Below are 115343 nucleotides of genomic sequence, written 5' to 3' on the forward strand. Positions count from 1 at the left end.
AAATCAATTTCATACACAGGCTGTAAATAATAATTCTTCCTGTTCTTATTTAACTATTATGTTTGATATGAAATGTGATGATGACAGCTTAATATGTAATAGGGTATTTCATTGCAGGAAGGAATTATATGATGCTGTAAGAACTTTTGCAAAAAATATATCGGCGACAATTCCATATTCAGAAAATCTTATTTTATGTAATTTCCATGAGATTATTATTAGATTATTTCAATATGATTATTTAGGCGCTGATGATGCTTCCTTGCCTAAGGAATCTTATCAACATTTTCAAGATGAGTTATTAGAAAAAATTGTAGCATATATTAATGAAAGAATTTCTTCTCCAATAACTATAGAAGAAATTTGCAATAAATTTTCAGTTTCAAGGTCGTCTTTACAAATGTTATTTAAGAACAATTTAAATATATCTCCCAAAAAATATATTAATGATTTGAAATTAACTAAGAGTAAGCAGTTAATAAAAGAAAATAAATATACTATTAGTGAAATTGCATTTATGTTAGGTTTTAACTCAATACATTATTTTTCTAGGGCTTTCACCCAGAAATATGAAATAAGCCCTAGTGAATATGCTCAAACTATGTTTAAGGAATAAAATAATAAAGGGGCTGTCGCATTAGCGGGTGAAAAAAACGCTAGCGACAGCTCCTATTTTTCAATAAAAAGAGAAGATTCGAATCTTTGCTGACAAAATAAAATTATTTCTTAAAAAAGGCGCACTTTAATAAGCCTAAGAAAAAAGACTTTTTTAAAATTAATTATGCAGTTTTCTTTATTTCAAATAAATGTTGTCCAGTTCGGCCTGCTTGGATTTTTCTATGAATTTTATTTATATTATGCGCCATTGCAAGCAATGTACTTTCGGCTAAAACATTTCTTTGTCCACGACACATGAACCTTCTAAAATTCATATCTTGTTTAACTTGCGCAAAGGAACCTTCTGCTTGAATACTCCTATTCATTCTTAGCAAGCAACCTTCATCACTAATTATTCTCTCTAAGTCTTCTTTTCTTTGACGATTAAATTTTTTTGAGGTTTCAAATTTTTTAGTTCTTTCTTCTAAAGGTGTTTTGCAATTATTTCCTTTAATGCATTTGCTTTTATATTTACAATCACTACAATCTTCACATGTATAAATTGTTTTTTCACTTTCATATCCTGTTTTTGATTTTCTTAATTTTACGCCTTCCATTTTTAACTTTTTACCATTCTGACATATGAAAATATCATTTTCAGGATTATAATCCATATTTTCTATTTTACCAATATCATTTTTATATTTTCTCGTTTTTGATAATTCGTAGTTAGCAGGTTTAATAAATGCTATTTGATTATTATCTTCAATAAAAGAATAATTTTCTTCACTTTCATATCCAGCATCAGCAACAATTTTTAAGTATTTAAAATTTAAATGTTCCTCCATAGTTTTTAAAAATGGTATTAGAGTCGTTGTGTCTGTGGGCTGAGGCCCTACCGTAAGCCAAGTAATGTATTCTGAATCTACTCCATGTTGTACATTATAAGCAGGTTTAAGTTGTCCATTTTTCATAGCATCTTCCTTCATTCTCATAAATGTAGCATCAGTATCTGTTTTTGAATAGCTATTTCTATCACCGCAAGTGTACACTTTCTGATTATATTCTTTAAATTTTGAAAGATACTCTTCAAGTTTTTCTATAGACTTTTGTAGTGTAGTTTTTCTTTTACCACATCCGTGGACGAATTCTATACCTTCTGATCTCTTCAACTCATAAAGCTTTTTTCTTAGCTTCTTCACATGTTTAATTTCTACTTTATCTTTATAAATTAATTTAATTCCATAAAGTTCTTCAGATTCTTTTACAAGGTCGGCTAATTTAATTAATAACTTTGCCATGTTTTTTGTAACAGCTTTTTTCCAAACAAAAGTATATTTATTTGCACAAGCTTCTATTTTAGTACCATCAATAAATATGTTGTTACCTGATACTTCTCCTATTTTATAAAGAAAATTAGTCATTTCAGCTAAAATCTTTTCAGAACATGGGGCGAAATGTAAACTTCTAAACCTTGCAAATGTTGAGTGATCCGGAGCGGAAGCCCCTTCTAGTAAAAACATAAAATTTATATCTCTACGGCAAGCTAGCTCAATATCACGTGAAGAATAAATTCCATTCATATAAGCGTATAGCATAATTTTCAGCATTTTCATGGGCGATACTTGATTTTCTCTTATTCTAAAATAAGTAGAATATAGCTCAGTCAAATCCATCTCCTCTACAAACTGGCTTAGTAATCGCACAGAATCATTACTTGGAATTATGCAATCAATATCAAAAGGAAGTTTTAGTTGATAAACCTTTTGATTTAAAGTATAATTTTTTCGTAAGATTTTTTTTATAGGCATGAAAAATATTTTACCATAAATCCTAGACTTTTAAAGTCTGGGATTTATTTTTTTCATCAAAAAGGAGCTTCACACTAATTATTTAGTGCGACAGCCCCTTTATTATTTCAGTATAACTAGTGTTTTAAAAAATTTATAATTAATAATTAAGAGGGGATTACTTAATTTTTATAAAATACTTTGAATTGCATATCTAGACACAGTTATTACTGTATTTTTAGCAATTTCAATTTCTACTGTATCTTCTTTAACTTTTACTACTTTTCCGTAAATTCCTCCACAAAACATTACATTCATGCCTGTTTTTAATTCAACATGAACTTCCTTAAGTTGTGATGTTCTTTTTTTTATATTTCTAGCAGATATAAATGTAAGTATTAAGGCTGCTATTCCAACTAATACTCCAACAGTAATACATGTCCATAAAACAACTTCCCAATTAATCATAATTAAATACCATCCTCATCTTCATTATCTTCGTGAACCTTAAGTTCAAATTTTATAACAGCATTTCTTCCTATTTCTATTATTGACTCAGATAGTGAATTTAAATCATCTATAATATCTTTCATCATAGATATTTCAAGAAGCATAGGTAAATTTGTACCTCCTATTACTTCCATTGGTTTTTCTATTTCTGTTTTAACTTCAACTAAGGTTTTAAATGGTGATCCTCCTGCTAAATCACTAAGAGCTAAAATGCTATCACAATTATTTAAATTTTGTAATGCAGTATAATACTTCTTTTTTAAATCTTCAGTTGAATCGTTTTCTTCAAAGTCAATATATTCTACATTGCTAGGGGATCCTGCAATCAACTTCAAAGATGATCTTAATCCTGTTGCAAAATTTCCATGTCCACTAATTATTAGTCCTATCATTTCATCATCTCCTAAAAAAATAATAATATAATTTCTGTAATTTTATTATGAATGAAGAATTATTTAAATTCAATAAGTGTACTGAAAGATATAATAGGTCTGTTAAAAAGTGCAAATATTAGCGAGATAAACTTTTGTATAATATATTTAAGTTAATTTAGGAGGTATATCATGCTAATACAAAGTAAAAGGGTTTGGATAGCAGATCAATTTATTCCAGCTCAAATAGAAATTGATGATAATAAAATAGTAAATATTTATTCTTATAACGAAAAAGAAGTAAATTACGATTATGGTAACAAAAGAATTGTTCCAGGATTTATAGATATTCATTGTCATGGAGCCTATGGTTTTGACACAAATGATGCTGATGAACAGGGATTAAGAAATTGGACTAAAAGGATAGTAAATGAAGGGGTTACTGCATTATTAGCTACTACTATAACTCAAAGTAAAGAAGTTCTTACTAAAGCTTTAAGTAATGTTGCAAAAGTAGTAGAAGATGGATATGAAGGGGCAGAAATATTAGGAATTCATTTTGAGGGGCCTTATCTTGATATGGAATATAAGGGAGCTCAACCAAAGGAATATATAGTTAAACCAACTATACAAGAATTTCAAAATTATCAAAAGGCAGCAAAAGGCCTTATAAAATATGTAACTTTAGCAACAGAAGTAGATGAAGATTATGCTCTTACAGAATATTTATACAATAACAATATAGTAGTTAGCATAGGACATTCAGCTTCCAGCTATGAAGAAGCTGTATTTGCTTTTGCTCATGGGGCTAGATCTCAAACTCACGTATATAATGGTATGACTCCATATAATCATAGAAAGAATGGATTAGTTGGAGCAGCTTTAAGAATTAAGGGAATGTATGGTGAAATAATTTGTGATGGAAATCATTCAACTCCTGTAGCTTTATACAATTTCTTTAATGCAAAGGGTCCAGACTATGGAATTATGGTTACAGATGCTTTAATGGCAAAGGGCTTTGAACCTGGTTCTAAATTTATTTTTGGAGGAAATGAAATAGAAATTTATGAAGACGGAAGTGCTCATTTAGTAGAAACTAAGGGGTTAGCTGGCTCAACTCTAAAGATGAATGAAGGTCTTAGAATATTAGTTGAAGATGCTATGGTGCCATTTAATTATGCTATAAATTCATGCACAATTAACCCTGCTAAATGCTTAGGAGTAGATAAGCGCAAGGGAAGAATAGGTGTTGGATATGATAGCGATTTAGTAGTTCTTAATGATGATTATTCAGTGCTTCAAACATATTGTTTAGGAAAGGCGATGTTATAGTGAAAAAGAATACTATGAATTTATCTGGCAGCAATATTTACTTAGATAGATATGGAGATACTGTTTATTATAACCTATTTGATAAAAATGGATATATTGTATCTAAGGAAATGGAGCAAAAATTTAGAGTTTTCTACTATAGATATTCAATAATATTTATTTTTGTAATTTTATTAGGTGATTATTTTAAAACTTTTCAAAATACCTTACTGCTAGGATTTGGAGCATCTCTATTAGTTGAACTGTATTTTAGATTTGTCTTTCTAAAAAAATTAAAGGTAATTAAAAACTTTAATAGAGAGCGTAAGCTTTCAAAGTTAGAGGCCTTAGTTAAAAGTAAAGCAAAAGATAAAATAATTATGAAAGCCTGTGCCTATGCTTTATTAAGTGTTCTTTTAATTATAAATGCAATGCAGCAAAATTTTAATATATTACTATTAATTTTAAGCATTATTGGTTCAGTATATAGTTTTTATACAGTAATTATCGATATTATTGCTTTTACTAAAATAAAAAATAAATAAGTCATTCTATATAAATATCAAAATATTTAATATAAGGAGAAATAATCATGATATTAGTTATAAACCTTAACACTTCAGTAGATAAAAGGTATGAGATAGAAGATATACAAAAGGGAAAAGTAATGAGAGCAAGAACCGTAGAAAACACACCTGGAGGCAAGGGGATACATGTAGCTAATGTTGCAACTATATTGAAGGAAGATTGTATAGCTACTGGATTTTTAGGTGGAAAAACTGGAGAATTTATTGAGGAAAAACTAAAGGAATATGGTATAAAGCAAGATTTTGTAAAGATCAAGGGAGATAGTAGAGAATGTTTAGCTTTTATAACAGATGATTACATGCAAACAGAAATACTAGAACCAGGTCCAGAAATAAGTGAAACAGAAAAACAAAACTTTTTCCAAAAATATATTGAATTAATAGAAGAGGCTGAAGTCATAGTGGCATCTGGAAGTGTACCAAGAAATGTAGAGAAAAATTATTATAGGAGTTTAATAGAACTTGCTAATCACAAAAATAAAAAGTTCTTACTAGATACCAGTGGAGACCTTTTATTAGAAGGAATTAAAGGAAAACCCTTTTTTATAAAGCCTAACAAGGATGAGATTGAGTCAATAAGAGGTAAAGAAATAAAAAATGAGCAAGATGCAATTGATGAAATAAAGAATTTTCAAAAGATGGGTATAAGCTTTGTTGTAATATCTCTTGGAGCAAAAGGCTCTATAGCTGGTTATGATGGAAAATTTTATAGAGTAACAGTTCCTAAAATTAGGGCAGTAAATCCAGTTGGCTCAGGGGATTCCTATGTAGCTGGAATATCAATAGGTTTACACAGGGGATACAGTATAGAAGATACTTTAAAACTTGCTGCAGCTTGTGGAACTGCAAATGCATTAGAGAAGGAAACTGGTTTTGTTAAAGAAGAAGTTGTTAATGATTTAATTAATAAAATTGATGTAGCTGAAATTTAATTTCAGATTATATATATTTTTTACTTATAAATACGTATCTATTGCAAAGATATAAGGTGAAAAGGTGAAATCAATTAAGGAGGCATTTAAAATGATTTTTGGAATAAATGAAGAAAAAATGAAGGAACTAGGTGCAGAATATACTATTACAGAAATAAGGCAACAACCAAAGTTATGGGAAGAAACTTATAACATAGTGAAGAGTAATGAGGAAAAAATAAAGACTTTTTTAAATAAAAAATTAAAAAGCAATACTAGAATAGTTTTAACTGGAGCAGGTACTTCAGATTATGTTGGAGATACTATATATCTATATTTAGCAAAAAAATTAAATTTAAGAGTAGAAGCTATAGCTTCCACTGACATAGTATCAAATCCAGCAGAATTTATTGAAGAAGATGTACCAACAATTCTTGTATCTTATGCAAGATCAGGAAACAGCCCTGAAAGTGTTGGAGCATACGATTTATTTGAGGAAAATGTAAAGGACATTGCCCAACTAGTTATTACTTGTAATAAAGATGGAGAACTTGCAAAGAGGGCTGTAAACAGTGATGATAACCTTTGCATATTAATGCCAGAAGCTTCAAATGATAAGAGCTTTGCAATGACAAGTTCCTTTAGCTGTATGTTATTAGCAACATTATTAATATTTGATATTGATAATTTAAATGAAACTAAAAAATATGTTGATATTGTTGTTAAACAAGGAAATTATATTTTAGAAAATAGATGGCAAGATGTGCAAGAATTAGTTAATTTAGATGCAAAAAGAGTAGTTTACTTAGCTTCGGGAGTATTAAAAGGCTTAGTTCAAGAAATGTGTCTTAAAAATCTAGAACTTACAAGTGGAAGAGTAGTAAGTCTAAGCGAAGGAGTATTAGGTTTTAGACATGGTCCAAAGTCAATAATAAATGACGAAACTTTAGTAATATTTATGAACTCTACTAATAAATATACTAATCTTTATGATATGGATCTTATAAGAGAAATTCATAATGATGTAGGAAATCACAAGTTAGCAGTTATAAGTTATACAAAAAATGAAGAATTAAATGGTTTATGTGATAAATATATAGAAATTGATGGTAAAGAAATTCCAGAAGTTTATACAGCGTTTAATTATATGTTATTCGGACAAATGTTTGGATTATTTAATTCAATGAGATTAGGAATTTCACCAGATAATCCAAGACCAGATGGTACTGTTAATAGAGTTGTTAAGGGAGTAATTATTCACAAGTACGATAAACAAGTTTAAATTTTTATAAAAAGCTTTTTATAAGATTAGAACTAAAGATAAGTCCTTTTTAAAGTGAAAGAAAGAAATGAATTTGAGATAAAGGAGAGTAATAAATATGAAGATATTATCAACAAGAGAAATGTTAAAAAAGGCTCAAAGAGAAGGATATGCTATACCAGCTTTTAATATTCATAATTTAGAAACATTACAAGTAGTAGTAGATACAGCAGCAGAATTAAGATCACCAGTAATCTTAGCAGGAACACCATCAACAATAGCATATGCAGGTGGAGAATATATAGTAGCTATGGCTGAAACTGCAGCTAAAGAGTATGATATTCCAATAGCAATTCACTTAGATCATTATGAAGATGTTGAAGCAATTAAACACTTTATAGACTTAGGCTTTAAATCAGCAATGATAGATGCATCTCACTTAGACTATGAAGATAATATAAGAATTGTTAGAGAAGTAGTTGAGTATGCTCATAAGTTTGATGCAACAGTAGAAGCAGAACTTGGAAGATTAGGTGGCCAAGAAGACGACTTAATAGTAGATGAAAAAGACTCTAAATATACTAATCCTGAGCAAGCAAGAGACTTTGTAGAAAGAACAGGAATAGATTCCTTAGCAGTTGCAATAGGAACAGCTCATGGATTATATCAAGGGGAAGCAAAACTTGATTTTGATAGATTAAAGGAAATAAGAGATATGGTAGATGTACCATTAGTTCTACATGGAGCATCAGATGTACCAGATGAATTAGTTAAAAAAGCAATATCTCTTGGAATTTGTAAGGTAAATGTAGCAACAGATTTAAAAATACCTTTCTCTGATGCAGTTAAAAAATACTTTAATGAAAACCCAACCGCAAATGACCCAAGAAAGTACATGACACCAGGAAAAGAAGCTATGAAAAAAATTGTTGCTCATAAAATAATGGTTTGTGGAAGCAATGGAAAAGCTTAAATTTTTAGTTTCAGATTATATATAAAAATAACTTATAGAAAAAAGAGAAGATTGTCAGCAATCTTCTTTTTTCCTATTTACATAATAGTATTTTCTTAAGAATGTAATAGTCCCCTCTTGTATTAAAGTTTTAATTCTATTTTCTTTGAATGGAAAATTAATATATAATGTTAATATGAGCGTGTAATTACTTATAATTCTTATTAAGTAAAAAAAAGTAAATTAATAAATTATTACGGGGGATTTTATGAAAAATTTAAGTGGAAATTTAAAAGCTTTATTCAGAAAAGAAATAGAAACTGAAACTTTAGTAAATATAATTTTATATTCTGTAATTTTAATAATGCCTTTTATAGTTGTAAATGTATCCTCACCGAGATATGTTATGGGAAAGTTAATGTTTCTTTATATAATAGGAATTTTTTCTTTATATTCATTAATTAAATTAAAATTCACAAAATTTAATTTATATCATAAGCTAGCATTAGTCTTTCTTCTGACTATTTTTATTCCAAGCATATTATCACCATACAAATACGTTGCTTTTATGGGAAATCATGAAAGGGGAGAAGGCTTTTTTATTTATTGTATTTATATATTACTTTTTTTATTATCATCTAAATATTTAATAATAAATAAAGCTTTAATAAATATAGTTTTAACTTTTTCATGCATTATGGGATTGTATGGAGTAATTCAGTTTTACGGTTTTGATCCAGTGCAATATTGGATGTTTGGAAAAATAATTGGTAATGAGAGTATTGGCTTTATAGGGCATAGAAATTTTTTCTCTAGTTATTTATGTATTTTTTTATTTTTATCAGTTTCAATATATATTTTTAAAGGTATAAGTAAGTATCTTATTTATTCTTCAATATTATTTGCAGCTTTATTGTGTACTTTAACAAGGGGAGGATGGCTTGCTTTTCTGATTTATTCATTTATAGGATTATTATTTATATTAAAAGAGAAGTATTTGCTTAAGAGAGCATTATTAGTATTTATTTCTTTTACAGTAATTTTTGGCGTTTTGAATTTAACTACAGATAATAAAGTTCTAAAAAGGGCAGATAGGGAAATAGTGTTTTCTGAAGATGGCGAGTTGATAAATTCAGCAGGGGCTAGAGCTAATATTTTAAAGATATCCTTTAGAGCATTTATTGATAAGCCGTTATTAGGATATGGACCAGATACGTTGAAAAATAGATTAACTGATGATTATCCAGAAGAAATGATGGAACATATATTAAAATTTAATGAAGTGGTTGATAAATCTCATAATGAGTATCTTGAGTATGCTGTTAGTAATGGAATATTCAGTTTGTTGCTGTATTCAATATTCTTAGGTGCAATTCTTATAATGCTTTTTAAGAATAGAAGAAATTATATTAGTAAAATACTTTTTTTAACAATATTAGGTTATATGTTTCAGGGATTTTTCAATATAAGTGTAATTATGGTAGCTCCAATATTTTGGATCCTTTTAGGGGCTAGCATAAAATTGCTGGAAGATACGAATAAAAAGATACTAGAAGTAATATAATAATACAATGAGTTCCCGTATATAAAAAATAAAGCAAAATATAAAAAGAGTGAGAAAAATAAAGATATTTACTGAAAATATTCAATATTTAGAATATATAGCTAGATAGTATAATTTTAACAATTTGATTTTAAAAAAATAAAAGATTATTATAACATTGTTAGCACTTGAATGTAATGAGTGCTAACAACCATAAAATGATTAACAGAATTATAGGAGGGATTTTTATGAATATCAAACCATTAGCAGATAGAGTAGTTATTAAAAAGTTAGAAGCAGAAGAAACTACAAAAAGTGGAATAGTTCTAACTGGATCTGCAAAGGAAAGACCTCAAGAAGCCGAGGTTGTGGCTGTAGGACCTGGAGCAATAATTGATGGAAAAAGATGTGATATGGAAGTAAAAGTTGGAGATAAAGTACTTTATTCAAAATATGCAGGAACAGATGTAAAGGTAAACGGAGAAGAATATACAATTTTAAAACAAGAAGATATATTAGCTATAGTAGAATAAGGAGGTTCAGATTATGGCAAAGTTGATTAAATTCGGTGAAGACGCAAGAAGAAAGATGCAAGAAGGGGTTGATGCTTTAGCTGATACAGTTAAAGTAACATTAGGCCCAAAGGGAAGAAACGTTGTTTTAAGTAAAAAGTTTGGTGCACCACTTATCACTAATGACGGTGTTTCAATTGCTAGAGAAATAGAATTAGAAGATCCATATGAAAATATGGGAGCTCAGCTTGTTAAAGAAGTTGCAACAAAAACAAATGACGTTGCAGGGGACGGTACTACAACAGCAACTCTTTTAGCTCAATCAATTATAAGAGAAGGTTTAAAAAATGTAACTGCTGGAGCTAACCCAATTTTAATCAGAAATGGTATTAAAATGGCTGTAGATAAGGCTGTTGAAGAAATAAAGAAAGCTTCAAAGCCTGTTAATGGAAAAGAAGATATAGCAAGAGTTGCAGCAATTTCTGCAGCAGATGAGGAAATTGGTAAATTAATATCTGATGCAATGGAAAAGGTAGGTAACGAAGGTGTTATTACTGTTGAAGAATCAAAATCAATGGGAACAGAACTAGACGTTGTTGAAGGTATGCAATTTGATAGAGGATATGTATCAGCTTACATGGTAACAGATACAGAAAAAATGGAAGCTGTACTAGATAATCCATATATATTAATAGTAGATAAAAAGATATCTAACATACAAGAACTTCTTCCAATATTAGAACAAATAGTTCAATCAGGTAAGAAATTATTAATAATAGCTGAAGATGTTGAAGGCGATGCAATGACTACATTAGTAGTTAATAAGTTAAGAGGAACTTTCACTTGTGTTGCAGTTAAAGCGCCAGGCTTTGGAGATAGAAGAAAAGAAATGCTTCAAGATATTGCTATATTAACAGGTGGTAAGGTAATTTCAGATGAATTAGGAATAGAATTAAAAGATGTTACTTTAGATATGCTTGGACAATCTGAAAGCGTAAAAGTAACTAAAGAAACTACTACTATAGTAAATGGTAGAGGTTCAAGCGAAGATATTAAAGAAAGAGTTGCTCAAATAAGAGCTCAAATAGAAGAAACAACGTCAGAATTTGATAAGGAAAAATTAACTGAAAGATTAGCTAAATTAGCTGGTGGAGTTGCTGTAATTAAGGTTGGTGCAGCTACAGAAACAGAATTAAAAGAAAAGAAATTAAGAATAGAAGATGCTTTAGCAGCTACAAAAGCAGCTGTTGAAGAAGGTATTGTAGCAGGTGGTGGAGCTGCTTATGTTAATGTAATTAACGAAGTAGCTAAGGTAACTTCTGATGTACAAGATACTCAAATAGGTATAAACATTATAGTAAGAGCATTAGAAGAACCAATGAGACAAATTGCAACTAATGCAGGTCTTGAAGGTTCAGTAATAATAGAAAAGGTTAGAAATTCAGAAGCAGGAATTGGATACGATGCTTTAAGAGGAGAATATGTTGATATGATTAAGGCTGGTATAGTTGACCCAACTAAGGTTACAAGATCAGCACTACAAAATGCGGCTTCAGTTGCAGCAACATTCTTAACTACAGAAGCAGCAGTAGTTGATGCTCCAGAAAAAGAAAATCCAATGCCAGCTGGTGCAGGAATGGAAGGAATGTACTAATCAAAAAAAAACTTAAATAAAAGGAATATGATGCTGATTTATATAAGAAGTATCATATTCCTTTTTTTTATATTTTGAATATTAAACTATTAAAATTTAATCTTTCACAAATAATTTATTTAAAAATTTATAATAAAAAAACAGTATGAAAAATAAATATAGTAAAAATTTTAATATTTTTTAGAAAAATTTATCCTTATATTGCCAAACAAAAAATAAAATGGTAATATAATATTTGTTCGGAAATTGTTTGTTAAAATAAAAAATAGTTAGTATACCTTAAATAAACAGTATTTATTTTTTATTAGTGTTATAATTAATGGAACAAAAACATAATAATAATTAATTAAAATCTATAAATAACAGCAATGACCGAGAATAGCAAGGCAGGTGAACTAATTGTATTTAATTATATTTATTTTAGGAATTACTATTGGAAGCTTCCTAAATGTATGTATTTATAGAATACCTAGAGAAGAATCAATAGCTTTTCCATCTTCTCATTGTACAAACTGTGGATATAATTTAAAAGCTTACGATTTAATTCCCATATTTAGTTATATATTTTTAAGGGGCAGATGTCGAAAGTGTAATGAAAAAATATCTATAATATATCCCTTAATTGAACTATTAAATGGAATTATATATGTTGTAATATTTTATTTTTATGGAATTAGTATAAGTACAATTTTTCTTTCAATTTTTTCTTCCTTATTAATAGTTATTTCTGCTATAGATTTTAAAACTATGGAAGTGTATACATCAACTATAGTTTTTGGCTTAATTTTGGCAATAATTTATATAACTCTTGGAGCCTATTTTAATGAGATAAATTATAAAGATAAGCTATTAGGATGTATAGTAGGATTTTTAATTATCTTTCTAATAGTAAAAATAACAAGGGGAATGGGTGAAGGAGATTATGAAATTGCAGCCTTATGTGGCTTGTTTTTGGGATTAAGGTTAATATTAGTAGCTTTATTTTTAGGAATAGTAATAGCAGGAATAGCAGCAAGTATTATTTTAATATTAAAAGTTAAAGGCAGAAAATCTGAAATAGCTTTTGGACCTTATATAGCTCTGGGAACATTTATATCAATGATTTTAGGCGACAGTATTTTACAATTTTATCTAGGTTTTTTTGTTAAATTTTAAAGGTAATTAAATAAAATATTACCATTGAAACTTAATATTATATAAATTAATATTAAGTTAATCAAGTTATAAATGTTCTAAACATAAGAATATTCGGATAGGAGGGGAGTTTATGGCTTTAGTGCAAAAGAAAAGGCTTGGAGATATTCTGTTAATGGCGGAAAAAATAACTCCTTCTCAACTTCAAAGTGCATTAAAAACTCAAAAGATTTTAGGTAAAAAATTGGGAGAAGTTTTAATTGAAAGCGGAATTGTATCAGAAGAAGACATAATTGATGCTATTGAAGCTCAGACGGGGATAAAAAAGATAGATTTAAACAATATTAACTTTGATAAAAAAGCAATTAAAATTGTACCTCAAAATCTTTGTAATAAATATAATTTAATTGCATTTGGATTTGAAGAAGATAAAGTATTGGTTGCAATGTCGGATCCATTAAATATATTTGCAATTGATGATATTTCTATATCTACAGGTTTGGCTGTAAAAACTTTTATTGCGCCTAAAAAAGATATAGACAAGTTTGTAAAAATAAATTATAGCAGTGAAGGTGTTAACAAGGCTGCAGAAGAATTATCAAAAGAAACCTTAGAAGCAAAAACTATATCAGTAGATGTAGAAGAGGTTGATGATGTAAAGAATGCGCCAGTAGTTAAAATGATAGAGTATTTATTTAAGAACTCAATTGAAATGAGAGCATCTGATATTCATATAGAACCTTTTGAGAAGGAAATTAGAATAAGATATAGAATTGATGGAGAACTTACAACTATAAATACCTTAGGAATTGAGAGTTTAGCTCCATTAATAACAAGAATAAAAATACTAGCGAATTTAAATATTGCAGAAAAAAGAATACCACAGGATGGAAGAATAATAACTAAAATAGGAAATACTGATGTTGATCTTAGAGTTTCAATTCTTCCAACAGTAAATGGTGAAAAGGTAGTTATAAGAATTTTAAATAGAGATAACTATAAGGTTGGAAAAGAGTATCTTGGATTGACTAAGGAAAATCTAAAAAAGTTAAATAATATAATTTCAAATCCCCATGGAATAGTATTGGTTACTGGTCCAACGGGAAGTGGTAAATCAACAACTTTATATACTGTGTTAAGTGAACTTAATTCTAGTAATGTAAATATAATTACTGTAGAGGATCCGGTTGAATATACCCTTGATGGAATTAATCAAGTTAACGTTAATACAAAAGCTGGATTAACCTTTGCAAGCGGCTTGAGAAGTATTTTAAGACAAGACCCAGATATAATCATGATTGGGGAAATTAGAGATGAAGAAACTGCTCAAATTGCTATAAAAGCAGCTATAACAGGTCACTTGGTTTTAAGTACTCTACATACTAACGATGCACCATCTTCAATAACTAGATTAGTTGATATGGGAGTTGAGCCCTATTTGGTTGCCAGCTCAGTTGTAGGAGTAATAGCTCAAAGATTAGTTAGAAAAATATGCCAATATTGCAAAGAGGAATATGAAGCCTCAGAATATGAAAGAAAAACTCTTACTGGAAGTTCTAATGGAACATTAAAACTCTATAAGGGAAAAGGCTGTGGCCATTGTAATGGTACAGGATATATTGGAAGAATTGGTGTTTACGAGATAATGGAAGTAACGAGAGAACATAGAGATATTATAAATAAAACAAGGGATTCTGATATTTTAAAAGATATATCAATAAAGCATGGAATGACAACCCTTGAAGATGAGTGTAAAAAACTAGTTTTAAATGGAACAACAACCATGCAGGAACTTGCAACTATAACATTGTTAGGGGATATATAAGGGGTGATAAGAAGTTATGAAAGTTTATAAATATAGAGCCATGAAGGAAGATGGAACTAAAATAGAAGGTAAATTTGAAGCAAGTTCCAGGGATGATGTAATAAATATGATAACTTCAAGTGGTTATTATCCTTTAATAATAGAAGAAATAGTTGAAAGTAAGCCAATAGAATTAAAAATGTTTGAAAAAGTAACCAAAAAGGATTTAGCGATATTCTGTAGGCAGTTTTATACTATGTTAGATGCAGGTGTATCAATTACAAATAGTATAAATATTTTATCAAAGGAAATACCTAATAAAAAACTAAGGGAAATCTTATCTGAAATTGAGGATGATATTAAAAAAGGTGAACTTTTATCAGAATCAATGGCAAAATATAAAAAATATTTCCCACAATTACTAATAAAAATGGTTGAATCTGGTGAAATCAGTGGAAATATTGATGAAATGATGCTTAGAATGTCAGTACATTTTGAGAAGGAAAATAAAATTAATAATAAGGTTAAGTCAGCCATGACCTATCCTGCTATTCTTAGTATAGTTGCAGTAGGAGCAGTCATGTTTATAATGACCTTTGTAATGCCAACCTTTGTTGAGATGTTTGAAGGACTAGGCTCAGAGCTTCCTCTTATAACAAGATTTATGTTAGGAACAAGCGAATTCTTAAGTAATAACTTAATCATAATATTATTGATAATAGGAATTCTAATAATATTATTTAATGTTTACAAGAGAAGTCCACAGGGGATTCAAACTATAAGTAGTTTAAAGTTAAAACTCCCTATAATAGGGAATTTAAATAAAAAAATAATAGTTTCAAGGTTTACAAGGACCTTATCTACTTTATTAGCAGCAGGTGTTTCTTTAGTGCATGCCCTGCCAACAGTTGCAGGAGTACTAGAAAATAAAGTAGCAGAAGATGCAATTCTAAAAATTAGGGAAAGGGTTGTAAGGGGAGATGGATTAAGCACTCCAATTAGAGAAAATGATATTTTCCCTAAAATGTTGTCTTCAATGATAAGAATTGGAGAAGAATCAGGCTCTTTAGATAGTATTTTAAATAAAACAGCAGATTTTTATGATGATGAAGTTGAACAAGCAATTCAAAGAACGACTTCACTAATAGAGCCTATATTAATAGTTATTATGGGGCTAGTAATTGGAACAATAGTAATTTCAATTATGCTGCCAATGTTTGATATGTATACACAAATGTAATAATTACACATTGTAAATTGTATATTAATAAGTAAAGTTTATATTTAATAATTAATATAAAAATAATAAATAATAAGGAGGCTTTTTATGAAAAACAATTTAAAAAACAAAAAAAAGAAAGGATTTACACTAATTGAACTTATTATAGTTATTGCTATTATAGCTATAATTGCAGTAATAGCTATTCCAAGATTTGGTTCAGCAACACAAAATGCTAGAAGAAATTCTGATATAGCTAATGCTAAAAATATTGCAAATGCAGTAACAATGGCAATAGCTGAAGGAGATATTACTTTACCAGCTGCAGCAGCTTCTCCATTACAGATTACAATTGGTGGTAGCGATGCAAATGCTACAGCAGTTGCAAATTTACTTCAAGGAACACCTACTCCTGAGAGCGTAGATGGTGTTACAGCATTTACTGTTAATGTAACTGATACTGGTGATGTTACTGTATTGGCTGGTACAACAGTTTTATTCCCAGCTCCATAATAATATGTTTGCTTAATATTATTTAAATAAATTAAAAGTAAAATGTAGAAACATTCTACATTTTACTTTTATAAAATTAAATTCTACTATATAGAATTTAATTTTCTTATTAACTATTAAATGATTAAAAAAGATGAACTGTGCACTAAGCACAAAAAGGGTGGTGAAATGATGTCTAATAAGAAATCTAAAATAGATTTTTCAAAATTAAAAGAAATTGGATCTATGGACATAAAGGATATAGGTAAACTATTTAAAAAAGATAAAGCTCAAAATCCTAATTATTTATTAGAAAAAAGTAATAAAGTTGAAAATAGATTTATTTTAAAAGAAAAAGCTAGAACTGTTTTATCAATAGATTTAGGAACTAATATGATAAAGCTTGCTGAAGGTAAATATCAAAAGGACAAGCTAACGATAAATAAACTTCTTCAAATAGTAACTCCGGAAGGAGCTATTGCTGATGGAAAGATAACAAATGAACAATCAATTATAAATACCTTGGAGTTTTTAATAAAGGAAAACAATATAAAGGCTAAAGATATTATTTTTACAACTAATTCTTCTTCAATAATAAATAGAGATATTTTAATACCGATGGTTCAAGAAGAGGAAATGGAAACTGTTATAAGATATGAAATACAACAATATCTACCAATAAATTTAGATGATTATATAATTCAATATATTGTTTTAGATGAAATTGTTGATGATGCAGGAGCAAAGTTAAAGGTTAATGTAACTTCATTTCCAGAAAAAATGGCTGCTTCCTATTATAATATAGTAAATACTTTAGAACTATATCCATATGCTTTAGATGTTACATATAATTCTATAAATAAGTTAGCTAATTATTCACAATATACAACAAATAATGGGAAGATTATGGGAGGTACTGTTGCTTTTGTTGATATGGGAGCTACCTCTATTAATATGGCGATATTTAGAAATGGTAAATTAGATTTTACAAGAATGATAAAGTCTGGTGGGGATAATATTGATTATGCCTTAAGCCAAAGCTTGAATATGTCAATAAAATCAACAGAATCTTTAAAGAAAAAAAATGGTGATTTATTAAATTACGATGAGAAGGATACACTTAATATAACATTAAGAAGCTCTGTTGATGATATACTAGAAGAATTTGAAAGAATAATTCAGTTTTACGGTAACAAATCAAACACTCCTATAGATAAGATCTATATTTATGGAGGGCTTTCTAATTTAAAGAATATAGACTTATATATAGAAAATAGATTTAATATAGCAGTAAATAAAATAAAGGATATTCCAAATGTTGATTTTACTAATAAGGATTATGTAGATGAAAACCTTGGAGAATATCTAAATGCTATTAGTGCTATTATAAGATTATAGGAGGGAGCTTATATGGTAAGAGATATGAACTTTTTCTCTCCTTATCAAGGTAAGAGGAAGGAACAAAAAAATAAGAATATTTATGTTTACTCCTTGGCAGGTTTTTTATCTGTAGCTATAGTTGGTACATTAGCTTGGAATACAACAAATATCCTATTACTTAACAGTAAAATAAAAAAGTTAAATGAAGAACTAGAACAAGATCATATAAAAGAAAAGATTGTTAAGTGGGAGGATATAAGTAAAAAAAGTGATGTATTGATAAAGTATGATGATGAAATTACAAAAATAATAGATGCTTTAAATTCGAGAGAAATAGTTACAACGAATTTATTAGATAAATTAAGCTCAACCCTGCCAACAGAAGTAACTTTTAATAGCATAAACATAAGTAATACAGAAATTACAATTCAAGCTGTTTCAACTAGCAGAGTTGCAATAGGAGAGGTTGAACATAATCTAAAGAAATTAGATATTATGCAAGATGTATATATTGGTGGAATATCAGGAGTTGAAAATTATACTTTTGATATAAAATGTGTATTAAAGGATGTTGAATAGTATGAATATAAGTAAGAGGGAAAAATATTTAATAGGAATCTTTTTAGCTGTATTAATATGTTTTGTTTATTATCAATTTGTTTATACCAAACAGGTTGAAAAATTGAAGGTAGTAAGAGCAGAAAAGGAAAGTGTTGAAGAAAGATATAATGATGTAATGAAGGCCATTGCAAATTTAGATGCAATGGAAGAAGAATTTAAGATATTAAAAGCAAATGTCCTTGGTAAATCTGAAAAATTATATCCAGTTATAATGCAGGAAAAAATAATAATAGAATTAGACGAGCTATTAAATGATAGTGGTCTCAACGGAAATATTGCCTTTAGTCCTATAGAAGTATCTCCTGCTGAAAAATTGGTATCACCAGAAATAAAAAAGACAGAAAGTTCACTAAAAGCTTTTGTTGATGAATATAATGGTAATGTAAGTAATACAGGAGAAAGCAGTTCTAATAGTGCAAATGGACAAGGAGGAACTAACCAAGAAAATAGCACAACTACAGAGCAGTTAAAGGTTGCAATTAACTTCTCAGGATCTTATGAAGCTTTAAAAAGTTTTATTGCTTCATTACAAAATTATGAAAGAAAAATAGTAATTCCTAGTATTTCAATAACAGCACAATCTGAAGTAGAATTAACCGGAGTTATGAATTTAGAATTCCATGCAGTTCCTAAAATAGATGACCAAGATATAGACTATTTAATATGGTCATTAAACAACATATATGGAAAAGAAATATTATTTAGCAGTGGTGAAGCAAGTGGAGCTTATGCTTCTACAATAGAAGAGCAAAGCAGTGAGCAAAATGTTAATGACTTTGTTATGATGCTTAAATCACCAAGCTCAGAATTACCTACAGTAACAATAGGAAAGGCTAAAGATGATTCAAGAGGAAGTTATATTTATTCAGATAATGATGGGATAGAAGCAGTAGAAATATCCTTTGAAGAAGTTGATGGAAATACATTTTTCAAATATAAAACCACCACTTCATACTATCCAAAGGATAATTCACCTGAAGGAATGCAGTTTATTCCAAAATCAGAAAACATAGTTCTTGAAATACTAAGTGAAAATAGAGTTGAAACTTCTGATAATTCAGGAATAAATCTAAAGGTTATAAACAATACATCAAAAAAGGTTGAAGTGATAATAAAAAATGATGATAGTTCAAATCCAAGAGTCTCAGTAACAAGTGAGGGTTATACTGTAAATGTAACTAAAAAGTAGGTGTTTACCATGAAAACTAATAAACTTAAGGCAAAAAAAGGGATGACATTAATTGAGGTAATAATTAGTGTTGCCCTTTTATCAATGTTAATAGTACCTTTATCCGGCTTAGTAATATCAAGTTTAAGCAATAACAAAAGATCAGAATATAAGCAAAGGGCAAGTTATGTGGGGCAAAAGGTATTAGAAGAATTAAAGGCCTATGATGAAATACTTTTAAATATAGATGGAGGAACTGAATATTTTGAGCTTTTAGATGGAGATAGAATAATAAAAGCTTCAGTAGGAAATAGCTTTTCAGGAAACTTTAGTAGAACTATATATGGAAGTATTTCAGAACCCTTAAGTACTGGAGAAGAAATTTATCAAGTTTCAGTTACCATGGAAAGAAATGATAAATTTCAATATAGTGATAAGGACAATTTAAATGAATATAGTAATGCTGATTTTAGACTTAACTTTTTAAAAGATTTTAATAATAAGGTTAATCTAGCTTCTGATCCAATTAATAAGAGCTTAAGTGTTAGTAATAATGACGAAATAATAGTAGAATTAAATGATAATCTCAATTTAAAAATATATAAAAAAAATAATGAAGCTTCTAGTATAGATGAAACAAAATCTGCAGAAATAAATAACAAATTACTTTTATATGTTGATGAAACTTATAGTAATAGCAATAATATAGAAATAAAAAATAACACTAGTAATATTATTGATGTGTATCTAATTAAGAATACTGCTTCTTCGGGGAAATTAAATATAATTTCTAATAGTGGAAATGTAATACTTTATGAAGAAGATGAAATAGAAAAAAATCAAATTGGTGATTTGTATAACTATACTGTTATAGTCAGTGATAATAATGGTAAAGAACTATTTAGAGGAGCTTCAAGTAAAAATTTATATATAAGGAAATAAGTTTATAGGAGGTGGAGTAAAGTTGAGAATTAGAAAAAAGAAAAGGGGATCCACCTTTGTAATAGTAATTGTAGTTATGGCAATTATTTTTACAACTGGAACCACTATTTTAGCAGTTACAGCAAATGATTATAAGATGAGAATTGCACAAAGCAAAAAACTTCAAAACTTATATGAAGCAGATTCAGGTTTAGATATAGTTGAAAATATAATAATTAAAACTTCTCAAGAAGCAATAAAATATGCAGATAAAGAAGTTAAAGAAGAATTTGCATCATTAGAAGATAAGGATAGAAGTGAAGCTGCAGTAAATGAATTTTTTAAAGATAAATTTTATAAATTTCTAACTGTTATAAATAAGCAGACAATTAATGATAATGGCACTCCTAGAAATGTTGATATATTAGAATACTTAATTTTAGAAAAGAAATATATAAAATCCATTCTTGATAGTGGAAGATTGGAGTTTGAAGAGGCTGTAGATCCTGCTCAGGACAATTTTATAATTGAAATACCAGAGAACGGATATAATCCTAGTAATAGCGGAATAAAAATAACAGTTAATTCAACTTTTGAAACTGCTGAGGGAGAACTTAGAAATAGAAAAACTGTTTCAACAACCTTTACAGTATCAGCTCCAGAATATAATTCAGAAATAACAGCCATAAAAATTTATCCTGTTTTTGATGGAAAAGCCTTAACGGCTGATGGAAATATGGAGGTTAAGGATGGCAGTTTAACTATTAATGGAGATGCATGGGTAAAGGGGAATGCTGATTTAGGAGATAATCCAGCCTATACTTTTGATAAATATAAGGGTGGAATAAAACTTGAAAATTCAAGCTTTACAATGAATGGTAATATATATACAGCAAATACTTTTCATTTAAGCAATAATGCAAGAAGTACAGTAAATGGAAATCTTTATGCTCAAAATGTTTATGTTGGAAAATCAATAAATTCTATATCTTCAGTGAATAATCATGTTATTATTAAGGAAAATGTTATAGTAAATAATGATTTGGCTTTTAATGCATCCAAAAGCTCAATAACTATAGAAAATAATTTTTATGGTATTAATGATAAAACAACAGAAGTAACAACTGCTGATAAGGCCTTAAATTCTAGCAGCATTATTGTAAATAGCCTTGATTTAGATAATAGTACAGAGGCTGTAATAAAGGTGGAAAAGGATTCTTATATAATGGGAGTTGCCTATATTGATGCAACAGATGCAGCAGGAAACAAATATCAAACTGGTGAATCTGTAGCAGTTAAAGGTAATTACTTAGCCTATACTGATGTTAAGGATTTTGAAGAGGGATATGTCTTAAAATACTATTCCCCACTTCAATTATTAGAAAGTAAAAATGGGGATAGCAGTCCTGCTATGAAGGCTGACTATTTTGCCCAATATTTTAGTGATGAAAATAGGGAAAGAAATTATAACTTTAATGATGGAAAAGTAAAGCTTAAAGGTAAGGTTAAATCAGTAGGTGCAAGTGTAAAGGACAGCAGGGGAGAAATACAAAGGGCAAACATAAGTCCTGAGGATTTAGAAATAATAGAAAATCAGCAAAAAGAATATGCAAGAAATGTTTTTGCTATGGGTGATGCTTTTGCTTCAGAGGGTGATAATGCGTCATTAAAAGACTTGTATCAAAATCAAAGGGTAGTAAGAACTGTAAGGAATCAGATAGATTTTGATGCAATTAAAAATATAGATATGAATAATATAAAGGAAGAGAATGGAGTAGTTATTTTAAAGCTTAAGGAAAATGATAGCGATAAGCTTAGAATAATAGACGGAAAGCTTGAAGGAACTAACAAGAAAATAGAAAAAGGATTAATAATTACTAACGCAGATATAATCATTGAAGGAGAATTTAATTTTACAGGAAATATAATAACTACAGGAAATATTATTTTCCAGGGTCAAGGAGAGAAGAATATAAGCTACGATCCTCAAGTTATAAGAAATATATTGGCCTTAAATGTTGAGAGTTTTAAAGATATTTTTAGTTCTTCAAATAATGGCAGAGTAGAAGTTAAGGTAAAAACATCTTCAGAGGCTTATAGTGCTGATGAATTCATAAAAAAATCTTTATGGAAAATTATTAAATAGAAGAAGGTGAAGTTATTGAAAAAAAAGACTAGAGCTTTTACTGTTTTAGAACTCTTAATTACTATAAGTTTAGTAGTTGTAGTTCTCGGGGTAGTATTCACCTTCTTCTTCAGTAATAGCAAAAGCTTAACAACTGCAGAATTAAATTCCGATTTACAATATGAAGCCGAAAAAATTCAAGCTGAATTATTAGTAATTGGAACAGAAAGCCAGGGAATTACTATGGCTTTATCTTCCTCTGGATTAGATTTAACTAGTGAAAGCTATAATGTTAATGCTGAAATGCAGGCTCAAGAGGGGAAGGTAGAAGTTAAAAAAATAAAATTTAAGCATGCAAATGAATATTATATTTTAGAATATCAAGGAACTAACTTGACTGTAAGAAAATTAGACAGCTCTGAAAATGAATTGATAGAGGATGGTTATCCAGAACTATTATCCAGAAATGTGGCAAATTTTTATATAAGACCTATAGATTTTAGAATGAATAATTCAGGGAAACTTATCAATGCCCCAGGTATTGAAATTTCATTAGTGCTGTATAAAGAAAAGGGCTATTCGGAAGTATCATTACCTGTAAGTACAATAGTTAAGTTTAGGAATAAATAATATTATGGGGAGGAGGGGAAAAATGAAAAAGAAAAAAATTAAAATTATTAGTTTGTTATTAAGTTTTTTTATTATAATATCTTTTATTACTTTTGAAAATATAAATGTTAGGGCACAAACATCAGATAAACCTGATTTCGATGTAGTAATTGAATCTGCAACTCCAAATCCAGCCCTTCTAGGGGAGGATATTACCATTAAGGGTAAAATAATTCCAAAACCTTTTGAAACAACTGTACCGCCTAAGGAGATAGTATTGGTTTTAGATGTTTCAGGGAGTATGGAAGGTAACAGAATTAAGCAGCTAAAAGAAGCTGTGAAAAATTTTATAAATAAGATGAATGAGAATAAGATACAAAATTTGAAGATAGGCATAGTTGCTTATTCAAGTATTGCAGATTTTAATCCCATTCAAAACTTAGGAGAAAAGAGAGTTTATTCATATGGCTACGGTTATCATAATGTGACAAGTTATAAATCTTATAGCAGTTCCTTTCTTAATGCTAATGATAGTAAATTATATCAAATAATAGATTCATTAAGTCCATTAGGAGGAACCAATATAGGTGAGGGTATTAGAAAAGCCATATATATGCTTCAAAATGGAAATGCTTCTGCTAATAAGGCCATAGTTCTTATGACTGATGGTGAGCCAACCTTTTATTCTGTTACAAATAGCTCTTTACAGAAGTATATGATTATTAATAATAATAGCCCTGAAATTGCGGGGCAAGGAACTGGATTAGATAATAAGGCTTTAGATTATGCAAGGGATATTGCTAAAATTATCAATGACAGTGGTTATAATGCCTTTTCAATAGGTTATGAAATGAGCGATAGAGGAAATGAGGCTTTGGAGAAAATACATTCGTCTATGATTGGGGAAGAATGGAATAGCAATACTAAGCTTACAGAACAAGAAGGCTTTTATAAAACAAGTGAGGGTGCTATAGATTTAGTGTTTCAAAAAATAGCTTCAGAAATAATAAATAGCTATCCAGTTAATGATTTGGCATTAAATATGGAATTTAATGAAGGTTTTTCTTTAAATATTGGGGGGAATACAGTAAATATAGGCACTGTTAATTATAAAAAGGATGATAGCTCACAGAATGGAGATAAAATCATATATAAAGCTTCTCCAATACCTTTTGAATTCACTATAAAAGGAAGTGAAGAAGGTAGTAATTTTGTTTTTGAGGATTTAAATTTATCCTATAGCTGGGAAGATAAAACTCAAAGAAAGCCTATATATGAAAACATTGAAGTAATTATAAATTCTAATGAACTTCCTAATATAAGTGCTAAACTTTTATCTGAGAAAAATATTTTAGTAAAAACAAATGAAGAAATAACTTTAGAATATGAAATTAATCCATCATCTTTTAAATTTACTGATACAAACAATGCAAGTTCTAATGATGTAGCAATAATTATAGATACATCAATGGATATGAAGGAAGAAATTTCAATTATTAAAAATGCTGTTTTTAACAAGTTATTAAGTAATAATATCTTAAAAAATACTAAAACACATTATTCCCTTATAACATATTCAAATAAATCTAGTATTGTAACAGATTTATATAATAATAAAAATAAAGATTATTATAAAGATTATAATCAATATATAACTGATTTAAATGATAAATATTTAAAAAATATTACTACAGATCAGGAAAATCCAAATGCTAAAAATATTAAAGTGGCCTTTCCTAATATTATTAATGTCTTAAAAGAGGGAAGAAAGGATGCAGGAAAAACTTTAATTATCATAGGAAATGAGAAAGTTTCCTATAGTTTAAAGGATATTGAAGAGATAAAAGAAAAGGGATATAACATTATTACCTTATCGGTGGAGAATAATCAAAGTGGTAATTTGTATAATCTTCATAAAGATTTAAATGGAAAAGAGGAAAACTATTTTTATATACAAGATCCTAATAATATTGAAAATTCTATAATGAATAAGGTTGCAGATATATTAATTTCAGGAATTAGATTAAACGGCTATGAATTTAATCCAGAAATTAAATTAAATTTAGCAGGAAACTTTGAGGCAGTAAATGGAATAGAGAAGTTTGAAAATAATATTGCTACAATAAAAGTTCCTAAAATTATATATAATTATAATTCTAAAACTGGCTTATATGAAGTTGATAAGGAAAAAAGTAACTTAAAAGTATCCTTTACTATAAAGGCAAAGGCAGGCAAGAGTGGTGAGCTAGCTTTTGGAAATGCAAATGATAATAAGTTAGTTTATGAAAAACTTGTTTATAAGAATGAAAGTGATAAATATAAATATTCTTTAATTTATACCCCTAAAATAACAGTAAGACCACAAGTTAAAAATCTTATTCATGGTTTATTTAATGGAATAGAGGGAAATAGCATAAAGATTGATAATTCAATGGCTGAAAGCGGATTTAGCATTGCTGCAAATTCAACAATAACTTATGGAGCAAGCTTTATTCTTGAGGGAAATGAACTTGATTTTAGTTTGAAGGTAGATCCTAGACTTCAAGGAATAAAGGCCAGTGAAATAAGGGCTTATATATTAGAGGGATCTAATATTGTTGATGAGGGCGTAACTATTGAAAGTATAGATGAAGCTAATTTATTTAAATTAAACATTAAAGATGCAAAGCCTTCCTCAGCAGAGAGACAAGTTCTTTTGCTTTATAAGAGAAAGATGCTTGATGATGGGGGAGATAATAATACTTTTACTAATGAAATAAAAATAGATGATTTAAAGCAAGCAGTAACAGTAAAACTTTATAATCCGGATAATAGTAAGCCTAAATTACCTGATTTATTCTAAAAATGAGAAAGGTGCAAGTCTTATATAGATGATGCACTTTTTTCTTATTTCTAATATATGCAAAAGTAAATTGTGAAATATAAATTGCATTTTTGTTGACAAAGATAGGTTAGGGATATATAATAATTTTAATATAAAACTGAATAAAAATTTTAACTCGTATATCCCCTGAATATGGCAGGGAGTTTCTACCGGGAACCTTAAATTCCTGACTATGAGTGATTTTAATATACTATGCTATAGTTATCTATAGCATTATAGGCATATTGACTTCACTTAGAAAGTTGATATGCCTTTTTTATATAAAAATCAATATTAGATATATATCATTGAAATGAAAATGCAATTAAAATTGCGAAAATATAAATTTTGCAGGAAAAATATTATTTTAGGAGGAAGAATAATGGCAAGGATTTTAAAAACAGCTTATACTTTTGATGATGTATTATTAGTACCAAATAAATCAGAGGTTTTACCAAACGAAGTTTCCCTAAAAACAAAATTAACAAAAAAGATTACTTTAAATATTCCTTTAATGAGTGCAAGTATGGATACTGTAACAGAGTCAAAAATGGCTATTGCAATTGCTAGAGAAGGCGGAATTGGTATTATACATAAAAATATGACCATTGAAGAACAGGCAAGGGAAGTAGATAGAGTAAAAAGACAAGAAAATGGAGTAATTACAGATCCAATATTCTTATCAGAAGAACATACTTTAGCAGATGCTAATGAGCTTATGGCAAGATATAGAATTTCAGGAGTTCCAATAACTAGAGGAACGAAGTTAGTGGGAATTATAACTAATAGAGATATACTTTTTGAAACAGATTATACTAAGCCAATTTCGGAAGTAATGACCAAAAGTCCTTTAGTTACAGCAAAAGAAGGTACAAGTTTACAGGAAGCTCTTGAAATATTAAAGAAGCATAAAATTGAAAAGCTTCCTTTAGTTGATGAAGAAAATAATTTAAAAGGATTAATAACAATAAAAGACATAGAAAAGGCTAAAAAATTCCCCAATGCAGCAAAGGATGAAAAGGGAAGACTTTTATGTGGAGCTGCAGTAGGAATAACAAATGATATGATGGATAGAGTTTCAGCTTTAGTAAAGGCACAGGTAGATGTTATTACTGTAGATACAGCTCACGGCCATTCAAAGGGAGTTATGGAAGCAATTAAGAGAATAAAATCAGTTTATCCAGAACTTCAAATAATAGCTGGTAATGTAGCAACAGCAGAAGCTACTAGAGATTTAATAGAAGCTGGAGCAGATTGTGTTAAAGTAGGTATAGGACCTGGATCAATTTGTACAACAAGAGTAGTTGCAGGAGTTGGAGTTCCTCAATTAACAGCAGTAATGGATTGTGCAGAAGAAGCAAGAAAATATGGAGTACCAGTTATTGCAGATGGAGGATTAAAATATTCAGGTGATATAGTTAAGGCTTTAGCTGGCGGAGCATCTGCTGCAATGATGGGATCATTATTTGCAGGCTGTGAAGAAGCCCCAGGGGAATTAGAAATATATCAAGGAAGAAGCTATAAGGTATATAGAGGAATGGGATCGCTTGGAGCAATGGCAAAAGGATCAAGTGATAGATACTTCCAAAATGGAACTAAGAAGTTTGTACCAGAGGGTGTAGAAGGAAGAGTTGCTTTTAAAGGTTCTGTGTCAGATACTATATATCAATTAGTAGGTGGAATAAGATCAGGAATGGGATACTTAGGTGCAGCAACTTTAGAAGAATTATATGAAAAAGCAACTTTTGTAGTTCAAACATCAGCAGGATTTAGGGAAAGCCATCCTCATGATGTAAATATAACAAAGGAAGCACCAAACTATAGTAAATAGCCTTTGGAAATGACAATGGAGTTGAATTATAAGCTAAGTAAATGTAGCGGAGTTTTTCTTCGTTACATTTATTTATATTATTTTTATAAAATAGAGCTACAACTAAAATAATCGAAATATATTTAAAATATATAAAATATTATTCGTTATATGGTGAATAATATAAAATAAAAGTTTTATTTTATACTTATATTCGATATAAAATTATGCTATAATAAATTAGCTAATTAAATTTTAGTTGTTAAAAAAATGGAGGTTACTCATGAATAAAGAGTTAGTTTTAGTTATTGACTTTGGTGGACAATACAATCAGCTAATAGCAAGAAGAGTAAGAGAATGTGGAGTTTATTGTGAAGTTCATCCTTATACTTTAAGTGTTGAAAAAATAAGAGAAATGAATCCAAAAGGAATAATATTTACAGGAGGTCCAAATAGTGTTTATGCTGAAGATTCTCCCTTATGTGATAAAGAATTATTAGAAGCTGGAATACCTATTCTTGGAATATGCTATGGATCACAATTAATGGCTCATGTTCTTGGAGGAAAGGTTGCAACAGCCCCTGTAAGCGAATATGGAAAGACAGAAGTTAACATAAATAAAGAATCTAAGATTTTTGAAGGTATTTCATCCCCAACTATTTGTTGGATGAGTCATACTGATTACATAGAAAAAACTCCAGAAGGCTTTAAAATAATAGCTCACACTCCAGTATGTCCAGTTGCAGCTATGGAAGCTGAAGAAAGGAAATTATATGCAGTTCAATTTCACCCAGAAGTTATGCATACACAAGAAGGAACAAAGATGATATCAAATTTCCTTTATAATGTTTGTGAATGTTCTGGAGATTGGAAAATGGATGCCTTTGTAGAAAAAACAATTCAAGAAATACGTGAAAAAGTTGGTAATGGAAAGGCCTTATGCGCATTATCAGGTGGGGTTGATTCATCTGTAGCTGCTGTTTTACTATCAAAAGCTATAGGAAACCAATTAACTTGTGTTTTTGTTGATCATGGTTTACTTCGTAAAAATGAGGCAGATGAAGTTGAAGAAATATTTGGACCTAATGGACCATATAATCTAAATTTCATTCGTGTAAATGCTCAAGAAAGATTTTATGAAAAATTAAAGGGTGTAGAAGATCCAGAGCAAAAGAGAAAAATAATTGGTGAAGAATTTATTAGAGTATTTGAAGAAGAAGCAAAGAAAATAGGAGCAGTAGATTTCCTAGTGCAGGGAACTATCTATCCAGATATAATTGAAAGTGGTCTTGGAAAATCAGCAGTAATAAAATCTCATCATAATGTTGGAGGGCTTCCAGATTGTGTAGATTTTAAGGAAATAATAGAACCTTTAAGATTACTATTTAAAGACGAAGTACGTAAGGCTGGTTTAGAACTTGGATTACCTGAAAAATTAGTTTATAGGCAGCCATTCCCAGGTCCAGGTCTTGGAGTACGTATAATAGGTGAGGTAACAGCTGAAAAGGTTAGAATAGTTCAAGATGCGGATGCTATTTATAGAGAAGAAATTGAAAAAGCAGGACTTAATAGAAGTATAGGCCAATACTTTGCAGCCTTAACTAATATGCGTTCTGTAGGAGTAATGGGAGATGAAAGAACTTACGATTATGCTATTGTCCTTCGTGCAGTAGAAACAAGTGATTTTATGACTGCAACTTCAGTAAATCTTCCATGGGAAGTTCTTGAAAGAGTAACAACTAGAATTGTAAATGAAGTTAAGGGTGTTAATAGAGTATTATATGACTGTACAGGAAAACCACCAGCAACAATAGAATTAGAGTAAAATACAGAAAAACGACTAGATTAGTTGAGCTAGTCGTTTTTTTATTTATCATGTATCTTCCTAAATCTATTAATACACAATATTTTTACATACTTTTACAGATATGTTATTATAAATAATATATATTAAATAAAAGTTTGTAAAATTCGGAGGTTTATATATGTTAAAAAAATTTGCTTCAGACGCTTTAGGATTAAGTGATATTGGAAAAATAATAGATAAAAGAGATTTTGGTAAAGTAGATGCAGATGATTATATAATGCATGAAGATGATGAAAAAATATTTTTTCTTATAAAATCAAAAACTGATGAATACTGTTTTACAAATTTAGCACTTATTCATGTAGATGGAACATCTGCTGTAAGTAAAAAGAGATTAGTAATTAGATATGATTATTATAAAAATCCAATAAGAAATGTAAGTATAGAAACAGCAGGAACCATAGATTTAGATTGTGAAATTAAATTTACTATTGGAGAAAAAGCCTTTTCTATAGATGTGGATAAAAATCAAATAGAACAGCTAAAGGATTTATATAAAGCTTTAGTTAGAATAGGATATATAATAGAAGAAAATGAAATCATGCTTAAAAAGTCTGAAGAAAGTTTATCTATAGCTGCTAATGCATGCAAATCGGGAAAGATTGTTGAAGGAGATGCAGCAGAAGTATTTAAGAAGATAAATGAATATGCATTTAATTGGACAAAAATAAATAGAGAAAATTATATAAAAAAGGATTTTTCAGAGATATTTAAAAACTACATTAATAATTAGTGATTTAGTTTATTAATAAATGCATTAGATAAATGAGAAGTTTATGAAATTAGAAGAATGTATATTAGAGGAAAAAAGGGACAAGCTTATTAAAAGAATAAATGAAATGCAGAAGACCTTGGATAGGCTTAATTATAAGATTGAAGGGTATGAGAAGAAGTTATTAGTATAAGTTAGTGTATGGGTATTTATGTAAATTTTGAGGAAATTTAGTTTTATATCAAGTTATTTGAGCTGTGGGTGTAGCAAGTTTTGTAATAATTAAAATAAAATTTAATATAATGGAAGAAGATTTAAATTTAGATGAAAATGATCTAAAAGATTTAGTGATTGAGGGGGAAAGCATATGAAAGTATTATTAGTAAATGGAAGTGGACATTTAAAGGGATGTACTTATACTGCATTAAAAGAGGTGGCAAGAGAATTAGAAAAGGAAAATATTGAAACAGAAATATTTCAATTAGGAAATAAGCCAATTGCAGGCTGTATTGGCTGCATGTCTTGCATGAAAAGAGGTAAATGTTTTAGAGATGATATAGTAAATGAATTTTTAGAAAAGGCAAAGGAGGCAGATGGCTTTGTATATGGCTCCCCTGTACATTATGCTGGGGCTTCTGGAATGTTGACTTCCTTTTTAGATAGGGTTCATTATAGTGGAAAAAGTATATTTTTATATAAACCTGGAGCAGCAGTAGTAAGCTGCCGTCGTGGAGGAGCAAGTGCAGCCTTTGATCAAATAAACAAATACTTTACTATTAGTTGTATGCCTATAGTTTCATCACAATATTGGAATTTAGTTCATGGAAATACTCCAGAAGAAGTAGTACAAGATTTAGAAGGAATGCAGACAATGAGAACACTTGGAAGAAATATGGCATGGATGCTTAAATGCATTGAAGCAGGCAAGAAAGCAGGCATAGGATATCCTGAAATGGAAGAAAGAATTGCAACAAACTTTATAAGATAATAAAGAGAAGGGATGATTTTCGAAAACTTGAAAATCATCCTATTTTTTAAAAATTTAAGTTTCTTTAAGATAAATATAATCAGCAACTCTCATTGATAAAGCAATATTCGATATAGTCGGACCAGAAGCACTAAGGGAAGGAAGGGCGCTGTTGTCTGCCACAAATAATCCTTCAATGCCATGTATTTGACCATGAGGATTTGCTGCTGAAGTTTCTGGATTAGTTCCAATTCTGCAAGTACAGGATTCATGCATACTAGAACCTGGTGGTCTTAAGGCTACTGTAGCAGGATTTAGAGCTATCCCCATGGCATTAGCTGCTTCTACAATTCCCCTGCTCATTTGATTAACTACTTCATAATCTCTATCAGATAGTGAATAGTTTACCTGAATAAGGGGCATTCCAAATTCATCCTTTGCAGAAGAATCAATATAAACCCTGTTTTCTGGACGGCTTTCTACCCTTCCAAAGGCAGTAAGTATAACTGTAAGTTCATTTTGAAGATTTTTATTTTCAAACTGTTGGTATGAAAAGTATTGATTAGGTCCAATAATTTGAATTTGATAAGGTGCTTCCTCTGTTTCTGCTTTTAAGATAGATAGATTTCCAAGGTTTTCGGAGAAGCATCCTCTGCTTATAGTTCTTACAGCAATTATAGAAACATGCTCAGTTAAATAGTGTCCAATAGCTGGAACGTTTATATTAGAATTAAGGAGTATTCGTGGAGTTTCTAATGTGCTGGCAGATAAAACAACATTTTTAGCAGGTATTATATATATATCTTTATTTTGTGAAAATACTTCTACTCCAGATATTTTTCTATCTTCAGTAAGGACTCTAGAAACATAGGCATTAAGGCCTAAGTCAAAGTCTCTATTATATTGGGCAGAAGCCAATTTATTTATAGAGCTGTACCAAGGATTTGAATTGAATGTATTTGCCCCTTTCTTGAAGCTTCCATATCAAAAGCTAATGGAAGGTCTCTTGCTTCAAGAATTCCTTTGGAATAAAGTTTTCTTAATAGAAGATTCTGCATTGAAGAGCCTTTAGAATAAGAAATTGAAGCATTTAGGGATTTTTCAGCCATGGAATAATAAGCCTCTAGTTCTCTATAATTTATAGGCCATTTTCTAAGTTCGCTTTCAATTGGTCTTGGAACAGTACAATTCCAAAATAGGGATCTGCCACCAAGGGCATATACCATTCTGGCTCCAGAAAATTCAGGCAAGCGATCTTTAAAACTAGTTGAATTATCTTCAAGCAGTTGATTACTGGCAGTATTTATATTCATTGTTGGAATATTTAAAGAATGTGAATGAAATAATTTATCTCCTCTTTCAAGAATACCTATCTTTTTAGCACCATTATTTCTCCATAACTCACAGAGTCTTGATAATACTGTTCCGCCGCCATGACCAGTTCCTATAATTAAAACATCATAAGTTGTATTAGCCATTTCTTCAAGGGATTTTGTTGAAATCCAATTACCAGGATATTTAACCATTATACACCTCTTTAAAAAAATTCAATCTAATATATGAAAAATTATTTATGTTTATGTAGGTATTTATGTCGAATTGTTAAGGATAATTGTTTTATTAGATTTGTTACCTTTTTTTAATAGATGAATAACATATAATAGAAAGGAGAGGATAAAAAGTGGATTATAATGTAAACTCTATGCATGAAAGATGCAGAAAATGTATAACTTTTCATGTTGTTATAACCATGAGAGATGGAACCATGGTGGATGGAATAGTAGAAGGTGTTGACAGAGAAAATGTTAATTTATTAGTTGGTGAACCTGTAATGATGGAAGAAGAGCTTTCATATGAAAGACAAGAGTATGGATATGGTCAAGGTTCTAGGAGAAGGAGGCCGGTAAGAAGATTTAGACGCAGGGCTTTCCCACTAGCCCTTTTAGCTGCAGTAGATGTAGTACCATTCTTCCCATTTTTCCCATTCTTCCCATTTTAGCTAGTAGTACTTAAGTAGTAATGTAGAATGTACAAAGTACATTCTACATTTTATATTTAAAAGTAGTGTACATATTTTACAATATATTGAAGGGTCAAAATTATATAAAGCAAGTAACATAATCAAGCATATTCTAATATTATATTATATAGAGTTAAACTAAAGTTTTATAAAATATTGAACAAAAGAGGTGTAAAATATGTCAAGAGACTGTTGTAAAAAGAGAAATAGACATGTTCATGAAGTTCAAGGAAGTACTTTTATTTCTGATGAAAGAGGAATAGAAGATCATAACCACCGTTTTGCTGGAGTTACAGGGGATGCTATTCCAATAGATAATGGAAGAGACCATATTCATAAATTAGAAACATTAACAGACACATTTGACAATCATCATCATTGTATTAAGGTTTGGGTTGGAAGAGCTATACCTGTAGGCGATGGAAGACATGTACACTTTGTATGTGCTAAGACAGAATGTGCAGACGGTCATGTTCATAAATTTAGAGTAGCAACATTAATAGAAGATCCAATCAGTGAAGAATAGATAATTAAATAATTTAAATAGCTATTTAGAAGGGCTAAGTATAGCGAAAAAGCTGTATTTAGTCCTTTTATTAATATTAGGCTTTTAAGGAATATAAAATTTATGAAGTAAAACAAATTGGATTAGATATAATAGAATGGTATAATGTGGTTATTATAATTTAATGTTTTAGGAGGATATTGAGATTTGAGTAGTAAGGATATTAAGAAAAAGTTAGTGCAGATATTGGGTATTATAATTTATTTACTAGCTTTTGTAGCTTTAGGATATTTTATTGCATTTTTATCTAATTCAAAAACAGAACTTGTAGATAGAAGGGACGGAGGATTTATTTTTTTAGTAAGTGTTGCACTATCTTTTTATCTTCACATAATTATTCATGAGGGAGGACACTTTCTTTTTGGAAAGCTTACTGGATATAGGCTTACTTCTTTTAGGATAGGAAGTATTACTATCATGAAAGAAGAGGATAAAATTAAACTAAAAAGATTTAGTATAGCTGGTACAGGAGGACAATGTTTAATGGAGCCTCCTGAGTATAAAGAAGATAAATTTCCTTTTATTTTATATAACCTAGGGGGAGGACTTTTAAATATTATTTTTTCAATTATAGCTATAATTATATATTTAATATTTTCTAATATGCCTTATTTACTAGAAATTTTACTTTCCTTTTCAGGGATAGGAATAATATTAGGACTTATGAATATAATTCCATTAAAGATTGCTGGAGCTGCCAATGATGGTTATAATATAATTTTCTTAAAGAAGAATAAGGATGCTAGATATGCTTTTTATAGACAGCTAAAAATAAATGCCTTATTAGCAAGAGGGGCTAGAATTAAGGATATGCCTAAGGAGTGGTTTGAGCTTTCTGAAGGAGCAGATATAAACAATCCAATTATTGCATCAGTTGCTTGTATGATGGGAAGTTATTATCAAGATAATAAAGATTTTCAAAGATCTAAAGAAGAATTTGATTATGTTTTAGAAAACTCTAATAATTTATTAGGAATATATAAAAATGAAATTGAATGTGAGTTACTTTTTTATGAGATAATTGGAGATAGAAATATAGATAAAATAAATAAGTTATTTACTAAAGAATTAAAAAAATATATAAAGGCAAGTAAACATTCATTATCTAAAAAAAGGTTATTATATGCTTATGAACTTCTTATAAATAAAGATGAAAATACAGCTAAAAAATATTTAGATGAGTTTGAGAAAATAGCAAAAACCTACCCTTATAAAGGAGAAGTAGAAGGTGAAAGAGAATTAATAAGTTTTGTAAAGCAAAATAATGAGGAAATTTTTAATAAGTCTAACGATTCAATTTCTATATAAATTTTTAATAAAAATGGTATTTGCAAAATATTTGTAAATACCATTTTTGTATTATAAATAGATTTTATTGAATTTTTATTATAGAAATTATTTTATTATTTGTTAAAAAAATATCTATTTTATAAAAATATTTTATTGAAGTTAACAATGATACTTAATTTACATAATTAAATTATGTAAAACAAATAAACTTAATTAATAAAAAATGAATGAAATTAAATTTAATTATTCAATAATAAAAACATCTAAAATGTATAGTTTTAATAATTTACCCTTCTATAAGTAAGTGCTCATGGGGACTTTATTGTATTTGATTAATTCTTGGAAATAAAGTAAAAATATAATATGCATAAATTTGTCGAAAAAAATGAAATTTTTATTTGATTATATTTCAATATGTTGTATTATATAGTAAGGCGTTAAATTTTTAGGGAGGAAAATACATGGAAATAAAATTAGATATATTTGAAACGATGGCACTAGCTACCATTGTATTTTATTTTGGGGCTTATATAAGAAAAAGAATAAAAGTTTTAGAAAAATACTGCATTCCATCAGCTGTTGTAGGTGGAATGATTTTTTCAATATTAATGCTTATTTTTAAATTAAATAGTATCTTAACAATAAGCTTAGATACTACATTACAGCAAGTGTTTATGACAGCCTTTTTTACCAGTATTGGATATACTGCAAGCTTTAGGCTGCTAAAACAAGGGGGAGTAAAAGTTATAATATTTTTAATATTATCAACTATTTTAGTAATTACTCAAAATATATTAGGAGTATCTTTAGCATCAGCTTTTAAGCTTAACCCATTATTAGGACTAACTACAGGCTCCATTCCATTAGTAGGTGGACATGGTACATCAGGTTCTTTTGGACCACTTTTAGAGGGGATGGGGGTTAAGGGAGCAACAACTGTAGCTTTTGCCTCAGCAACTTTTGGACTAGTTATGGGAAGCATTTTAGGTGGATTTGCAGCAAAAACTTTAATAGAGCGAAATAAACTTAAAACAGTTAAGGAGTATCGTGATAAGACTATACCAGTAAGTGATTTTCATCAGGATAATGAAGCGGTATTATCACATAAGAAACTTATGAATGGAGCAGCATGGATATTTTTGGCAATGGGAATAGGAGCAATTATTACAAAGTTTATGGAAGGCTTAGGATTAACTTTCCCATCCTATATTGGGGCTATGCTTGCTGCTGCAATTATTAAAAATATATGCGACTTAAGAAAAGTAAAGCTTGAAGATAAGGAAATAGAAACTTTAGGTGGAATCAGTCTTTCCTTCTTCCTATCCTTAGCCCTTATGGGATTAAAGTTATGGGAATTATTTGACTTAGCTCTTCCTTTAATTATTATGTTAATAGCTCAAACTATTCTTATGTTTGTATTTGGATATTACATAGTATTTAGAGTTATGGGAAAAGATTATGAGGCTGCAGTTTTTGTTTCAGCCCTTTCAGGTTTTGGAATGGGATCTACAGCAAATGCAGTAGCAAATATGGATGCTCTTACAGATAAATATGGCTTTGCTAAAACTCCATATCTTGTAGTTCCAATAGTAGGATGTTTATTTATTGACTTTATTAATTCTTTTGTTATTACTATATTTATTAACATATTTGGATAATATGTAAAAGTAATAATACATAAGGAAAAATATAAAAAAACTATTATAATTTTACTAATAAATTAATGAAATACTAAAAATTATAAGGAAATATAAAGAAAATAACATAAGTAAATCTGTTAAGGATTTGTTTATGTTATTTTTTTACTATTTTTTTTATTAAATTATTAAGTTGTTAATACATTAACTATTTTTTAAGTTAAGTGTAATAGACAAGGTAAAATTTGAATGGTATAATCTTCCTGAAAACAATTACAGAAGGTGTGAAAATGGATATAAGTAGAGTTTTGGAGGATAATCCAATAATAACTGCAGTTAAAGATGATAATGAATTAGAAGCCGCCCTTGATTCAGAGAGTAAGGTTATCTTTGTTTTATATGGAAATATTATAAATATATTAAATATAAGCAAAAAGATATCAAATAAAAATAAAATTGGTTTTGTTCACATAGACTTAATTGAGGGACTTTCTAATAAGGAGATAGCAGTTAAATTTATAAAGGAAAAAACAACCTTTCAAGGAATAGTAACAACCAAAAGTTCCTTAATTAGAATAGCTAAAGAAGTTGGATTAAGTACTGTATTTAGAATATTTATTCTGGATTCCTTATCTTTAAAAAATGCAAATAAACATATATCTAATGATTGTGATGCAGTTGAAATACTTCCAGGAGTTATACCTAAGGTAATTAAAAGTATTTCTGCTAAATATAAAAAGCCGATTATTGTAGGAGGTTTAGTAGAAACAAAAGAAGAGGTTTTACAGGCTTTAAGAGCAGGTGCAAGTTGCATATCTACTTCAAATCAAAAAATTTGGGATATTTAAAATATAATATTAACAGGGGAAAAAATAGTTTAGTGCTGTTAGAGATTTAGAGTCAAGCACAAAATAGGATAACTATCTTATTTTGGCTTGACTTTTTTAGTAAACGTTATCGATTTTAGTTATTTTAAGATTACAATTTAATATTAAATATATTTTATCCAATAATAAGAATATAAAAGCAAGATAAGGGGTGATATAAGTAAAATTAAGAGTTTGCATTTTGATTTTCAAGGACTTTAAACATAAGGATAAAATTTTAAATATCAGAGGATAAAGAAACTATACATTTAGTTTCTAAAAGGGGAGATTTTATATCTATTAAGATTGAGAATTATAATTTAGGGGGATATAAAAATGAAATTTTTAAGAAGTACAATAGGCTTTATGTGCGTTGGATTATTTGTCGGCGGAATATGGGGAACCTTTGCAGAAAAATATGGCATTGCAGGGGGCTGGTTTGCAGCTGTAGCAATAATAGGTCCAATGTGGTTTATGAACCATTATCTTGGATTAATAACTAATGAGGATGATGGAGCTTTTATAGATATGGGACTTGGAGTTGGTATTTCTTGTTTTATGAGAGACTTTTTCAATCAAGGTGCTAGTAGTGCAGTAAAATCACTTCCTACTCTAGCTCTTATAGCAGTGGGGGCTGTTATAGGAGGAATAGTGGCAGCAGCTATAGAGAGGGATATGGCTAAAAAATCTAATGCACAAGTTGAAATATCTGAAAATCAAAATGTAAATAATTAATTTAGAGAGGTTAGGAGGGTATTATTATGACATTGGAATTAGCTCTAGCGACAATAGTTGGTGGATTTATATTTCCGTTTTTAATAAGAATGTATTGGGGTGGACTTGTAGATAAATTTGGTCCAATTGGAGGATTTATGGCAGCTGGATTTATTGTAGGAACAGCTTGGGCGTTAAATCATGGAGTTGGATTAATAACACAAAGTGGACCAGTTTGGGTAGACATGGGATTTGCTGCAGGAATAGGACTTTGCGTTGCATCTGCTATTCAAGGGGGAAAAGTAAAAAAGGCAATCCCACAAATAGGAGCAGCTTTAGTTGGGGGAACTTTAGCAGGCTTTATTCTATCGATAATACTTTAAAATTGATTATATAAAAATGGAGGAATGAAATAATGGGAAAATATATTATTGCTTTAGATCAAGGTACAACTAGTTCAAGAGCTATAGTTTTTGATAAGGCTCAAAATATTTTAGGCGTAGCACAAAAGGAATTTACACAAATTTATCCAACTCAAGGATGGGTTGAACATAATCCAATGGAAATATGGTCGACTCAATATGGAGTTTTACAAGAAGTTATTGCAAAAACAAATATAAAGTATGAAGATATTGCTGCTTTAGGTATTACTAATCAAAGAGAAACTACAATAGTTTGGGATAAGAACACTGGAGAACCTATATACAATGCTATAGTTTGGCAATGTAGAAGAAGTTCTTCTATGGTAGACAAACTAGTTGCAGATGGTCATGGCGATTATATAAGAGAAGCTACTGGATTAGTACCAGATGCTTATTTCTCAGGAACTAAGATTAAATGGATTTTAGATAATGTTGAAGGGGCTAGAGAAAAAGCAGATAGGGGAGAATTATTATTTGGTACAGTAGATACTTGGTTAGTTTGGAAATTAACTAATGGAAAAGTACACGTTACTGATTATACAAATGCATCTAGAACAATGATATATAACATCAAAGATTTATGCTGGGACGAAAAGCTATTAAATATATTAGATATTCCAAAATCAATGCTTCCAGAAGTTAAAAATTCATCAGAAGTTTATGGCTATGCTAATTTAGGTGGAGTAGATGTTCCAATTGCAGGTATGGCAGGAGACCAACAAGCTGCATTATTTGGTCAAGCTTGCTTTAACAAGGGTGAAGCAAAGAATACCTATGGAACAGGAAACTTCTTACTTATGAATACTGGAGATGAATTAGTAAGAAGTAATAATGGTCTAGTTACAACTATTGCTGTTGGTATAGATAATAAGGTTCAATATGCTTTAGAAGGTTCTGTATTCATTGGTGGAGCAGTAATTCAATGGATAAGAGATGAATTAAAACTTGTAAATGATGCTGCTGATACAGAATATTTTGCTAAAAAGGTAGATGACAATGGAGGTGTTTATATAGTTCCTGCCTTTACTGGACTTGGAGCACCACATTGGAATCAATATGCTAGGGGTGCTATCTTAGGATTAACTAGAGGAGCTAATAGAAATCATATAATTCGTGCTGCCTTAGAATCAATTGCTTATCAATCTAGGGATGTATTAGATACCATGGAAAAGGATTCAGGTACAAAACTTACAAGCCTAAAGGTTGATGGAGGAGCAAGTAGAAATGGTTTCTTAATGCAATTCCAAGCTGATATAATAAATGCTGAAATTAGAAGGCCAATAATTACAGAAACAACAGCTTTAGGTGCTGCATATTTAGCAGGCTTAGCTGTAGGCTTTTGGGAAAGCAAAGAAGAATTAGCAAAGAACTGGTGTGAAGGAGAAAGATTTGCACCTAATATGGATGAAGACACTAGAAATAAACTTTGCTCAGGCTGGTCAAAAGCAGTAAAAAGAAGTTTAGATTGGGAGGAAAAATAAGAATTTTACAGATATTGAGAATTAATAATTCTTATGATATAATTAAGATATCAAATAAATATTTCATTAGTGCTTAAGAGTTTTAGAGTCAAGCACAAAATAAAGGAGGTTTTCTACCTTTATTTTGTCTTGGCTTTTTTTATTGATACTTTTTGAATTAACAGTTTATTTTACAGGAATAATAACTAACAAGGTTTTTATAAAAAGAATTTATGGGGGTATAGTTTTATGTATGATGTAGTAATAATTGGAGCTGGTGTAATTGGAACATCTATTTTTAGAGAATTAACTAAGTACAAGGTAAAAGCTGCCATAGTTGAAAAAGAAAATGATGTTTCTATGGGAACTTCAAAAGCAAATTCTGCCATAGTTCATGCTGGATATGATCCTAAAGAAGGAACCCTAATGGCAAAACTTAATGTTAAAGGAAATGAAATGTTTGAAGAGTTATGTAAGGAGTTAGATGTCCCTTTTAAGAGAAATGGTTCCTTAGTTTTAGCTTTTAATGATGAGGACCTAGAAACTGTTAAAAAGCTTTATGACAATGGAAATAAAATTGGAGTTAAGGGATTAGAACTTCTTAGTAAGGAAGAAGTTTTGGAAAAGGAACCTAATGTTTCAGATAAAGTTCTTGGAGCCTTATATGCACCTACTGGAGGAATAGTTGGACCTATGGAATATACTATTGCCCTAGCTGAAAATGGTGTTAAAAATGGTGGTGAAATATTCTTAAATTCTGAAGTTATAAAAATAGAAAAAGATGAAAACTTTAAAATAACAACTAAAAATAATAAGGTTATAGAAAGTAGATTTATAGTTAATGCAGCTGGAGTTTATGCTGATAAGGTGCATAATTTAATTTGTCCTGAAAGCTTTAAAATAACTCCAAGAAGAGGACAATATTTTGTTATGGATAAATCTCAAGGAAAGTTATTTAATAGTACAATATTCCAATGTCCATCAACTCTTGGCAAGGGAATACTAGTTTCTCCAACAGTTCATGGCAATTTAATTGTTGGCCCTGATGCTGAAGATTTAGAGGATAAAGAAGCTATAAATACAACTTCTGAAGGTCTTGAATATGTAAGGGAAACTACCTTAAAAACAACTGAAAGAGTGAATTTTAGGGAAAGTATAAGGAACTTTGCTGGATTAAGGGCACAACCTGATAGAGGTGACTTTATTATAGAGGAAGATAAGCATATAAAGGGATTTATTGATGCTGCTGGAATGAAATCACCAGGATTATCTTCAGCTCCTGCAGTTGCATTAGAAGTAGTAAAAATTCTTCAAGATATTGGTTTAACTAAGGAGAGAAATGAAAATTTTGATGGAAGAAGAAAGCAGATTATATTTAGTGAACTTTCAAAGGAAGAAAAAGGTGAATTAATAAAGAAAAATCCTTCTTACGGAAAGATAATCTGCAGATGTGAAGGCATAACAGAAGGAGAAATCATTGATGCAATTTCAAGATCCTTTGGAACTATAACTTTAGATGGAGTTAAAAGAAGGTGCAGACCAGGAATGGGAAGATGCCAAGGCGGCTTCTGTGGCCCAAGAGTTTTAGAAATTATAGCAAGGGAGCTTAAAAATGATCCTATAAATGTTTATCAGGAAAAAGAAGGCTCTTATATTCTAGTAGGTAAAACAAAATAGGGGGAAGTTTATATGAAATATGATTTAGTAGTAGTTGGTGGAGGCCCTGCTGGACTAGCTGCAGCTTATGAGGCTTATAATAATGGAATAGAAAATATTTTAATAATTGAAAGAGATTTAGAGCTTGGAGGAATTTTAAACCAATGTATTCACAACGGTTTTGGGTTACACACTTTTAAGGAAGAATTAACAGGTCCGGAATATGCTCAAAGGTTTATTGAGATGGTAAATAGCACTAAGGTTGAAGTTATGTTAGATACCATGGTTTTAGATATTGAAGGCAATAAAACCATTCATGCAATAAATTCTGAAAAGGGATATATGGAAATTGAAGCTAAAGCTATAATCTTAGCTATGGGTTGTAGGGAAAGAACTAGAGGAGCTATAAATATTCCTGGAGATAGGCCTTCTGGAATATTTAATGCAGGGGCAGCCCAAAGATATATAAATATTGAAGGCTATATGCCAGGTAAGGAAGTTGTTATTTTAGGATCTGGAGATATAGGACTTATTATGGCAAGAAGAATGAGTCTAGAGGGAGCAAAGGTTAAGGCTGTTGTAGAACTTATGCCTTATTCTAACGGCTTAAATAGAAATATCGTTCAATGCTTAAATGACTATGACATTCCATTATATCTTTCACATACAGTTGTAGATATTATTGGCAAGGAAAGATTAGAAAAGGTTGTTATTGCTAAGGTAGATGAAAATAGAAGACCTATAAAGGGAACTGAAATTGAATTCGACTGCGATACTCTTTTATTATCAGTAGGTTTAATACCAGAAAATGAATTATCTAAAAATGCTGGTATTGAATTAGATAAGAGAACTAACGGTCTAATAGTAAATGAAAGTATGGAAACATCAATAGAAGGAATTTTTGCCTGCGGTAATGTTGTTCATGTTCATGATTTAGTTGACTTTGTAACAGCAGAAGCAAAGCATGCAGGAGATTGTGCTGCTAAATATATAAAGGGTGAATTATTAAGGGGAAAAGAAATTGATATAATTAATGGTAAAAATATTACCTATACTGTTCCTCAAAAAATATCTGTAGAGGCAATAGAAAATAATTTAACAGTTTTTATGAGGGTAAATAATATCTATAGAGATAAGGTAATTACAGTTAGAAATGAAGATAAGTTAATAGCTAAATTTAAGAGAAAGCATTTAGCGCCTTCTGAAATGGAAAAGATACTTTTGAATAAAAAGCTGCTAGAAGGAATAAAGGGCAATTTAGTTATATCTTTAGAGGATGGTGAATAAGATGGTTAAGGAATTAATTTGTATAAGCTGCCCAATGGGCTGCCATTTATCAGTAGATACAGAAAAACTAACAGTTACAGGTAATAGCTGTAAGCGAGGAGAGGTTTATGGAATAAATGAAGTAACAAATCCTGTAAGGGTTATTACAACAACTGTTAAGATAGAGGGTGCTCATCATGCAGTTTTACCTGTAAAAACTAAGGCGCCAATTTCTAAAGATTTGAATTTTAAGTGTATAGAAGAATTAAATAAGATTACAGTTAAAGCTCCAGTAAAAATGGGGGATGTTATTGTTGAAAACATCCTTGACACAGGAGTAGATGTAATAGCTACCAGAGATTTGTAAAGGGGACTGACCCCATTACATTTTTTGTAATGGGGTCAGTCCCTTAAAGCTTAAAGGTTGAAAGTAATTCAATTAAAGTATCATTCATATCTTTTAAATGTTGAGTAGTTGCAGCAACGTCATTAGTAGTAGCATTTAATTCTTCTGATAAAGATAAAATTTCCTCAGAAGAGGCTGATATTTCTTCTGATACTGAAGCGGCTTCCTCTATATTAGTTACAATTTCATTTTTGCTATTATTTATTGAAATTGAATTTAAAGTAATATCATTAACTTTTGGAGTTATCATATTTATTGCTTCAAAAATATCATTAAAAGAATTAACTGTTTCATTAATTATTTTTATTTCTTCTGTTAATTTATCATCTAGTACAATTGAATTACTTATCATAGATTTACTGTCTTTAGTAAGTTCAGAAACAAGAGCATTTATATTTTTTGAAGAATTTTGACTTTCTTCAGCAAGCTTTCTAACTTGTTCAGCAACTACAGCAAAGCCTTTTCCGTGCTCTCCTGCCCTAGCTGCTTCTATTGCAGCATTTAAAGCTAAAAGATTTGTTTGTTCTGCTATAGAATTTATTAAATTAGCTATCTCAGAAATTCTATTAACTTTATTTCCGAAGTCAGAAATTTTTTCTTTATAATCATTAAATTCTTCCTTAGTGTAATTTATGTAATCTGAAAGATTGTCCATTTGAATTTTGTTATTATTTACCATATTATCTATTTCATTTATTTTTATATTTACATCATCAATAGAACTAATTATATTTTCTAAAGTTGAACTAAAATCATTAGTAAAATTAGAAATTTTCATTAATCCTTCTGATTGATTATTTATTCCAAAGGTAATTTCCTGTATTGAAGAAGTTACATTTTCAGAAGAAGCTGATATTTCTTCTGAAATAGAAGCTAAATTATCTGCTTGGCTTAAAGCTTTGTTAGCACTTTCTTGAATTTTTTCAATAATATTTTTTAATGCTAACTTAGTTTTTTGTAAGGAGTTAGCCATTATTCCAAATTCATCTTTTCTATTTAAAGTAAAATCACTTATCTTAAAGGCTAAATTTCCATTAGCTAAAGAATCTAAATATTTACTAGTTTTAAGAAGGGGATTAACAATAAACTTTGCTGTCAGGATTGTAACAATTAAGGTTGAAATAATAAGAATTATAAATGATGAAATAATAATATTTAATAATATGCTTTTGACTTCTTCCCATATTATATCTTTTTCTATTCCTAGGAAAAACATTCCTATTATTTTTCCTTCCTTATCCTTTATCGGAGAATATAGTGCTTTATATTTATCATTAAATAATTCAGTATTAACTTTAACTTTTTCATCATTAGATAGAACTTTAGAAGATATTTCTGCATTTGCTTTAGTGCCTATTACACGTTTATTATCTTCTATTATTGTAGTTGAAACTCTAGTGTCATTTAAAAATATTGTTACTTCTGACTGGCAGGATTCTTTAATTAAATCAACTATTTCATTATTATCGTTTATTAAAAAATCACCCTTATAGAGCTTATTATCTTTTATAGACCAATCCCCTTCGTATTTAGCGTTTATTAAATTCATGCTCATATTATATTGATTTTCTAAGGTATTTTCTGTTATATAGTTATTAAAGTTGAAATATACAACAATAATAGAAACTAATACAACGGAAAAAAGTATGGAAGTCATTATAGTTAGGATTTTTTCTTTAATTTTCATTTTAATATTTCCCCCTAAGCAAATAAATTTAAGTTGGAATAATTAGTTTTGTATTGCTAAGAATTTAACAATATATAGTTAATATTAACATAAGTTTGCAGATTTTTATATTTTTTTACTATGATTTAATAAAATATTAAATCTTATATAATATTAATGGAAATTAAGAGTTACATTAATTGTAAATTTATTAATTTATTAACTTTGAAAAAAAGTTTTGAAGTGAAATGGAGAGATAAGGTATAATAATAAAAATACCTATAGATAAAGGAGTATGATTTTATGAAGAAGAGTTTTAATATAGAAGAGTTTTTACTAAAATATCCTCATGCTAAAGAAAAGATTAAGGAATATAATATCAACATAAATTCATTAAAAGAAATTTATGAGGATTTTGTGAAATATGAACTTTCTTATGAAAATCATGCAAATTTTATAGCTAATATTTTTCGTTCTGTTGACTCTGTTCACTCTGTAAAATCAAGGGTTAAGAAGCCAGAAAGGTTAATAGAAAAAATAATTAGAAAGACTGGGGATAGAAAAGAAAAATATGGGGATGATTTTGAATTCTCTGTGGATAACTATAAAAATGAAATTAATGACCTAATTGGAATAAGGGTTATTCATATATTTAAAGATCAATGGCAGGCTATCCATGAATTTATTATGAAAACTTGGAAGGTTATTGAAGTCACTGCTAATGTTAGAGAAGGGGACAATACAAAGCCTTTTGAAGAATTAAATATTGAAGTCAGATCTAGAATATCCGGTTATCGTTCAGTACATTATTTAGTTGAATTTTATCCAATTAATGAAAAAGTTATAGCAGAAATTCAAGTTAGAACAATATTTGAAGAAGGCTATGGTGAAATAGATCATACTTTAAGATATTCCCATCATGAAATTCCAGAAATATTAAAGTCTAATCTTCTTCTTTTTAATAGAATAGTTGGAAGTGCCGATGAAATGGCATCTCTTATAAATGATTTAAGTAAAGAATGGGGTAATAAAGAAAAAGAATATATCAAGGTCATAGAAGCTCAAAGAAAAGAAATAGAAGAGTTAAAGAAAATAAATAAATAAAAGAAGAGTGATAGAACTCTTCTTTTTGCATTTATTAATTTTATTTATCATTTTTAGATAAAGTAAAGGTTGAAAGTAATTTAATTAAAGTATCGTTCATCTCCTTTAATTCCTGAGCAGTTAAAGAAACATCGTTGGTGGCAGCGTTTAATTCCTCTGATAAGGATAATATTTGTTCAGAAGCAGCTGATATTTCTTCTGATACTGAAGCTGCTTCCTCTATTTTATTAACAATTTCATTTTTATTATTATCTATTGCAACTGAATTTAAAGAAATATCATTAATTTTTGGAGTTATTAAGTTTATTGCTTCAAAAATATGATTAAAACAATTAACAGTTTTAGCGACTATATTTATTTCTTCTGCTAACTTTTCGTCTAATATAATTGAATTATCTATCATAGATTTACTATCTTTAGTAAGTTCAGTAACAAGAATATTAATATTTTTAGAAGAAATTTTACTTTCTTCAGCTAATTTTCTAATTTCTTCGGAAACTATAGCAAAACCCTTTCCATGTTCACCAGCTCTAGTAGCTTCTATTGCTGCATTTAAGGCTAAAAGATTTGTTTTAGAAGCTATAGAATTTATTAAATTACACATCTCCGAAATCTTACTAAACCTTTTTGCAAATTCAGAAATTTTTTCTTTATAAAGATTAAATTCTTCTTTAGTGTAATTTATATAACTTTCAAGATTGTCCATTTGAGTTTTATTGTTAGTAACCATCTGTCCTATTTCATTAATTTTAATATTTACTTCCTTAATAGAATTGATTATATTCCCTAAAGCTTTACTGAAATCATTAGTTAAATTAGAAATTTTCATTAATCCTTCTGTTTGATTGCTTATACCTAAGCTAATCTCTTGTATGGCAGTAGTAACATTATCAGAAGAAGATGATATTTCCTCAGAAACAGCTGCTAAACTATCTGATTGGCTCAAAGCCTTATTAGCACTTGTTTGAACTTTTTCAATAATCTTTCGTAAGGATATTTTACTTTCAAGCAGGGAATTTGCCATTATTCCAAATTCATCTTTTCTATTTAAAGTATAGTTATCAATTCTAAAAGTTAAGTTACCACTAGCTAGTGAATTTAAGTATTCACTAGTTGTAATAATGGGAGCAACGATAGATTTAGATGCCAGTATGGTAACTATGAAGAGTGAAATGATAAGAATTATTAACGATAAAATAATGATATTTAGCAAGATATTTTTAACTTCCTTCCAAATGGTATTTTCTTTAATTCCTAAGAAAAACATTCCTATTATTTTTCCTTCTTTGTCTTTTATAGGAGAGTAAAGAGTTTTATAATCATCATTAAATATCTTGGTAGTTTCTTTAACTTTTTCATCATTTAATAGAACCTTAGCAGATATCTCTGAATCTGCCTTTGTACCAGTTACACGTTTATTATTTTCAGTTATTGTAGTTGTAACTCTTGTATCATTTAAAAATATTGTTACTTCTGACTGGCAGGCTTCCTTGATTAGATCGACTATTTCATAATTGTTATTTATTAAAAATTCACCTTTATAGAGCTTACCATCTTTTACGGACCAATCCCCTTCATATTTAGCATTTATTAAATTTATGCTCATATTATATTGATTTTCTAAAATATTTTTTGTTATATAGATATTAAAATTAAAGTATACGGATATAATAGAAACCAATACAACTGAAAAAAGTATGGAAGTCATTATAGTAAGGATCTTTTCTTTAATCTTCATTTATATACTTCCTCCTAGGCAGATATATTTTACAATTGGTAAGTTAATTAAACATGTATAATACTACTAATATTACTAGTCGAGAAAGAAGGTGACTGTAAACAGCAAAAAAGAAGAGTAGGAATACTCTTCTTTTTTACAATAGTATATATTATTAATTAATTAATTTCCGCTAAAGTAAAGCTTGAAAGCAATTCATTTAAAGTATCATTCATACCCTTTAAATTTTGAGCAGTTAATGTTACTTCGTTAGTAGTAGCATTTAACTCTTCTGATAAAGATAAGATCTCTTCAGAAGCAGCTGATATCTGTTCTGATACAGAGGCAGATTCCTCTATTTTATGTACAATTTCATTTTTACTATTATTAATTGAAATTGAATTTAAGGAAATAGCATTAATTTTTGGAGTTATTGAGTTTATTGATTCAAAAATATTATTAAAAGAATTAACAGTTTCAGTAACTATATTTATTTCTTCTGCTAATTTTTCATCAAAGGTAATTGAATTATCTATCATAGATTTATTATCTTTGGTAAGTTCAGCAACAAGTGAATTTATATTATTAGAAGAAATTTGGCTTTCCTCAGCAAGTTTTCTAACTTGTTCAGCAACTACAGCAAAACCCTTTCCGTGCTCCCCCGCTCTAGCTGCTTCTATTGCTGCATTTAAGGCTAAAAGGTTTGTTTGAGTTGCTATAGAATTTATTAAATTAGATATTTCATAAATTTTATTAACCTTATTTCCAAAGTTAGAGATTTTTTCTTTATACATATTAAATTCTTCTTTAGTAGAATTTATATAATTTGAAAGGTTGTCCATTTGACCTTTATTATTATCTATCATATTCTCTATTTCATTTATTTTATTATTTACATCATCAATAGAACTAATTATATTTTCTAAAGCTTCACCAAAATCATTAGTAAAATTGGAAACATACATTAATCCTTCTGCCTGATTATTTATACCTATTGTAACCTCTTGAATAGAGCAGGTAACATTTGAAGAGGATTCTGATATTTCTTCTGATACAGAAGCTAAGTTATCTGATTGAATTAAAGCATTATTTGAATTTTCCTTAATTTTTTTTAGAATATCCTTTAAGGATAATTTAGTTTTTAACAAGGAATTTGCCATTATTCCAAATTCATCTTTCCTATTTAAAGTATAATCGCTTATTCTGAAGGTTAAATCTCCATTGGATAAAGCGTCTAAATATTTGCTGGTTTTAAGAATTGGATGAATAATAACCTTTGCAGTAAAGATATTAACCATTAATAATGAAATAATAAAAATTACTAATGAATAAATGATAATTTGCTGCAACATAGTCTTAACTTCTTGCCAAATAGTACTTTCTTTTATCCCTATGAAGAACATTCCTAATACTTTACCTTCTTTATCTTTTATTGGTGAGTAGAGTGTTTTATATTTTTCATTAAATAGTGTAATACCAGCTTTAACTTTTTCATCATTTGATAAAACCTTAGAAACTATTTCTGCATCTGCTTTTGTTCCAATTACACGTTTATCATCTTCTATTATTGTAGTTGTAACTCTCGTATCCTTTAAAAAGATTGTTACTTCTGACTGACAAGAACCCTTGATTAAATCGACAATCTCAAAATTATCGTTTATTAAAAAATCACCCTTATAAAGTTTGTTATCCTTTACATTCCAGTCGCCATCGTATTTAGCATTAATTAAATTCATGCTCATATTATATTGAGTTTCTAAGGTGTTTTCTGTTATATAGTTGTTAAAGTTAAAATATACAGCAATAATAGAAACTGATACAACAGAAAAAAGTAAAGAAATCATTATAGTTAGTATTTTTCCTTTGATTTTCATATTGTTTCTTCCCCCTAAACAATAAATTTTAATTTTTAGCTTATATTTCCCCATATTGTTATATATTTTTACAATATATATATAATTCTAACATAATATGACTACTTTTTTAATTTTTTTATTTACATATATTAAAGAAAAAATTAAAGTTAATATATTAATTTTTTATTTTAATAACAGATAATATAGTAGGTTTAAATAATTATAAGTAAAAATATAAATATAAGGAGTATAATTATTTTAAATTAATAGGAGAATATTAAATGCTATTTACAGATAATCTTAGTCCAGAAGAATTAGCTATATTAAGTAATATTATTGCTATAGAATTGAGTAAAGATAGAACTGCAAGCGAAATAAGCGTTATTGCTAGTTTTCTTTCTGCCGTGGGAGATATTATGGAGGTTATTGCTGCTCAAAGAGAGTATTTAGAAGAATTGGAAGAAAAAGCTTCTGAATGTAAAAATAAAGAGAATAATAAAAAAGAAGGGTAAGTCAGTAATATTTAATACTTACCCAGAATTATTGGAAACTTTCAATATTTGTCCAATCTTTAATTTAGTTATTTATTATGAGATAATTTTGATCTTTTAGTATATTTTTTTCCATTTGCATGGCTTCCTTTTTTCTTGCCATCTATAAATCCTATATCAGAACCAGATTCTGAATACATTTTTCTTAATTCTGCATTAGATTTTGGTCTATCTTTTAATCTATTTTTATTGTTGTCCATTTTGATTCCTCCTAAAAAATTTTTCGATTATCGATTATAGTTTAACCAAAATGAAACCAAATAATTAATTATATATATTAGAATAATAATAGTAAAGCTTTGCAAGGAAAAATTTAAAAGTGACTTAGGCTTTTCTTAAAGGAGGTATAAATATGAAAAGGAAATCTATGCTTATTCTAGGATTAATTGCTTTATTAATTTTTATTGCTTATGGCTTAATTAACTTTTTTAATGATAAAAATAATGTAACTTTTAATGCAGTAATTGTTGAAGTAAAGGAAAATTCTATTTTAGTTACACCTGAGGAAGGAAGTAATGAATTAAAATCTGCAGACTTAATAGTTGTTTCAATTAGAGAAAAGACAAAAATTATTGACGAAAATAAAAATAAGTTAGCTATAACTGATTTAAAAGAAAATCAAAAAGTTGTAATTTATTATGATGGCTTAATTGCAGAAAGTTATCCTGCTCAAATATTAAATTGTCATAAGATAAAACTTGTGTCATAAAATTTTATTTTTATGCTATGCTTTAAAGTAATATTTCAAATATCATTATTCAATTTATAAGGTTACTTAATAATCAATCAATAAATAAAATATAGCTCATTTTATTAAATTGTGATATAATGAATTTGGGAATGAAGTTCTCCCATGGTTAAATAAAGCCAAAACCGCATTTATGCTGATGACTTCTGTGAGTAATAATCACAGGAATTATCAGCTTTTTTTATTGCCAAAATATAAACATAGGAGGAGTAGTAATGTTAACAAGTTTAGCACTGATTTTTTTATTAGGATTATTATTAGGAAAGGTATTTAATAAATTAAAACTTCCAAGTTTATTAGGAATGATTATAACTGGAATTATATTAAGTCCTTATGCCTTGAATTTGCTTGATTCTTCTTTATTAAATATTTCAGCAGATTTAAGGCAGTTAGCCTTAGTTATAATTCTTACAAGAGCCGGATTATCCTTAGATATTTCAGATTTAAAAAGGGTAGGAAGACCCGCAATTTTAATGTGTTTTGTCCCTGCCTGCTTTGAAATCTTAGGAGTGATTTTAATAGCTCCAAGAGTTTTTGGATTAAGTACTTTAGAAGCAGCTATAATGGGATCTGTTCTTGCAGCAGTATCTCCAGCAGTTATTGTGCCTAGAATGATAAAGCTTATTGATGATGGTTATGGAAAAGACCATAGCATTCCTCAATTAATATTGGCAGGAGCTTCTGTAGATGATGTATTTGTTATAGTTATGTTTACAGCCTTTACTTCTTTAGCTCTGGGAGGAAAAGTAAGTGCAATGAACTTTATTGAAATTCCAATTTCAATAATTTTAGGAATAGCTTTGGGAATTGGAACTGGAATAATTCTAGTTAAGTTCTTTAAAACTTTCCATATGAGAGATTCTGTTAAATTGCTAATAATACTAAGTATATCCTTTTTGCTTATTGAGCTAGAAAATCAGTTAAAGGGCTTTATTCCTTTATCAGGTCTTATTGGAATTATGACTATGGGAATAGCAATAAAGCAAAGGTATGAGATTCTTGGTAAAAGACTATCAGGAAAATATAATAAGTTATGGGTTGGAGCAGAAGTACTTTTATTTGTTCTTGTAGGAGCAACAGTTGATTTATCTTATGCTTTAAAAACAGGCTTCTCTGCAATAATTGTAGTCATTGGAGCTTTAATAATCAGAATGATAGGGGTATTTGTATGTTTATTAAAAACAAAGATAACCATAAAGGAAAGAATCTTTTGTATGTTGGCATACACCCCTAAAGCTACAGTTCAAGCAGCAATAGGAAGTATTCCACTATCAATGGGCTTAGCTTGTGGACAGCAGGTATTAACAGTTGCAGTTTTATCTATTCTTATTACAGCACCATTTGGAGCAATTTGTGTAGATAAGAGCTATAAAAGGCTGCTGGTAGGAGATTAGTATTTTTTAGTTGCAGATTTTGTAACAGATGATGTAGATAAGGATGGACACTATAAGGCTTTTATAAAACTAGAATTAATATAAGACTTGTCAATACTTAGAATCTTATATATAATTATTGTAAGTATAAAAATAGGAATTAAAAGGAGGGTAGAATCATGGCTAATATAGTTAGTATTTTTACTGTAAATAAACAATGGAAATACAGCAGCTCTGTTCAAAAAAGTGCAATTTTAGGCTTTTACGGGAGAAGTGCGTCCATTTTTAGAATAAATACTAACTATTGTATAAATCATGATTCTTAACCTTCGTTAGCTATATAAAAACTTTATTGCTAATAATATGTTATTAAGAAGTTTAGACTCAAGGTTTATACCTTGAGTCTTTTTATGTTTATTCATAAATAAGTTTTATTCAGGACCATTTTCTCCAAATAAGCCTATTAATACTTCTATTTTAAGAAGTAAAATTAAGGCTTATTTTTTATTATAAAAATAACATTTCAAAATTAAAAATAAGAAAAATGGAGGAAATAGAATGATAGAATTATCTTTAAATAAAATACAAAAATATTATGGAGCAAATATGATTTTAGAGGATATAACTTTTGATGTTCAAAGCTCAGAAAAAGTAGGAATAGTTGGGGGAAATGGTTGTGGAAAAAGTAGCTTATTAAAAATAATTATGGGGATTGAAGAATATGAAAAGGGAAATTTATCAATAAGAAAGGGAGCAAGCTTAGCTTATCTTGAGCAAATACCTAATTATCCTGAAAATTTCAAAGTCCTTGATGTTTTAAATACAGCCTTTGAAGAGCTTGATAAGACATATAAAGAATTAGAAATTTTAGAAAAAGAACTTTCAGAAGTCGGTGAAGGGGACATGGATAAGCTTCTAGATAAATATGCTAAAAAGCAGGCCCTTTATGAAAGTTTGGGAGGTTATGAAAAGGAAGAAAAGTTAAATAAGGTTTGTACTGGACTTAAGATAAATGATGATTTTAAAGAGAAGTTATTTTCCCAATTAAGTGGAGGAGAAAAAACAACAATAATTCTTGCTAAAATACTTCTTCAAAATCCAGATATATTATTGCTTGATGAGCCTTCAAATCATTTGGATCTAGATACGATGGAGTGGCTTGAAGCTTATCTTAAGGAATATAAAGGTATAGTAATAATAGTATCTCATGATAGATACTTTTTAGATAATGTAGTTACAAAAATAATTGAAATTGAAGATAAAAAGTCAAAAACTTATAGCGGTAATTATTCTGCCTATGTAAAAGAAAAAGAAAGACTTTTACAGCTTCAAATGGAGGAGTATTTAAACCAGCAGAAAAAAATTAAATCTATGGAAAAATCTATTGCCCAGCTAAGAGATTGGGGAGCAAGAGGAGATAATGGAAAATTCTTTAGAAGAGCAGCTAGCATGGAAAAGTTCATTAATAAAATGGAAAAGCTAGATAAGCCTAGATTAGAAAAAAACAAAATTAATATTTCTATAAAAAATGCTGAAAGATCAGGAAATGAAGTAATAATAGTTAAGGATTTATGTAAAATATATGATGATAAAGTTCTTTTAGATAAGGCTCAAATGTTAATAAGAAATGGAGAGGCTGTTGCTTTAATAGGAGCTAATGGTTCTGGAAAATCAACTATGATAAAAATACTTCTTGGACTTGAAAAGGCTGATTCTGGAATTGCAGCTTTAGGAAGTTCTATAAAGTTAGGCTACCTTCCACAGAATATTATCTTTAATAATGAAAATACTACAATATTGGAAAGCTTTAGAGAAAATATTGTTATAACAGAAGGAAAAGCAAGAGAATATTTAGCAAAATATATGTTTTTTGGAGAAGATGTATTTAAAAAGGTTGGAAGTCTTTCAGGAGGAGAAAGAAGCAGGCTTAAGTTAGCTATGTTAATGTATGAAGATTTAAACTTACTAATTTTAGATGAGCCTACAAATCACTTGGATATAGATTCAAGGGAAGAATTAGAAAGTTTTCTAAAAGATTTTGAAGGAACATTATTGTTTGTGTCTCATGATAGATACTTTATAAATAATTTAGCTAGCAGAGTAGTGGAGTTAGATAGGGGATCTCTTATTTCCTATGAAGGTAACTATGAATATTACAAATATAAACGTGAAGAATTAAGAAAATCATCAGTTATAAATTTTTCTAATAATATTGAAAGTCTTAAAAGTAAAAATAAATCTAAAGATATAAAGAAAAATAAAAGCAATTATGAAGCTAAAGCTGTTAACAAGTGGAAGATTGCAAAACTTGAAGACGAAATAAAAAAATTAGAAGAAAGGGTAACTAGTTTAGAAGAAGAGATAAATAAGTTTAGTAACAATTATGAAAAGTTAAATGAATTATATAATGAAAAATTAAATATAGAAAATGAAATAGAAAAACTAATGGAAGAATATTTTAATCTTACTTCATAAAAAATAAAATAATATCTAATTTAGATTATCTATTAATGATATAATAATTATCGTTATGCTGCTTAGTTATACAATTTAAAGGAGGAAGAGTTAATGCAGGCAAATATAAATGTAAATTTAGCACAAGGGGAATCTTATTTTGATGGAGGTCTATTAGAACTTATTGCTTGGAGAATATTAGGAATAATAATTACAACGGTTACCTTTGGTATTTGTTATCCTTGGGCTCTATGCATGGTATACGGTTGGAAGATTAACCATACTGTAATAAATGGAAGAAGATTAAGGTTTAATGGAAAAGCAATTAATTTATTTGGAAACTGGATAAAATGGTTTTTTCTTTGTATTATAACATTAGGCATATACTCCTTTTGGCTAGGAATTGCATTAGAAAAGTGGAAAGTAAAAAATACAAGTTTTGCAAATTAAGTTTAGTAATAAAAGGGCATCCTAGGATGGCTCTTTTATTACTTAATTATCAAAAAACTACTAAAACATAGCCTGCTAAAGCAAATAGAAAAATAATTAAAGAACAATATAGGAGAGACCAAAATATGAATACACAAAAGATAATTATATATTTAATGATAATATCAGTTATTATTTTATCATTAATAGTAATAATGATTTTTAGAAGAAGAAAAATAGAACTTAACCAAGGGGAAATAGAAGTAAATGAAGTATTAGAGAAAATTAAAGGCTATAAGCTTTTAAGCAATGTAATGATAAAAAGGGAAAGTGGAACAAGCCAAATTGATCATATTTTAATAGGGAAAAAAGGTGTTTTTGTTATAGAAACAAAGGATTATAATGGAAAGATATATGGAGATCAATACTCAAAGTATTGGATGCAAAAATTAAATGGAAGAAAGAATACTTTTTATAATCCAATAAGACAAAATTATGGACATATAAAAGCTTTGGAAGAAATGTTAGATAGAAAGGATATATTTATATCTTTAATAGTTTTTACTAATAAATCAAATATAAAAAAAATAAAAGCTGAAGTTCCAGTAATTCAATTAAAAAAACTAAAAAGATTTATTAAAAAATATAAATCAGATATTTACTTATCAAAGGATGAAATATCTGAAATTTATAATTCTATAAATAAGAAAAATATTATTAGTAATAGAGCAATAAAAAAGCATGTAAAGAAATTGAAAAAAACTTTATATTAAGGAAGTTTGTTTTCTAGTTTCTTTATTCTAGCTATTAATGAAATCTTGTTTATTAAAGATAAAAAATAAATGCTAGGTAGATAGCAGTATGTATAAGAATTTCTACCTAGCAAAAATAATTAACTACAAATTGATGATAAATTAGAGACAAGATTAATGTCAACATAAATTAATATATAAAAATCTACATTATTCTATAAAACCCTTCGATTTCATCCTAGCAGAATCGATAAAATATCCCATTCCTGTTTTTAATTTTCTAAATCCAAGCTTTTCATAAAATCCTTCCTTACCTGGAGAAGCATATAAAATAAAGTTACATTTAGGCAAGCTTTTTAATATGGTTTCAATAATTATCTTACCAAGCCCTTTTCCTTGATAATTTGGATCTATGGCAACATCATATATTGCTCCATGTCTTACTTTGTCAGATATAGCACGTCCCATTCCTATTAGTAAATCGCCGTTAAATAAAAATACTACTGAAGCACTATTTAAAAAGGAGTTTTTATGAGTTTCTGTATCAACATAAGACATTCCTGCAGACTTTAATAAATTTCTAACTTCATTCCAATCAATATTCTCACAAGTATTTTGAATTCTAATATTCATATGATATCTCACTTTCTATAATTAATTAATTTTTTAGTATATTATATATTAAAATTTTTCAGTTAAAAAGTTTTTCCTAATGCATATTTGAAAAATAGAAAAGATTGGTTTTAAAAATATGTTAGGAGGAATTTTTATGGCTTTAATAAAAAAACTTATATCTCCAGATAAATATAACTTAAAATGTCCTTATTCAATGGTACCAAAGGGAGTGTGTATTCACAACACAGCCAATGATGCTGCAGCAGCCAATGAAATATCCTATATGCAATCTAATGGCTTAGCTACATCCTTTCATATTGCAATTGATGATGTTGAAGCGATACAAGGTATTCCTTTTAATAGGAATGCTTGGCATGCAGGAGATGGTGTCGCAGGAGAAGGTAATAGAAATTATATTGCTATAGAAATTTGTTACTCAAAATCTGGTGGAGATAAATTTACTAAAGCAGAACAAAGGGCAGCAAAGGAAGTTGCAGCATTGTTAAAGCAATTTGGATGGAATATAAATAATGTTAAAAAGCATCAAGATTTTTCTAATAAATATTGTCCTCATAGAACCTTAGATTTAGGTTGGCAAAGATTCTTAGATATGATAAATAAAGAATTAAATAAATTAAGAGAGAATATTATAAATGATGAGCTTTATAGGGTAAGACAGAGCTGGTTAGAAGCTTCGAGTCAGATAGGAGCCTTTAGTGTATTAAAAAATGCAATAGAATGTGTAAATAATAATCCAGGATATATAGTTTTTAATAGTTCAGGAAAACAAGTCTATCCTTCACCAGATAAATTTTATAGAGTAAGGCAAAGTTGGGAAAATCCTTCAACACAAATAGGTGCTTTTACTATATTTGATAATGCTGTAAAATGTGCAGATCAAAATGAGGGTTATAGTGTTTTCAATAGTTTAGGAATAAAATTATATCCTTAAAATAAAATTTAATATCTTTCTTTTCTTTCAAGTGGACATATGTCCACTTTTTTATTTTGTAATAAAATTATTCTTATGAAAATTAATTTATTGTTTTAGATATTTCATGGTGGTAAAATTTATTGAGAAAAATTACAGAAGTAGAATTGAAAGAAGGACTAATAATGGGGAATGTTTTAAAGAAAATATTAAGATTAATCTGGGGGATAATATTATGTGGAAGCTCAACAGTGTTTATGTTAAATTCTAATATAGGTTTATTGCCATGGGATATTTTTCACGAAGGAATATCTAATGTTACAGGTATTACAATAGGGGAAGCAAGTATAATAGTTAGTTTTATAGTGTTTTTACTTAGCATGGCAACTGGAGAGAAGGTTGGTGTAGGTTCTATTGTTAATGTCTTTTTAGCTGGATGGGTTATAGATTTTTTAAATTATATTAATATAATCCCTAAGGCTGATCATATTTTTACCGGAATAATTATGGTTGTAACAGGATTGTTTTTATTAGCTTATGGATGTTATCTTTATATGAGCTGTGGTCTTGGGTGTGGACCTAGGGATAGTCTTTTAGTCGGACTAAACAAAAAACTAAATAAGTCTATAAATTTAATTAAAACAGTTATGGAAGTGACGGTTTTACTAATAGGAATTCTATTAGGAGGAAGCTTTGGGTTAGGAACAGTTATATCTGCTTTAGGAACTGGTTATACTATGGAATTAATATTCAAATTAAAAAAAATTAATGCAGCTAAAATAAAGCAAAAATCATTAATAGACAGTTTACACGATCTTAAGACATTTTTTTGCTTATTATCGACTAAGAAGAGTAGTATTAATTAACTTTTTGTTGGAATATAAGTAAGGTTGATATATAATTCAATAGTGAAAGAGGTTTTTTAGATGTCGGGAGGAAATTAAGGTGAAGGAATTTTTTATTGTAGCTATATCGGGAATAACAACTTTTGTTATATTTTCTAAAATCTTCGAAAAATTAAACAATGATGTAAAATTATTTAACCCTATTAGAAAAATAACAAATAAGTTAAAAAAGAAAGAATCTTATGGAAGCTTTTTTCTTTTAATATCTATTGTTTTAGTAGTAGGAATCAGTAGATCTTTAAACTTAAATAATTTTATATATGGTATTTTATTAGGATTTGTTGGTGCCCTTCAAGAAGTTATTTTTAGAAAAGAAGATGAAAATAGTAAAAATAAATTAAATAATAAAAGAGTGACTTCTAATAAAAAAGGCAATAATAAAAGTAAAAAATAATAAAATATACAAAATTTAAGGAGCTATCGCTTAGAGATGTTAATATCCCTTGGTGATAGCTTCTATTTTTTTATATAGCTTTTTATTAAAATCTAAATTGCACTTTGAATTAATTTTCAAAATTTTATAAATTAAACTTTTGGAGGTGATTTTTTGATAAAAATTTATTTTAATTGTATTTTTTAATAAAAATACTTTAATTAATTAAATTATCTTTGTGTTATAATATATAAAATTAGACAAAAATGTATTTTTATATATACAAATTATGCCCTAAAAAGTCGTTACTATAAGAAAAAAATAATGCAATACTTTTCCAGATGAATGAAAATTTTTGTATTAATTAAATTCCTTTAAGAAGAAAAAGAAAGTATTAATTGTCAATAAATTATAATATATACTTTCATTAAAGAAAGGAGGACATATGAAATATTTTTATGACGAAAACCGCGCCTCTAAGATTTTAAATATACTAGAACAGAAAAATTCAGTTTCTTTAGAAAGCTTGGCTGAAAAGCTAAATGTCAGTTCTAAAACCATAAAAAATGAGGTGAAAAATCTTAATGAGCAATTAGAGAATTCGGCTTTTGTTGATATTAAACATGGTATATATAAAATTTATATATTTGATAGAAGCAAATTTGAAAAAGTTAAGCAGGAGATATATTATCAAAGAGATTTTCTTAACTCACCTCAAAGAAGAATGGCATTTATTGTCTACAAGCTTATTAATAGTAAAGAACCATACTTAACGGATGATTTGGCATATGAAATGAATGTTGCAAGAACAACAATTATTAATGATATGAAAAAAATTAAAGAAATATTGTCTAATTACAACTTAAACATTACTGGAAAACCTAATAATGGTATTGTTCTTGAAGGTAATGAATTAGATATAAGAAATTTTCTTCTTGAAAATATTTATGAAATTACTTATGAGGATTTCAAAATAGATGAGGATATTGTTGAGTTTGTAAAAGAGACAATTAGTAAGTATAAACTTGATAAAACAACTTTTGATTACTTTATAAAATCATTAACTGTTAGCTTTGATAGAATAATGAATGGACATCCTATAAAAATATTAAGTAATAAGTATGGTGAATTATTAAGAAGCTGGGAATTTGAAGTTGTGACAACTATTGTTGAAGAAATTGAAAGAAGATTAAATATTAATTTTGCCTTAGAGGAAAGATTATTCTTAACTTTGCCAATTGTAGGAATGAGAACTCCTACAAATATTGAAGAAATTTCTCAGCATGTACATATAACTGAGGAAATATTAAATCTTGTATCTGATATAATTGAAAGAATTCGTTTTAAAATGGGATTTAATATTACTAAAGATGATATTCTTGAGGATTTTATTTATCATATAGCATTTTTAGTTAATCGACTTAAGTATGGTGTTCATCTTAACAATCCTCTAATTGATGATATAAAGGAAAATTATAAGGTTGCTTATAAGATGGCAGAACTAGCCAAAGAAGTTATAGAGGAAAATTTAAAGGTAAGTATGACACAAGATGAAGTTGGATTTATAGCAGCATATTTTGGATTGTTTATATCAGAGCAGGAACTTGTTAAGCCAAAGGATTATAAAATTGCAGTTATATGTGGTACTGGCAGAGTTACGGCAAAGTTAGTTGAAAGTCAATTAAGAAATATCTTTGATTCAAAAACCACAATAGACTTATTTTCAGATGATAAAGTTATTGGAGAGGTATTGGACACTTATGATTTAGTTTTATCTACTGTTAAAACAAAGTATAACACAAATATAAGAGTTTTATATATAGATAAAATTTTCGATAAAGAAGTTTTAAAGAGGAAAATTAAAGAGCTTTTATATTCTGAAAAATTGGACATGCCACTAGTACAAGGAATGGATACTTTATTATTAAGTATTTTAAAAGAAGAAAGATTTTTTATCCTTAACAGTCAATTAAGTTATCAGGAAAATATTGATTTAATGGTCGATAGTCTATATTCAAAAGGATATGTAGATGAAGGCTTTAAAGATAGGATAAGAGAAAGAGAAAAGAAGTCTACTATGGCCATAAATGATTCTGTTGCATTGCCTCACACAATTAATTATAAGAGTAAACAAATATTAATAAGTTTAGGTGTTAGCAAGGATGGAGTAAAAATTAATTCTCATGAAAAAATAAAATTGATATTTTTAATATGTCTTCCAGAACAAACAAATGATGATTCGATTTTAGTAAGGGTCTACGATGAAATTATAACTATTGCTAATAATCAAAAAGCTGTAGATGATATTTCTAAAATTGATAATTTTAAAGAGTTAATTTTATATTTCGTAAAAGAAAATGACATTTTTGATTAGAAGTAGGAGGGGTAAGATGAATTTTTGGTTTTTATTAATATGTGCAGGAATAGCATTTATGCTTCAGTATTTATTAACCTTTATTCAAATAAAAAGTTTTACTGAGTATTATAAAAAGTTAAGGAAAAAAGGAAGAGTTGCAATAGGCAAATCTAGAGGAGCCTTTCATGCTGGCTGTATAGCAATGTTTGCAATAAATGAAGATGGAATTATACTTGAAGGCAGCTATATGCAAGGAGTAACAGTATTTGCTAGAGCAAAAAAATTAACTGGCTTTGAAGGTAAAGATGTTGGTAGTTTAACTGAAGAAGACTGCAAGGGACTAATGAAACCATTAAAAAAATCTATTCTAGAGGCCTCTTCCAACTACAATATCATAATGGCAGGGGGTGAAGTTCTAGAACCGCCATCACCTATACAAAGATTAACTAATATTATTATTCAAAAAAAATAAATCAAAAAATAGCTTGAAAAATTAGGAGGGAGAAATCTATATGGACACAATTGTTAAATTTGCCGAAGGTTTTATGGGATTATTTGATGTTGGAGCTGAGACTTTTGTAAGCTGGGTTACAGGAATCGTTCCAAAGGTAACATTACTATTAATATTTATGAATGCTTTAATTGCTTTAATTGGACAAGATAAGATTAATAAATTTGCAAAGATTGCATCAAAAAATGTTATTTTAGCTTATGGAATTTTACCATTCTTATCAGCCTTTATGCTAGGAAATCCAATGGCTTTATCAATGGGAAAATTTTTACCAGAAAGAATGAAACCAAGTTATTATGCATCTGCTTCTTATCATTGTCATACTAACAGCGGTATTTTCCCACACATTAATGTAGGTGAAATCTTTATATATTTAGGAATAGCAAATGGGATTGAAACCCTTGGATTAAGTACAACACCTTTAGCCCTTCGTTATTTATTAGTTGGTTTAGTAATGAACTTCTTTGCCGGTTGGGTAACTGACTTTACAACAAAGTATGTTATGAAACAACAAAAAATTGAGTTAAGCAATGAAATTGTAGCTAAGTAGTTTAGGAGGGAGTTTATATGGGAAAGTATAATGCAATTAAAATAGTAAAAGGTAATGGAGGATTTGGAGGTCCGCTTATAGTAAAGCCGGAAGAAGGAAGAGATACCTTATTATATATAACTGGCGGTGGAGCTGAACCAGAAATAGTTCAAAAGATAGTTAAGTTAACTGGATGCAAAGCTGTAAACGGCTTCAAGACATCTGTTCCAGATAATGAAATATTCTTAGTTATTATAGATTGCGGTGGAACGTTAAGATGTGGAATATATCCGCAAAAGAGAATACCAACAATAAACGTTATGCCTGTTGGAAAAAGCGGTCCTTTAGCTAAATTTATAACTGAAGATATATATGTTTCTGCTGTAGGTTTAGATCAAATATCCTTAGCAGAGGCAGAAGATGCAGTTGCTGCAACAGTAATAGAAGAAAAGAAAGAGGAAAAAAGAGAATTCAAATATAGTTCTGATAAGAAAGTATCTCAAACTCTTGCTGAGACAAGCAAATCAAGCATTATTCAAAAGATTGGTATGGGAGCTGGTAAGGTTGTAAATACTCTATATCAAGCCGGCCGTGATGCTATTCAATCTTTGATTACAACAATATTACCATTCATGGGCTTCGTTGCCTTACTAATAGGTATAGTTCAAGGATCAGGCTTTGGAGACTGGTTTGCGAATAAGCTAATACCACTAGCAGGAAATGGAATAGGTCTTGTAATTCTTGGCTTTATATGTTCAATACCAGTATTATCAGCCTTATTGGGACCTGGAGCCGTTATAGCCCAAATAGTTGGTACTTTAATAGGTGTTGAAATTGGAAAGGGAAATATTGAACCAAGCCTAGCGTTACCAGCTCTATTTGCAATAAATACTCAATGTGCCTGCGACTTTATACCAGTTGGTTTAGGTTTAGCTGAAGCAGAACCAGAAACTGTTGAAGTTGGGGTTCCATCGGTACTATATTCACGTTTCTTAATAGGGGTACCTAGAGTTCTAGTTGCATGGCTTGCAAGTATAGGATTATATAATTAATTGATTAATAATAGTTGAGTAGTTTTAAAAATTACTCAACTATTACTTAAAAGAATATTGGGAGAGAGGGTTATGAAGTTTCTTATAGATGATGTAAATATAGAAAAAATTAGAGATATATATGATAAGTTTCCGATAGATGGTATAACAAGTAATCCAAGTATATTGTCAAGGTACGGTAAGCAGCCTTATAAAGTTCTAAAAGAAATTCGTGAATTCATAGGAGAAGAAGCAGAACTTCATGTACAAGTTATTTCTGAAAAAGCAGAAGGAATGATAGTAGAAGCCTATAAGATAGTTCAGGAATTAGGGGAAAATACATATATTAAGATACCTGTAACAAGAGAAGGGCTTAAGGCTATTAAAATTTTAAGCAAAGAAAATATTAACATTACCGCAACTGCTATATATACACAAATGCAGGGGTATTTAGCAGGAAAGGCAGGAGCAAAATATGCAGCACCCTATGTTAATCGAATAGATAATTTAGGTGCAGATGGAATTAAGACAGCTAAGGAAATTCATGATATTTATAAAAATAATAATATAAATACTCAAGTCCTTGCAGCCAGCTTTAAGAATTCACAGCAAGTATTAGAGCTCTGCAGGTATGGAATAGGTGCAGCTACTATTGCGCCAGAAGTTATAGAAGGATTAATAAAAAATCCTACAGTAGATATGGCTGTAAAAGCTTTTAAAGATGATTTTGAGAAACTATGTGGAGAAGAAAAGAGCATGTTAAATTGCAAATAATAATTTCTTTTATAAATTGACATAAGTATATAGGAAGGTGATAGCATGAATAACAAAGCAATATATCAAAGTAAAATAAAAGCACTAGGACCTTTAGTAGAAACTTTTAAAGATGAAGGAATGATAATACTATTTGGAGAAAATGCACCAGATACCTTAGCGGATTATTGTTACTCTATCGAGGTGAATCCAGTAAAAGAACAGATCAAGGTTGGACAAACTTTTGTATTAGATGGAATTTCATATAAGATTACAGCAGTAGGAGATGTAGCTGAAAGGAATTTGGAAAGTTTGGGGCATATAACTCTTGCCTTTACTGGAGCAACACAAGCACCATTACCAGGAACAATTTGTGTAGAACAAAAGGAAATGCCGGATTTAAAAGCTGGAAGTAAAATTTATATCTTAGCATAACTTGATAAGAAAATAATTAGAAGTGTTTATATAAATCAAGATTGAATAAAATAATAGTTTAGGAGGGTTTAAATGGAAAAGACATGGTTGGAATTAGAAGGAAAAACTGTAATTGTAACTGGAGGAGCATCTGGAATAGGAAAAGCAGTTGCACAGGAATTTTTAAATCATGGTTCAAATGTAGTTGTTTGTGATATGAATCCTAACAAGCCTAAATTTAATGAGGAAAAGGGAAGAGTTAAATATGTTGTTACAAATGTTGTTGATAGGGAAAGCGTAGACGAAATGATAGCAACTACTAAGGAAGTTTTTGGAAGTATAGATGTGGTAGTAAATAATGCAGGAATTAATATTCCAAGATTATTAGTGGATCCAAAAGTAGAAAAGGGTAAATACGAATTAGATGAAGAAGTCTGGGATAAGGTTATGAATGTAAATGTCAAAGGAGTATTTAACTGTACTCAAGCAGCAGCAAGGGAAATGATAAAACAAGGAAGAGGAGTTATAGTTAATATGTCTTCTGAATGCGGTCTTGAAGGTTCAGAAGGACAAAGCGTTTATGCAGCTAGTAAGAATGCTGTTAATTCATTAACTAGATCCTGGGCTAAGGAATTAGGAAAACTAGGAATAAGAGTTGTAGGAGTTGCTCCGGGGATTTTAGAAGCTACCGGTTTAAGAACTGATGAATATGAAACAGCTTTAGCTTATACTAGAGGTATAACAGTAGAAGACTTAAGGGCTGGATATAATAAAACTTCAGTAACCCCATTAGGACGTTCTGGAAAACTTACTGAAGTAGCAGATTTAGTATGTTATTTGGCAAGCAATAGGGCTAGCTATATTCATGGAGTAACATATAACATAGCCGGAGGAAAAACTAGAGGATAAAATTTTAAGAATTTTAAGGGGAATTATGGGGAAACTATATTGTGCTAATATATTGTGCTAATAACTAAAAACGCAATTATTGCTGAATTTATATGCGAAAATTTTATTCAATATGTTATAATATAAACGAACAATATCAAATATAAATTCAAATAATGCCGGAGGTATGAAGATGAAAAAAGGTTTAAGATTAGACTTATCTAAAGTGGAACCATACGCAAAAGTTACAGAACTAGAAAAAATGGCAGCAATGGTAAAGGGAGCTCATGAAACTCTTCATAATGGAACAGGTGCGGGAAATGACTTTTTAGGATGGATAGATTTACCTGTAAACTATGACAAAGAGGAATTTTCTAGAATAAAGAAAGCGGCTCAAAAGATAAAGGGAAATTCAGATGCTTTAATAGTTATAGGAATTGGTGGATCATATTTAGGTGCAAGAGCAGCTGTAGAAATGTTAAATAGCAATTTCTATAATTTACTTGGCAAAGACAAGAGAAATAACCCACAAATATTCTTTGTTGGAAATAATATAAGTTCGACTTACATAGCTGATCTTTTAGAAGCAATAGAGGGCTTAGATATTAGTATTAATGTTATTTCAAAATCAGGTACTACTACGGAACCTGCAATAGCCTTTAGAATATTTAAAGATTATTTAGAAAAGAAATATGGAGTAGAAGGATCAAAGGAAAGAATTTATGTAACTACTGATAAGCAAAAGGGAGCTTTAAAATCCTTAGCTGATGAAGTTGGATATGAAACTTTCGTAGTTCCAGACAATGTTGGTGGTAGATTCTCAGTTTTAACAGCAGTAGGTTTATTACCAATAGCAGCAGCTGGAATTGATATAGATGAAATGATGCAAGGAGCTAGAGATGCTAGAGAAGCATATGCTAATCCAGATCTTGAAAATAATGATTGCTACAAATATGCAGCAATGAGAAATGTATTATACAATAAGGGTAAGGATATAGAAGTTTTAGTTAACTATGAACCAAACCTACACTATTTCAATGAATGGTGGAAACAATTATACGGAGAATCAGAAGGAAAAGACCAAAAAGGTATATTCCCAGCAGCAGTTGACTTCTCAACTGACTTACACTCACTTGGACAATTCATCCAAGATGGTAAAAGAAATATGTTTGAAACAGTTCTTAATGTGGAAAAAGCTAAAAAGGAAATAACTATTGGAGAAGTAGAAGGTAATTTAGATGGATTAAACTTCTTATCAGGAAAGACTGTAGACTTTGTTAATAAGCAAGCTTTCAGAGGAACATTATTAGCTCACAATGATGGTGGAGTTCCTAATATGGTATTAAATATTCCAGAAATTAGTGCTTATTACTTTGGATATATGGTTTACTTCTTTGAAAAAGCTTGTGGTATAAGCGGATACTTATTAGGAGTTAACCCATTCGACCAACCAGGTGTTGAAGCATACAAGAAAAATATGTTTGCATTACTTGGAAAGCCAGGATTTGAAGACTTAAAGGCTGAATTAGAAGCTAAATTAAAATAATGAGAATTATAGTAGATGGAGATGCCTGTCCAGGTATCTCCATTATTAAAAATGTAGCAAAAAAATACAATCTTCCCCTGATAGTTTATTGTGATATTAATCATTATATCCAATTAGACTATGGAGAAGTAAAAGTTGTAGACAGCGGCTTTCAAAGTGTAGATATGTATGTTGTAAATACCTGTAAATCAAAGGATGTTGTAATTAGTCAAGATTATGGAGTAGCAGCCCTGTGTTTAGGAAAGGGAGCATTTTTATTGAGTCCAAAGGGACATTTATATACAGAAAAAAACATAGATTTACTTCTTGAACAAAGACATATTTCCCAGAAAATAAGAAAGGCTGGAGGAAGAAGTTCAAATCCAAAAAAAAGGACAAAAGAAGATGATTTCCGATTAGAGAAAAACCTAATTAACATAATTGAATGTAATATAAAAGGATAAACTGTAGAAAAATAGATAATAGTTTATCTTTTTTTTTTATATCACTGACAAATTTCTATTAAATATTTCTTATGTAAACTGTATAATAGAATTATGGTAAAAATGTGATAAATAGGGTGTGAATTGTATGAGTGAATTATTGATAAGCTTTGATAAAGAAAGTCCATCATTAATTGATGAAAAAATAAAAATAAAAGCAATTACTGAGGATAAAGCTTCTTTAGAGTATAAATTTTTAGAGGGCACACCAGGAGAGGGGAATTTAGTCTGGAAGCCTATCCAAGATTTCTCTAATAAAAATGAATGTGAATGGAAGCCTATAAAACCAGGCGAATATATGATAATGGTACAAACTAAGGACAAAAAATCAAATACATTAAAAAATGCTAAGGCACGCTATAAGATAAAAACTTCTAAAGAGGAAATTTCCAGTATCAAAGAAAATAAAGATAAATTAATAACAAAAATAATTACAGAGAAGGATAGCTTAATATTAGGAGAAAAAATTAATATAGAAGTTATAGGAAAGGAAGGGGAAGAACTTCTATATAGATATTTAATAATGGGCAGCCATGATTGGGAAATTATTAAAGATTACAGTACTGAAAATAAGTTAACTTATACTACTATAGAAAATGGCACTATAGAAATACTAGTTGAATGCAAAAGGTTAGCCTCTGAAGAAAATGTTGAGGACTTTGAAAGGGTAACCTTTAAAGTTATGAATCAGCCAAAGATTGAAATTGAATCTTTTGAATGTCTATCTGAAAATATATTAGTAGATGAAGAACTTATTTTTAAAGTCGGGGTAAACTGTGATAAAACAAGAACAATATTATATAAGTTTATAAAAATAGACAGTAATGGAAGAGCTGCCTGCATTCAAGATTATTCAACCAATAATATTATAAGCTTTTCTGAAGGTACAAAAGGAGAATATAAGCTTCTGTGCTATGTAAAGGACCTTTTTTCTAATAAAAGGTTTGATGACAGAGCTTATATAATGTATAAAGTAAAGCCTTATAATGAAATAAGAATAAGAAAGTTTAGTTCTGATTTAAATGATCCTCAAGTAGTTGGAACTAAAATTAATTTTAGAGCTTCAGTTAATGGAGGAAAAGAGGTTTTATACAGATATATAGTTGAAGGTCCGGTAGCTGAAGATACAGGATATATAAGATCAAAGCTATTTACTTGGGAACCAAAGGCTGAAGGAGAATATAAGATAATATTAAAGGTTAAAGATATTTCCTTTGAAGCTAATGGAGAAAAGGATTATGAAGATATTAAGGAAATATTCTTTAAAATAGAGAAAAAAGCAGAAAAGCCGGTAAGAATAGTTGATATTATAACAAGCAAAGCTAATGGTTATATAAAAAATGAGCCGATTAATATTAAGATAAAAGCAGAAGGCGGAACAGAACTTAAATATTCTTTTATAGTTTATAAAGATGGAGTTGAAAAAGAAAGAACAGATTATGGTTTAACTAACTGGATTAACTTTACCCCAGAAGAAAGTGGAGAATACGAGCTTGAAGTAAGAGTTTTAGATAAATATTCAGATAAGGAGTTTGATGTTCATAACTTTATATATTTTAAAGTAAGGGATTATCAGCTTGCAGAAATAGATTATGTTCTATTATCTCAAAAGGAAATATACCTAGTAGGAGACACAATTGATATTGAGACAATTGTTCAAAATACAAAAAATGTTTTACTGAGATATGTAACTAAAATTAATGGACATGAAGTTGAAGATACAGGATTTCTTAAAAATAAAAGATTTAAAGTAAAACCAAAGGCGCCAGGTAAATATACTTTTGAAATTTATGCTAAAAATGTATTATGCACAGAAGAATATGATGTAAAAAAGGAAGTATCAGTTTATGTTCATGATGCGATTCCAGTTACAAATACAAAAATTAATATAAAGGAAAAAGAAATTAAGGTTAACCAGGAAATTACCTTTGAAGTTACAAGTGAGGGCGGAAGAGATGTCTGCTATGAATTTTATATTATGGAAAAGGGAACTTGGGTTAGAGTTCAAAGTTATAGCAAGAAAAGTTATTATACCTTCCTTCCATTTTCAACAGGAAAATATAGAATTCTAGTTTTAAGTAAAAGCTATTATAAAAAGGTAAACTATGAAGATTATACTAGCTTAGAATTTGAAGTTAAGCCTTAAGTTCTTAAAAAAAACTCCGATAATAATAAAAACTGAGATTTTGGGAGGGCATAAGGTGAAAATTCCAAGTGTAGAAAAATACCTAGGAAGCGTAATGACTAATAATGTACTAAAAGAAGCTTTGGGAGATGGATATGAATTTGAATTAGTTTATGAATCTCTTATAAACAATGATAATTATCAAGATATATTTACTGAGACTGAAGCTGAACAAACTTATATTCCAGTATCTTCAGGTCAAAATTTAGAAGACATTCCTTTGAGATATAGACAAGCTCCAATAGTTACAGGAGAATTAAATTTAGATGATATAAATAAGATAAGTGCTTCGACAGATATAAAGATAGAAAGTACTGCAAGTGAAGCAAGCTATATAAATGAAGGATCCTATAATATGGAGACTATTTATAAGGCTGTTGATAAGTATGCTTCAAAGTATGGAGTAGATAGAAGTTTAATTCTTGCAATTATTAAACAAGAATCGAACTTTAACCCAAATGCAACTTCCTATGCAGGGGCTAAGGGACTTATGCAGCTTATGGATTTTAATTCAGAGGCTTATGGTTTAACAAATCCTTATGACATAGAACAAAATATAGAAGCTGGAGTTAAACATATAAAAAGTTATTTAAATATGTATAATGGAAATTTAGAAATGGCATTAATGGCCTATAACGGCGGTCCAGGAACAATGGAAAGAAGAGGAGTAAAAAGCTCAAGGGACTTATATAAAATGCCGGAAGAAACTCAAAATTATGTGCCAAAGGTACTGGCTTATTATAATGAATATAAGAACAGTTAGCAGTTAGGAGTTTAGTTTTGAGTTCAGAGTTGGGAGTCATTAGTAAGGGGGCTGCTTGTCCAAGTTATCCCCAACTCCCAACTCCACACTGTTTTTGCTCCACACTGTTTATATAGTATTAAGTTTTTAATGAATTATTATTTATAAAATATTACTGGAAATTTTGATTTTCAGTAATATTTTTTTGTTATGAATAAATACTATTTTTATGCTAGTTTTATAATTAGCTTGTCCACTCAACTGCCCACTCCACACTTCAAACTCCATACTCAGCACTCCACACTCCCAACTCCCAACTCCACACTGCACACTTAGCACTCTTAACTCCACACTCCAAACTGCTAACTCCACACTGCTAACTCCACACTACTAACTTCTGACTCTTTATTTGAAATAAGTTTTCAATATGTTAAAATGAATTAGATTAAAGTGAATATAATTAGAAAGCAGGTGCAAATAAATGGAACGTTTAGATAAGATATTATCAAATTTAGGCTATGGTACAAGAAAAGAAATAAAGCAGGTAGTTAGAAAGGGATTTGTTGAAGTAAATGGAGAAATAGTTAAGGATAGCGGAATGCAGGTTGATCCAGAAGAAGATAAAATAAGTATAAACGGAGAAGAAATCTACTATAGAAAATATATATATTTAATGATGAATAAGCCGGTAGGTGTCGTTTCAGCAACTTTTGATAATAAAGATGAAACTGTTATAGATTTGTTAGAAATTGATCATCAAGTTTTTAATCCATTTCCAGTTGGAAGATTAGATAAGGATACAGTTGGCTTGCTATTTTTAACTAATGATGGAGAATTAAATCATAGATTGATTTCACCAAAATGGAAGGTAGATAAGGTTTATTATGCAAAAATAAATGCTAGAGTTACAGATAAAGATGTAAAGAGATTTAAAGAAGGTATTACTTTAGATGATGGATATGTTTGTAAGGAAGCCATCCTTGAAATATTAAGTACTTCCGATGAAGAATCAGAGGTTAAAATAACAATTCAGGAAGGAAAGTTCCATCAAGTAAAAAGAATGTTTGAAGCTGTTAATAAAAAGGTTACATATTTAAAAAGAATTGAATTTGGTACTATAAAATTAGATGAGGATTTAGAAGAAGGAGAATATAGAGAATTAACAGAAGAAGAAATTGCAATTTTGAAGGGATTTTAACGAACATTAATCAAAAATGAAGGAACAACATTCATAATATGCAAGATTGCAAGGATTTTTTTTAAAATTGCTTGCATTTTGATACAAGATACCCTATAATAATTTTGCAAGGATAAATAAAAGGAATAAATAGCCCCCTTTTTATTTATTGCTTATTGCTAATGCGCAACCTAGCCCCAAGGGTTGCGTTTTTTGTTTGCCTAAAATCAGGGGTTAAATGTTTACATAAATTAAATGTTTATTTTATTTACTTATATTTAAAATAAAATTTTTATTAATGTATAAGTTTAGAAATAAAAAACAAATAATTGTTAAAAATTAAATAATAATGGGTTTATAAACATAATTTATTTAATATGATAGAAAAAATGATGGATTTTATTCAAAAGTTTCAAAAAATGAAAGTTATAAGTCATAGATTTTTATTACAAGAAGGAAATGTAAGAAATTAACTCAAAGTGATATAATAGAAACTAATAAAAAATCTTTTTAGTTATTAGAAGATTATCTATAATATTGGAATTATATAAATTGATAAATACATATAAAGATAAATGAATTATGATATAATATTTTAATAATATGAAAGGAGGCTAGGTGATGGATTTAAAATCATTACTTAACAAGGAGCAGTATGAAGGAGCTACTACTGTTGAAGGTCAGCTTTTAATACTAGCTGGTGCCGGTTCAGGTAAAACTAGAGTTTTGACCTATAGAATAGCTCATATGATAAAGGATTTAGGAATTTTACCTTATAAAATTTTAGCTATTACTTTTACTAATAAGGCAGCAAAGGAAATGAAAGACAGGGTAAAGGCTTTAATAGGGGATACTGCTGATGATATGTGGATATCAACCTTCCACTCAACTTGTGTAAGAATTTTAAGAAGAGAAATAGAAAAGTTAGGATATAATAAAAACTTTACTATATATGATACCCAAGATCAAAAGACCTTGATTAAGGAGTGCATGAAGGCCCTAAATATTAATGATAAGGACCTTACTGATAGGGAAATATTAAGCAAAATTGGTACAGCTAAAGACAATATGATAAGTCCAAATGCCTTTATGAGAGAAAATGAAAATGACTTTAAAGGAAAGAAGATAGCTCAAGTTTATGAAATGTATCAAAAAAGGCTAAAGGAAAATAACGCCTTAGACTTTGATGACTTAATTTTTAAAACTGTTGAATTATTTAAGAAGGATAAAGAAACCTTAGAATTTTATCAAAGAAAGTTCCAATATATTATGGTAGATGAGTATCAAGATACAAATAGAGTTCAATATGAATTAGTAACATTGCTTGCTGATAAATATAAGAATATCTGTGTTGTGGGCGATGATGATCAATGTTTAATAGAAGGAACTTTAGTTGAAACTGAAAATGGTAAGGTTAAGATAGAAGATTTACAAGGAAATGAAAAAGTAAATGTAGCAGCTGGTAATGGTTGGACTAATTTTATGTCTATAAAAGATATTTCCAAGAGAGAATATAATGGTGAAGTAATAAAAGTAACAACTGAGAGCGGGAAAGTTATTATAGGAACACCAAATCATATTACTTTTGCAAGATTAAAGGTATTGGATGATAAATATTATGTGTATTTAATGTATAAGAATGGATTTGGATATAGAATTGGGCAAACTTCATCAATTAGAAGTAGAAAAGGTACTAGTGCAAGTGGATTAGCAGTTAGATTAAATGGTGAACAGGCTGACAAGATGTGGATACTTAAAGTATGTGATAGCAAATCAGAAGCTACATATTATGAAGAGTATTTTTCAGTTAAATATGGAATTCCTAAGGTAGTATTTAATAGCAGGGGAAGGCATTTAACATTAACTCAAGAGCAAATAAACAAACTGTTTAATGAAATAGATACTTATTCAGCAGCAGATAAATTAATGGAGGATGAGTATTTATACAGTGATTATCCGCATCATTTAAGTTCAGCTGTAATTAGAGGGAAAACTGTTAGAAAATATATTAATGTAAGCTTCTTTGGAGGAAGGAAATCTCAAGAAAGAGGTTTATTTAGTCATAGAATAGGATTAAATTCCTCGGGAGATGAGAGTAAAGAGAAACTTCTTAATGAAGGCTTTAATGCTAGGAATGGAAAAAGAGGTACATTTAGAATTGAAACAGAAGGTGCTTTATATGATGATGCTGAGGAATTTGCTAGAAGCATAGCCAAGGTAGAAGAGGATTATGAAATAATTAGAAAGGCAAAACTTACAGAAAATAATACATTTAAGTTTATGCCTCTTGGAAGTTTAAGAGAGGGTCTATCATTAGCGGTTTTTGACGGAGAAAAAATTGTTGAAGATAAGATTGTTTCTGTTGAGAGAGAAAATTATTATGGATATGTTTATGATTTAAATATTGACTACGCAAGAAACTATATTGCTAATGATATTGTTGTTCACAACTGTATTTATCAATGGAGAGGCGCAGATATTAGAAACATCCTTGATTTTGAAAAGGACTATCCAGATGCTAAGGTAATAAAATTAGAGCAGAACTATAGATCAAAGGGTAATATTTTAAAGGCGGCTAATGAAGTTATTGTTAATAATGCAAATAGAAAAAGCAAGCTTTTAAGAACTGAACAAGAAGAGGGAAGCAAAATAAAAATATATAGGGCTTTTTCAGATAATGATGAAGGAGATTTTGTAGCTTCTCAAATAAAGAAAATTAAGGAAGAAGAGAATAAGAGATATAGTGATTTTGCTATTCTTTACAGAACTAATGCTCAGTCTCGTATATTTGAAGAAAGTTTAAGAAGAAAAACCATTCCTTATAAAATAGTTGGTGGAACAAAATTCTATGATAGAAAAGAAATAAAGGATCTTTTATCTTACCTTAAGGTTCTAGTGAATCCAAATGATAGTATATCTTTAAGAAGAATTATTAATGTTCCTAAAAGAGGAATTGGAGATGCAACAGTAAATAAAGTATTAGATTTTGCAGAAGAATTTGATATATCTCTTTGGGATGCTTTAACTACTGTTAGAACTATTCCAACTCTTACAGCAAGAAACTGTTCTGGAATAGAAAAGTTTGTAGAGCTTATGGAAAACTTTATGGATTTAAGTGAAGTAATACCAGTATCAAATCTAATAGAAACAATTCTAAAAGATACAGGCTACCTTGCAGAACTTGAAAAATCTGGTGAAATAGAAGATAAGAGCAGAATAGAAAATTTAAAAGAATTAGTATCTGATGCTGTTGACTTTGAAAGAAGGAGCGAAGATAAGAGCCTTTCTGCATACTTAGAAGAAGTCTCATTAGTTCAGGATACAGATAAGTTAGATGAGGAAGAAGATTCAGTAGTATTAATGACAGTTCATAGCGCTAAGGGATTAGAGTTCCCAGTTGTATTTATGGTTGGAATGGAAAATGGAATTTTCCCAGGAGTTGCTTCCTTTAACAGCGAAGCAGAAATGGAAGAATCCAGAAGACTTTGCTATGTTGGAATAACAAGAGCTAAAGAACAATTATTTATGACTTCTGCAGAAGTAAGAAAACAATTTGGAAGAACTGTTGCATATGCACAGTCAGATTTTATAAATGAGATTAAAGCAAGTTTAAAAGAATATGTTTCAGGGAACCCTGAAAATAAAGAGAAAAGACCAGTAATGTTTGCAAGAGAAAGATACAACAATCCTCATGGTTTAATATCAAATAGTGAGAACAGCATAAAACAAGAAAATAAAGCAATTGCTGATACAGGAGAGTTTACCTTAGGAAGAAAAGTAAAACATAGCAAATTTGGAGTTGGAACAATAGTTTCAGCAGTAAATGTAGGTGATGATAAAAAGCTTACAATAGCTTTTGACCAACAAGGAATAAAGACGCTAATGTTGTCTTTTGCAAAACTAGAACTAATATAAAATTTTGTGGAGCAAAATTTTATAGTGCACAGTTTACAGGATAAAGTGTATAGTTAGGAAATAATTTAGTTCAGGCTGAATTATGAAAATATAATTTATAAAAACTAGACAGTAGTTTCAACCTTAACTGTGCATTATGAACTATGAACTTAAAAAGTGCTTTAGCACTTTTTATAAAGGGGGTTTATCATGGATAAGAAAAAGAGAATTGAAGAATTGGTAGAAGAACTTAATAGATATTCTTATGAGTATTATACTTTAGATAATCCATCAGTAACTGATAAGGAATATGATGAAAAGTATGATGAGTTAAGAAAGCTTGAAGAGGAAACAGGTTATGTTCTTCCTTATTCTCCTACTTTAAGAGTTGGAGATGGAATTTTAGAGGGCTTTAATAAATACAGCCATAAGGGAAGACTTTGGAGTTTAGATAAGGCACAAAGTATAGAAGCTTTAAGGGAATGGCATAACAAAAATCTTAAGTTCGTTAAGGAAATGAACGAAAGAGGAGAAAATCTGTCTCCTTTAAGATATGTTTTAACAAAGAAGTTTGATGGATTAACAATAAATTTAACTTATGATGAAACTGGAATTCTAATTAGTGCAGCCACAAGAGGAAATGGAGAAGTAGGAGAAGAAGTTACAGCACAAGTTAAGACAATTAAATCTATACCTTTAAAGATAAATTCAACTGATCTTTTTGAAGTTCATGGAGAAGCTATAATGACAACAGAAGCTTTTCAAAAATATAACGAAACAGCAGCTGTTCCTCTAAAAAACCTAAGAAATGGTGCTGCTGGAGCTTTAAGAAATTTAAATTTAAAGGAAACTGCAAAAAGAAATTTATCTGCCTTTTTCTATGATGTAGGCTACAAAGAGGGAGAACAATTTAAAAGTTATGAAGAAATGTTAAACTTTATAAAGGAAAAAGGCCTTCCTATAGATGATTATGTTAAGTACTGTACTAGCATAGAAGAAATAGAAAAGGAAATAAAATATATAGAAGATATAAGATTTGACTTAAATTACGATATAGATGGAGTAGTAATTGCAATAGATGATATAAGAACTAGAAATCTTATGGGATATACTATTAAATTCCCTAAATGGGCAATAGCTTACAAATTTGAAGCACAAGAAGCAACTACTAAACTGCTGGATGTTGAATGGAATGTTGGAAGAAGTGGAAGAGTTGGCCCAACAGCAATTTTAGAACCAGTTGAACTTGCAGGAGTTACAGTAAGGAGAGCGACTTTAAACAATATTGATGACATAAGAAGAAAAGGGGTAAGAATTGGAGCAGAGGTATTTGTTAGAAGATCAAATGATGTAATTCCTGAAATTATGGGAGTTTCAGAAGATTCTTTAGAGAATACGATAGAAATAAAAGTTCCAGAACATTGTCCGTCCTGTGGGGCAAAGCTTGTTCAAAATGGAGTTCATTATTTCTGTGAAAATACTTTATCCTGCAAGCCTCAAATGGTAAAATCTATAGTTCACTATGCTTCAAGGGATGCGATGAATATAGAAGGGTTTTCAGAAAAGACAGCAGAGCAGCTTTTTGAAAAACTAGATATAAGATCAATTGCAGAACTTTATAAATTAAAAAAAGAGGAGTTATTAACTCTTGAAAAGTTTGGTCCTAAGAAGGCAGATAATCTATTAAATGCAATAGAAAAAAGTAAGGATTGTGAATTGTTTAGATTTATATATGCTTTAGGAATACCAAATGTAGGAGTAAAAACAGCTAGAGATTTAGTTGAAAAATTTAAGTCTTTAGATGGCTTAAAAAATGCTAGTTTTGAAGAGCTTATAACAGTTCCAGATGTAGGTGGTATAGTAGCTAATTGCATAATTCAATTCTTTAAGGAAGAAAAAACCTTAGAAACAATAGATGAACTTCTAAGTCTTGGAGTTAATCCTAGATATGAAGAAAAAGAAATAGTAGAAAATAATTTCGCTGGAAAAACAGTTGTAGTAACTGGAACACTAAAGAATTATTCAAGAAATGAAATAAAAGAAAAACTTGTTAGTCTAGGGGCAAAGGTTTCAAGTAGTGTAAGTAAGAAAACAGATTATGTAATAGCTGGAGAAGAAGCGGGTTCAAAATTAGATAAGGCTATAGAGTTAGGAGTTAAGGTTGTAAGTGAAGAGGAATTTGAAGGACTTATATGAAGAAATCTTTAGCTTTATTGTAACTTCAGTAACAGTTATTACAAGTATAGCTATAGTTCTTACCTTCTTGACAACTTATAATTTTATTTTATTGCCAGCGTTCAGTACTTATTTTCCTCTTCAAATAAGCATTAGTATATGTATGTTATTGTGGGGAGTTAGATTTTATTTTAAAAAGATTGGGAGAAAAAAATATTTTTATTCTCTTGCTTTCTTATTAATTTCAATTGTTAGCTTAATATTTATGCTGATGTCAGTAAGATAAGAGTATTCATTTTTTACATTTTTATTACAAAAGTATTGTAGCAGAATAAAGAAGGAAGAATATAATATACTGTATTATTAAACCACTTCTTTATAAATTAGAAAAAGGGAAAAGATTGAAAAAATCTTTTCCCTTTTTGTTTTATTTTTCATACTTCTCAAATTTTTCTATGACTTCATTATAAATTTTATCTAAAATGCTAAAATCTATAGCTTTTACATAATAAGTTTCTAATTCAGCATGAACCTTGTGAGCTAAAGCAATAAGTTCTATAGCTTTATTTGTTAATTCATAGAAAATATTCTTATTATATTCTATTTCAGTCTTTAAAGTGGAAATAATAGAATTGTCACAGAAGTCTTCCATATTATAAACTTTTCCTTCAAAAGAACATTGGCTGATTTCATTTTCTGTTAAAATACAGGTTGAGATTTCAGGGATAAGGATATGTTCCAATCTAGTTGGAATAAATGGATCATGGAAGTATTCAACGAAGTAGCCTTTCCTTTGAGCAAGTTTGCCTATATCTTTTAATATAGTAGATTTACCAAAGCCAGGACCGCCTTTTAAAATATACTTTTTATTAAAGTTTTCTGTTAATCCTTTAGCATAAGTAATTACTCCGTTAGGTGTATAAGCTGTTGCAAATAAGTGCCTTTCATTACCATAACCAAACTTACTATTTCCGCTAAATATTTCAGAAATTAAGCTTTCAGTTATTGTAGAACTTTTACTTGGAATTAAAGCTTTTGAATTTAACCGGCTCCAGTCTTCATGGATAGATTTAGCAGAGGCTAAAAAGTTATAAGCTCTATTAAAATTGGTGCTTTTTATACTTTGGATTTCCATAATTTCTTTCTTATTTAAAGAAAGAGCTTCATTATCTAATGCTATTCCCATGTTGAGGATCTCATCAACAGCACCAGGATTTTTTGGATCAACCATATGAGGTTTTGTACCATCTAAAATAGCCAGTTTTAATTCCTTTATTACTATAGCGTCTAGAGACTTATCATCAGAAGAACAGTGGTGATATTCCAAAGAATAGCCCTTGTCTATAAAGACTTTAGCTACCTTTTTCATTAAAGTAGATTTTCCAGTACCAGGGCCGCCTTTCATACATAAAATCCTATTTGCTTCCTGTTGAGGTAATATATAATCATAAAAAGAATGAAAGCCTTTAGAAGTATTACCTCCTGGGAAAAGATGTCTTTCTTTTTTGTATTTCAAATTTATCACTCCTAAGTATTAATCATTAATAAAAACTACTAATAATATATGTTTCTAGATAAAAATTGAAACTATAAATTTGTTTGTATAATTATTAGTTAATAATAAAATACAAAACAAAAATACTAGTATAGGGATTATAAATATACATTGAAATATGAGAGGAGATAAGGAAAATTAATAAAAAAATAAAGAAATTTATAAAAAATACTTGCATAATTATAATATATATGTGTATAATTATACCAACAAATAAATTTTGGGGGGACAAATATGAAAAAAGGTATAATAAAAAGTGCATTAGCAATAGCAATGGCAGGAGTAATTAGCTTTGGCTTAATAGGATGTGGAGCTAAAGCAGAAGGAGATAAATTTGATGAGATTAAGGAAAAAGGAAAAATAGTAGTAGGTCTTAATGCGGGATATGCACCATTTGAATTTCATATGATGGAAAATGGTGAAGATAAGATAGTCGGCTTCGATATCAGCATAGCAGAAGAAATTGCAAAGGACCTAGAGGTAGAACTTGAAATTAAAGATATGAAGTTCGATTCCTTATTATCAGCTCTTACAACTGATAAGATAGACTTAATAATATCTGGTATGACTCCAACTGAAGAAAGAAAGAAATCAGTAGATTTTTCTGATATCTATTATGTAGCAGGACAGGCAATGCTGGTAAGAGCTGAAGATGCTCAAAAATATAATAGTTTTGAAGCTTTAAAGGGGCAAAAAGTTGGTGCACAATTAGGCTCAATCCAAGCAGATATAGTAGCAGAAAATATTGAAGATGCAGATATTCAATTATTAAATGATGTTAATGATTTAATTTTAAGTCTAAAATCAAAAAAGATAGAAGCTTTAGTTGTAGAAGAAGTAGTTGCTGATATGGCTGTTGAAAATAATCCTGAATTAGCTAAGTCAGATTATAAGATAGATTTTTCTGATGAGGGAGTAGCTATAGCTGTAAAGAAGAATTCTCCAAAACTATTGGAAGAAGTTAATTCAACAATTAAAAAATTACAAGATGAGGGACTTATAGATCAATTTATGAAAGATGCTAATAAATTAGCAGCAACTCTTAATTAATAAAGATAAAGATGATATATAAAGGGGCTGTCATAAACAGCCTCTATTTTTTTGAATTAAATAGTTTATAAAGGACAAAATATGCTTATAAAACAAAGTATAATAAAAGAAAATTTTTGAGCTAAAAAACTAGTGAAAATGCATAAAAATATATTTATGCATAAAATTATGCATAAGATCGTGCGTAAAATTTAGAAAATCAATAAATTATGCAAAAATATAAAAAATACTTGCATAATTATAAATTCGGATGTATAATCAATATATTAATTTTAGGAAAATATTTAAGGGGGAAAAATAATGAAAAATAGTTATATAAAGAAGATATTAGCAACAGCTATGGCAGGACTAATGAGCTTTGCTCTAATAGGATGTGGTGCTAAAGCTGAAGGCGATAAACTAGATGAAATTAAAGAAAGGGGAACTTTAGTTGTAGGACTAAGTGCAGATTACGCACCATATGAGTTTCACATAATGGAAAATGGAGAAGATAAAATAGTAGGTTTTGATGTAGATATAGCTAAAGAAATTGCAAAGGATCTTGGAGTAGAACTTGAAATAAAGGATATGAAGTTTGATACTTTAATATCTGCTCTACCAAACAATAAAGTTGATTTAGTTATATCAGGTATGAGTCCAGATGAAGAAAGAAAGAAGGCTGTAGATTTTTCAGATATCTACTATACAGCAGAACATGGAGCAATAGTAAGAGCTAAGGATGTTGAAAAATATAAATCTTTTGCAGATTTAAATGGAAAGAAAGTAGGAGCTCAAATGGGTTCAATACAAGCAGATTTAGCTACTGAAACTATTGAAAATGTTGAAATGCAATTACTATCAAATGTTAATGACTTAGTTGTTTCTTTAAAAGGTGAAAAAATTGAAGCTTTAGTTTGTGAGTTACCAGTTGCAGAAATGATAGTTAAAAATAATCCTGAATTAGCTATTATTAATGAAACTATAAAAGATGAAGCAGGCGGTTCTGCAATTGCTTTAAAGAAAAACTCACCAAAGTTATTAGAAGAAGTGAATAAAACAATTAAGAGAATACAAGATGAAGGTCTTTTAGATCAATTTATAGTAGATGCAAACAAATTAGCTGAAAGCATTAGTGAGTAATATTTTGCTTGCAAAAAAATTATAATTCACAATGCATAGTTCACAATGGACAATTAGGGATATAATTTAGCTTAAGCTGAATTATAAAAACTTCTGAGTTTAATCCTAAATTGTCCATTGTCCTTTGTTAAATATAAATTCCAAAAATTGCTTTATAATATTTTAGAAACTAGATAGTAGTTTAATGCTAAATTGTGCATTGTACATTTTGAATTAAATTAGCGAGGTGGAAAATTTGAATTTAGATTTTAGTTTTATGGCAGATAGTATGCCCTATTTTATAAATGGTATTAAGTGGACAATCCTTATGTCATTTATATCAGTATTTTTTGGTGTTCTTTTTGGTGCATTATTATGCTTTATGAAGAGATCAAACTTACGTATATGGAAGATATATATTTTTAGAGTAATTGCAACTGCTTATATAGAAATAATAAGGGGAACTCCTATGCTTCTTCAAGTTATGATTGCTTATGTTGCTTTTGACCAGCTTTTAGGAATAAATGTAGAAGCTTTAACAGCTGGAATAATTGCAGTGTCTTTAAATTCAGCGGCTTATGTTTCAGAAATAATAAGAGGTGGAATAGATGCTGTAGATAAGGGACAATTAGAAGCAGCAAGAAGTTTAGGAATGACTCAAGTTAAGGCTATGAGATTAATAATAATTCCTCAAGCTGTAAAAAATATTCTTCCAGCTATAGGTAATGAATTTGTTACTGTAATAAAGGAATCTTCAATTGCTTCTTCCATAGGAGTTGGAGAGCTTATGTATGCAGCTAATGTTGTAAGAGGAAATACTTATAGAGGTTTAGAACCATTAATAATAGCAGCTGCCTTCTATTTTGTGATAACATTTAGTTTAGGCAGATTATTAAATTGGGTAGAAAGGAGAATGAAGGTAAGTGATTCACGTTAATGATTTACACAAATATTTTGGTGAAAATGAAGTTTTAAAAGGAATTAATGAAGAAATTAAACAAGGTGAAGTTGTAGTTGTAATTGGACCTTCAGGCTCAGGAAAAAGTACCTTTTTAAGATGCCTAAATTTATTAGAAGAACCTACAAAGGGACACATTCTTTTTAAAGGACAAGATATTACCGATAAAAAGACAGATATAAATAAAGTAAGAGAAAAAATGGGAATGGTTTTTCAACAATTTAACTTATTCCCACATAAAACTGTATTAGAAAACATAACTATTGCACCAATTACAGTAAAAGGAGTTTCAAAAGAAAAAGCTGAAGAAAAGGCTAAAGAGTTATTAAATAAGGTTGGACTTTTAGATAAGGCAAATGCTTATCCTGCTTCCTTGTCAGGGGGACAAAAGCAAAGAATTGCTATAGCAAGAGCTTTAGCTATGGAACCAGAAGTTTTATTATTTGACGAACCAACATCAGCTCTAGATCCAGAAATGGTTGGAGAGGTTTTAAATGTTATGAAGGACTTAGCAAAAGAAGGAATGACTATGGTAGTAGTTACTCACGAAATGGGCTTTGCTAGAGAAGTTGGGGATAGAATAATATTTATGGATGGAGGAAATATAGTAGAACAAGGAACTCCAGAAGAAATATTTGGAAATCCAAAACATCAAAGAACAATAGATTTTTTATCAAAAGTTCTTTAGAGCTTAGTAATAAAAGTTTAGCTTAAAAATATAGAACCACCAGTTTATCTGGTGGTTTTTTGTTTTGGTATATATTGTTATAGAATAATGTCGAAAAATATATTATTCTATTATATATGTTTAATTTTATTTTAAATTTTATTTGAATTTCAAAAGCCTTTGGAATTTATAAAAATGAGGGGAAGTATGTTATGTTTAATAAATTAAAAGTAAAAACTAGAATAATTCTTCAATCAGTAGTAACAATTTCTTTAATTATTTTTATTTTAGCTCAATCAGTTTCTTCACTTTTAAAGGTCGATAAGTCATTAAATAATTTATATGAAAATAATTTAAAAGCAAAGGAGTATATTGAAGAATATAGAATTCAAAATCTTGATGTATCAAATGGAATTTATTATATAATTTTAAATTCAGATGATAAACAAGCTCAATTAACTAGAGTAGAAGAAATAAGAGGTTTAATGAAAGCTGCTGATGAAAATTTTGAAAAATTAAAGAATGTACCATTAGATCAAAAGGCAACACAACTTTTATCAAATATTGAAAAAAATCTAGATGAATTTATAAAGGAAAGAGATGAAGTTATTGATATAGCCTTAAAAGGAAATATGAAAGAAGCGTATAATTCTTATTATGCACTAAAAGATTTGTCTGAATCTTATCAACAAGCAATGAAAGAACTAACAGCTTACATAAGTGAAGAGGCTAAAGAAAATAATGATGCTACTAATACTTATATAAACAATATAATAATAAATTTTGTAGTATTATCTGTTTTATCTATATCTATTTCATTATTTATAAATATTAAACTTAGAAAATCAATTATGCTTCCCCTTATAGAAATTAAAAAATTTGCAAATAGAATGAAGAATTCAGATTTTTCTGAGGAGATAAAGATAAAATCAAAGGATGAATTCTTAGAAGTGGCAAATGCTATAAATGAAGGACAAAAAAGTATTGCAAATTTAATAGCTGCTGTTGTTAATTCATCAGAAAACTTGGCTTCTACAAGTGAGGAATTATCAGCTATAGTTGAAGAGGTTACCGCTCAAATAGAAGAAATAAATACCTCAACAGACATAATAGTAGCTTCAACTGTACAAACAGGAGAAAGTGCTCAAGAAATCACGGCTTCAACAGAAGAAGTTGATGTTAGTATTCAAACTTTATCAGCTAATGCTTTAGAAGGAAGTGAAAAATCATATAAAATCAAAGAAGCTGCAACAGCTGTTAAAAAGCAAGGAGAAGTTTCTATTAAAAATACTAATTTAGTATATCAGGCTAGGGAAAATGGAATAATTTCTGCTTTAAATAAGGCTGAAGTAGTAAAAGAAATTAAGGTTATGGCTGAAATGATTTCGGCTATTGCAGAACAAACGAATCTTTTAGCTTTAAATGCAGCAATAGAAGCAGCAAGAGCTGGGGAACAGGGTAAAGGCTTTGCTGTAGTAGCAGATGAAGTTAGGAAACTCGCTGAAGAATCTTCTAAGGCGGTACTTAAGATACAAGAAACTACTAATGAAGTTATAAATGCCTTTGAAGAAGTTAAGGAAAATAGTAAATCAGTTTTAGAATTTATTTCCAATGATATTAAACCAGAATTTATAAGATTAATATCTGTTGGAGAATCTTATCTTAAAGATTCAGAATTTATGGCAAAGATGTCTGAAGGAATAGCAGCAATGTCAGAAGAAATTGCAGCAACAATGCAAGAGGTTACTAAGTTAGTTGAAAGAATGATGAATAATGCTATTGCATCAAGTAATAGCTCTGAAACTATTAAAGGAGCTATTTCAGAAGCAACAATCGGTATAGAAGAAGTATCTAAATCAGCAATGGTACAAGCAGAAAAAGCAAATGAATTAAACAAAATGATTAAAAACTTTAAAATTTAATATTAATTTCAAGTTAAAATAGCTAGCATGCAAGGAGTTTTTCTTAAACTATAAAGCATACTAGCTATTCTTAATTTTTTAGCATTAGTGCAGCTTTAATAAAGATTGCGAAGCAATCTTTATTAGTGTGCAGTGTACAGTTTACAGTGTACAGTTTAGGAAATAATTCAGCTTAAGCTGAATTATAATATTTATAATCTCTAAAAGAGCTTATAGAAATATAATTTTAGAAACTACGCAGTAGTTTCTTCCTTAACTGTTAACTGCACCTTATAAACTGTAAACTAAAAGATTGCTTCGAAATCTTTATTTAACATGATTAAAATTAATTTTCTAATATCCCACTCCAAACTCCAAACTATCCCCCACTCCACACTGTTTTCACTCGAGCTCCACACTAATAACTACTAATTACTAACTCTCTCCAAACTCCACACTACTAACTCCTAACTGTCTCTCTCCACACTCCAAACTCCACACTTCTAACTCCACACTCCACACTCCTAACTGTCTTTCACTCCACACTTCCCACTCCACACTTCTAACTCCTAACTAACTGTCTCCCCCTCTTAACTGAAATAGGTTCTATAAGTATTTTTCTACAAATAAAATATTAGTAAGAATTTAAAGTTAAATCTTGGGGGAAAAATGAAAAATAGAAACTGCTTTGATTTTTTAAAGTTAGAATTTAGGGATTTATATCATGCAATAACTAATTTACTCAAGGAGGATAAAATTGAACTAATACCTGAAAAAATATTCAAGATAATTAGTGAGATTGTAATTATCATCCATTTAAAAAATAATCTATTTTATAATAGTGAAAATACATTAATTAAAAATATTGAGTATCTTTCAAGAAAAGAAATACTGCCTTATTCTCTTATGAAATATTTAGTTAAATACATTGAAGATATTGAACTTATAAATATTTATTTAATTAATGAAAAAATAAATGAAGAAAACATAAGGATTAAGCTAAAAGATCTAAAGGTTATATATGAAATGTCAGTATGGATGGCAATAAATTGTGGTGAAGAAAAATACAACTTATTTTATGATAAGCTTTCTCCAGAAGAAAAGAAGATATTTAGTAAATATTTAAAAGAAGAATCTTATCAAATAGATAATCAGTATGAAATTGAAGAGTTAGAGGAGCTTAATAAGAGGGAGGAAGATGATGAACTTTTATATGATGAAGATTTATTGGCAGGAGAGCTTTATTATATAGGAAAAACAGTAGAGCAGGATTATTATAAGGCAAGGGAATATTTTAAAAAATCTGCCAATAAGGGTAACCAGTATGCTCAAAGCTATTTAGCTTTGTTTTATGAAAAGGGTTATGGGGGAGAAAAGGATATTGATAAAGCCCTATACTGGTATAAAAAATCTGCCCTTCAGGGTAACGCTTTTGCTCAATATTCTTTAGGATATATTTATTTTACAGGAATTGAAGTAGAAAAGAATTTAGAATTTTCTTTTAAATGGTATAAGGAAGCAGCAGAGAATGGATTTCCTCCAGCTCAATATGCTTTATCTTATTTATACAAAAATGGACATGGATGTGAAAAAAGTATTTTTAAAGCTTATTACTGGTTAGAAACATCTGCAGAAAATGATTTTGAAGATGCTTTTTATATTATAGGACAATCATATTTAGATGGAATGTATGTTGATAAAGATTATAAAAAAGCCTTTTTTTATTTATCAAAAGGGGCAGAAATAAATGATATTAATTGTTTAGAAGCTCTTGGAGACATGTATTTAGAAGGACTTGAAGTAGAAAAAGATAGAGAGCGAGCTTTATCTTATTATTTAAAAAGCTGCGAGGAAGGTAATATTAAGACCTATTTCAAAATAGGAAAGCTTTATGAGGAAGATAAAAACTATGAAATGGCATTGTTATATTACTTAAAAGGACATAATAATGGAGACTTAAAAGCAACTCAAAGATTAGGAATTATGTATTATAATGGTGAAGGCGTAAAGAAGGATGATGATAAAGCTATAGAATATATGAAAAAGGCAATATTAGATAAAGATCCCCATTCCTTATATTTAATGGGAGTTATTTATTTAGAGAAAGATAGGGATAGGGGGTTATATTATCTTAGAAGGGCCTATAAGAGAGGATCCCAATATGCAGCAGAAGTACTTGCAAGTGAATACTTTATTGATATTTTAAATAAAAAGAAAATTGATGAAAAGGAATTAATAGAATATATAAATTATGCAGCAGATAAGGGGCTTGAGGATGCTGTTTATTATAAGGGACTTGCTTATATTTATGGAATTGGAGTTGAAAAGGATGAAGAGGAGGCTTTTAAATTATTTATAGAGGCTGCAGAAAAGGGTTCTGAAAAGGCAATGCTCAAACTTGGAAGTTGTTATCTTCATGGAATTTATGTAAAACAAAATATAACTAATGCAATAAAATGGTATAAGAAGGCGGTAAAAGAAAATAACCTAGAAGCCTATTTAAATTTAATAGATGTTTATGAAAAGGGAATTGGAATAGATAAAGATTATGATAGTGCTTTAAATCTTGCACTTGAATTAAGGCAAATAAATAAGGCAGAGGGAACTGAAAAATTAATTTATTATAATGTAAAAGGCATCGGAGTAGAAAAGTCTTATGAAAAAGCAGAGAAATATATAGAAGAGTTATTTTTAATTGATGAAGGGAAAACTTTTAATATTCTTGGAGAATTAGCTGAAGAAAATTTGTTAAACAAAAGTAAAGAAGATGTAATTAAGTATTACTTAGAGGCGATATCAAGAGGAAATAATACTGCTTATGATAATTTAGTTTACTATTTATATAAGAATAAAATATATGATAAAGAATCACAAAATGAAATATGTTCTCAGAAGGATATAGATTATAAATATATAGAAGAAAAAATAAATGAATATAAAAACAAGTATAACTTTGTTGAAATGAAAAAAGTTACTTTTATAGAAGGAGTTAAAAATATTGAGGAAGGCAGATTAAATTCAGATAATGAAAAAGTAGAAACAGGTATAAAGGATATAATAAAAAGCATTCAGTTAGGTTTCTATGAAGGAATAAAGTATTTAGTAAGTTTTTATGAAGAGGAAGTAAAAACAAAAGATAACTTATTGAAGTTATATGAATATAAGAAGTATATGGAATTTTATGGAATTTAACTAACTAATTAAAAATCTCTAGTATAAAGAATTTATGCTAGAGAATTTTTTTGATTTCAAATAAAATATTATTTCAAAAAAAATATAAAAAAATGAAATAAAACAATTCGAAGCGGAATATAAATTATAATAGGTATTTCTTAAAGATGAATTTAATTAAATGACAAAATAGCATGGAGGTTTTAGTCATGATAGAAAACATGGAAATAATCATATTTGAAATAATCAGTCAAGCTGGAATGGCAAAGGGATTAGCTTATAAGGCTTTAGAGGAAGCAGAAAAGAGTGATTTTAAAAAAGCTGATCAATTATTAAAGGAAGCAGATTCCTATTTGACTGAAGCGCATAAAATACAAACTGATATAATTCAGGCTGAAGCTAGTGGTGAAAGGACAGAGCTTTCTTTATTATTTGTACATGCTCAAGACCATATTATGACGGCTATAGAAGCAAGAACCTTAATAGAGCACATGATAAGAATGTATAAAAAGATGGCAGAAAAATAAGGAGGTATTTTTTATGAAAGTATTATTTGTTTGTTCACAGGGTATGTCTAGTGCCATAGCAGTTAATGCCCTTAAGAAGGAGGCAGAAAAGAAAGGAATATCAATTGAAGTAAAGGCAGTAAGTACACAAGAATTTGAAGAAGAAGTAAAGAAGGGCTATGATGTGGCAATGGTTGCACCTCAGGTAAGACATCGTTTCGATTACTTAAAGGAATATGCTGATACAGAAAATGTTCCTTGTGCATTAATTCAGCCTCAATCCTATAGTCCATTAGGAGGAGCAAAGCTACTAAAGCAAGTTACAGATTTAATTAATAAGTCTTAAACTTGTAAAATTACAAGTTAAAATATTTTATATTAAGGGGGGATTTCCTGTGAATAAGTTTGCGGAATTTTTAGACCAAAAATTATCAACTCCAATGGCTAAGATGGCAGAACAACGCCATTTACGTGCTGTTAGAGACGGAATTATAGCTACTTTGCCGCTTATTATTGTTGGATCATTATTCATCTTAATTGGTATTCCGCCACTGCCAGATGAATGGGCTATTACTCAATTTTTAAAGGCAAATAACAGTGTTTCAATGTTGCCTTATCGTGTGACAATGTATATTATGACTCTTTATGCCTGCTGGGGAATAGGATATAGTTTAGCTAAATCCTATAAGCTGGATGGAGTTACTGGAGGAACTCTTTCAGCAATGGCCTTCCTTTTAACCATAGTTCCACAAGCAATCGACGGAGTAGGTTTTGTACTCCCTATGGCAAACCTTGGCGGAGGTGGAATGTTTGTAGGTATTGTAATGTCCATCTTTGCTGTTGAAGTATTAAGATTTACAACGGTTAAGAATTTTAGAATTAGAATGCCTGAACAAGTTCCACCATCAGTAGCAAGGTCCTTTGAAGCTTTAACACCAACAGCAATTATAGTGCTTATTGTAGGTAGTTTAACTTATTTTGCTAAGTTTGACTGGCACTCATTTATAGGTAAAATTGTTAGCCCATTATTATCAGCAGCTGATACTTTGCCAAGTGTTTGGCTATTAATAATATTGATTACTTTCTTCTGGTCCTTTGGTATTCATGGAGTATCAATTGTTGGATCAGTTGCCAGACCATTATGGTTACAATTATTAGATCAAAATACAGCTGCAGCAGCTTCAGGAGTTGCATCAACTGAATTACCTGCAATAGCAGCAGAACCTTTCTTCCAATGGTTTATATGGATAGGGGGATCAGGATGTACTATAGGTTTAGTAATAGTATTAGCTTTATTTGCTAAGTCCAGCTATGGTAAGCAATTAGGAAGGGCAGCCTTAGTACCAGGTATATTTAATATTAATGAACCAATTATATTTGGTGCACCTATAGTTTTAAACCCAACTTTAATAATTCCATTTATTTTATCACCATTAGTTACAGGAACTATTGCCTGGATAGCTACAAGTTTAGGCCTAGTTGGCAGAGTTACAGTAACGGCACCTTGGACCTTGCCAGGACCTATAGGAGCATATTTAGCGACTGGTGGAGATTGGAGAGCAGCAGTATTAAATATAATCTGCATAATTGTTTCAATAGTCATTTATTATCCATTTGCTATGATATATGATAAGAAACTATTGATAGAAGAAAAAGGGGAAATTATTTAAATATATAAAATTAAAGAAATAATATAGGGGCTGTCTTTAAGCCCCTATATTTATGTGGTAATATAAGAAAAGAATAATAAATAATTAAAAAATAAAGAAGAGGTGTAATTATGGGAAAACTAGGAATATCAATATATCCAGAAAAGAGCAGTGAAGAAAGAATATTAAATTATATAGATAGTGCAAGCAAATATGGCTTTAGTAGAATTTTTTCTTGTCTACTTTCTGTAAAGGATACCAAAGAAAATATAAAGAGGGATTTCAAAAAAATAAATGACTATGCAAAATCAAAGGGCTTTGAAATTATTTTAGATGTAAGTCCTAAAGTATTTAGTGATTTAGGCATAAGTTATAATGACTTAAGTTTCTTTAAAGAAGTAGGGGCAGACGGCTTAAGATTAGATGTAGGATTTACAGGTTCAGAAGAAGCCTTAATGACCTATAATGATCAAGGTCTTAAAATTGAAATTAATATGAGTAATAATACTCATTACATAGATACTATAATGGATTTTATGCCAAATAAGGATAATTTAATAGCTTGTCATAATTTTTATCCTCATAGATACAGCGGCTTAAATTTTAATCATTTTATGGAATGTACAAAAAATTTTACTAAGTATGGCTTAAGAACTGCAGCCTTTATTACAAGCCAAAATAAGGATACTTTTGGACCATGGCCTGTAACAGATGGACTTCCAACTTTAGAATTACATCGTAATTTACCAATAGAAGTACAGGCAAAACATTTTATAGCCCTAGGAAATATTAACGATATAATAATATCTAATTGTTATCCTACTGAAGAGGAACTAAGAAAATTAGGGTCAATGAGAAAAGATATGGTAACCTTTGATATTGAAATTGTAGAAGGAACTCCTGAAGTTGAAAGAAAAATACTGCTTGAAGAAAAACATTATAATAGGGGAGATGTTTCAGATAACATGATAAGATCAACCCAAAGCCGTGTTAAATATAGCGGTTATGAATTCAAACTATTTAATGCACCAGAAATAATAAGAAAAGGTGATGTTATAATAGAAAGCAGCGAATATGGACATTATGCAGGGGAAGTGCAAATAGCTTTAAGGGATATGAAAAACAGTGGAAAATCTAATGTTGTGGCTCGTATTAAGGAAGAAGAAATATTTATCTTAGATTATATTAAGCCATGGCAAAAATTTAATTTTAATTCAATAAAATAAGATAGTTACTATATTTTCTAAGGCTAGTATATTATTCATCAATTAGAAGGAAGCCCATATTGGGCTTATCCCCTATCTGTGTTAATATAAACTCCAACAGATGATTAATATCTGAGGAGGAAATAAACATATGATTAAATCAAAAATTTTAGCATTATTTTTATCAGGATGTTTAATTACAGGTATAGGAATTGGAAACTACCTAAAAAAATCTGAAAATATAAATATAACAGATGCGTCAAAAAATAAAGATAGCACAGTTGAAAATATAAAAAACAATAATGAAAATTCATCAAAAAAAGATGAAAAAGCAGATGATAATAAAATAAAAAAAGAAGCGGAAAAAGATAATAAAGAAAATATTATTGAAAAAAATAGTTTCAATGAAAATGAAACAAACACGTATGCTTCAGTAAACACAAATGATAAAAATAATGTTTCTACAAATAATAGTAACAATGGGACAAGCAATGAAGCCCCAAAAGAAACTAAAAAAGAGGCACCAATAGTTGTTGAAGAAAATAATACTGAAGCTGTAGAGAGCCAAGTTCCAGCCCCTTCACCTTCAAAGGAAACTAACACTAAGCCAGAAGCTTCAAATAGTTTTATAGCAGAAATTGAACAAGCTATTTTTGCAAGGGTTAATCAAGAAAGAGCAGCAGCAGGGCTTCCAGCTTTAAGTTATAATAATACAATGGAACATTATGCAAGAATAAAGTCACAAGATATGGGTGATAGAGGATACTTTAACCACACTAATCCAGAAGGGCAATTAATCACTGCTCAGATGCAGGCTGATGGAGTATCTTATAGAGCCTGGGGTGAAAATATAGCATATATTTCAGGAATGTCAGGTAACTCTCAATTAGCAACAAAATTTATGGACAACTGGATGAACTCATCAGGCCATAGAGCAAATATCTTATCTAAAAACTTTACAAGCATAGGAGTTGGGGTCTATAAAATAGGCAATACTTACTATGCAACACAAGAGTTTTATAAATAGTTTAGTAAAATTCAGTTAGGAGTTAGGAGTTAGTAGTGTGGAGTGGAATTCAGTTAGTAGTTTGGAGTTTGGAGTTGAATTTTTTATAGAGATTCAAGGAGTTTAAAAAATAGCTGTAATTTCGTAATCAGAATTACGAAATTACAGCTATTTCTATTTATTTACTTGTGCTAACAAAAAGTATTGAAATTTTTAAAATTTCAATGCTTATAAATGGCATAAAATCGTTATTTTTTATTTTTTCGCAAAAACATGATTTAGCGAAATTATATATAAATCATATTAAAAATTCATTATTATTTCTATAATAATTTTTGACTTTGATGATACAATTATAGTTAATAATATTTGTTTTAGATGGGGGTAAATATATGAAATTTATTTTATATTTTGTATGCATTATATTAGTTGTATCATCATTAATTTTTCCGTTTATGCATTCAGAAATTGCAATAGTAATTTCTCCAGTTATTATAGGAGAATTGGGAATTATAGTTGGATTATATAAGTTGATAAAAGTTATTGAAAATAAAAATAAATAATTTTTTAAAATATTTAATCATTTAAATATTAATTATTAATTCTGACATGAAAAAATTAAGAAATATTATTATAGAAAGTATTTTAAAATAGTTTTCTTCTTTTATTTACTTTTATCTCAGAATATAAATTTATTAGCAGAGACTTGTTATAAAGAAAAATAAAGCTTACAATATAAATGGAATAATTACAAAAATATGTAAAGAGGGCGATAGTATAAAAAGCTTTGTAGGAGTATTGTTAATAGGTTTCTTTCTAATATTTTTAACAGGATGTGTTAAAGAAAATAATAGTAATGTTAGTAATCCCAAAAAAGAGATATATGTTTCTAATTATACATTTGAAACAAGAACTTCTGAAGTCCTTGTATTAGATGAAAACTTAAATTTAGTAAAAGCTTTAAAACCAAAAGGAGGCATGTATCTATATAGTGATGATACTGAGGGGTTAATTTATTCATATGGTTCAGATAGAACTATTGCAAAAATTAATGCAAAAAATAAAAAAGTAGAAAATGTAAATTTAAATGAAGGTGTTATAAAAAAAATAGAACTCGTAAATAATTCTACATGGGCAGTAGATGGTGGATATTTTTACGGTGATAATATGTATAAATTTAATATTATTAATTTAAATACTAATGAAAAATATGATTATGATGGATTACCTATGTATTTTTCACATAAGGATAATTATATTTATATTGTAATTTATACCATTGATAAACCATCTGTAGAATTATTAGTTTTTAATACCGATAATGGATTACATGAGAGATATAAAGTAAAAGATATAGATAAGGGAATAAATAGTACAAGCTTTAAAATGTTAGCATTGGGAAATTATATTTTGTTAATTGATGAATTCAATTTTGATTTATATAAAATAAGCTATAATAGTTTAGATATTGTTGAGAAAGTGGGTAATTTAGCAGATTATAATATTCCTATAGCAAGCAAGCAGAATATGCCTATTCAAATGTACGAATTTGATGTACCATTAGATGAAGAAAATTTACTAATAGGAATTAATGATGGTAATGGTGTAAAATTATTAAAAATAAACATTATTGATAATAAAATTGAGGAGCTTCTTAAAGGTGAAGGTAATAATTTTGTTTATGTTTCTAAACCTGCTGTAGATGGAGATTATATTTATATATCTTTTATAAAGGCTGGAGATATATCTACAATATCAAAATATAATTGGAAAACTGGTGAATTAATAAATAAGGCTGATTTAGGCAGCTATTTTAATAAAAAATCTCAAATAGGAAATATAACAATGTATAAAGGGAAGTAAAAATTTAATAAGTATGTATTTAGGATAATTAAATCAAATAAAAAAGGCAATTTCACAATTTTATTGAGAAACTGCCTTTTATTTATTTAATAATTCAACCAAGCTGAATCATTTCCTTAACTCCACACTTTAAACTCCAAACTCCAAACTCCACACTCCACACTCCAAACTTCTAACTCCAAACTCCAAACTCCAAACTGTATCTTACTCCACACTCCAAACTTCTAACTGAATTTCACTCCTAACTGTATCTCACTCCACACTGCTCTTATCCCATATAGTCAAAATCTACGGTAATTATACAGTTATATTGAGGATGTTCTTTTCTTATATCTTTTTTAATATTTTCTACTAAATTATCTATGTCCTTTTTATTTCCTGCTTTTGCACTATTTAATACTATATCAAAAATTAGATTTTTCTTTTCTTTTTCACCAACTATTCTAAAGTCGTGCATTGATTCTATTTGCTCGTATTTTCTTAAAACTGAGGCTATATAATTCCAAGTTTCTTGAATTTCTTCTGTCATAACACAGATAGGGTCCATATGAATTACTAAATGTATATTTAAATCTTTAGAAATTTCCCTTTCTGCAGTATCAATTATATTATGAATTTCCATTATATTAATATCAGAAGGAATTTCAGCATGAACAGAAGCTATTATTCTGCCTGGACCATAGTTGTGAACAATTAAATCATGAACTCCTGTTACATTAGGATATTTTAAAAGTCTTTCATATATTTCGTTTACTAGTTCAGGATCTGGAGCTTCTCCAAGGAGGGGATTTAAGGTTTCTTTAACTAGAGAAAATCCAGCATATAATATGGCTAAAGCTACAAGCATACCGATATAGCCATCAATAGGGAAAGTGGTAAATTTTGCACTTAAAAAAGATATTACAACAGTACTGGAAGTAAAAACATCACCTAAGGCATCAGCAGCAGAAGCCTTTAAAGCTCCCGAATCTATTTTGTTACCAATAAATTTATTAAAGCGAGATAGCCAATATTTAAAGCCTATTGAAATAAGAAGAAGAATAAAAGGTACCATTTCAAACTTAACTTCTGTTGGATTCATAATTCTTTCAAAGGAAGATTTTACGAATTGTATACCAACTAACATTACCAAAAATGCAACTAATAAGGCAGATAAATATTCAATTCTTCCATGACCAAAAGGATGCTCAGCATCAGCTGGCTTGTCTGCCATTTTAAAACCAATTATGGTAATTATTGAAGAGGCAGCATCAGATAAATTATTAAAAGCATCAGCTGATATAGCAATAGAACCAACAAATAGTCCTACAAAAAACTTTATTAAAAATAAAATTATATTTATAACTATCCCTACAATTCCGCCTAATGTTCCATAAGCTTTTCTTACCTTTGAATCCTTTATATCTTCACTATTTTTTATAAAAGACTTAACCAAAAAATTAGAAATCATTTAATCACCTCTATTTAAAAGTATTTTTCCAAATAAAAAATGTTAATATTCCATAAAAAAATTTCCTGAATTTCATCAATAATTATATAAATTTTGGTATTAAATCTATTATAAGAGAAAAAACTATTATTTCAAATAGTAAACTGTGAATATAAAAACTTCGATTATAAATATGTTTGATATATACTTATTTCACATATTTATTTATTTTAGCTAAGTTATATTTACAGTTTTTAATTCATAATTGAATTTTAATAAAAGAGGAACTATTTAATAATTGATTTACATTAAATGTGATATAATAAAAATAATTTAAGTTAAGGAGTGATTATCATGGAAAAGAAATTAGCAACAGACTTAATTGAGTTTTTATATAAAAGTCCAACAGCATATCATTCTGTAAAAGCCATTAAAGAAGTTTTAACTTCAAAGGGATTTATAGAAATAAAAGAAGAAGAAAAGTGGAACTTACAAAAGGAAGGTAAGTATTATGTTACAAAAAATGATTCTGCCCTTATTGCTTTTACAGTAGGAAGGGGAGAAATAGAGGAAGCTGGATTTAAATTAATTGGAGCTCATACAGATTCGCCAGGTTTTAGAATTAAGGCAAAGCCAGAAATGCTATCTGAAAATAAATATATAAAATTAAATACAGAAGTTTATGGTGGACCACTGCTTTATACATGGTTTGATAGGCCATTAGGAATTGCAGGAAAGGTTGCCTTAAAGGGAGAAAGTCCTCTAAAGCCAAGAGTAGAGCTTATTAATATAAATAGACCTATACTTATAATACCTAGTGTGGCAATTCATATGAACAGAAATGTAAATGAAGGATTTGCAGTAAATAAGCAAAAAGATACCTTGCCTTTACTAGGATTAATTAATGAGAAATTTGAAAAAGATAATTACTTAATAAAGATTTTAGCTGAAGAATTAAAGGTGGAAGCAGATGAAATAATAGGCTTTGATTTAGGCTTATATGAAATTGAAAAGGGCTCAATAATGGGAATAAATGAAGAATTTATATCTGCTGGAAGGCTAGATGACCTATGGATGGTTTATGCAGGTATGAAGGCTTTAATTGATAGCGATATAAATGCTTCTACCAATGTTTTAGTTTGCGTTGATAATGAAGAAATAGGAAGCCATACGGCTCAAGGAGCTGATTCAGCTTTACTATTAAACATATTAGAAAGGATAACTATAGCCTTAGGCAAGGATAAGGAAGGTTTATATAGAGCCTTAGCAAATTCTATAATGATCTCAGCAGACCTTGCTCATGCTGTTCATCCAAATGCTGAAGAAAAACATGATCCAACCAATAGACCGGTATTAGGAGAAGGTCCTGTTTTAAAGACAGCAGCTTCAGGAAGCTATAGTACAGACAGTTATAATGCTGCAATTTTTGAAGGCTTATGCAAGGCAGCAGGAGTTCCATATCAAAGCTTCTTTAATAGATCAGATGTTAGAGGAGGAAGCACAATAGGTCCTATGACATCATCAAGATTAACAATCCCAGTTATGGATATGGGTGCTCCATTATTATCAATGCATTCTATCAGGGAATTAGCTTCAGTTAAAGATAATTACTATACAATAAAATTATTTACAGAATTCTACAAAGCATAAAGTCTTATTATGTTGTGCTAATCAAAATTTTGGAAGTAATATCAAAGTAATTTAAATTATTTTGATATTACTTTTTTTATTTAAAATTATGGATTAATTTTTACAAATCTTAAACTTTGTTAATTTAATATTTCGAATATGATAGCCCCTTTGTTAATATAATGGTAAAAAAAGGAGAAATAAATTTAAATAAAAATTAAAAGAAAGGATTAACAAAAATTAAAAATGAGCTTTATTTATAAAATTTTGCCTAAGTTTTACAATCTTATAGACTTTATATATTTTGGAGAAGGAGAAAAGAATCCAAGGAATAAGCTAATATCTATTTTACCAAAAGAAAAAATAAAAGTTTTAGATATGTGTACTGGAACAGCAAAAAATGCAATATTAATTTCTTCCTACAATCCTAATGCTGAAGTTATTGGAATAGACATATCAGAAGAAATGTTAAATATGGCTAATAAAAAAATAAAAAATAGAGAAAACATCAAGTTATTAAGGATGGACGCATCTAGATTAAATTTTAATGATAATAGCTTTGATTTTACTATTATATCCTTAGTTTTACATGAAATGAATGATAAATATATTAATAAAATTATTGGCGAAGCCAAAAGAGTTACTAAAGAAAGTGGACAAATAATTATTGTGGAATGGAGAAAAGAGTTAAGTTTAATAAAAAGAATTTTATTTTACCCAATAAAGAAAATGGAGCCAAAAGGATTTGAAGAAGTAATTGAGCATAAAATAAATGAATTTATAAAAAAGTGGAGTTTAAAAGTAGATAAGATTTTTGAGTGTAATTATACCCAAATAATTTCACTAAGAAAATAAATTTTAAAGGAGATTGAGTTTATGTGTAGAGTAAGCAAAAATAATATTTATCTTAAATTAAAAAAGGATCCTGAAAAATATTTATTAGTTCAAGGATATAGAGGATCTTTTGATGTTGTAGACAGGTCAATAGCTGAAGCATTATGTAATGGTGAGAAGAATCTTGAATATTTAAAAACTTTAAGTGATGAAGATAGAGAAATTCTTACAAAAAGAGGATATTTAACTTCTGCAACTGAAGCTGAAGAAGAAGAAATCATATCAAAGATAAGCGATATTCTTAATAGAGTATCAAAGAATACCTTAACAATAACAATTATGCCTACTTATAATTGTAATTTTAGATGTGAATACTGCTTTGAACAAAATCTTTTAAAAAAGGGAAAAGAATGGCTTTCAGGTAAGATGACAGCTGAAATAGTTGATTCTATATTTATACAGTTAGATAAATATAAGAAAGCTGGTAAAAAGATTTCAAGTGTTTATTTATTTGGTGGAGAACCGCTGTTAAGAAACAATAAAGATATAGTGGAGTATATATGTAAGAAATGTAGGGAAGCAGAAATTCCTATAAGTTGTATAAGCAATGGATATGATTTGGATAAATATATTGATCTATTAAAAGAATATAAATTTGATAAAATTCAAATAACTGTTGATGGAATTGGAAAAGAGCATGACAAGAGAAGGTTTTTAGCAGGAGGTCAAGGTACCTATAATAGGATAATGAATAACATTCAATTAGCCCTTGATAATGGAATTAATATAACTGTAAGAACTAATGTAAATAAGAAAAATACTGATTCTATAGAAGTACTAATCAATGAATATAAAAAACGTGGCTGGGTAGGAATGAAAAACTTTAATTATTATTTTAAAGCTACCTTAAGATGTTATGAAGAAATAGGAACGGCCCTTTCAGATGTAGAATTAATGCATCAATTGGCAGAACAATATGGAGATACCCCTCAAAGATTTCAATTTAATACTATTTACCAAGGTTTGAGTAATAGCATAGGATATATGTTAAAAAATAATAGTATAGCTCCATTAAGATCAGGATATTGTGGAGCTCATACTGGAATGTATACTATTGATCCATATGGAGATATTTATCCATGTTGGGACGTATTAGCTCAAGATGATTGTAAAATAGGAAAAGTAGATTTAGAGAAAAATGAATTTATATTTAATGATAATCATGATAAGTGGAAAAAGAGAACAGTGGATAAAATAGAAGACTGCAAGGAATGCAAGTATAAGCTTTTCTGTGGCGGAGGATGTTCAGCTCAAGCTAAGGTAGTAAGTAATGATATAAATAGAGCTTATTGTGATGATTTTACGAATATATTTGATGAAGTAGTAGTAGAAATAGTAGAGAAGAATTTACAAATATCATAGTATTAATTTTTAAGTTTATTATTATGATTGATAATTAAAATTATTAATCATTTTAATAATAAGATTATTAACATAGAAAGGAGGGGAATTATGGAAAAGGTAAAATCAATCAATACTGAACTTACTGTAGATGAAATGCAAATAGAAGAATTAATAACTGAATTAGTTGAAAGAGATGAATATGCATGTACAGGTGATGCATGTGGAGCAAATGCATGTGGAATAAACTAATTTGAAGGAAGGTAGACAATGAAGATAGAATCTATTAACAAAGAATTATCAATAAGTGCGGTAAATAATGACATAGAAGATATTATTTCAGAGCTTATAGAGAGAGATGAGTTCTCTTGCACTGGAAATACATGTCCTGTTCATAGCTGTAGAATTGTGATGCTAGAATAATATCAATCTTCATTATGATGCATTTTAAGAAGGGTGGATTAAAATGGATAATATTAAGCCTTTAAATCAAGAGATAAATTATGAATTAAGAGATATTGAAGAACTTATTAAAGAGTTAAATGATAGAAATGAGTTTTTATGCACAGGAAATGTTTGCGGGGCCGATGTAACCCTAGTATAAAAATATTTACTCAATGAAAGAAGGTTGGAAGATGATTAAATCAATAAATACAACCATTGATGATGAAAAGATGGATCTTTTTGTTTGTGAACTTGAAGAAAGAGATGAAATGATATGCATTTTAAAGGCTTGTGCTGCTAATGCAGAGTTTTGTCTTGGACAAGCATGTGGAGCAGCTTGTATTGGAATTACAATTTGTGTTGCAGGGGCACACTTAGGATAAATATTAAAAAATATAATAGATCTTTTTCTCGAGGTTTCCTCGAGAAAAAGATTTGATATTTATAAAAGTTAATTTAAATAAGGAGTATTTATGGAGAATACTGTTTTAAGAATCAAAAAAGGCGTTGAAATTTCAGAATTTGATGATGGAGAGAAGACAATATCCTATTTAATCTGTTATAATGAAAGATATTGGAAAGTATCTAAATTAGTTTATATAGTTTTTAAATGTATAGACGGAGTTAAAAGTGTTGAAAGCATAAAAAAATATTTAGAAGATGAATATAATTATAAAATTGATATAGATAAGCTCATAGAAGTAATAGACATTGCATTTAGGAAAACAGGTTTATTAGAAGGTACTGAAGCTGTTAATGAAAGAAAAAGAAATAAAATGCTTTGGGGTAGAATATCAATATTTAAACCTAGTTTTATTAGTAAGTTTAGATTTTTATCAAAATTATTTAATAAGAATATTTTGCTAAGATTTGGTATTATAATATTGATATGGATGCTATATATCCTTAGTAACTATTCAAACAATAAGGTAATTAATGAAGTATTAGCCTTAAATTTTAAAGAGTTAATTTTATGTTACAGCTTTATATTTTTAGCTGGAATAATACATGAATTTGGACATTCTTTGTCAGCTATGTACTTTGACAGTAAACCAGGGAATATAGGTATTGGTGTATATATAATAATGCCAGTTATGTTCTCTGATGTAACTGATATTTGGAGATTAGAAAGAAAAAAAAGAGCCTTAGTAGATTTAGGGGGAATTTATTTACAGGGAGTTTTTTTATTTTTTTTCTATATAATTAACAATATTTTCTTAAAAAGTAATTTATTAAATGTTGCTATTTTAGTTTCAGCCTTTCAAATAGTAAGTAATTTAAATCCTTTTATTAAATTAGATGGATATTGGTTATTAGTTGATTATTTAGGAGTTGTAAATATAGGCCAAACTGTTTATGAGCTTTATAAAGCTGTTTTACTAAAATTAATTAAGAGAAAAAAAGAAATTAATATATTAACAAAAGAAAAAAGAAGAGTTATTTATATATATTCTATTTTTACTATTGGATTTTATGTGTATTTCATTAGGATGATTTTAGATTCAATTATTTTAGCTATAAAGAATGTTTATACAGATATTTTATATCTTTTAAATAATGGACTAAATAATACTAAACTTATTGATATTTTTAACTATTTCAGTAATAGAATAACTTCTTTTATAGTATTAATTTTTACTGCTAGAATTCTAATTTCAGTATTTAGAATATTAGGAAAAGTAGTAATTAAGTTAAAGGCTTTTTATATTAATAAAAGAAACTTTAATAAGTATAAAGAGTGAGTGGGTGAGTAAATGATGAAATTAATTAATACATACAAAAGCATAGACAGAAGGGTCATATATGATTGCCGTGTTAAGTCCTTAATGGAGCTTATGAGACATTATGGTCTTAATATTAATGAGTATGAAATACTATTAATTTCTAGAGCTATTTTATTTAGCTACGACAAAATATCTATTCCTAATATAATAAATAAAAAAATTCCTTATGCAGCAGTATCTACAAATGATATAGTGGAGAACCTTTTTGATGAATTAGGTATCAATTACAAGAAAGTTAAAATAGGAGCTTCTAGTGAAGACTGGAAGACCCTAAAACAATTAATAGATAATGATATTCCGATATTATTTAAAATAGATAGTAGATTTTTAAATGATAACTTTGATGAAAATAAGAAGCAGACCCTTAATTTATATTATTTATCAACATTGCTACTGGTTGGATATGATGAAGAAAAAGAAGTGGTTTATATTGTGCTGACTAATACAAACGAAATAGACAGAGTGACTGAATTATCCATAGACAATTTTAATAAATATAGAAATACTCAATGTATGCCCTTTAAAGCAGACTACACCTGTTACTATGTTGAAGATGATAAAGAAATAAGGAATATAAAAAGAGATAAAATAAATGAATTACTAAAAAAAGGTCTCTTTGAAATATCAAAATTAATGCTGGATGATACTGTAGAATATAATGTAAAAATTGGAGCCTTTGATGGAACTAAGTTATTAAGGGGTATCACTGCTATGAAAGAACTAAAGAAAGACTTAGAAGATATGTTACTAAAAATTGATCAAATAGATAAGAAAACCATAAAATTTATAATATTGTTTATTAGAAATAACCTTATGTTTGGAAGCCATAGTGCTTTTAGAGGTGAATTTGCTAGTTGTTTAGAGCACCTCTCAAATTTAATAAATGATAAGTATTTTTTCAATATAAGCTTAGAGTTTAAGGAAATAGCAAAGCTTTGGGGAAAGTTATTTGTGGGACTTACCTCTATTGCAAATGAAAAAAATGACTTTAATGATAAGCTGACAATAGTGATTGATACTTTAGATAAAATAATTCTAAAAGAAGAGCAGCAATTTAAGCTAATAAATAACTATTTTAATAAATAAGTCTTTTGACTTGAAAGGAGAAAGTAAATGAGTAAGAAAAGGATAATATTATTTATAATACTAATAGTTGGAATACTATATTTTATTATAACCGGAATATTTTCAGATTTTGATACTAAAATTGGATATGTTGAAAATAATTTTGGGAACACAATGGAAGCTTCCTTTAAGCACTTTGATGGGAAGAAAGATAAAAAAATAAAATTCAATGAAGGAGAAGTAGTTAATTTTGAATATTCTCTTCAAGCAAAAGATGGAAGTTTAGAATTTCAAATTAAAGATGAAGATGGGAAAATAGTTGAAAGCAGAAAAAGTAACGATGAAGGAAATATAGAGCTAAAAGTTGATAAAACTCAAAAATACAAAATCATTATCTTAGCTGAAAAAGCACAAGGAAGTTACAGTATAGAATGGGATAAAAACTAGTAAATTTTCAGGAAGGGAAAAGTAATCAATGAATATAATACTAAGACACATATCAAGAAATATATTAGAAAATAAATTTCGAAGTTTATTAATTATTTTTTCATTAATAATTTCTACCATAGTAATATATTTAAATTTTAATATTAAAGATGATTTAGTTTTACAGTATAAAGCAGTAATGGAAGGATCCTATAAAGAATATGATATTTTTATTACTAAGAATAATGTAAATAATCAAACTGATGCAATATATGATATGGATACTCTTGATCTTTCTGGTATGGGGGTTAAGGAATACTTTGGAGTTTCAAGAGTTCTAGGCCTTTACTCTTATAACAATTCCTTGATTAATGTTTATATGTATGGTACAGATATTGATTTATTAGAAAAAGAAAACTTAATTTCTATAGATCAAAATACTAATGAATATAAAGAAAAAGGTAATATAGTAATTAGTAAAAATGTGGCTGAATATTATAATCTAGATTTAAATGACAAGATTAAAATAAAAACAAATGATGAGGATATGGAATTAACTATTGCTGCAATAGCAGATATAAAGGGAATGTATTTACAAGAGAGCGGAAGGATAATGGCTTTTACCTCAAGAGAAACATTAGGGGAAATATATGATAGACCAAGTTCAACATATGGTACTTATATAAAATTAGAAGACTATCAAGAAAGTAAAGATTTTATAGAAAAATTTAATCAAAAAAACGAAGGGTTTTTGGCTGTAAATTTACATGATGAAACAGCCATAAAAAATGAAGTTAATACTATAAGCCAAATGCTTATCTTTGCATTAGCAGCAGTAATAATATTGGTATTTTATATAAATAGAAGCATGTTAAGATTAGTTTTGGCTAAAAGAGTTTCTATTTTTGGAACAATTCGAAGTATTGGAGCAACAAAAAATTTTGTTAATAGGCTTTTCTTATATGAAAATATCATCTATGGAATTCTTGGCGGAGGTATAGGAACTTTAATAGGAATTTTAATTAGACAGCCTGTTGCGAGAATGTTTAACTCCTATGGTTCTGAAAACATGATAAATAATACAGTTAATTTTAAATATATAATTTATTCATTATTTTTTACTGTATTACTTCAAATTACTATTTCTTATTTTGAAATAATAAAAATAAATAAAAATAATATCAAGGAATTGATATTTAATAAAATAAGCACAGCTTTTCATGAGAAAAAACTAGTTCCTATATTAGGTGGGGGGTTATTATTACTATCATTTTTATTATATAAATTAAATACTAATTATAATCTATTATTAGGAATAATTTCATTTTTGCTTGCAATAGCAGGTTCTATAGGAATTATACCTACAGTGTCTAAAATCATATCTCAATTTTTAGTAAAGATAAATAATAAATTATCAATTTCTACTGCTGAATTAGCAGGAAAAAATACCAAAAACAGTAAATCAGCCAATATAAGTATAAAATTAATAACAATAGTTTTATCTATTATGATGATAATAGCTATAATAGGATTTTCAATAAGTTCAGTATTTAAAGATGTAAAAGAAACCTTTAATGGGGATATTCAATTGACAAATATTGCATACAATAAAGAATATTATGAAGGTTTAAAAGAGATAAAGGGTGTAGAAACTTTAGATTTTATATATTATAAATTTTTTGATCTAAAACTAAACAATAAAGAGAATAATTTAGCTATTTTAGGCTTCAACGAAGCTAAAAATGGTATAAAAGATATAAGTGGAAAGCTTGGTAGTATTTCAGAATCAGAAATTCTTGTGGATGAATACTATGCTTTAAGAAATGAAATAGAAATAGGCAGCATAATTTCTTTAGAAAGTGAAGAATTTGATAAATTAGAATTTAAAGTAGCAGGTTTTATTGATTCAAGTTCTTTTATTTCATCAAGAAATGTAGTGGTTATTTCAGAAGAAAAATATATAAAAGAAATAACTGATGTGCCAATAGCAATTGAAATTGAAAGCAATATAGATGTTAAGGATCTTAAGCATAATCTTATAAATAAACTAATAGGAACAGGGATAAAGATTCAAACAATAGAAGAATTTTTAAACAGTAATAAGGAAGATATAGATACATTATTATCATTAGTGATTTTGATTATTGGAATGGCAGCCTTTATAGGTATATTAGGGGTGATTAGTAATCAATTAATTAGCTTTTATCAAAGAAAAAAAGAGTTTGCAATATACTATTCTGTAGCAATGAGTAAAAAACAAATAGCAAAAGTATTTTTTTATGAAATAGCATATACCTTTTTTATTGCCTGCATAATTGGGGGAGGACTTGGTGTATGGCTTTCAAAAATACTTGAGCAAATACTATTTAGTATAGGTGAATATATTAATGTAAAAATATCTTTTATGGAAGTGTCAGCTATAATTTTAGGAATGTTTTCTCTTTTACTATTATCTAATTTATTCATGATAAGAAATATTCTTAAGTTAAATGTGGTTGAAGAAATAAAATGTGAATAATTATATGAAATTTGGGAGTGTTATATGGAAAATTTAAAAAAAAGTACAATTAAAGAGTATTTGTATAATGCAGCTCCAAAATACAATAAAGATCCAATAATAAAGATTAATTTAAATAATACTATAATAAGCAAAACTTATGATGCCTTCATTAATGATGTTGAATTGTTTGGTTCTAAAATATTTTGTAACAAAAAACATATTGCCCTAATAGGTCCAGTTAGTTATGAATGGTTAGTTGTATTTTTTGGAGGAATGAATAGTGGAAATGTAATTGTGCCAATTGATTTTAATTTAAGCAGTGAGATTATAGAAGAATTATTAATAAAAGCAGATATTAATATGATATTTTATGATAAGCAATTTAAATCTAAAATTGAAAAATTAAAAGAAAAAAACAGATATTCAATTTATGAGTTAAATAATTTAAATGATTTTATAAAAGGGATAAATAAGAAGTCCTTAACTTCTTTTGAACCTGAAGAAGATGATACTGCTATTATAGCCTTTACTTCTGGTACAACTGGCTTCAATAAAGCAGTAATGTTAACTCATAAAAATTTAGTTCATAATGCAATTTGTTCAGTTTTATTGATAGGAAAAGATAAATTTCAACCAGGTGATATTACAGTATGCATTTTACCTCTATACCATATGCTAGGAATAACAACTACTGTTTTAGTTCCATTATTATATGGAGTAACAATAGGCCTCCCAAATAACAGCATAGATTTCATTAGTAATTTAAAAATATTTAAACCTGCCTATATAGTTGGTGTTCCAATGATAGCAGAAGGAATTTTAAAGTACCTAAAGGCAATATCAAAAAAATATAATTATGAAATAGCAGAGGAAAAAATTATAAGGAATATACTTGGGGAAAATCTTAAACTATTTATTAGTGGAGGGGCACATATTGAAGAGAGGATAATAATTGAATATGAAAAATTAGGAATTACCTTATTAAATGGTTATGGTATAACAGAATGTTCTCCTGTAGTTTCATGTAATAATATTGAGAAGAGGAAGAAGGATTCTGTAGGTGTAATTGCTCCAAAGCCTTTTTGTGAAGCAAAAATTCATAAGGGTGAGATTTATATAAGGGGAAGTATAGTTTGCAAGGGATACTATAAAGATGAGGAAAGCAATAATATCAATTTTGATGGTGAATGGTTTAAAACTGGAGACCTAGGATATATTGATAATGAAGGTTTTCTTTATATTACAGGGCGTAAAAAAAATATTATCATATTAAAAGATGGAAACAATATTTCACCTGAGCAAATTGAGAAAATGATTAATGAACATTATATTGTATCAAATTCTCTTATTAAGGCTGAAAAGCTAAAAAATATCGAGCTAATCAAGGCTTATATTTATCCTGATTATAATTATGCTGAGGAAAAGGGAATAAAAGATATAAAGATGGAATTAAGCAAAATAATTAACGAAATAAATTCTAAGTTACCTAATTATATGAAAGTACGGGAAATTGAAATACTAGAAGAAAATTTTGAATTAACTGGGATAGGCAAAATTAAAAGATATATGTATTTATAAAGTCAAAGGTGAATTTATTTATAAAAGAATGGGGGGAAGGAAGTGGAGACAACCTTTGAACAAGTAAAAAAGGTAATATCAAATTACACAGACTTTTCAGAAGATGAAATAAAAGAGGAATCAAGATTAACAAGTGATTTGGGATTAACTTCATTTGATTTAGTTTGTTTATCAATTTCAGTAGAGGATAACTTTGGAATAAAGTTAGAAAGCAAAGATTTTGTAGCTATCAATACTATTAAAGATTTATGTAATGCTATAAATCGTTATAAGGGGGAAGCGGTATGATAAAGTATATATCAGTTAATGAAGAAATCTCAAATGCAATGACAAAATGTAATAATATAAAAACAGCTGAAAGACTTGTACGCTTTTTTCAAAAGCAGGATGAGAAATATACTTATGATACTGATAAAAGTAAATACTATATAAATAGCTTTTTCCCTACTTTTCCTAGCAAGGCTTGGGAAAGAATGGTTAATGGAATATCAGAAATATCAAATTATAATAAGAGAGTCCCTTTGCAAGCAGATATAGTAGTGACAGGAAGATGTCATTGCAAGTGCTGGCATTGCTTTAGAGCAAAACATAATAAAAATGATTTAACTTTAGATAAGATAAAAGAAGTAATGGAAAGTCTTAATAATTTAGGCACATCGGTTGTTGGAATTACTGGAGGAGAGCCGATGTTAAGGGAAGATATATTAGAAATAATAAAAGCTATTCCTAATGAAATGGAAGGACATCTTTATACTACAGGTTATGGCATAACTGAAGAATTTGCAAAAAACTTAAAAAATTCAAATATAACAAGATGTATTATAAGCTTAGATCATTATGATGAAGAAATAGTATGCAATTCAAGAAACAATGAAAATGCTTATAGTGATGCAACTAATGCCGTAAAATTATTAGCAAAAAATAATATTTATACAGCGGTTACAGTGTGTATTAATGAGAATTTATCTGATCCAGATAAATTAGAAAAATATTTTGATTTTGTAAAGGACTTGGGAGCAAGTGAAATAAGAATTGTAATGCAAATACCACAAGGTAAGTTGGAAAATAAAAATGTTGGAAGAATATATGCTCAAAATATTGATATGGTAAAAAGCTTTAAAAGAAAATATAACAAAAAAGAAAACTTTCCAACAATAGTAAACTTCTGTGAAATTGAAAGTTCCAATTATTTTGGCTGCAATGCAGGAGCAAATTATATAGCAATTAATAATGATGGATATGTTACTCCTTGTGTAGCTGTTCCATTAAGTTTTGGAAGTGTTTATGAAAATAAATTAGAAAATATATATAACAAGATGGGAAAATATTTCTTAGAGTCAAGTAAAGTTTGTTATGGAATATCATCTAGTAGGATAATAGCTTCAGAAAAGATAGATACAAGTTCAAGTCCATTATCTTTAAATACATCTAAGAATATTGCAAAAAAATGTGCTATGGCTACGGGAAAGGGAGAATTATTCCATTATTGCAAAACAGTATAAAACTAAATTGATAAACTTATAGTAAGGGGGATAAATGACTAAAGAAGTCAATTAAAGAATATGAAAGAAATAATAAAAGTTAAAGATTTATCTAGATATTATGGAAGTAAAGAAAATAAAAATGTAGCATTAAATGATATAAATTTTTCAATTGAAGAAGGAGAATTTGTTTCTATAATGGGACCCTCCGGCTGTGGAAAAAGTACCTTGTTATATTCTATAGCAGGGCTTGACAAGCCAAATAAAGGAAGCGTGATCATTGATGATACTGATATTTATAATTTAAATGATAAAAACTTAAGTGAATTTAGGAGATCAATGATTGGCTTTATATTTCAATTTTATAATTTAGTTCCTAACTTAACAGTTGAAGAAAATATATTATTGCCAATTGTTATGGCAGGAAAAAAAGTAAGTTCTTATAAAGATGAATTAGAAGATATTTTAAATTTAGTTGGATTATCTGAAAAAAGAAATCATAGGCCGGAAGAACTTTCTGGAGGTCAGCAGCAAAGGGTAAGTATTGCAAGAGCAGTTATTTCATCACCTAAGATTATATTAGCAGATGAAGCTACTGGAAATTTAGATAGTAAATCAGGAAAAACAATTTTAGAGTTGTTTAAAAAAATAAATAAAGAAAAAGGAATTACTATTCTACAAGTAACACATTCTGAAGAATGTGCAAAATATGGAGAAAGAATAATTCGTTTATTTGATGGAAAAATAATAAAGGATTCTCAAAAGATATTTTAATATGCTTTTTATAAAGAAGAAGGTTGTTTACAATCTTCTTTTTTGTTTTAAAACTCATTATTTATTTCAGAGGATAAGCATTAATATAAATATTATGTGAAATAAATAAAAATATTTTTTAAAAAGTATTGAAATTTTATTTCAAAGGTGTTAATATGATAGTGTGATGAAAACGTAGTCACAATTACTTAGTTTGGAGGGATTATATGAAGAAAATAGACTTAGATAAATTAACCACGGAAAGTAGAAATCCTAATACATTTGATATAGATAAGCTTTCAACTCTTGAAATGGTTAGAAAAATAAATAATGAAGATAAAAAAGTAGCAGAAGCAGTAGAAAAAGAACTACCAAACATAGCTGAAGCAATAGATAGAATTTCAGAAAGAATGAGCAAAGGTGGAAGATTAATATATATCGGAGCTGGAACCTCAGGAAGACTTGGAATACTAGACGCTTCAGAATGTCCTCCAACTTATGGCGTATCAGAAGAGTTAGTTCAAGGAATAATAGCTGGTGGGAAGGAGGCAATATTTAGAGCTAAGGAAGGTGCAGAAGATTCTAAGGAACTAGCAGTTGAAGATTTAAAATCAAGAAACTTAAATGAAAATGATACTGTTGTTGGATTAGCTGCTTCAGGAAGAACACCTTATGTAATAGGCGGACTTAACTATGCAAATGAAATAGGAGCTTTAACTATTTCAGTAAGCTGCAATAAGGATTCAGAGATTTCAAAATATGCAAAAATTGAAATAGCACCAGTAGTTGGACCGGAAGTTGTTACAGGTTCTACAAGACTTAAAGCTGGTACAGCCCAAAAGCTTGTTTTAAATATGCTTTCAACAGGAGTAATGATAAAACAAGGTAAGGTATACGGAAATCTAATGGTTGATGTAAAGGCCAGCAATGAAAAGTTAGTAGAAAGAGCAAAAAGAATAGTTTGTGAAGCAACAGGCGCTGAAAGAGAAGAAGCGGAAAGGGTATTAGAGGAAACAAACTATGATGTTAAACTTTCCATTTTAATGATTATATCAGGAGAAGGAAAGGATAGGGCAAAAGAAGTCCTAGACATAAATAATGGCTATATAGCAAAAGCTTTATCATATATACAAAATAATAAATAATGGAATCATATTAAGGGAGGGTTAATTATGACAAATGCAGAAATTGCAAAGAACTTAGTTAAGTTAGTTGGAGGTAAAGATAATATCAAATCTGTAGAAAACTGCATGACACGCTGTAGATTTGAACTTATCGATGAATCTCTAGCTGACATTGAAAAAATTAAAAAGTCAGAAGGAGCATTAGGGGTTGTAAATGAAGATGGTCAATTACAAGTAGTTTATGGTCCAGGAAAAGTTACAAAAGTAACTTCAGAAGTTAAAAAAATAGTTGGAGACAAAGTATTAATAGGTGAAGAAGCGGTTAAAGCTACTAAAGCAAAATTAAAAGAAAAAAATGATACACCTTTTAAAAGAGGACTAAAGAAATTAGGTAGCGTATTTATTCCATTAATACCTTTATTCATAGCATGCGGACTTATATTAGCAATTAATAATATTTGTAATGTTCAATTTGGCGATGCTTATAAAACAACAAATGCAGCTAAAATAATAGGCCTTATAGGTAATGGCGTTTTCGGTATTTTACCAATATTAGTTGGTGTAAATGCAGCTAAGGTATTTGGTTCAGATATGCCAATGATGGGGGGAGTAATTGGATCAATATTAAATGCAGCAACATTAGCAGATATTACTCTTTTTGGTAAACCTTTAACTGCAGGTCGTGGTGGTATTATTTCAGTTATTCTAGTTGTTATTTTATCAGTATATGTAGAAAAAGGACTTAGAAAAGTTGTTCCAGAAGTTTTAGATCTTTTTGTAACTCCAATAGTTACATTAACAGTTTCATTATTAGCAGCTTTTGCTGTATTACAACCAATAGGTGGAGCAATTTCAGACTCAATTGGAGCTTTAGTAGCTAACACTGTAGCTTCAGGAAATATAGTAGTTTCAGTATTCTCAGGAATTATTTCAGGTGCTTTATTCTTACCTTTAGTTATGACAGGAATGCACCAAGCATTAACACCAATTCATACAGACTTAATTGCTAATTATGGATATACACTATTATTACCTGTATTAGCAACAGCAGGTATGGCACAAGTTGGAGCAACTTTTGCAGTACTAAAGAAAACTAAAAATGAAAGATTAAAGAAAACAGCTAAAAACGGTCTTATCCCAGGAATTTTAGGAATTGGTGAACCTTTAATATATGGTATTACATTACCACTTGGAAAACCATTCTTAGGAGCTTGTTTAGGAGCTGGAGTTGGTGGAGCTGTAATGGCATTATTCAAAGTTGGTTCAGTAGCTCTAGGAGTTTCAGGATTACCACTTGCATTATTAATAGCAGATGGAAAAATGGTTCAATTCCTAATTGGTGTTTTAGCATCATATGTAGCAGGATACTTCTTTACATCAATATTAGGATTTGAAGATCCAGTAGAATAATAATTGACAATTGATAATGAACAACGGACAATTTAGGAAATAATTCAGCTAACTGAATTATGAAAGAATTATTAAAATTAAAAAGAAGATTTTCGCAGAATATTCTGCGAAATATCTTCTTTTTCTTGTAATGGGGACTGACCCCATTACAAAAATTAACAAAAACCACTGTGCACTAGCAACGAAGGAGGTATTAGAGTGTCATTTGGAATTTCAGTATATTTTGGATTAGACAATACTAAAGAAGAAAATATTAAATTATTAAAGGAAGCTAAAGAACTTGGTTTTACAAGAATATTTACATCCCTTCATATACCAGAAGCAAATTATGATGTATTAAAAGTAGAGGTTAAAGAATTTTTAGAACTGGCAAAAGATTATGATATGGATATCATTAGTGATATATCACCAAATACCTTTAAGTTTTTAAACTTAGAAAATATGGATTTAAAAGGACTTAAAAATTTAGGGGTTAAAACAATAAGAATAGATTTTGGCTATAGTGAAGAAGAGATAGCTTTAATGACTAAAAATGAATATGGCTTAAAGGTTCAGTTAAATGCATCAACAATTACAGAAAAGTTTTTTAAAGAATTAGATAAATATTCACCTGATTATAGTAATATGGATGCCCTTCATAATTTTTATCCAAGGGTAGGTACAGGAATTTCAGAAGAATGTATGATAGAAAAAAATAAAATACTTTTAGATAGAGGAATTGTTCCATGTGCCTTTGTTCAATCTAATAATAGAAAAAGAAGCCCTTTAAAAGATGGACTTCCAACTCTAGAAGATCATAGGGGATTAGATGTAGCGGAAGCAGCTAATCATTTAATTGCCTTAGAAAATGAATCTATATTTATAGGTGATTCACTCCCTAGTTATGAAGAAATGAAAGCTTTATCAGAATTAAAATCAGGAGCAATAAAACTTGATATAGATATTATTGATAAAAATTATGCTATAATAAGTTTATTAAATAATGTTTTCACAAGCAGAACTGATGAAGCAAGAGATGCTATTAGAGCAAGTGAAAGCAGATTAAAATTAAATGGAAATCTTATTGAACCATTTAATACAGTGGCTAAAGATTTTGGTGATATTACTATAGACAATAAACATTATGGAAGATACATGGGTGAGCTTCAAATAATTAAAAGAAAACAAAAAGCTGATGAAAGAACCAATGTAGTTGGAAGATTATTGGAGAAAGATCTCTATTTATTAAAGTATATTACTGCTGGAAAGGCTTTTTACTTTAATATTAAAAAGCTAAATAAATAGTTAAATAAAATTATTTATAAATAGATCAATAGGGATGTGAAATAGTGAACATATTAAATTACATTAAGCAAAATTATGAAAGCTTTACAGACAGAGAAAAATTAATTGCAGATTATCTTTTAACAAATAAAAAAAGCATATTAGGAATGTCTGCAAAAGAAATAGGAAATGTAACAAATACTTCAGCTCCTACTGTAGTTAGATTTTCTAAAAAAATAGGCTTTAATACTTTAAATGAAATGAAGCTTCAATTATCAATTGATTTAAATGCTGAAGATGAGGCTTCAGATTTTGAGTATTTGGCTGGAGATTTATCTGTCAAAAATATTATGTATGGCATTAAGAATTCCATTGATGCAATAATGAACCAAACAATAAGCGTACTAAAGGAAGAAGAATTAGAAAAAGCAATTAATACCTTAAATAAGGCAAAAAAAATCTACATATTTAGTGTAGGGAGCTCAGCTTTAGTAGGAAAAGACTTTTACTATAAGTTGAGCAGAATAAATAAGGTATGCATTTCTCATGAAGATACCCATCTTCAAATAACATCTTCAGCTCTTTTAGAAAAAGGAGATGTTGTAATAGCTATATCCTATTCAGGTCATACTAAGGAAGTTAATATCTGTGTAGAAAATGCTAAAAGACAAGGTGTGCCTGTTATAGCAATTACTAAAGCTAGTATAAATAATCCATTAGCAGAAATAGCAGATATAGTTTTAAAAGTACCTTTTGTTGAAAAGTCTTTAAGAGAAGGTGCAATGAGTTCTAGAATTTCACAACTAGCAGTTATAGATATGCTGTTCATAGGAATGGCAAGAAATAACTTAAGAAAGGTTGAAGAACAACTTCGCCTAACAAGAAAGGCTGTAGAAGAATTAAAAGAAGTTGATAATTAGGGAAAAGTGCTGTGCACTTTTCCCTAATTTATAATGAATAATTTACAATGTTAATGTAGAAACTACATATCTAGAAAAGTGATGCATACTTTTCAATGGACAATGTCGAATTATTTCTAAAATTGCGAAAAGGAATATTTTAATTTTGTCTATTTACAGAAGTCAAAATTAATTGTCAACTATTAAATTTGTATTTTTTATTTTTTATGAAATGCTGTGAAAGGGCTTATAATGCGATTTCTCAAACTTTAATTTTGTCCTCAGAATTAAATGCCACAATTAATTACGTTTAAATTGAAAACGATATAATTATAAAATATAATTTAATTGTAAGAAATAATAAATCATTAAATAATGATTACAAGATATATTTTCCAAAGGATTAAAGAATAGCGCTACCTTTGAAAACGGTATATCTGGTAAAATAAATATTAGGGGGAAATAAGAATGAGTACAAAAGCAAGAGTACAAAAATTAGGTAACTTTTTATCAAGTATGGTGCTTCCAAACATAGCTGCTTTTA

The 115343-nt window shown here is 28.7% G+C and carries 108 protein-coding genes and 2 riboswitches (2 of these 110 cut by a window edge); of the genes, 94 read left to right on the forward strand and 14 right to left on the reverse strand.

Annotated features, from left to right (window positions below):
* Nucleotides 1-616, forward strand: the 3' portion of a protein-coding gene (locus tag BEN51_RS01870) for a helix-turn-helix transcriptional regulator (protein WP_119864406.1). 554 nt of this gene lie to the left of the window's left edge; only the last 616 of its 1170 coding nucleotides appear in the window; its start codon lies beyond the left edge, outside the window; it ends in the stop codon at nt 614-616.
* 163 nt (nt 617-779) lie between these two features.
* On the opposite strand, the gene BEN51_RS01875 is transcribed toward BEN51_RS01870, so the two are convergent.
* From BEN51_RS01875 to agaF, 3 genes are all read right to left on the reverse strand, one after another.
* Nucleotides 780-2408, reverse strand: a complete 1629-nt coding sequence (locus tag BEN51_RS01875) for an IS1182 family transposase (protein WP_119864407.1) — start codon at nt 2406-2408, stop codon at nt 780-782.
* Nucleotides 2409-2576: 168 nt separating this feature from the next.
* Nucleotides 2577-2855, reverse strand: a complete 279-nt coding sequence (gene yajC, locus BEN51_RS01880; protein WP_207652792.1) for a preprotein translocase subunit YajC — start codon at nt 2853-2855, stop codon at nt 2577-2579.
* Between the two features lie 2 nt (nt 2856-2857).
* Entirely contained in the window at nt 2858-3289 is a 432-nt protein-coding gene (gene agaF, locus BEN51_RS01885; protein ID WP_119864409.1) for a PTS galactosamine/N-acetylgalactosamine transporter subunit IIA, read from the reverse strand.
* A gap of 171 nt (nt 3290-3460) precedes the next feature.
* Here agaF and nagA point away from each other — a divergent pair, with 171 nt between their 5' ends.
* From nagA to BEN51_RS02000, 24 genes are all read left to right on the forward strand, one after another.
* Nucleotides 3461-4600 (forward strand): N-acetylglucosamine-6-phosphate deacetylase, encoded by a 1140-nt coding sequence (nagA, locus tag BEN51_RS01890; RefSeq protein WP_119864410.1) that lies wholly within the window; start codon nt 3461-3463, stop codon nt 4598-4600.
* The gene (locus BEN51_RS01895) at nt 4600-5124 is read left to right on the forward strand and encodes a hypothetical protein (protein WP_119864411.1); all 525 of its coding nucleotides are present in this window, start codon (nt 4600-4602) and stop codon (nt 5122-5124) included. The genes nagA and BEN51_RS01895 overlap by 1 nt, the downstream gene beginning before the upstream one ends.
* A 47-nt stretch (nt 5125-5171) precedes the next feature.
* Complete coding sequence (pfkB, locus tag BEN51_RS01900) at nt 5172-6098, forward strand: 1-phosphofructokinase (protein ID WP_119864412.1); 927 nt, start codon at nt 5172-5174, stop codon at nt 6096-6098.
* A gap of 91 nt (nt 6099-6189) precedes the next feature.
* A complete protein-coding gene (locus BEN51_RS01905; RefSeq protein ID WP_119864413.1) occupies nt 6190-7359 on the forward strand; it encodes an SIS domain-containing protein in 1170 nt (389 codons plus the stop codon).
* 97 nt (nt 7360-7456) lie between these two features.
* Entirely contained in the window at nt 7457-8311 is an 855-nt protein-coding gene (locus BEN51_RS01910) for a tagatose bisphosphate family class II aldolase (protein WP_119864414.1), read from the forward strand.
* A 247-nt stretch (nt 8312-8558) separates the two neighbouring features.
* Nucleotides 8559-9854, forward strand: coding sequence for an O-antigen ligase family protein (locus BEN51_RS01915; protein ID WP_119864415.1), 1296 nt, complete (start codon nt 8559-8561; stop codon nt 9852-9854).
* 227 nt (nt 9855-10081) lie between these two features.
* On the forward strand, nt 10082-10366 hold the full coding sequence (gene groES / locus BEN51_RS01920) for a co-chaperone GroES (protein ID WP_119864416.1): 285 nt from the start codon (nt 10082-10084) through the stop codon (nt 10364-10366).
* A gap of 13 nt (nt 10367-10379) precedes the next feature.
* Nucleotides 10380-11999 carry a chaperonin GroEL gene (gene groL / locus BEN51_RS01925; RefSeq protein ID WP_119864417.1) on the forward strand — a complete coding sequence of 540 codons (1620 nt, stop codon included), beginning with the start codon at nt 10380-10382 and terminating at the stop codon, nt 11997-11999.
* 399 nt (nt 12000-12398) lie between these two features.
* Nucleotides 12399-13154 carry a prepilin peptidase gene (locus tag BEN51_RS01930; protein WP_119864418.1) on the forward strand — a complete coding sequence of 252 codons (756 nt, stop codon included), beginning with the start codon at nt 12399-12401 and terminating at the stop codon, nt 13152-13154.
* Between the two features lie 112 nt (nt 13155-13266).
* A complete protein-coding gene (locus BEN51_RS01935; protein WP_119864419.1) occupies nt 13267-14958 on the forward strand; it encodes a GspE/PulE family protein in 1692 nt (563 codons plus the stop codon).
* Between the two features lie 16 nt (nt 14959-14974).
* Nucleotides 14975-16177: a type II secretion system F family protein gene (locus tag BEN51_RS01940; RefSeq protein ID WP_119864420.1), complete on the forward strand. Its 1203-nt coding sequence runs from the start codon at nt 14975-14977 to the stop codon at nt 16175-16177.
* Nucleotides 16178-16264: 87 nt separating this feature from the next.
* Nucleotides 16265-16669 (forward strand): prepilin-type N-terminal cleavage/methylation domain-containing protein, encoded by a 405-nt coding sequence (locus BEN51_RS14115; protein WP_119864421.1) that lies wholly within the window; start codon nt 16265-16267, stop codon nt 16667-16669.
* A gap of 120 nt (nt 16670-16789) precedes the next feature.
* Complete coding sequence (pilM, locus tag BEN51_RS01950; RefSeq protein WP_236906236.1) at nt 16790-18046, forward strand: type IV pilus assembly protein PilM; 1257 nt, start codon at nt 16790-16792, stop codon at nt 18044-18046.
* Nucleotides 18047-18058: 12 nt separating this feature from the next.
* A complete protein-coding gene (locus tag BEN51_RS01955) occupies nt 18059-18607 on the forward strand; it encodes a PilN domain-containing protein (RefSeq protein ID WP_119864423.1) in 549 nt (182 codons plus the stop codon).
* A gap of 1 nt (nt 18608) precedes the next feature.
* On the forward strand, nt 18609-19838 hold the full coding sequence (locus BEN51_RS01960; RefSeq protein WP_119864424.1) for a hypothetical protein: 1230 nt from the start codon (nt 18609-18611) through the stop codon (nt 19836-19838).
* 9 nt (nt 19839-19847) lie between these two features.
* A complete protein-coding gene (locus BEN51_RS01965; RefSeq protein WP_119864425.1) occupies nt 19848-20759 on the forward strand; it encodes a type IV pilus modification PilV family protein in 912 nt (303 codons plus the stop codon).
* Nucleotides 20760-20781: 22 nt separating this feature from the next.
* A complete protein-coding gene (locus BEN51_RS01970; RefSeq protein ID WP_119864426.1) occupies nt 20782-22884 on the forward strand; it encodes a hypothetical protein in 2103 nt (700 codons plus the stop codon).
* Nucleotides 22885-22899: 15 nt separating this feature from the next.
* Nucleotides 22900-23493 (forward strand): type II secretion system protein, encoded by a 594-nt coding sequence (locus BEN51_RS01975; protein ID WP_119864427.1) that lies wholly within the window; start codon nt 22900-22902, stop codon nt 23491-23493.
* Nucleotides 23494-23515: 22 nt separating this feature from the next.
* Entirely contained in the window at nt 23516-26314 is a 2799-nt protein-coding gene (locus tag BEN51_RS01980; protein WP_164704064.1) for a VWA domain-containing protein, read from the forward strand.
* Between the two features lie 137 nt (nt 26315-26451).
* Nucleotides 26452-26549, forward strand: a riboswitch (purine riboswitch).
* A gap of 168 nt (nt 26550-26717) precedes the next feature.
* Nucleotides 26718-28166, forward strand: coding sequence for an IMP dehydrogenase (guaB, locus tag BEN51_RS01985; RefSeq protein ID WP_119864429.1), 1449 nt, complete (start codon nt 26718-26720; stop codon nt 28164-28166).
* A gap of 262 nt (nt 28167-28428) precedes the next feature.
* Complete coding sequence (gene guaA, locus BEN51_RS01990) at nt 28429-29970, forward strand: glutamine-hydrolyzing GMP synthase (RefSeq protein ID WP_119864430.1); 1542 nt, start codon at nt 28429-28431, stop codon at nt 29968-29970.
* Nucleotides 29971-30130: 160 nt separating this feature from the next.
* On the forward strand, nt 30131-30745 hold the full coding sequence (locus BEN51_RS01995) for a PH domain-containing protein (protein WP_119864431.1): 615 nt from the start codon (nt 30131-30133) through the stop codon (nt 30743-30745).
* Nucleotides 30746-30788: 43 nt separating this feature from the next.
* Entirely contained in the window at nt 30789-30917 is a 129-nt protein-coding gene (locus BEN51_RS14065; RefSeq protein ID WP_257789686.1) for a hypothetical protein, read from the forward strand.
* 174 nt (nt 30918-31091) lie between these two features.
* The gene (locus BEN51_RS02000; RefSeq protein WP_119864432.1) at nt 31092-31712 is read left to right on the forward strand and encodes a flavodoxin family protein; all 621 of its coding nucleotides are present in this window, start codon (nt 31092-31094) and stop codon (nt 31710-31712) included.
* A gap of 54 nt (nt 31713-31766) precedes the next feature.
* Here the strand turns inward: BEN51_RS02000 and BEN51_RS13900 are convergent, their stop codons facing one another.
* Complete coding sequence (locus BEN51_RS13900) at nt 31767-32609, reverse strand: GMC oxidoreductase (RefSeq protein ID WP_207652793.1); 843 nt, start codon at nt 32607-32609, stop codon at nt 31767-31769.
* Nucleotides 32610-32614: 5 nt separating this feature from the next.
* A complete protein-coding gene (locus tag BEN51_RS13905) occupies nt 32615-33217 on the reverse strand; it encodes a hypothetical protein (RefSeq protein WP_207652794.1) in 603 nt (200 codons plus the stop codon).
* A 155-nt stretch (nt 33218-33372) separates the two neighbouring features.
* Here BEN51_RS13905 and BEN51_RS02010 point away from each other — a divergent pair, with 155 nt between their 5' ends.
* From BEN51_RS02010 to BEN51_RS02060, 11 genes are all read left to right on the forward strand, one after another.
* Nucleotides 33373-33690 (forward strand): hypothetical protein, encoded by a 318-nt coding sequence (locus BEN51_RS02010; RefSeq protein WP_119864433.1) that lies wholly within the window; start codon nt 33373-33375, stop codon nt 33688-33690.
* Nucleotides 33691-33889: 199 nt separating this feature from the next.
* Entirely contained in the window at nt 33890-34237 is a 348-nt protein-coding gene (locus BEN51_RS02015; protein ID WP_119864434.1) for a YmaF family protein, read from the forward strand.
* A gap of 186 nt (nt 34238-34423) precedes the next feature.
* Nucleotides 34424-35584 (forward strand): site-2 protease family protein, encoded by a 1161-nt coding sequence (locus BEN51_RS02020; protein ID WP_119864435.1) that lies wholly within the window; start codon nt 34424-34426, stop codon nt 35582-35584.
* Nucleotides 35585-36027: 443 nt separating this feature from the next.
* The gene (gene gltS, locus BEN51_RS02025) at nt 36028-37224 is read left to right on the forward strand and encodes a sodium/glutamate symporter (RefSeq protein ID WP_119864436.1); all 1197 of its coding nucleotides are present in this window, start codon (nt 36028-36030) and stop codon (nt 37222-37224) included.
* 269 nt (nt 37225-37493) lie between these two features.
* Nucleotides 37494-38051, forward strand: coding sequence for a glycerol-3-phosphate responsive antiterminator (locus BEN51_RS02030; protein WP_119864437.1), 558 nt, complete (start codon nt 37494-37496; stop codon nt 38049-38051).
* 354 nt (nt 38052-38405) lie between these two features.
* Complete coding sequence (locus tag BEN51_RS02035) at nt 38406-38804, forward strand: Lin0368 family putative glycerol transporter subunit (protein WP_119864438.1); 399 nt, start codon at nt 38406-38408, stop codon at nt 38802-38804.
* Nucleotides 38805-38830: 26 nt separating this feature from the next.
* On the forward strand, nt 38831-39166 hold the full coding sequence (locus tag BEN51_RS02040) for a Lin0368 family putative glycerol transporter subunit (protein ID WP_119864439.1): 336 nt from the start codon (nt 38831-38833) through the stop codon (nt 39164-39166).
* Nucleotides 39167-39198: 32 nt separating this feature from the next.
* Nucleotides 39199-40686 carry a glycerol kinase GlpK gene (glpK, locus tag BEN51_RS02045; protein ID WP_119864440.1) on the forward strand — a complete coding sequence of 496 codons (1488 nt, stop codon included), beginning with the start codon at nt 39199-39201 and terminating at the stop codon, nt 40684-40686.
* 228 nt (nt 40687-40914) lie between these two features.
* On the forward strand, nt 40915-42342 hold the full coding sequence (locus tag BEN51_RS02050) for an NAD(P)/FAD-dependent oxidoreductase (protein WP_119864441.1): 1428 nt from the start codon (nt 40915-40917) through the stop codon (nt 42340-42342).
* 12 nt (nt 42343-42354) lie between these two features.
* On the forward strand, nt 42355-43608 hold the full coding sequence (locus BEN51_RS02055) for an NAD(P)/FAD-dependent oxidoreductase (protein WP_119864442.1): 1254 nt from the start codon (nt 42355-42357) through the stop codon (nt 43606-43608).
* A gap of 1 nt (nt 43609) precedes the next feature.
* Nucleotides 43610-43954: a DUF1667 domain-containing protein gene (locus BEN51_RS02060; RefSeq protein ID WP_119864443.1), complete on the forward strand. Its 345-nt coding sequence runs from the start codon at nt 43610-43612 to the stop codon at nt 43952-43954.
* 43 nt (nt 43955-43997) lie between these two features.
* On the opposite strand, the gene BEN51_RS02065 is transcribed toward BEN51_RS02060, so the two are convergent.
* Entirely contained in the window at nt 43998-45680 is a 1683-nt protein-coding gene (locus BEN51_RS02065) for a methyl-accepting chemotaxis protein (RefSeq protein WP_119864444.1), read from the reverse strand.
* A gap of 282 nt (nt 45681-45962) precedes the next feature.
* On the opposite strand from BEN51_RS02065, the gene BEN51_RS02070 reads away from it, so the two are divergent.
* The gene (locus BEN51_RS02070; RefSeq protein WP_119864445.1) at nt 45963-46763 is read left to right on the forward strand and encodes a RelA/SpoT domain-containing protein; all 801 of its coding nucleotides are present in this window, start codon (nt 45963-45965) and stop codon (nt 46761-46763) included.
* Nucleotides 46764-46803: 40 nt separating this feature from the next.
* Here BEN51_RS02070 and BEN51_RS02075 read toward each other — a convergent pair whose 3' ends face one another.
* Both BEN51_RS02075 and BEN51_RS02080 read right to left on the reverse strand, forming a co-directional pair.
* The gene (locus BEN51_RS02075) at nt 46804-48501 is read right to left on the reverse strand and encodes a methyl-accepting chemotaxis protein (protein ID WP_119864446.1); all 1698 of its coding nucleotides are present in this window, start codon (nt 48499-48501) and stop codon (nt 46804-46806) included.
* A 158-nt stretch (nt 48502-48659) separates the two neighbouring features.
* The gene (locus BEN51_RS02080) at nt 48660-50354 is read right to left on the reverse strand and encodes a methyl-accepting chemotaxis protein (RefSeq protein WP_164704065.1); all 1695 of its coding nucleotides are present in this window, start codon (nt 50352-50354) and stop codon (nt 48660-48662) included.
* A gap of 263 nt (nt 50355-50617) precedes the next feature.
* Here BEN51_RS02080 and BEN51_RS02085 point away from each other — a divergent pair, with 263 nt between their 5' ends.
* Nucleotides 50618-50848 (forward strand): hypothetical protein, encoded by a 231-nt coding sequence (locus BEN51_RS02085; RefSeq protein WP_119864448.1) that lies wholly within the window; start codon nt 50618-50620, stop codon nt 50846-50848.
* A gap of 68 nt (nt 50849-50916) precedes the next feature.
* Here BEN51_RS02085 and BEN51_RS02090 read toward each other — a convergent pair whose 3' ends face one another.
* Nucleotides 50917-51087, reverse strand: coding sequence for a hypothetical protein (locus BEN51_RS02090; protein WP_119864449.1), 171 nt, complete (start codon nt 51085-51087; stop codon nt 50917-50919).
* A 152-nt stretch (nt 51088-51239) separates the two neighbouring features.
* Between BEN51_RS02090 and BEN51_RS02095 the strand changes: the two genes are divergently transcribed.
* The 6 genes from BEN51_RS02095 to BEN51_RS02115 all read left to right on the forward strand — a co-directional run bounded on the left by BEN51_RS02095 (nt 51240) and on the right by BEN51_RS02115 (nt 56664).
* Nucleotides 51240-51596 carry a DUF3221 domain-containing protein gene (locus tag BEN51_RS02095; protein WP_236906238.1) on the forward strand — a complete coding sequence of 119 codons (357 nt, stop codon included), beginning with the start codon at nt 51240-51242 and terminating at the stop codon, nt 51594-51596.
* A gap of 118 nt (nt 51597-51714) precedes the next feature.
* Nucleotides 51715-51791, forward strand: a riboswitch (Fluoride riboswitch).
* A 59-nt stretch (nt 51792-51850) separates the two neighbouring features.
* Nucleotides 51851-53029 (forward strand): cation:proton antiporter, encoded by a 1179-nt coding sequence (locus tag BEN51_RS02100; protein ID WP_119864450.1) that lies wholly within the window; start codon nt 51851-51853, stop codon nt 53027-53029.
* 158 nt (nt 53030-53187) lie between these two features.
* Nucleotides 53188-53334 (forward strand): hypothetical protein, encoded by a 147-nt coding sequence (locus BEN51_RS13735; RefSeq protein WP_164704066.1) that lies wholly within the window; start codon nt 53188-53190, stop codon nt 53332-53334.
* Nucleotides 53335-53566: 232 nt separating this feature from the next.
* A complete protein-coding gene (gene abc-f / locus BEN51_RS02105) occupies nt 53567-55483 on the forward strand; it encodes a ribosomal protection-like ABC-F family protein (protein WP_119864451.1) in 1917 nt (638 codons plus the stop codon).
* A 93-nt stretch (nt 55484-55576) separates the two neighbouring features.
* Nucleotides 55577-55912 (forward strand): DUF898 family protein, encoded by a 336-nt coding sequence (locus tag BEN51_RS02110; RefSeq protein WP_119864452.1) that lies wholly within the window; start codon nt 55577-55579, stop codon nt 55910-55912.
* Nucleotides 55913-56037: 125 nt separating this feature from the next.
* Entirely contained in the window at nt 56038-56664 is a 627-nt protein-coding gene (locus tag BEN51_RS02115) for a nuclease-related domain-containing protein (protein ID WP_119864453.1), read from the forward strand.
* A 189-nt stretch (nt 56665-56853) separates the two neighbouring features.
* Here BEN51_RS02115 and BEN51_RS02120 read toward each other — a convergent pair whose 3' ends face one another.
* Complete coding sequence (locus tag BEN51_RS02120) at nt 56854-57276, reverse strand: GNAT family N-acetyltransferase (RefSeq protein WP_119864454.1); 423 nt, start codon at nt 57274-57276, stop codon at nt 56854-56856.
* Nucleotides 57277-57412: 136 nt separating this feature from the next.
* Here BEN51_RS02120 and BEN51_RS02125 point away from each other — a divergent pair, with 136 nt between their 5' ends.
* From BEN51_RS02125 to BEN51_RS02190, 14 genes are all read left to right on the forward strand, one after another.
* Nucleotides 57413-58210 carry a peptidoglycan recognition protein family protein gene (locus BEN51_RS02125; RefSeq protein ID WP_119864455.1) on the forward strand — a complete coding sequence of 266 codons (798 nt, stop codon included), beginning with the start codon at nt 57413-57415 and terminating at the stop codon, nt 58208-58210.
* A 122-nt stretch (nt 58211-58332) separates the two neighbouring features.
* Nucleotides 58333-59055, forward strand: a complete 723-nt coding sequence (locus BEN51_RS02130; RefSeq protein ID WP_236906239.1) for a YczE/YyaS/YitT family protein — start codon at nt 58333-58335, stop codon at nt 59053-59055.
* Between the two features lie 79 nt (nt 59056-59134).
* Nucleotides 59135-59488 (forward strand): hypothetical protein, encoded by a 354-nt coding sequence (locus BEN51_RS02135; protein WP_119864456.1) that lies wholly within the window; start codon nt 59135-59137, stop codon nt 59486-59488.
* Nucleotides 59489-59912: 424 nt separating this feature from the next.
* Nucleotides 59913-61841, forward strand: coding sequence for a BglG family transcription antiterminator (locus BEN51_RS02140; RefSeq protein ID WP_119864457.1), 1929 nt, complete (start codon nt 59913-59915; stop codon nt 61839-61841).
* A 16-nt stretch (nt 61842-61857) separates the two neighbouring features.
* The gene (locus BEN51_RS02145; RefSeq protein WP_119864458.1) at nt 61858-62295 is read left to right on the forward strand and encodes a transcriptional regulator GutM; all 438 of its coding nucleotides are present in this window, start codon (nt 61858-61860) and stop codon (nt 62293-62295) included.
* A 40-nt stretch (nt 62296-62335) separates the two neighbouring features.
* A complete protein-coding gene (gene srlA / locus BEN51_RS02150) occupies nt 62336-62884 on the forward strand; it encodes a PTS glucitol/sorbitol transporter subunit IIC (RefSeq protein ID WP_119864459.1) in 549 nt (182 codons plus the stop codon).
* Nucleotides 62885-62901: 17 nt separating this feature from the next.
* Nucleotides 62902-63915 carry a PTS glucitol/sorbitol transporter subunit IIB gene (gene srlE, locus BEN51_RS02155; RefSeq protein ID WP_119864460.1) on the forward strand — a complete coding sequence of 338 codons (1014 nt, stop codon included), beginning with the start codon at nt 62902-62904 and terminating at the stop codon, nt 63913-63915.
* Nucleotides 63916-63987: 72 nt separating this feature from the next.
* The gene (locus tag BEN51_RS02160; protein ID WP_119864461.1) at nt 63988-64668 is read left to right on the forward strand and encodes a fructose-6-phosphate aldolase; all 681 of its coding nucleotides are present in this window, start codon (nt 63988-63990) and stop codon (nt 64666-64668) included.
* Between the two features lie 45 nt (nt 64669-64713).
* Nucleotides 64714-65082, forward strand: a complete 369-nt coding sequence (locus tag BEN51_RS02165) for a PTS glucitol/sorbitol transporter subunit IIA (protein ID WP_119864462.1) — start codon at nt 64714-64716, stop codon at nt 65080-65082.
* 72 nt (nt 65083-65154) lie between these two features.
* The gene (locus tag BEN51_RS02170) at nt 65155-65970 is read left to right on the forward strand and encodes an SDR family oxidoreductase (RefSeq protein WP_119864463.1); all 816 of its coding nucleotides are present in this window, start codon (nt 65155-65157) and stop codon (nt 65968-65970) included.
* Nucleotides 65971-66142: 172 nt separating this feature from the next.
* Nucleotides 66143-67495 (forward strand): glucose-6-phosphate isomerase, encoded by a 1353-nt coding sequence (locus BEN51_RS02175; protein WP_119864464.1) that lies wholly within the window; start codon nt 66143-66145, stop codon nt 67493-67495.
* The gene (locus tag BEN51_RS02180) at nt 67495-67938 is read left to right on the forward strand and encodes a YaiI/YqxD family protein (protein WP_119864465.1); all 444 of its coding nucleotides are present in this window, start codon (nt 67495-67497) and stop codon (nt 67936-67938) included. Before BEN51_RS02175 ends, BEN51_RS02180 begins: the two co-directional genes overlap by 1 nt.
* A gap of 127 nt (nt 67939-68065) precedes the next feature.
* Nucleotides 68066-70123, forward strand: coding sequence for a triple tyrosine motif-containing protein (locus BEN51_RS02185; protein WP_119864466.1), 2058 nt, complete (start codon nt 68066-68068; stop codon nt 70121-70123).
* Between the two features lie 55 nt (nt 70124-70178).
* Nucleotides 70179-70925, forward strand: a complete 747-nt coding sequence (locus BEN51_RS02190; RefSeq protein ID WP_236906240.1) for a lytic transglycosylase domain-containing protein — start codon at nt 70179-70181, stop codon at nt 70923-70925.
* A gap of 141 nt (nt 70926-71066) precedes the next feature.
* Here the strand turns inward: BEN51_RS02190 and BEN51_RS02195 are convergent, their stop codons facing one another.
* A complete protein-coding gene (locus tag BEN51_RS02195; RefSeq protein WP_119864467.1) occupies nt 71067-71276 on the reverse strand; it encodes a hypothetical protein in 210 nt (69 codons plus the stop codon).
* A 109-nt stretch (nt 71277-71385) separates the two neighbouring features.
* Between BEN51_RS02195 and BEN51_RS02200 the strand changes: the two genes are divergently transcribed.
* The 3 genes from BEN51_RS02200 to ligA all read left to right on the forward strand — a co-directional run bounded on the left by BEN51_RS02200 (nt 71386) and on the right by ligA (nt 78171).
* On the forward strand, nt 71386-72102 hold the full coding sequence (locus BEN51_RS02200) for a pseudouridine synthase (RefSeq protein ID WP_119864468.1): 717 nt from the start codon (nt 71386-71388) through the stop codon (nt 72100-72102).
* 600 nt (nt 72103-72702) lie between these two features.
* The gene (locus tag BEN51_RS02205) at nt 72703-75996 is read left to right on the forward strand and encodes a UvrD-helicase domain-containing protein (RefSeq protein WP_119864469.1); all 3294 of its coding nucleotides are present in this window, start codon (nt 72703-72705) and stop codon (nt 75994-75996) included.
* Nucleotides 75997-76182: 186 nt separating this feature from the next.
* Complete coding sequence (gene ligA, locus BEN51_RS02210; protein WP_207652808.1) at nt 76183-78171, forward strand: NAD-dependent DNA ligase LigA; 1989 nt, start codon at nt 76183-76185, stop codon at nt 78169-78171.
* Between the two features lie 406 nt (nt 78172-78577).
* On the opposite strand, the gene BEN51_RS02220 is transcribed toward ligA, so the two are convergent.
* Complete coding sequence (locus tag BEN51_RS02220; RefSeq protein WP_119864472.1) at nt 78578-79666, reverse strand: PRK06851 family protein; 1089 nt, start codon at nt 79664-79666, stop codon at nt 78578-78580.
* A 273-nt stretch (nt 79667-79939) separates the two neighbouring features.
* Here BEN51_RS02220 and BEN51_RS02225 point away from each other — a divergent pair, with 273 nt between their 5' ends.
* The 5 genes from BEN51_RS02225 (at nt 79940) to BEN51_RS02245 (ending at nt 85400) form a co-directional block, all read left to right on the forward strand.
* Entirely contained in the window at nt 79940-80755 is an 816-nt protein-coding gene (locus tag BEN51_RS02225) for a transporter substrate-binding domain-containing protein (protein ID WP_119864473.1), read from the forward strand.
* A 300-nt stretch (nt 80756-81055) separates the two neighbouring features.
* A complete protein-coding gene (locus BEN51_RS02230) occupies nt 81056-81874 on the forward strand; it encodes a transporter substrate-binding domain-containing protein (RefSeq protein ID WP_119864474.1) in 819 nt (272 codons plus the stop codon).
* 256 nt (nt 81875-82130) lie between these two features.
* The gene (locus BEN51_RS02235; RefSeq protein WP_119866553.1) at nt 82131-82790 is read left to right on the forward strand and encodes an amino acid ABC transporter permease; all 660 of its coding nucleotides are present in this window, start codon (nt 82131-82133) and stop codon (nt 82788-82790) included.
* Nucleotides 82777-83499: an amino acid ABC transporter ATP-binding protein gene (locus BEN51_RS02240; protein ID WP_119864475.1), complete on the forward strand. Its 723-nt coding sequence runs from the start codon at nt 82777-82779 to the stop codon at nt 83497-83499. Before BEN51_RS02235 ends, BEN51_RS02240 begins: the two co-directional genes overlap by 14 nt.
* A gap of 191 nt (nt 83500-83690) precedes the next feature.
* Entirely contained in the window at nt 83691-85400 is a 1710-nt protein-coding gene (locus BEN51_RS02245) for a methyl-accepting chemotaxis protein (RefSeq protein WP_119864476.1), read from the forward strand.
* A 414-nt stretch (nt 85401-85814) separates the two neighbouring features.
* Here the strand turns inward: BEN51_RS02245 and BEN51_RS14070 are convergent, their stop codons facing one another.
* Nucleotides 85815-85937 carry a hypothetical protein gene (locus BEN51_RS14070; RefSeq protein WP_257789687.1) on the reverse strand — a complete coding sequence of 41 codons (123 nt, stop codon included), beginning with the start codon at nt 85935-85937 and terminating at the stop codon, nt 85815-85817.
* 111 nt (nt 85938-86048) lie between these two features.
* On the opposite strand from BEN51_RS14070, the gene BEN51_RS02250 reads away from it, so the two are divergent.
* From BEN51_RS02250 to BEN51_RS02280, 8 genes are all read left to right on the forward strand, one after another.
* Nucleotides 86049-88571, forward strand: coding sequence for a tetratricopeptide repeat protein (locus BEN51_RS02250; RefSeq protein ID WP_119864477.1), 2523 nt, complete (start codon nt 86049-86051; stop codon nt 88569-88571).
* A gap of 188 nt (nt 88572-88759) precedes the next feature.
* A complete protein-coding gene (locus BEN51_RS02255) occupies nt 88760-89077 on the forward strand; it encodes a PTS lactose/cellobiose transporter subunit IIA (RefSeq protein WP_119864478.1) in 318 nt (105 codons plus the stop codon).
* 13 nt (nt 89078-89090) lie between these two features.
* Nucleotides 89091-89402 carry a PTS sugar transporter subunit IIB gene (locus BEN51_RS02260; protein WP_119864479.1) on the forward strand — a complete coding sequence of 104 codons (312 nt, stop codon included), beginning with the start codon at nt 89091-89093 and terminating at the stop codon, nt 89400-89402.
* Between the two features lie 49 nt (nt 89403-89451).
* Nucleotides 89452-90726: a PTS sugar transporter subunit IIC gene (locus tag BEN51_RS02265; protein ID WP_119864480.1), complete on the forward strand. Its 1275-nt coding sequence runs from the start codon at nt 89452-89454 to the stop codon at nt 90724-90726.
* 110 nt (nt 90727-90836) lie between these two features.
* Nucleotides 90837-91931, forward strand: coding sequence for a DUF871 domain-containing protein (locus BEN51_RS02270; protein WP_119864481.1), 1095 nt, complete (start codon nt 90837-90839; stop codon nt 91929-91931).
* Nucleotides 91932-92061: 130 nt separating this feature from the next.
* Nucleotides 92062-92937 (forward strand): CAP domain-containing protein, encoded by an 876-nt coding sequence (locus tag BEN51_RS02275; RefSeq protein ID WP_119864482.1) that lies wholly within the window; start codon nt 92062-92064, stop codon nt 92935-92937.
* A gap of 371 nt (nt 92938-93308) precedes the next feature.
* Complete coding sequence (locus tag BEN51_RS13740) at nt 93309-93479, forward strand: hypothetical protein (protein ID WP_164704067.1); 171 nt, start codon at nt 93309-93311, stop codon at nt 93477-93479.
* Between the two features lie 235 nt (nt 93480-93714).
* A complete protein-coding gene (locus BEN51_RS02280) occupies nt 93715-94779 on the forward strand; it encodes a hypothetical protein (protein WP_119864483.1) in 1065 nt (354 codons plus the stop codon).
* 268 nt (nt 94780-95047) lie between these two features.
* On the opposite strand, the gene BEN51_RS02285 is transcribed toward BEN51_RS02280, so the two are convergent.
* Nucleotides 95048-96229, reverse strand: coding sequence for a cation diffusion facilitator family transporter (locus BEN51_RS02285; RefSeq protein ID WP_119864484.1), 1182 nt, complete (start codon nt 96227-96229; stop codon nt 95048-95050).
* Nucleotides 96230-96562: 333 nt separating this feature from the next.
* Between BEN51_RS02285 and BEN51_RS02290 the strand changes: the two genes are divergently transcribed.
* The 20 genes from BEN51_RS02290 to BEN51_RS02370 all read left to right on the forward strand — a co-directional run.
* Entirely contained in the window at nt 96563-97858 is a 1296-nt protein-coding gene (locus tag BEN51_RS02290; protein WP_119864485.1) for a M18 family aminopeptidase, read from the forward strand.
* 246 nt (nt 97859-98104) lie between these two features.
* Nucleotides 98105-98692, forward strand: a complete 588-nt coding sequence (locus BEN51_RS02295) for a class I SAM-dependent methyltransferase (protein WP_164704068.1) — start codon at nt 98105-98107, stop codon at nt 98690-98692.
* A gap of 21 nt (nt 98693-98713) precedes the next feature.
* Nucleotides 98714-100093 (forward strand): radical SAM/SPASM domain-containing protein, encoded by a 1380-nt coding sequence (locus tag BEN51_RS02300; protein ID WP_119864487.1) that lies wholly within the window; start codon nt 98714-98716, stop codon nt 100091-100093.
* Between the two features lie 90 nt (nt 100094-100183).
* The gene (locus BEN51_RS13745) at nt 100184-100324 is read left to right on the forward strand and encodes a hypothetical protein (protein WP_164704069.1); all 141 of its coding nucleotides are present in this window, start codon (nt 100184-100186) and stop codon (nt 100322-100324) included.
* Between the two features lie 18 nt (nt 100325-100342).
* Nucleotides 100343-100495: a hypothetical protein gene (locus BEN51_RS13750; RefSeq protein ID WP_164704070.1), complete on the forward strand. Its 153-nt coding sequence runs from the start codon at nt 100343-100345 to the stop codon at nt 100493-100495.
* Between the two features lie 43 nt (nt 100496-100538).
* On the forward strand, nt 100539-100676 hold the full coding sequence (locus tag BEN51_RS13755; RefSeq protein ID WP_164704071.1) for a hypothetical protein: 138 nt from the start codon (nt 100539-100541) through the stop codon (nt 100674-100676).
* Nucleotides 100677-100689: 13 nt separating this feature from the next.
* Complete coding sequence (locus BEN51_RS02305; RefSeq protein ID WP_123962151.1) at nt 100690-100899, forward strand: hypothetical protein; 210 nt, start codon at nt 100690-100692, stop codon at nt 100897-100899.
* 90 nt (nt 100900-100989) lie between these two features.
* Complete coding sequence (locus tag BEN51_RS02310; RefSeq protein WP_119864489.1) at nt 100990-102258, forward strand: hypothetical protein; 1269 nt, start codon at nt 100990-100992, stop codon at nt 102256-102258.
* Nucleotides 102259-102270: 12 nt separating this feature from the next.
* Nucleotides 102271-103386: a BtrH N-terminal domain-containing protein gene (locus BEN51_RS02315; RefSeq protein ID WP_119864490.1), complete on the forward strand. Its 1116-nt coding sequence runs from the start codon at nt 102271-102273 to the stop codon at nt 103384-103386.
* Nucleotides 103387-103413: 27 nt separating this feature from the next.
* Nucleotides 103414-103812 carry a hypothetical protein gene (locus tag BEN51_RS02320; protein ID WP_119864491.1) on the forward strand — a complete coding sequence of 133 codons (399 nt, stop codon included), beginning with the start codon at nt 103414-103416 and terminating at the stop codon, nt 103810-103812.
* A 28-nt stretch (nt 103813-103840) separates the two neighbouring features.
* Complete coding sequence (locus BEN51_RS02325; protein WP_119864492.1) at nt 103841-106309, forward strand: ABC transporter permease; 2469 nt, start codon at nt 103841-103843, stop codon at nt 106307-106309.
* Nucleotides 106310-106333: 24 nt separating this feature from the next.
* Complete coding sequence (locus BEN51_RS02330) at nt 106334-107869, forward strand: AMP-binding protein (protein WP_119864493.1); 1536 nt, start codon at nt 106334-106336, stop codon at nt 107867-107869.
* A gap of 42 nt (nt 107870-107911) precedes the next feature.
* The gene (locus tag BEN51_RS02335) at nt 107912-108157 is read left to right on the forward strand and encodes an acyl carrier protein (RefSeq protein ID WP_119864494.1); all 246 of its coding nucleotides are present in this window, start codon (nt 107912-107914) and stop codon (nt 108155-108157) included.
* Entirely contained in the window at nt 108154-109371 is a 1218-nt protein-coding gene (locus BEN51_RS02340; protein WP_119864495.1) for a radical SAM/SPASM domain-containing protein, read from the forward strand. Before BEN51_RS02335 ends, BEN51_RS02340 begins: the two co-directional genes overlap by 4 nt.
* Nucleotides 109372-109431: 60 nt before the next feature.
* Nucleotides 109432-110124, forward strand: coding sequence for an ABC transporter ATP-binding protein (locus BEN51_RS02345; RefSeq protein ID WP_119864496.1), 693 nt, complete (start codon nt 109432-109434; stop codon nt 110122-110124).
* Between the two features lie 206 nt (nt 110125-110330).
* Complete coding sequence (gene murQ / locus BEN51_RS02350) at nt 110331-111248, forward strand: N-acetylmuramic acid 6-phosphate etherase (RefSeq protein WP_119864497.1); 918 nt, start codon at nt 110331-110333, stop codon at nt 111246-111248.
* A gap of 27 nt (nt 111249-111275) precedes the next feature.
* Nucleotides 111276-112637, forward strand: coding sequence for a PTS transporter subunit EIIC (locus tag BEN51_RS02355; RefSeq protein ID WP_119864498.1), 1362 nt, complete (start codon nt 111276-111278; stop codon nt 112635-112637).
* 198 nt (nt 112638-112835) lie between these two features.
* Nucleotides 112836-113921 carry a DUF871 domain-containing protein gene (locus tag BEN51_RS02360; protein ID WP_119864499.1) on the forward strand — a complete coding sequence of 362 codons (1086 nt, stop codon included), beginning with the start codon at nt 112836-112838 and terminating at the stop codon, nt 113919-113921.
* 44 nt (nt 113922-113965) lie between these two features.
* Complete coding sequence (locus BEN51_RS02365; protein WP_119864500.1) at nt 113966-114820, forward strand: MurR/RpiR family transcriptional regulator; 855 nt, start codon at nt 113966-113968, stop codon at nt 114818-114820.
* Nucleotides 114821-115267: 447 nt separating this feature from the next.
* Nucleotides 115268-115343: the start of a PTS mannitol transporter subunit IIBC gene (locus tag BEN51_RS02370; protein ID WP_119864501.1), read on the forward strand. It continues 1331 nt past the right edge of the window; the window shows 76 of its 1407 coding nt (coding positions 1-76); the start codon lies at nt 115268-115270; the stop codon falls past the right edge of the window.

Origin of the sequence: Clostridium isatidis, assembly GCF_002285495.1 — a bacterium.
Lineage (GTDB): Bacteria > Bacillota > Clostridia > Clostridiales > Clostridiaceae > Clostridium > Clostridium isatidis.

Bases quoted from the DNA above. Each gene is read 5' to 3' on its own strand.
- BEN51_RS01875 (WP_119864407.1), bottom strand. From the start codon at position 2,408: ATGCCTATAAAAAAAATCTTACGAAAAAATTATACTTTAAATCAAAAG.
- yajC (WP_207652792.1), bottom strand. From the start codon at position 2,855: ATGATTAATTGGGAAGTTGTTTTATGGACATGTATTACTGTTGGAGTA.
- agaF (WP_119864409.1), bottom strand. From the start codon at position 3,289: ATGATAGGACTAATAATTAGTGGACATGGAAATTTTGCAACAGGATTA.
- nagA (WP_119864410.1), top strand. From the start codon at position 3,461: ATGCTAATACAAAGTAAAAGGGTTTGGATAGCAGATCAATTTATTCCA.
- pfkB (WP_119864412.1), top strand. From the start codon at position 5,172: ATGATATTAGTTATAAACCTTAACACTTCAGTAGATAAAAGGTATGAG.
- BEN51_RS01905 (WP_119864413.1), top strand. From the start codon at position 6,190: ATGATTTTTGGAATAAATGAAGAAAAAATGAAGGAACTAGGTGCAGAA.
- BEN51_RS01910 (WP_119864414.1), top strand. From the start codon at position 7,457: ATGAAGATATTATCAACAAGAGAAATGTTAAAAAAGGCTCAAAGAGAA.
- BEN51_RS01915 (WP_119864415.1), top strand. From the start codon at position 8,559: ATGAAAAATTTAAGTGGAAATTTAAAAGCTTTATTCAGAAAAGAAATA.
- groES (WP_119864416.1), top strand. From the start codon at position 10,082: ATGAATATCAAACCATTAGCAGATAGAGTAGTTATTAAAAAGTTAGAA.
- groL (WP_119864417.1), top strand. From the start codon at position 10,380: ATGGCAAAGTTGATTAAATTCGGTGAAGACGCAAGAAGAAAGATGCAA.
- BEN51_RS01935 (WP_119864419.1), top strand. From the start codon at position 13,267: ATGGCTTTAGTGCAAAAGAAAAGGCTTGGAGATATTCTGTTAATGGCG.
- BEN51_RS01940 (WP_119864420.1), top strand. From the start codon at position 14,975: ATGAAAGTTTATAAATATAGAGCCATGAAGGAAGATGGAACTAAAATA.
- BEN51_RS14115 (WP_119864421.1), top strand. From the start codon at position 16,265: ATGAAAAACAATTTAAAAAACAAAAAAAAGAAAGGATTTACACTAATT.
- pilM (WP_236906236.1), top strand. From the start codon at position 16,790: ATGATTAAAAAAGATGAACTGTGCACTAAGCACAAAAAGGGTGGTGAA.
- BEN51_RS01955 (WP_119864423.1), top strand. From the start codon at position 18,059: ATGGTAAGAGATATGAACTTTTTCTCTCCTTATCAAGGTAAGAGGAAG.
- BEN51_RS01960 (WP_119864424.1), top strand. From the start codon at position 18,609: ATGAATATAAGTAAGAGGGAAAAATATTTAATAGGAATCTTTTTAGCT.
- BEN51_RS01965 (WP_119864425.1), top strand. From the start codon at position 19,848: ATGAAAACTAATAAACTTAAGGCAAAAAAAGGGATGACATTAATTGAG.
- BEN51_RS01980 (WP_164704064.1), top strand. From the start codon at position 23,516: ATGAAAAAGAAAAAAATTAAAATTATTAGTTTGTTATTAAGTTTTTTT.
- guaB (WP_119864429.1), top strand. From the start codon at position 26,718: ATGGCAAGGATTTTAAAAACAGCTTATACTTTTGATGATGTATTATTA.
- guaA (WP_119864430.1), top strand. From the start codon at position 28,429: ATGAATAAAGAGTTAGTTTTAGTTATTGACTTTGGTGGACAATACAAT.
- BEN51_RS01995 (WP_119864431.1), top strand. From the start codon at position 30,131: ATGTTAAAAAAATTTGCTTCAGACGCTTTAGGATTAAGTGATATTGGA.
- BEN51_RS14065 (WP_257789686.1), top strand. From the start codon at position 30,789: ATGAAATTAGAAGAATGTATATTAGAGGAAAAAAGGGACAAGCTTATT.
- BEN51_RS02000 (WP_119864432.1), top strand. From the start codon at position 31,092: ATGAAAGTATTATTAGTAAATGGAAGTGGACATTTAAAGGGATGTACT.
- BEN51_RS13905 (WP_207652794.1), bottom strand. From the start codon at position 33,217: ATGGTTAAATATCCTGGTAATTGGATTTCAACAAAATCCCTTGAAGAA.
- BEN51_RS02015 (WP_119864434.1), top strand. From the start codon at position 33,890: ATGTCAAGAGACTGTTGTAAAAAGAGAAATAGACATGTTCATGAAGTT.
- gltS (WP_119864436.1), top strand. From the start codon at position 36,028: ATGGAAATAAAATTAGATATATTTGAAACGATGGCACTAGCTACCATT.
- BEN51_RS02030 (WP_119864437.1), top strand. From the start codon at position 37,494: ATGGATATAAGTAGAGTTTTGGAGGATAATCCAATAATAACTGCAGTT.
- BEN51_RS02035 (WP_119864438.1), top strand. From the start codon at position 38,406: ATGAAATTTTTAAGAAGTACAATAGGCTTTATGTGCGTTGGATTATTT.
- BEN51_RS02040 (WP_119864439.1), top strand. From the start codon at position 38,831: ATGACATTGGAATTAGCTCTAGCGACAATAGTTGGTGGATTTATATTT.
- glpK (WP_119864440.1), top strand. From the start codon at position 39,199: ATGGGAAAATATATTATTGCTTTAGATCAAGGTACAACTAGTTCAAGA.
- BEN51_RS02050 (WP_119864441.1), top strand. From the start codon at position 40,915: ATGTATGATGTAGTAATAATTGGAGCTGGTGTAATTGGAACATCTATT.
- BEN51_RS02055 (WP_119864442.1), top strand. From the start codon at position 42,355: ATGAAATATGATTTAGTAGTAGTTGGTGGAGGCCCTGCTGGACTAGCT.
- BEN51_RS02060 (WP_119864443.1), top strand. From the start codon at position 43,610: ATGGTTAAGGAATTAATTTGTATAAGCTGCCCAATGGGCTGCCATTTA.
- BEN51_RS02065 (WP_119864444.1), bottom strand. From the start codon at position 45,680: ATGAAAATTAAAGAAAAAATCCTAACTATAATGACTTCCATACTTTTT.
- BEN51_RS02070 (WP_119864445.1), top strand. From the start codon at position 45,963: ATGAAGAAGAGTTTTAATATAGAAGAGTTTTTACTAAAATATCCTCAT.
- BEN51_RS02075 (WP_119864446.1), bottom strand. From the start codon at position 48,501: ATGAAGATTAAAGAAAAGATCCTTACTATAATGACTTCCATACTTTTT.
- BEN51_RS02080 (WP_164704065.1), bottom strand. From the start codon at position 50,354: ATGAAAATCAAAGGAAAAATACTAACTATAATGATTTCTTTACTTTTT.
- BEN51_RS02085 (WP_119864448.1), top strand. From the start codon at position 50,618: ATGCTATTTACAGATAATCTTAGTCCAGAAGAATTAGCTATATTAAGT.
- BEN51_RS02090 (WP_119864449.1), bottom strand. From the start codon at position 51,087: ATGGACAACAATAAAAATAGATTAAAAGATAGACCAAAATCTAATGCA.
- BEN51_RS02095 (WP_236906238.1), top strand. From the start codon at position 51,240: ATGAAAAGGAAATCTATGCTTATTCTAGGATTAATTGCTTTATTAATT.
- BEN51_RS02100 (WP_119864450.1), top strand. From the start codon at position 51,851: ATGTTAACAAGTTTAGCACTGATTTTTTTATTAGGATTATTATTAGGA.
- BEN51_RS13735 (WP_164704066.1), top strand. From the start codon at position 53,188: ATGGCTAATATAGTTAGTATTTTTACTGTAAATAAACAATGGAAATAC.
- abc-f (WP_119864451.1), top strand. From the start codon at position 53,567: ATGATAGAATTATCTTTAAATAAAATACAAAAATATTATGGAGCAAAT.
- BEN51_RS02110 (WP_119864452.1), top strand. From the start codon at position 55,577: ATGCAGGCAAATATAAATGTAAATTTAGCACAAGGGGAATCTTATTTT.
- BEN51_RS02115 (WP_119864453.1), top strand. From the start codon at position 56,038: ATGAATACACAAAAGATAATTATATATTTAATGATAATATCAGTTATT.
- BEN51_RS02120 (WP_119864454.1), bottom strand. From the start codon at position 57,276: ATGAATATTAGAATTCAAAATACTTGTGAGAATATTGATTGGAATGAA.
- BEN51_RS02125 (WP_119864455.1), top strand. From the start codon at position 57,413: ATGGCTTTAATAAAAAAACTTATATCTCCAGATAAATATAACTTAAAA.
- BEN51_RS02140 (WP_119864457.1), top strand. From the start codon at position 59,913: ATGAAATATTTTTATGACGAAAACCGCGCCTCTAAGATTTTAAATATA.
- BEN51_RS02145 (WP_119864458.1), top strand. From the start codon at position 61,858: ATGAATTTTTGGTTTTTATTAATATGTGCAGGAATAGCATTTATGCTT.
- srlA (WP_119864459.1), top strand. From the start codon at position 62,336: ATGGACACAATTGTTAAATTTGCCGAAGGTTTTATGGGATTATTTGAT.
- srlE (WP_119864460.1), top strand. From the start codon at position 62,902: ATGGGAAAGTATAATGCAATTAAAATAGTAAAAGGTAATGGAGGATTT.
- BEN51_RS02160 (WP_119864461.1), top strand. From the start codon at position 63,988: ATGAAGTTTCTTATAGATGATGTAAATATAGAAAAAATTAGAGATATA.
- BEN51_RS02165 (WP_119864462.1), top strand. From the start codon at position 64,714: ATGAATAACAAAGCAATATATCAAAGTAAAATAAAAGCACTAGGACCT.
- BEN51_RS02170 (WP_119864463.1), top strand. From the start codon at position 65,155: ATGGAAAAGACATGGTTGGAATTAGAAGGAAAAACTGTAATTGTAACT.
- BEN51_RS02175 (WP_119864464.1), top strand. From the start codon at position 66,143: ATGAAAAAAGGTTTAAGATTAGACTTATCTAAAGTGGAACCATACGCA.
- BEN51_RS02180 (WP_119864465.1), top strand. From the start codon at position 67,495: ATGAGAATTATAGTAGATGGAGATGCCTGTCCAGGTATCTCCATTATT.
- BEN51_RS02185 (WP_119864466.1), top strand. From the start codon at position 68,066: ATGAGTGAATTATTGATAAGCTTTGATAAAGAAAGTCCATCATTAATT.
- BEN51_RS02200 (WP_119864468.1), top strand. From the start codon at position 71,386: ATGGAACGTTTAGATAAGATATTATCAAATTTAGGCTATGGTACAAGA.
- BEN51_RS02205 (WP_119864469.1), top strand. From the start codon at position 72,703: ATGGATTTAAAATCATTACTTAACAAGGAGCAGTATGAAGGAGCTACT.
- BEN51_RS02225 (WP_119864473.1), top strand. From the start codon at position 79,940: ATGAAAAAAGGTATAATAAAAAGTGCATTAGCAATAGCAATGGCAGGA.
- BEN51_RS02230 (WP_119864474.1), top strand. From the start codon at position 81,056: ATGAAAAATAGTTATATAAAGAAGATATTAGCAACAGCTATGGCAGGA.
- BEN51_RS02235 (WP_119866553.1), top strand. From the start codon at position 82,131: ATGGCAGATAGTATGCCCTATTTTATAAATGGTATTAAGTGGACAATC.
- BEN51_RS02245 (WP_119864476.1), top strand. From the start codon at position 83,691: ATGTTTAATAAATTAAAAGTAAAAACTAGAATAATTCTTCAATCAGTA.
- BEN51_RS02250 (WP_119864477.1), top strand. From the start codon at position 86,049: ATGAAAAATAGAAACTGCTTTGATTTTTTAAAGTTAGAATTTAGGGAT.
- BEN51_RS02255 (WP_119864478.1), top strand. From the start codon at position 88,760: ATGATAGAAAACATGGAAATAATCATATTTGAAATAATCAGTCAAGCT.
- BEN51_RS02260 (WP_119864479.1), top strand. From the start codon at position 89,091: ATGAAAGTATTATTTGTTTGTTCACAGGGTATGTCTAGTGCCATAGCA.
- BEN51_RS02270 (WP_119864481.1), top strand. From the start codon at position 90,837: ATGGGAAAACTAGGAATATCAATATATCCAGAAAAGAGCAGTGAAGAA.
- BEN51_RS02275 (WP_119864482.1), top strand. From the start codon at position 92,062: ATGATTAAATCAAAAATTTTAGCATTATTTTTATCAGGATGTTTAATT.
- BEN51_RS13740 (WP_164704067.1), top strand. From the start codon at position 93,309: ATGAAATTTATTTTATATTTTGTATGCATTATATTAGTTGTATCATCA.
- BEN51_RS02285 (WP_119864484.1), bottom strand. From the start codon at position 96,229: ATGATTTCTAATTTTTTGGTTAAGTCTTTTATAAAAAATAGTGAAGAT.
- BEN51_RS02290 (WP_119864485.1), top strand. From the start codon at position 96,563: ATGGAAAAGAAATTAGCAACAGACTTAATTGAGTTTTTATATAAAAGT.
- BEN51_RS02300 (WP_119864487.1), top strand. From the start codon at position 98,714: ATGTGTAGAGTAAGCAAAAATAATATTTATCTTAAATTAAAAAAGGAT.
- BEN51_RS13745 (WP_164704069.1), top strand. From the start codon at position 100,184: ATGGAAAAGGTAAAATCAATCAATACTGAACTTACTGTAGATGAAATG.
- BEN51_RS13750 (WP_164704070.1), top strand. From the start codon at position 100,343: ATGAAGATAGAATCTATTAACAAAGAATTATCAATAAGTGCGGTAAAT.
- BEN51_RS13755 (WP_164704071.1), top strand. From the start codon at position 100,539: ATGGATAATATTAAGCCTTTAAATCAAGAGATAAATTATGAATTAAGA.
- BEN51_RS02305 (WP_123962151.1), top strand. From the start codon at position 100,690: ATGAAAGAAGGTTGGAAGATGATTAAATCAATAAATACAACCATTGAT.
- BEN51_RS02310 (WP_119864489.1), top strand. From the start codon at position 100,990: ATGGAGAATACTGTTTTAAGAATCAAAAAAGGCGTTGAAATTTCAGAA.
- BEN51_RS02315 (WP_119864490.1), top strand. From the start codon at position 102,271: ATGATGAAATTAATTAATACATACAAAAGCATAGACAGAAGGGTCATA.
- BEN51_RS02320 (WP_119864491.1), top strand. From the start codon at position 103,414: ATGAGTAAGAAAAGGATAATATTATTTATAATACTAATAGTTGGAATA.
- BEN51_RS02325 (WP_119864492.1), top strand. From the start codon at position 103,841: ATGAATATAATACTAAGACACATATCAAGAAATATATTAGAAAATAAA.
- BEN51_RS02330 (WP_119864493.1), top strand. From the start codon at position 106,334: ATGGAAAATTTAAAAAAAAGTACAATTAAAGAGTATTTGTATAATGCA.
- BEN51_RS02340 (WP_119864495.1), top strand. From the start codon at position 108,154: ATGATAAAGTATATATCAGTTAATGAAGAAATCTCAAATGCAATGACA.
- BEN51_RS02345 (WP_119864496.1), top strand. From the start codon at position 109,432: ATGAAAGAAATAATAAAAGTTAAAGATTTATCTAGATATTATGGAAGT.
- murQ (WP_119864497.1), top strand. From the start codon at position 110,331: ATGAAGAAAATAGACTTAGATAAATTAACCACGGAAAGTAGAAATCCT.
- BEN51_RS02355 (WP_119864498.1), top strand. From the start codon at position 111,276: ATGACAAATGCAGAAATTGCAAAGAACTTAGTTAAGTTAGTTGGAGGT.